Annotated in this window: 112 protein-coding genes and 3 pseudogenes (1 of these 115 cut by a window edge); 69 read left to right on the top strand and 46 right to left on the bottom strand. The window is 71.0% G+C overall.

Annotated elements, in window-relative coordinates:
* The 8 genes in view from BMY74_RS27610 to hsaB are tightly spaced (at most 10 nt apart) and all read left to right on the top strand, a layout consistent with a single transcriptional unit that may run on beyond the window.
* Positions 1-1,283: the 3' portion of an FAD-binding protein gene (locus BMY74_RS27610; protein ID WP_089921236.1), read on the top strand. 175 nt of this gene lie to the left of the window's left edge; the window shows 1,283 of its 1,458 coding nt (coding positions 176-1,458); its start codon lies off the left edge, out of view; it ends in the stop codon at positions 1,281-1,283.
* A complete protein-coding gene (locus BMY74_RS27605; protein ID WP_089921233.1) occupies positions 1,277-2,047 on the top strand; it encodes a 2-keto-4-pentenoate hydratase in 771 nt (256 codons plus the stop codon). The genes BMY74_RS27610 and BMY74_RS27605 overlap by 7 nt, the downstream gene beginning before the upstream one ends.
* 9 nt (positions 2,048-2,056) lie before the next feature.
* Positions 2,057-2,935 carry an acetaldehyde dehydrogenase (acetylating) gene (locus BMY74_RS27600; protein ID WP_089921231.1) on the top strand — a complete coding sequence of 293 codons (879 nt, stop codon included), beginning with the start codon at positions 2,057-2,059 and terminating at the stop codon, positions 2,933-2,935.
* On the top strand, positions 2,901-3,911 hold the full coding sequence (gene dmpG / locus BMY74_RS27595) for a 4-hydroxy-2-oxovalerate aldolase (RefSeq protein ID WP_089921228.1): 1,011 nt from the start codon (positions 2,901-2,903) through the stop codon (positions 3,909-3,911). Before BMY74_RS27600 ends, dmpG begins: the two co-directional genes overlap by 35 nt.
* Positions 3,908-5,074, top strand: a complete 1,167-nt coding sequence (hsaA, locus tag BMY74_RS27590) for a 3-hydroxy-9,10-secoandrosta-1,3,5(10)-triene-9,17-dione monooxygenase oxygenase subunit (RefSeq protein ID WP_089921225.1) — start codon at positions 3,908-3,910, stop codon at positions 5,072-5,074. The genes dmpG and hsaA overlap by 4 nt, the downstream gene beginning before the upstream one ends.
* A 10-nt stretch (positions 5,075-5,084) precedes the next feature.
* Complete coding sequence (hsaD, locus tag BMY74_RS27585) at positions 5,085-5,894, top strand: 4,5:9,10-diseco-3-hydroxy-5,9,17-trioxoandrosta-1(10),2-diene-4-oate hydrolase (RefSeq protein WP_089921223.1); 810 nt, start codon at positions 5,085-5,087, stop codon at positions 5,892-5,894.
* Positions 5,894-6,796, top strand: a complete 903-nt coding sequence (gene hsaC / locus BMY74_RS27580; RefSeq protein ID WP_089921221.1) for an iron-dependent extradiol dioxygenase HsaC — start codon at positions 5,894-5,896, stop codon at positions 6,794-6,796. The genes hsaD and hsaC overlap by 1 nt, the downstream gene beginning before the upstream one ends.
* The gene (gene hsaB / locus BMY74_RS27575) at positions 6,796-7,347 is read left to right on the top strand and encodes a 3-hydroxy-9,10-secoandrosta-1,3,5(10)-triene-9,17-dione monooxygenase reductase subunit (RefSeq protein WP_089921219.1); all 552 of its coding nucleotides are present in this window, start codon (positions 6,796-6,798) and stop codon (positions 7,345-7,347) included. Before hsaC ends, hsaB begins: the two co-directional genes overlap by 1 nt.
* Here hsaB and BMY74_RS27570 read toward each other — a convergent pair.
* Positions 7,333-8,136: a class I SAM-dependent methyltransferase gene (locus BMY74_RS27570; protein WP_089921216.1), complete on the bottom strand. Its 804-nt coding sequence runs from the start codon at positions 8,134-8,136 to the stop codon at positions 7,333-7,335. The genes hsaB and BMY74_RS27570 overlap by 15 nt on opposite strands.
* A 42-nt stretch (positions 8,137-8,178) precedes the next feature.
* On the opposite strand from BMY74_RS27570, the gene BMY74_RS27565 reads away from it, so the two are divergent.
* Complete coding sequence (locus BMY74_RS27565; RefSeq protein WP_089921214.1) at positions 8,179-8,583, top strand: helix-turn-helix domain-containing protein; 405 nt, start codon at positions 8,179-8,181, stop codon at positions 8,581-8,583.
* Here the strand turns inward: BMY74_RS27565 and BMY74_RS27560 are convergent.
* From BMY74_RS27560 to BMY74_RS27535, 6 genes are read right to left on the bottom strand one after another with little or no spacing between them, the layout of a single operon-like run.
* Positions 8,554-9,126, bottom strand: coding sequence for a hypothetical protein (locus BMY74_RS27560; protein ID WP_089921211.1), 573 nt, complete (start codon positions 9,124-9,126; stop codon positions 8,554-8,556). The genes BMY74_RS27565 and BMY74_RS27560 overlap by 30 nt on opposite strands.
* Before the next feature lie 3 nt (positions 9,127-9,129).
* Positions 9,130-10,083 (bottom strand): acyl-CoA dehydrogenase family protein, encoded by a 954-nt coding sequence (locus BMY74_RS27555; protein ID WP_089921209.1) that lies wholly within the window; start codon positions 10,081-10,083, stop codon positions 9,130-9,132.
* Positions 10,080-10,895 carry an acyl-CoA dehydrogenase family protein gene (locus BMY74_RS27550; RefSeq protein WP_089921206.1) on the bottom strand — a complete coding sequence of 272 codons (816 nt, stop codon included), beginning with the start codon at positions 10,893-10,895 and terminating at the stop codon, positions 10,080-10,082. The genes BMY74_RS27555 and BMY74_RS27550 overlap by 4 nt, the downstream gene beginning before the upstream one ends.
* Entirely contained in the window at positions 10,892-11,983 is a 1,092-nt protein-coding gene (locus BMY74_RS27545; protein WP_089921204.1) for an acyl-CoA dehydrogenase family protein, read from the bottom strand. Before BMY74_RS27545 ends, BMY74_RS27550 begins: the two co-directional genes overlap by 4 nt.
* Positions 11,983-12,813, bottom strand: a complete 831-nt coding sequence (locus tag BMY74_RS27540) for an enoyl-CoA hydratase (protein ID WP_089921200.1) — start codon at positions 12,811-12,813, stop codon at positions 11,983-11,985. The genes BMY74_RS27545 and BMY74_RS27540 overlap by 1 nt, the downstream gene beginning before the upstream one ends.
* Positions 12,810-14,330 (bottom strand): FadD3 family acyl-CoA ligase, encoded by a 1,521-nt coding sequence (locus BMY74_RS27535; protein ID WP_089921196.1) that lies wholly within the window; start codon positions 14,328-14,330, stop codon positions 12,810-12,812. Before BMY74_RS27535 ends, BMY74_RS27540 begins: the two co-directional genes overlap by 4 nt.
* Between BMY74_RS27535 and BMY74_RS27530 the strand changes: the two genes are divergently transcribed.
* The 4 genes from BMY74_RS27530 to BMY74_RS27515 are packed head-to-tail and all read left to right on the top strand — an operon-like array spanning position 14,329 to position 17,916.
* A complete protein-coding gene (locus BMY74_RS27530; RefSeq protein ID WP_089921193.1) occupies positions 14,329-15,402 on the top strand; it encodes an acyl-CoA dehydrogenase family protein in 1,074 nt (357 codons plus the stop codon). The two genes, BMY74_RS27535 and BMY74_RS27530, sit on opposite strands and share 2 nt — an antisense overlap.
* Positions 15,399-16,142 (top strand): SDR family oxidoreductase, encoded by a 744-nt coding sequence (locus BMY74_RS27525; RefSeq protein ID WP_089921191.1) that lies wholly within the window; start codon positions 15,399-15,401, stop codon positions 16,140-16,142. The genes BMY74_RS27530 and BMY74_RS27525 overlap by 4 nt, the downstream gene beginning before the upstream one ends.
* Before the next feature lie 13 nt (positions 16,143-16,155).
* The gene (locus tag BMY74_RS27520) at positions 16,156-16,752 is read left to right on the top strand and encodes a TetR/AcrR family transcriptional regulator (RefSeq protein ID WP_281245004.1); all 597 of its coding nucleotides are present in this window, start codon (positions 16,156-16,158) and stop codon (positions 16,750-16,752) included.
* Positions 16,753-16,770: 18 nt separating this feature from the next.
* Complete coding sequence (locus BMY74_RS27515; protein ID WP_089921189.1) at positions 16,771-17,916, top strand: acetyl-CoA C-acetyltransferase; 1,146 nt, start codon at positions 16,771-16,773, stop codon at positions 17,914-17,916.
* Here BMY74_RS27515 and BMY74_RS27510 read toward each other — a convergent pair.
* From BMY74_RS27510 to BMY74_RS27495, 4 genes are read right to left on the bottom strand one after another with little or no spacing between them, the layout of a single operon-like run.
* Positions 17,900-18,949 (bottom strand): NAD(P)H-dependent flavin oxidoreductase, encoded by a 1,050-nt coding sequence (locus BMY74_RS27510; RefSeq protein WP_089921186.1) that lies wholly within the window; start codon positions 18,947-18,949, stop codon positions 17,900-17,902. The genes BMY74_RS27515 and BMY74_RS27510 overlap by 17 nt on opposite strands.
* The gene (locus BMY74_RS27505; RefSeq protein ID WP_089921184.1) at positions 18,946-19,659 is read right to left on the bottom strand and encodes a CoA-transferase subunit beta; all 714 of its coding nucleotides are present in this window, start codon (positions 19,657-19,659) and stop codon (positions 18,946-18,948) included. The genes BMY74_RS27510 and BMY74_RS27505 overlap by 4 nt, the downstream gene beginning before the upstream one ends.
* Positions 19,656-20,453, bottom strand: a complete 798-nt coding sequence (locus BMY74_RS27500) for a CoA transferase subunit A (RefSeq protein WP_089921182.1) — start codon at positions 20,451-20,453, stop codon at positions 19,656-19,658. Before BMY74_RS27500 ends, BMY74_RS27505 begins: the two co-directional genes overlap by 4 nt.
* Positions 20,428-21,195, bottom strand: coding sequence for an enoyl-CoA hydratase family protein (locus BMY74_RS27495; RefSeq protein ID WP_089921179.1), 768 nt, complete (start codon positions 21,193-21,195; stop codon positions 20,428-20,430). The genes BMY74_RS27500 and BMY74_RS27495 overlap by 26 nt, the downstream gene beginning before the upstream one ends.
* A gap of 63 nt (positions 21,196-21,258) precedes the next feature.
* Between BMY74_RS27495 and BMY74_RS27490 the strand changes: the two genes are divergently transcribed.
* The 3 genes from BMY74_RS27490 to BMY74_RS27480 are packed head-to-tail and all read left to right on the top strand — an operon-like array spanning position 21,259 to position 23,823.
* Positions 21,259-22,017, top strand: coding sequence for an SDR family oxidoreductase (locus tag BMY74_RS27490; protein WP_218159768.1), 759 nt, complete (start codon positions 21,259-21,261; stop codon positions 22,015-22,017).
* On the top strand, positions 22,014-22,868 hold the full coding sequence (locus BMY74_RS27485) for an SDR family oxidoreductase (protein WP_089921173.1): 855 nt from the start codon (positions 22,014-22,016) through the stop codon (positions 22,866-22,868). Before BMY74_RS27490 ends, BMY74_RS27485 begins: the two co-directional genes overlap by 4 nt.
* Positions 22,869-22,878: 10 nt before the next feature.
* Positions 22,879-23,823, top strand: a complete 945-nt coding sequence (locus BMY74_RS27480; RefSeq protein WP_089921170.1) for a protein kinase family protein — start codon at positions 22,879-22,881, stop codon at positions 23,821-23,823.
* Here the strand turns inward: BMY74_RS27480 and BMY74_RS27475 are convergent.
* The gene (locus tag BMY74_RS27475) at positions 23,807-24,934 is read right to left on the bottom strand and encodes a steroid 3-ketoacyl-CoA thiolase (RefSeq protein ID WP_089921166.1); all 1,128 of its coding nucleotides are present in this window, start codon (positions 24,932-24,934) and stop codon (positions 23,807-23,809) included. The genes BMY74_RS27480 and BMY74_RS27475 overlap by 17 nt on opposite strands.
* A 128-nt stretch (positions 24,935-25,062) precedes the next feature.
* Between BMY74_RS27475 and BMY74_RS27470 the strand changes: the two genes are divergently transcribed.
* Positions 25,063-26,289 carry a cytochrome P450 gene (locus BMY74_RS27470; RefSeq protein WP_089921163.1) on the top strand — a complete coding sequence of 409 codons (1,227 nt, stop codon included), beginning with the start codon at positions 25,063-25,065 and terminating at the stop codon, positions 26,287-26,289.
* A 24-nt stretch (positions 26,290-26,313) separates the two neighbouring features.
* Here BMY74_RS27470 and BMY74_RS27465 read toward each other — a convergent pair whose 3' ends face one another.
* The 6 genes from BMY74_RS27465 to BMY74_RS27440 all read right to left on the bottom strand — a co-directional run bounded on the left by BMY74_RS27465 (position 26,314) and on the right by BMY74_RS27440 (position 31,358).
* On the bottom strand, positions 26,314-26,790 hold the full coding sequence (locus tag BMY74_RS27465) for a hypothetical protein (RefSeq protein ID WP_143091724.1): 477 nt from the start codon (positions 26,788-26,790) through the stop codon (positions 26,314-26,316).
* A 123-nt stretch (positions 26,791-26,913) separates the two neighbouring features.
* Positions 26,914-27,354, bottom strand: coding sequence for a nuclear transport factor 2 family protein (locus BMY74_RS27460; RefSeq protein WP_089921156.1), 441 nt, complete (start codon positions 27,352-27,354; stop codon positions 26,914-26,916).
* Positions 27,351-28,211, bottom strand: coding sequence for a TIGR03619 family F420-dependent LLM class oxidoreductase (locus BMY74_RS27455; RefSeq protein ID WP_089921153.1), 861 nt, complete (start codon positions 28,209-28,211; stop codon positions 27,351-27,353). Before BMY74_RS27455 ends, BMY74_RS27460 begins: the two co-directional genes overlap by 4 nt.
* Positions 28,208-29,350 carry a thiolase domain-containing protein gene (locus BMY74_RS27450; protein ID WP_089921149.1) on the bottom strand — a complete coding sequence of 381 codons (1,143 nt, stop codon included), beginning with the start codon at positions 29,348-29,350 and terminating at the stop codon, positions 28,208-28,210. The genes BMY74_RS27455 and BMY74_RS27450 overlap by 4 nt, the downstream gene beginning before the upstream one ends.
* Positions 29,351-30,406: a thiolase domain-containing protein gene (locus tag BMY74_RS27445; RefSeq protein ID WP_089921147.1), complete on the bottom strand. Its 1,056-nt coding sequence runs from the start codon at positions 30,404-30,406 to the stop codon at positions 29,351-29,353.
* Positions 30,407-30,413: 7 nt separating this feature from the next.
* The gene (locus BMY74_RS27440) at positions 30,414-31,358 is read right to left on the bottom strand and encodes a Zn-ribbon domain-containing OB-fold protein (protein WP_089921145.1); all 945 of its coding nucleotides are present in this window, start codon (positions 31,356-31,358) and stop codon (positions 30,414-30,416) included.
* Positions 31,359-31,403: 45 nt separating this feature from the next.
* Between BMY74_RS27440 and BMY74_RS27435 the strand changes: the two genes are divergently transcribed.
* From BMY74_RS27435 to kstD, 4 genes are read left to right on the top strand one after another with little or no spacing between them, the layout of a single operon-like run.
* On the top strand, positions 31,404-32,432 hold the full coding sequence (locus BMY74_RS27435; protein ID WP_089921142.1) for an LLM class F420-dependent oxidoreductase: 1,029 nt from the start codon (positions 31,404-31,406) through the stop codon (positions 32,430-32,432).
* 25 nt (positions 32,433-32,457) lie between these two features.
* Complete coding sequence (locus BMY74_RS27430) at positions 32,458-33,972, top strand: acyl-CoA synthetase (RefSeq protein WP_089921140.1); 1,515 nt, start codon at positions 32,458-32,460, stop codon at positions 33,970-33,972.
* Positions 33,965-34,417 (top strand): pyridoxamine 5'-phosphate oxidase family protein, encoded by a 453-nt coding sequence (locus BMY74_RS27425; RefSeq protein ID WP_089921137.1) that lies wholly within the window; start codon positions 33,965-33,967, stop codon positions 34,415-34,417. Before BMY74_RS27430 ends, BMY74_RS27425 begins: the two co-directional genes overlap by 8 nt.
* Complete coding sequence (kstD, locus tag BMY74_RS27420; protein ID WP_089921135.1) at positions 34,414-36,120, top strand: 3-oxosteroid 1-dehydrogenase; 1,707 nt, start codon at positions 34,414-34,416, stop codon at positions 36,118-36,120. Before BMY74_RS27425 ends, kstD begins: the two co-directional genes overlap by 4 nt.
* On the opposite strand, the gene BMY74_RS27415 is transcribed toward kstD, so the two are convergent.
* A complete protein-coding gene (locus BMY74_RS27415; protein WP_177229948.1) occupies positions 36,117-36,842 on the bottom strand; it encodes an HAD family hydrolase in 726 nt (241 codons plus the stop codon). The genes kstD and BMY74_RS27415 overlap by 4 nt on opposite strands.
* Positions 36,843-36,966: 124 nt before the next feature.
* Here BMY74_RS27415 and BMY74_RS27410 point away from each other — a divergent pair, with 124 nt between their 5' ends.
* Positions 36,967-37,464 carry a ricin-type beta-trefoil lectin domain protein gene (locus BMY74_RS27410; RefSeq protein ID WP_177229947.1) on the top strand — a complete coding sequence of 166 codons (498 nt, stop codon included), beginning with the start codon at positions 36,967-36,969 and terminating at the stop codon, positions 37,462-37,464.
* Positions 37,465-37,497: 33 nt separating this feature from the next.
* On the opposite strand, the gene BMY74_RS27405 is transcribed toward BMY74_RS27410, so the two are convergent.
* Complete coding sequence (locus BMY74_RS27405) at positions 37,498-38,289, bottom strand: crotonase/enoyl-CoA hydratase family protein (RefSeq protein ID WP_089921129.1); 792 nt, start codon at positions 38,287-38,289, stop codon at positions 37,498-37,500.
* A 74-nt stretch (positions 38,290-38,363) separates the two neighbouring features.
* On the opposite strand from BMY74_RS27405, the gene BMY74_RS27400 reads away from it, so the two are divergent.
* Complete coding sequence (locus tag BMY74_RS27400) at positions 38,364-39,950, top strand: acyl-CoA synthetase (RefSeq protein WP_089921126.1); 1,587 nt, start codon at positions 38,364-38,366, stop codon at positions 39,948-39,950.
* On the top strand, positions 39,931-41,019 hold the full coding sequence (locus BMY74_RS27395) for an NAD(P)H-dependent flavin oxidoreductase (protein WP_089921123.1): 1,089 nt from the start codon (positions 39,931-39,933) through the stop codon (positions 41,017-41,019). Before BMY74_RS27400 ends, BMY74_RS27395 begins: the two co-directional genes overlap by 20 nt.
* On the opposite strand, the gene BMY74_RS27390 is transcribed toward BMY74_RS27395, so the two are convergent.
* Positions 41,003-41,914: an acyl-CoA dehydrogenase family protein gene (locus tag BMY74_RS27390; RefSeq protein ID WP_089921121.1), complete on the bottom strand. Its 912-nt coding sequence runs from the start codon at positions 41,912-41,914 to the stop codon at positions 41,003-41,005. The two genes, BMY74_RS27395 and BMY74_RS27390, sit on opposite strands and share 17 nt — an antisense overlap.
* A gap of 11 nt (positions 41,915-41,925) precedes the next feature.
* Complete coding sequence (locus tag BMY74_RS27385; protein WP_089921118.1) at positions 41,926-43,086, bottom strand: acyl-CoA dehydrogenase family protein; 1,161 nt, start codon at positions 43,084-43,086, stop codon at positions 41,926-41,928.
* Positions 43,087-43,131: 45 nt separating this feature from the next.
* On the opposite strand from BMY74_RS27385, the gene BMY74_RS27380 reads away from it, so the two are divergent.
* The 9 genes from BMY74_RS27380 (at position 43,132) to BMY74_RS27340 (ending at position 52,155) form a co-directional block, all read left to right on the top strand.
* Complete coding sequence (locus BMY74_RS27380; protein WP_089921115.1) at positions 43,132-43,323, top strand: ferredoxin; 192 nt, start codon at positions 43,132-43,134, stop codon at positions 43,321-43,323.
* A gap of 78 nt (positions 43,324-43,401) precedes the next feature.
* Positions 43,402-44,487, top strand: coding sequence for a Zn-dependent alcohol dehydrogenase (locus BMY74_RS27375; RefSeq protein WP_089921112.1), 1,086 nt, complete (start codon positions 43,402-43,404; stop codon positions 44,485-44,487).
* A 9-nt stretch (positions 44,488-44,496) separates the two neighbouring features.
* On the top strand, positions 44,497-45,345 hold the full coding sequence (locus BMY74_RS27370) for an SDR family NAD(P)-dependent oxidoreductase (RefSeq protein ID WP_089921110.1): 849 nt from the start codon (positions 44,497-44,499) through the stop codon (positions 45,343-45,345).
* 8 nt (positions 45,346-45,353) lie between these two features.
* Entirely contained in the window at positions 45,354-46,859 is a 1,506-nt protein-coding gene (locus BMY74_RS27365; protein ID WP_089921106.1) for an aldehyde dehydrogenase family protein, read from the top strand.
* Positions 46,860-47,609 carry a glucose 1-dehydrogenase gene (locus BMY74_RS27360; protein ID WP_089921104.1) on the top strand — a complete coding sequence of 250 codons (750 nt, stop codon included), beginning with the start codon at positions 46,860-46,862 and terminating at the stop codon, positions 47,607-47,609.
* A 73-nt stretch (positions 47,610-47,682) separates the two neighbouring features.
* Positions 47,683-49,164 carry an alpha/beta hydrolase gene (locus BMY74_RS27355; protein ID WP_089921101.1) on the top strand — a complete coding sequence of 494 codons (1,482 nt, stop codon included), beginning with the start codon at positions 47,683-47,685 and terminating at the stop codon, positions 49,162-49,164.
* Between the two features lie 91 nt (positions 49,165-49,255).
* Positions 49,256-50,368 (top strand): MalY/PatB family protein, encoded by a 1,113-nt coding sequence (locus BMY74_RS27350; protein WP_089921098.1) that lies wholly within the window; start codon positions 49,256-49,258, stop codon positions 50,366-50,368.
* Positions 50,369-50,434: 66 nt separating this feature from the next.
* On the top strand, positions 50,435-51,385 hold the full coding sequence (locus BMY74_RS27345; protein ID WP_089921096.1) for an ATP-binding cassette domain-containing protein: 951 nt from the start codon (positions 50,435-50,437) through the stop codon (positions 51,383-51,385).
* Positions 51,382-52,155, top strand: coding sequence for an ABC transporter permease (locus tag BMY74_RS27340; RefSeq protein ID WP_089921088.1), 774 nt, complete (start codon positions 51,382-51,384; stop codon positions 52,153-52,155). The genes BMY74_RS27345 and BMY74_RS27340 overlap by 4 nt, the downstream gene beginning before the upstream one ends.
* 19 nt (positions 52,156-52,174) lie before the next feature.
* On the opposite strand, the gene BMY74_RS27335 is transcribed toward BMY74_RS27340, so the two are convergent.
* The gene (locus BMY74_RS27335; RefSeq protein ID WP_089921086.1) at positions 52,175-55,204 is read right to left on the bottom strand and encodes an AfsR/SARP family transcriptional regulator; all 3,030 of its coding nucleotides are present in this window, start codon (positions 55,202-55,204) and stop codon (positions 52,175-52,177) included.
* Between the two features lie 79 nt (positions 55,205-55,283).
* On the opposite strand from BMY74_RS27335, the gene BMY74_RS27330 reads away from it, so the two are divergent.
* Positions 55,284-56,552 carry a lanthionine synthetase LanC family protein gene (locus tag BMY74_RS27330; protein ID WP_089921083.1) on the top strand — a complete coding sequence of 423 codons (1,269 nt, stop codon included), beginning with the start codon at positions 55,284-55,286 and terminating at the stop codon, positions 56,550-56,552.
* On the opposite strand, the gene BMY74_RS27325 is transcribed toward BMY74_RS27330, so the two are convergent.
* Positions 56,549-57,553 carry an LLM class flavin-dependent oxidoreductase gene (locus BMY74_RS27325; protein ID WP_089921080.1) on the bottom strand — a complete coding sequence of 335 codons (1,005 nt, stop codon included), beginning with the start codon at positions 57,551-57,553 and terminating at the stop codon, positions 56,549-56,551. The two genes, BMY74_RS27330 and BMY74_RS27325, sit on opposite strands and share 4 nt — an antisense overlap.
* A 73-nt stretch (positions 57,554-57,626) precedes the next feature.
* Positions 57,627-58,496, bottom strand: coding sequence for a LysR substrate-binding domain-containing protein (locus BMY74_RS27320; RefSeq protein WP_089921078.1), 870 nt, complete (start codon positions 58,494-58,496; stop codon positions 57,627-57,629).
* 77 nt (positions 58,497-58,573) lie between these two features.
* On the opposite strand from BMY74_RS27320, the gene BMY74_RS27315 reads away from it, so the two are divergent.
* The 5 genes from BMY74_RS27315 to BMY74_RS27295 all read left to right on the top strand — a co-directional run bounded on the left by BMY74_RS27315 (position 58,574) and on the right by BMY74_RS27295 (position 63,221).
* Positions 58,574-59,800 carry an aspartate aminotransferase family protein gene (locus tag BMY74_RS27315; protein ID WP_089921075.1) on the top strand — a complete coding sequence of 409 codons (1,227 nt, stop codon included), beginning with the start codon at positions 58,574-58,576 and terminating at the stop codon, positions 59,798-59,800.
* Between the two features lie 69 nt (positions 59,801-59,869).
* Positions 59,870-60,862, top strand: coding sequence for a sensor histidine kinase (locus tag BMY74_RS27310; protein ID WP_089921072.1), 993 nt, complete (start codon positions 59,870-59,872; stop codon positions 60,860-60,862).
* Entirely contained in the window at positions 60,859-61,485 is a 627-nt protein-coding gene (locus BMY74_RS27305) for a response regulator (protein ID WP_089921069.1), read from the top strand. The genes BMY74_RS27310 and BMY74_RS27305 overlap by 4 nt, the downstream gene beginning before the upstream one ends.
* Positions 61,486-61,626: 141 nt before the next feature.
* Positions 61,627-62,145, top strand: a complete 519-nt coding sequence (locus tag BMY74_RS27300) for a VanZ family protein (protein WP_177229946.1) — start codon at positions 61,627-61,629, stop codon at positions 62,143-62,145.
* The gene (locus BMY74_RS27295; protein WP_089921065.1) at positions 62,142-63,221 is read left to right on the top strand and encodes a glycosyltransferase 87 family protein; all 1,080 of its coding nucleotides are present in this window, start codon (positions 62,142-62,144) and stop codon (positions 63,219-63,221) included. Before BMY74_RS27300 ends, BMY74_RS27295 begins: the two co-directional genes overlap by 4 nt.
* On the opposite strand, the gene BMY74_RS46310 is transcribed toward BMY74_RS27295, so the two are convergent.
* The 3 genes and pseudogenes from BMY74_RS46310 to BMY74_RS27285 all read right to left on the bottom strand — a co-directional run bounded on the left by BMY74_RS46310 (position 63,218) and on the right by BMY74_RS27285 (position 66,098).
* Positions 63,218-63,604 (bottom strand): carbohydrate-binding protein, encoded by a 387-nt coding sequence (locus tag BMY74_RS46310; RefSeq protein WP_245786409.1) that lies wholly within the window; start codon positions 63,602-63,604, stop codon positions 63,218-63,220. The two genes, BMY74_RS27295 and BMY74_RS46310, sit on opposite strands and share 4 nt — an antisense overlap.
* 27 nt (positions 63,605-63,631) lie before the next feature.
* A pseudogene (locus BMY74_RS27290) lies at positions 63,632-65,440 on the bottom strand (glycoside hydrolase family 3 protein); the annotation flags it as partial.
* A 130-nt stretch (positions 65,441-65,570) separates the two neighbouring features.
* On the bottom strand, positions 65,571-66,098 hold the full coding sequence (locus BMY74_RS27285) for an SMI1/KNR4 family protein (protein ID WP_089921062.1): 528 nt from the start codon (positions 66,096-66,098) through the stop codon (positions 65,571-65,573).
* Positions 66,099-66,161: 63 nt separating this feature from the next.
* Between BMY74_RS27285 and BMY74_RS27280 the strand changes: the two genes are divergently transcribed.
* The 12 genes and pseudogenes from BMY74_RS27280 to BMY74_RS27230 all read left to right on the top strand — a co-directional run bounded on the left by BMY74_RS27280 (position 66,162) and on the right by BMY74_RS27230 (position 75,423).
* Complete coding sequence (locus BMY74_RS27280; protein WP_089921060.1) at positions 66,162-66,485, top strand: nitroreductase family deazaflavin-dependent oxidoreductase; 324 nt, start codon at positions 66,162-66,164, stop codon at positions 66,483-66,485.
* Between the two features lie 10 nt (positions 66,486-66,495).
* Positions 66,496-66,621 (top strand): annotated as a pseudogene (locus BMY74_RS46305) (LysR family transcriptional regulator); the annotation flags it as partial.
* A gap of 302 nt (positions 66,622-66,923) precedes the next feature.
* Positions 66,924-67,376, top strand: a complete 453-nt coding sequence (locus tag BMY74_RS46300; RefSeq protein WP_342718227.1) for a LysR family transcriptional regulator substrate-binding protein — start codon at positions 66,924-66,926, stop codon at positions 67,374-67,376.
* Positions 67,377-67,433: 57 nt separating this feature from the next.
* The gene (locus BMY74_RS27270; protein WP_089921057.1) at positions 67,434-68,486 is read left to right on the top strand and encodes a tartrate dehydrogenase; all 1,053 of its coding nucleotides are present in this window, start codon (positions 67,434-67,436) and stop codon (positions 68,484-68,486) included.
* Positions 68,483-69,355 (top strand): alpha/beta fold hydrolase, encoded by an 873-nt coding sequence (locus BMY74_RS27265; RefSeq protein ID WP_089921054.1) that lies wholly within the window; start codon positions 68,483-68,485, stop codon positions 69,353-69,355. The genes BMY74_RS27270 and BMY74_RS27265 overlap by 4 nt, the downstream gene beginning before the upstream one ends.
* Positions 69,356-69,375: 20 nt before the next feature.
* Complete coding sequence (locus tag BMY74_RS27260) at positions 69,376-69,684, top strand: hypothetical protein (RefSeq protein ID WP_089921051.1); 309 nt, start codon at positions 69,376-69,378, stop codon at positions 69,682-69,684.
* Positions 69,685-69,721: 37 nt separating this feature from the next.
* Positions 69,722-70,678, top strand: coding sequence for an arsenic resistance protein (locus BMY74_RS27255; protein WP_245786390.1), 957 nt, complete (start codon positions 69,722-69,724; stop codon positions 70,676-70,678).
* 22 nt (positions 70,679-70,700) lie between these two features.
* Positions 70,701-72,167, top strand: a complete 1,467-nt coding sequence (locus BMY74_RS27250; RefSeq protein WP_089921048.1) for a sensor histidine kinase — start codon at positions 70,701-70,703, stop codon at positions 72,165-72,167.
* Positions 72,164-72,820, top strand: coding sequence for a response regulator (locus tag BMY74_RS27245; protein ID WP_089921045.1), 657 nt, complete (start codon positions 72,164-72,166; stop codon positions 72,818-72,820). The genes BMY74_RS27250 and BMY74_RS27245 overlap by 4 nt, the downstream gene beginning before the upstream one ends.
* Positions 72,821-72,897: 77 nt before the next feature.
* Entirely contained in the window at positions 72,898-74,172 is a 1,275-nt protein-coding gene (locus BMY74_RS27240) for an alpha/beta hydrolase family protein (RefSeq protein WP_143091723.1), read from the top strand.
* Entirely contained in the window at positions 74,169-74,786 is a 618-nt protein-coding gene (locus BMY74_RS27235; RefSeq protein WP_089921043.1) for a DedA family protein, read from the top strand. The genes BMY74_RS27240 and BMY74_RS27235 overlap by 4 nt, the downstream gene beginning before the upstream one ends.
* 10 nt (positions 74,787-74,796) lie before the next feature.
* Positions 74,797-75,423, top strand: coding sequence for a VOC family protein (locus BMY74_RS27230; RefSeq protein WP_089921040.1), 627 nt, complete (start codon positions 74,797-74,799; stop codon positions 75,421-75,423).
* Here BMY74_RS27230 and BMY74_RS27225 read toward each other — a convergent pair.
* Positions 75,391-78,051 (bottom strand): helix-turn-helix transcriptional regulator, encoded by a 2,661-nt coding sequence (locus tag BMY74_RS27225; protein ID WP_089921037.1) that lies wholly within the window; start codon positions 78,049-78,051, stop codon positions 75,391-75,393. The two genes, BMY74_RS27230 and BMY74_RS27225, sit on opposite strands and share 33 nt — an antisense overlap.
* A gap of 100 nt (positions 78,052-78,151) precedes the next feature.
* Between BMY74_RS27225 and BMY74_RS27220 the strand changes: the two genes are divergently transcribed.
* Positions 78,152-79,225, top strand: coding sequence for a class I SAM-dependent methyltransferase (locus tag BMY74_RS27220; protein WP_089921035.1), 1,074 nt, complete (start codon positions 78,152-78,154; stop codon positions 79,223-79,225).
* A complete protein-coding gene (locus BMY74_RS27215; protein ID WP_245786389.1) occupies positions 79,222-81,291 on the top strand; it encodes an alpha/beta fold hydrolase in 2,070 nt (689 codons plus the stop codon). The genes BMY74_RS27220 and BMY74_RS27215 overlap by 4 nt, the downstream gene beginning before the upstream one ends.
* Before the next feature lie 40 nt (positions 81,292-81,331).
* Here the strand turns inward: BMY74_RS27215 and BMY74_RS27210 are convergent, their stop codons facing one another.
* From BMY74_RS27210 to BMY74_RS27195, 4 genes are all read right to left on the bottom strand, one after another.
* Complete coding sequence (locus BMY74_RS27210; RefSeq protein ID WP_089921032.1) at positions 81,332-81,745, bottom strand: SRPBCC family protein; 414 nt, start codon at positions 81,743-81,745, stop codon at positions 81,332-81,334.
* Positions 81,720-82,811 (bottom strand): VanZ family protein, encoded by a 1,092-nt coding sequence (locus tag BMY74_RS27205; protein WP_089921029.1) that lies wholly within the window; start codon positions 82,809-82,811, stop codon positions 81,720-81,722. The genes BMY74_RS27210 and BMY74_RS27205 overlap by 26 nt, the downstream gene beginning before the upstream one ends.
* A 64-nt stretch (positions 82,812-82,875) precedes the next feature.
* The gene (locus BMY74_RS27200) at positions 82,876-83,580 is read right to left on the bottom strand and encodes a polyamine aminopropyltransferase (protein WP_089921026.1); all 705 of its coding nucleotides are present in this window, start codon (positions 83,578-83,580) and stop codon (positions 82,876-82,878) included.
* 46 nt (positions 83,581-83,626) lie between these two features.
* A complete protein-coding gene (locus BMY74_RS27195; protein ID WP_089921023.1) occupies positions 83,627-83,992 on the bottom strand; it encodes a DoxX family protein in 366 nt (121 codons plus the stop codon).
* A gap of 145 nt (positions 83,993-84,137) precedes the next feature.
* On the opposite strand from BMY74_RS27195, the gene BMY74_RS27190 reads away from it, so the two are divergent.
* Positions 84,138-84,464 (top strand): winged helix-turn-helix transcriptional regulator, encoded by a 327-nt coding sequence (locus tag BMY74_RS27190; protein WP_089921020.1) that lies wholly within the window; start codon positions 84,138-84,140, stop codon positions 84,462-84,464.
* A gap of 3 nt (positions 84,465-84,467) precedes the next feature.
* On the opposite strand, the gene BMY74_RS27185 is transcribed toward BMY74_RS27190, so the two are convergent.
* Together BMY74_RS27185 and BMY74_RS27180 are read right to left on the bottom strand one after the other, a co-directional pair.
* The gene (locus BMY74_RS27185; protein WP_089921016.1) at positions 84,468-84,902 is read right to left on the bottom strand and encodes a cupin domain-containing protein; all 435 of its coding nucleotides are present in this window, start codon (positions 84,900-84,902) and stop codon (positions 84,468-84,470) included.
* 14 nt (positions 84,903-84,916) lie between these two features.
* Positions 84,917-85,495, bottom strand: a complete 579-nt coding sequence (locus BMY74_RS27180; RefSeq protein WP_245786388.1) for a CGNR zinc finger domain-containing protein — start codon at positions 85,493-85,495, stop codon at positions 84,917-84,919.
* A gap of 125 nt (positions 85,496-85,620) precedes the next feature.
* Here BMY74_RS27180 and BMY74_RS27175 point away from each other — a divergent pair, with 125 nt between their 5' ends.
* From BMY74_RS27175 to BMY74_RS27160, 4 genes are all read left to right on the top strand, one after another.
* Positions 85,621-86,472 carry an alpha/beta fold hydrolase gene (locus tag BMY74_RS27175; protein WP_089921014.1) on the top strand — a complete coding sequence of 284 codons (852 nt, stop codon included), beginning with the start codon at positions 85,621-85,623 and terminating at the stop codon, positions 86,470-86,472.
* Positions 86,473-86,790: 318 nt separating this feature from the next.
* Positions 86,791-87,996 carry a hypothetical protein gene (locus tag BMY74_RS27170; RefSeq protein ID WP_089921010.1) on the top strand — a complete coding sequence of 402 codons (1,206 nt, stop codon included), beginning with the start codon at positions 86,791-86,793 and terminating at the stop codon, positions 87,994-87,996.
* 12 nt (positions 87,997-88,008) lie between these two features.
* Positions 88,009-90,093, top strand: coding sequence for a tetratricopeptide repeat protein (locus BMY74_RS27165; RefSeq protein ID WP_089921003.1), 2,085 nt, complete (start codon positions 88,009-88,011; stop codon positions 90,091-90,093).
* A 9-nt stretch (positions 90,094-90,102) separates the two neighbouring features.
* Entirely contained in the window at positions 90,103-90,618 is a 516-nt protein-coding gene (locus BMY74_RS27160; protein ID WP_089921000.1) for a flavin reductase family protein, read from the top strand.
* On the opposite strand, the gene BMY74_RS27155 is transcribed toward BMY74_RS27160, so the two are convergent.
* Complete coding sequence (locus tag BMY74_RS27155; RefSeq protein WP_177229944.1) at positions 90,589-91,437, bottom strand: AfsR/SARP family transcriptional regulator; 849 nt, start codon at positions 91,435-91,437, stop codon at positions 90,589-90,591. The two genes, BMY74_RS27160 and BMY74_RS27155, sit on opposite strands and share 30 nt — an antisense overlap.
* 268 nt (positions 91,438-91,705) lie before the next feature.
* Here BMY74_RS27155 and BMY74_RS27150 point away from each other — a divergent pair, with 268 nt between their 5' ends.
* Entirely contained in the window at positions 91,706-92,569 is an 864-nt protein-coding gene (locus BMY74_RS27150; RefSeq protein ID WP_177229943.1) for a DUF1963 domain-containing protein, read from the top strand.
* 73 nt (positions 92,570-92,642) lie between these two features.
* On the opposite strand, the pseudogene BMY74_RS27145 reads toward BMY74_RS27150, so the two are convergent.
* From BMY74_RS27145 to BMY74_RS27135, 3 genes and pseudogenes are all read right to left on the bottom strand, one after another.
* Positions 92,643-93,062, bottom strand: a pseudogene (locus BMY74_RS27145) (transposase family protein); the annotation flags it as partial.
* A 165-nt stretch (positions 93,063-93,227) separates the two neighbouring features.
* The gene (locus BMY74_RS27140; protein WP_089920991.1) at positions 93,228-93,713 is read right to left on the bottom strand and encodes a glutathione peroxidase; all 486 of its coding nucleotides are present in this window, start codon (positions 93,711-93,713) and stop codon (positions 93,228-93,230) included.
* 14 nt (positions 93,714-93,727) lie between these two features.
* Positions 93,728-94,069, bottom strand: coding sequence for a (2Fe-2S) ferredoxin domain-containing protein (locus tag BMY74_RS27135; protein WP_177229942.1), 342 nt, complete (start codon positions 94,067-94,069; stop codon positions 93,728-93,730).
* A gap of 89 nt (positions 94,070-94,158) precedes the next feature.
* Between BMY74_RS27135 and BMY74_RS27130 the strand changes: the two genes are divergently transcribed.
* Positions 94,159-94,689, top strand: coding sequence for a M15 family metallopeptidase (locus tag BMY74_RS27130; RefSeq protein WP_245786387.1), 531 nt, complete (start codon positions 94,159-94,161; stop codon positions 94,687-94,689).
* 9 nt (positions 94,690-94,698) lie between these two features.
* On the opposite strand, the gene BMY74_RS27125 is transcribed toward BMY74_RS27130, so the two are convergent.
* The 3 genes from BMY74_RS27125 to BMY74_RS27115 are packed head-to-tail and all read right to left on the bottom strand — an operon-like array spanning position 94,699 to position 96,889.
* Complete coding sequence (locus BMY74_RS27125; protein WP_089920984.1) at positions 94,699-95,523, bottom strand: PaaX family transcriptional regulator; 825 nt, start codon at positions 95,521-95,523, stop codon at positions 94,699-94,701.
* Between the two features lie 44 nt (positions 95,524-95,567).
* A complete protein-coding gene (locus BMY74_RS27120; RefSeq protein WP_218159766.1) occupies positions 95,568-96,416 on the bottom strand; it encodes a fumarylacetoacetate hydrolase family protein in 849 nt (282 codons plus the stop codon).
* A gap of 56 nt (positions 96,417-96,472) precedes the next feature.
* Complete coding sequence (locus BMY74_RS27115) at positions 96,473-96,889, bottom strand: RidA family protein (protein ID WP_089920979.1); 417 nt, start codon at positions 96,887-96,889, stop codon at positions 96,473-96,475.
* 40 nt (positions 96,890-96,929) lie between these two features.
* Between BMY74_RS27115 and BMY74_RS27110 the strand changes: the two genes are divergently transcribed.
* From BMY74_RS27110 to BMY74_RS27085, 5 genes are all read left to right on the top strand, one after another.
* Positions 96,930-97,412: a cupin domain-containing protein gene (locus BMY74_RS27110; RefSeq protein ID WP_089920977.1), complete on the top strand. Its 483-nt coding sequence runs from the start codon at positions 96,930-96,932 to the stop codon at positions 97,410-97,412.
* Positions 97,409-98,620 (top strand): acyl-CoA thioesterase, encoded by a 1,212-nt coding sequence (locus BMY74_RS45785; protein WP_218159765.1) that lies wholly within the window; start codon positions 97,409-97,411, stop codon positions 98,618-98,620. Before BMY74_RS27110 ends, BMY74_RS45785 begins: the two co-directional genes overlap by 4 nt.
* Positions 98,621-98,647: 27 nt before the next feature.
* Positions 98,648-100,228 carry an AMP-binding protein gene (locus BMY74_RS27095; protein ID WP_177229941.1) on the top strand — a complete coding sequence of 527 codons (1,581 nt, stop codon included), beginning with the start codon at positions 98,648-98,650 and terminating at the stop codon, positions 100,226-100,228.
* Positions 100,225-102,582, top strand: coding sequence for a bifunctional salicylyl-CoA 5-hydroxylase/oxidoreductase (locus tag BMY74_RS27090; RefSeq protein ID WP_089920976.1), 2,358 nt, complete (start codon positions 100,225-100,227; stop codon positions 102,580-102,582). Before BMY74_RS27095 ends, BMY74_RS27090 begins: the two co-directional genes overlap by 4 nt.
* Positions 102,583-102,797: 215 nt before the next feature.
* A complete protein-coding gene (locus tag BMY74_RS27085) occupies positions 102,798-105,098 on the top strand; it encodes a DUF7617 domain-containing protein (protein ID WP_089920975.1) in 2,301 nt (766 codons plus the stop codon).
* A gap of 15 nt (positions 105,099-105,113) precedes the next feature.
* Here BMY74_RS27085 and BMY74_RS27080 read toward each other — a convergent pair whose 3' ends face one another.
* Both BMY74_RS27080 and BMY74_RS27075 read right to left on the bottom strand, forming a co-directional pair.
* Positions 105,114-105,746, bottom strand: coding sequence for a response regulator transcription factor (locus BMY74_RS27080; protein WP_089920974.1), 633 nt, complete (start codon positions 105,744-105,746; stop codon positions 105,114-105,116).
* Positions 105,734-107,695: a sensor histidine kinase gene (locus tag BMY74_RS27075; RefSeq protein WP_089920973.1), complete on the bottom strand. Its 1,962-nt coding sequence runs from the start codon at positions 107,693-107,695 to the stop codon at positions 105,734-105,736. The genes BMY74_RS27080 and BMY74_RS27075 overlap by 13 nt, the downstream gene beginning before the upstream one ends.
* 146 nt (positions 107,696-107,841) lie before the next feature.
* Here BMY74_RS27075 and BMY74_RS27070 point away from each other — a divergent pair, with 146 nt between their 5' ends.
* Complete coding sequence (locus BMY74_RS27070; RefSeq protein ID WP_089920970.1) at positions 107,842-108,525, top strand: DUF4386 family protein; 684 nt, start codon at positions 107,842-107,844, stop codon at positions 108,523-108,525.
* Positions 108,526-108,587: 62 nt separating this feature from the next.
* Here BMY74_RS27070 and BMY74_RS27065 read toward each other — a convergent pair whose 3' ends face one another.
* Positions 108,588-109,433, bottom strand: coding sequence for an NAD-dependent epimerase/dehydratase family protein (locus tag BMY74_RS27065; protein ID WP_089921481.1), 846 nt, complete (start codon positions 109,431-109,433; stop codon positions 108,588-108,590).
* 143 nt (positions 109,434-109,576) lie between these two features.
* Between BMY74_RS27065 and BMY74_RS27060 the strand changes: the two genes are divergently transcribed.
* The 3 genes from BMY74_RS27060 to BMY74_RS27050 are packed head-to-tail and all read left to right on the top strand — an operon-like array spanning position 109,577 to position 112,586.
* Positions 109,577-110,644, top strand: coding sequence for a TetR/AcrR family transcriptional regulator (locus BMY74_RS27060; RefSeq protein ID WP_089920966.1), 1,068 nt, complete (start codon positions 109,577-109,579; stop codon positions 110,642-110,644).
* Positions 110,641-111,237, top strand: a complete 597-nt coding sequence (locus BMY74_RS27055) for a transcriptional regulator (protein ID WP_089920963.1) — start codon at positions 110,641-110,643, stop codon at positions 111,235-111,237. Before BMY74_RS27060 ends, BMY74_RS27055 begins: the two co-directional genes overlap by 4 nt.
* On the top strand, positions 111,225-112,586 hold the full coding sequence (locus BMY74_RS27050; protein WP_089920962.1) for a PEP/pyruvate-binding domain-containing protein: 1,362 nt from the start codon (positions 111,225-111,227) through the stop codon (positions 112,584-112,586). Before BMY74_RS27055 ends, BMY74_RS27050 begins: the two co-directional genes overlap by 13 nt.
* Here the strand turns inward: BMY74_RS27050 and BMY74_RS27045 are convergent.
* On the bottom strand, positions 112,583-112,885 hold a 303-nt coding region (locus BMY74_RS27045), incomplete at its 5' end, for an integrase core domain-containing protein (RefSeq protein ID WP_143091721.1). The two genes, BMY74_RS27050 and BMY74_RS27045, sit on opposite strands and share 4 nt — an antisense overlap.

Raw genomic sequence — 112,885 nt, 5'->3', positions numbered from 1 at the left:
TCGAGGCGGGTGTGCCGGACTCGGTCGACGCGATGTACTCCTACCTGTGGCACGAGGTCCGCGACGCCGTGTCGCCGGAGACCCTGCGGCGCTTCTGCGAGGACAGCGCGAAGATGCTGGCCTGGCTCGAGGACCAGGGTGTGCCGTTCGACGCGCGGCTGTCGCCGTTCAAGACCTCGTACCCGACCGACGACTACTACCTCTACCTGTCCGGCAGCGAGGACGCCTGGCCCGACCCGGCGCCCCGCGGGCACCGCACCAGGGCGAAGGGCACGTCGGGCAGGGAGTTCTTCACCCGGCTGGCCGAGGCGACCCGGCGCGCGGGCGTGCGGATCATGCCGCAGACCCGCGCCGTCGAACTGGTCCAGGAGAACGGCCGCGTGACGGGCGTGCGGTGCCGTGCGCTCACCGGTCTGCCGCGCGTCCTGCACAGCGCGTTGTCCAAGGCGGGCGCCAAACCGTGGCTGTACTACCCGCCGTTGGGCAGGAGGCTGTTCGGGCTGGCCGCACGGCTCGAACGGTTCAGCCGGCCGTTGGTGATCACCGCCGGGCAGGGCGTGGTCATCGCGGCCGGCGGCTTCATCGCCGACAGGGCCCTGGTGCACGAGCACGCACCGGCCCACCGCGGCGGACTCGCGCTCGGCACGCCCGGTGACGACGGCGGCGGGATCCGGCTCGGCGTCGCCGCCGGGGGGAGGACCGCGCGGATGGACAGGATCTCGGTGTGGCGGTTCGTCACACCGCCCAGTGCCTTGCAGCGCGGTGTCCTGGTCGACTCGGCGGGACAGCGCTTCGGTGACGCGAGGTTGTACGGCGCAGCCAACGGGAGCGAGATCGTCGCGCGGGGCGGCAAGGCGTGGCTGCTGGTCGACGACGAGATCCTCCAGGTGGCCCGTGCGCAGGTGAAGACGCAGACCGCGCCGTTCCAGCGCTGGCAGGTCCGCCACCTGCTCGGTCGTGGCCTCGTCACCGCGCCCACGATCGAGGAAGTGGCCCGCAAGGCCGGTATCGCGACGCCCGAGCCGTTCGGGACGCCGCCCTATTCGTTGATCAACGTGTCGGTGCGCGCGGGGTTCGGCTACCCGTGCCCGATGCTCACGCTCGGCGGGCTCGTCGTGGACGAGGACACGGGCCAGGTGCAGGGGGTTCCGGGGTTGTACGCGGCCGGCAGGTCGGCGGTCGGCGTGTGCTCGGAGTCCTACGTCAGCGGCCTCGCGCTCGCCGACTGCGTCTTCTCCGGTCGCCGGGCGGGAAGTCACGTCGCGAAGGAGGCCAGGTGCTGACGATCCAGTCCAGGGAGGCGGCCGCCGAACTGCTGCGCACGGCGGAACGCGACCGTGTGCCCATCAAACCGCTGGTGGAGCTGTATCCCGAGATCGACGTCGTCGACGCGTACGAGATCCAGCTGCTGAACGTCCGCCACCGCAACCGCGACGTCATCGGGCACAAGGTCGGCCTGTCGTCACTGGCGATGCAGCAGATGATGGGCGTCGACGAACCGGACTACGGCCACCTGCTCGACGACATGCAGCTCGCCGGTACCGCGGACGCCTCGGCGTACCTCTACCCGAGGGTGGAGGTGGAGATCGCGTTCCTGCTGGCCCGCGACCTGCCGGGCGAGGGCTGCACCGTGCAGGACGTGCTGGAGGCGACCGAGTTCGTCGTCCCGGCCATCGAGCTGATCGACAGCCGGATCGAGAACTGGCGGATCGGCCTGCAGGACACCATCGCCGACAACGCGTCGTCGGCCGGGTTCATGCTCGGGTCGGAGCGCGTGCGTCCGTCCGAACTGGACATCGGCGCGGTCGCGGCCACGTTGCGGCGCAACGGCGAGGTGGTCGCCGAAGGACGGGGTGACGCCGTGCTGGGCGATCCGGCGATCGCCGTGGCGTGGCTCGCGGCGAAGGTCGCGGGCTTCGGCGTCCGGCTGCTGGCGGGCGACATCGTGCTGCCCGGGTCGTGCACCCGTGCCATCGACGCCAGGCCCGGCGACGAGTTCCACGCCGAGTTCGCCGGACTCGGCTCCGTCGACCTGAAATTCGAGTGAGGTGACTGGGTGAAGGCGGCCATCGTCGGCTCCGGCAACATCGGCACGGACCTGCTTTACAAGCTCCTGCGCTCGGACGCGCTGGAACCGCGCTGGATGGTGGGCATCGACCCGGCCAGCGAGGGGCTGCGGCGCGCGGCCGATCTGGGGCTCGAGGTCTCGGTGGACGGCGCGGAGTGGTTGCTGCGCCAGGACGAACTGCCGGACGTCGTGTTCGAGGCGACGTCCGCGGCGGTGCACCGGGCCAACGCGCCGCGCTACGCCGAGGCGGGCGTGCGGGCGATCGACCTGACACCGGCTGCGGTCGGGCCGCACGTCGTGCCGCCGGTCAACCTCGGTGAGCACGCGGACGCGCCCAACATCAACCTGATCACGTGCGGTGGCCAGGCCACGATCCCCATGGTGCACGCGGTGTCCCGGGTCGTACCGGTGTCGTACGCCGAGATCGTCGCGAGCGTCGCGTCGGTGTCGGCGGGGCCGGGCACACGGGCCAACATCGACGAGTTCACCCGCACGACCAGCCGGGGCATCGAGGAGATCGGGGGTGCCGCGAAGGGCAAGGCGATCATCGTGCTGAATCCGGCCGACCCGCCGATGATCATGCGCGACACGATCTTCTGCGCGATCCCCGAGGACACCGACCCGGACCCGATCACCGACTCGATCGCGCGCATGGAGACGGACATCCGTTCGTACGTGCCGGGATTCCGGTTGCTGCGCGAACCGCAGTACGACGCCGGCCGCGTCGCGATCTTCGTCGAGGTCGCGGGAGCGGGCGACTTCCTGCCCGAGTACGCCGGGAACCTCGACATCATGACGGCCGCCGCGACCAAGGTGGGGGAGGAGATCGCCAATGCAGCTGCGGCTCACCGACACGTCACTGCGTGACGGCTCGCACCACAAGCGACACCAGTTCACGGCGGACGACGTGCGCTCGATCGTCGCGGCACTCGACGGCGCCGGGGTGCCGGTGATCGAGGTGACGCACGGCGACGGGCTGGGCGGGTCGTCGTTCAACTACGGCTTCAGCCACACGCCGGAGCAGGAGCTCATCAAGATCGCGGCCGAGACCGCGACGCGGGCCAGGATCGCCGTGCTGATGCTGCCGGGTGTCGGGGTGAAGGACGACATCCTCGTCTCCCAGGACAACGGCGCCTCGATCGTGCGGATCGCCACGCACTGCACCGAGGCCGACGTGTCCGTGCAGCACTTCCAGCTGGCCCGCGAACGCGGGCTGGAGACCGTCGGGTTCCTGATGATGGCCCACTCGCAGCCGCCGGAGGCGTTGGCGAAGCAGGCGCGGATCATGGCCGACGCGGGCTGCCAGTGCGTCTACGTGGTCGACTCGGCCGGAGCCCTGGTGCTGGAGCAGGTCTCCGAGCGCGTCGAGGCGTTGGTCGCGGAACTGGGAAAGGACGCCCAGGTCGGCTTCCACGGGCACGAGAACCTCGGGCTGAGCGTCGCGAACTCCGTCGCCGCGGCACGGGCGGGTGCCGAGCAGATCGACGGCAGCGTGCGCGGATTCGGTGCGGGAGCGGGGAACACGCCGCTGGAGGCGTTCGTCGGCGTCTGCGACAAGCTCGGCTTCGAGACCGGCGTCGACTTCTTCAAGATCGTGGATGCGGCCGAGGACGTCGTCCGGCCCGTCATGCCCGACGAGTGCCTGCTCGACCGGATGGCGCTGATGATGGGCTACGCGGGCGTCTACTCCAGCTTCCTCAAACACGCCTACACGCAGGCACAGCGCTACGGCGTGTCCGGCGCGCAGATCCTCGTCCGCGCGGGCGAGCGCAAGCTCGTCGGCGGGCAGGAGGACCAGCTGATCGACATCGCACTGGAGCTGAGCAGGGAGAACGTCCGATGAGCGAGGAAATCCTCGGCAAGGTGCGGGAACTGCTGCCGACGCTGGCCGAACGCGCGGGCGAGGCGGAGGAACTGCGCAGGGTGCCGCCGGAGACCATCAAGGCGTTGCAGGAGACCGGGTTCTTCCGGATGCTGCAACCCGCGCGGTACGGCGGCTTCGAGTCGCACCCGCTCGACTTCTACACCGCCGTGCGCCTGATCGCGAGCGCGTGCGGCTCGACGGGCTGGGTCGCGTCCGTGCTGGGCGTGCACCCGTGGCACGTCGGGCTGTTCGACGACCGGGCACAGCAGGAGGTGTTCGGCGAGGACCAGGACACGCGGATCTCGTCCTCCTACGCGCCGACGGGCCGGGCGAAGGCGGTCGAGGGCGGGTTCCGGTTCAGCGGCAGGTGGAGCTTCTCGTCCGGCTGCGACCACGCGACCTGGGTGCTGCTCGGCGGGCTCGTCATGAACGACGAGGGCAAACCGGTCGACTTCCGCACGTTCCTGCTGCCGATCGCCGACTACGCGATCAACGACGTCTGGGACACCGTCGGCCTGCGCGGCACGGGCAGCAACGACATCGTGGTGGACGACGTGTTCGTGCCGGAGCACCGGGCGCTGAGCATGGCGAACACCGCGCGCTGCAAGTGCCCCGGCCAGGAGGTCAACGCCGGCCCGTTGTTCCGCATGCCGTACGGGACGATCCACCCGTACGCGGTGACGGCGCCGATCATCGGGATGGCGACCGGCGCGTACGCGCTGCACGTCGGCGCGACCCGGGACCGCGTCCGGGCGGCGTACCTGGGGGAGAAGTCGGTCGACGACCCGTTCGCGCAGGTCAGGATCGCGACCGCGGCGGCCGACATCGACGTGGCGTGGTGGACGCTCGAGAAGGACATCACCGAGGAGTGGGCGCACGCCGTCGCCGACACGAAGATCCCGCTCGACCTGCGCCTGCGGGCCCGGCGCGACCAGGTGCTCGGCAGCGGGCGGGCGCTCGGCGCGATCGACCTGCTGTTCGAGAGCGCGGGCGGCAAGGCGATCAACGCCGGACTGCCGTTGCCACGGTTCTGGCGCGACGCGCACGCCGCACGGGTGCACGCGGGCAACGACCCGGAACGCGTGCTCGTGCTGTACGGCAAGAACGAGCTCGGCATCCAGGTCCGCGACGGGCTCTTCTGAGGGGGCGTTGATGAGCGTGCGGTTGCACTACCACGAGGCGGGCGCGGACAACGCCGAGACGCTGGTCCTGCTGCACGGCGGCGGGCCCGGTGCGTCGGCGCTGTCGAACTTCCGCGCGAACATCCCGGTGTTCGCGAAGTCGTTCCGGGTGCTGGCGGTCGACATGCCGGGCTACGGCCAGTCGGACAAGCCGGCCGAGCACGACCAGTACTTCTCCTTCGCCTCCAGGGCTTTGCTGGACCTGCTCGACGAGTTGGGGGTCGAGCGGGCGCACGTCCTGGGCAACTCGCTGGGCGGTGGTACCGCGGTCCGATTCGCTCTCGACCACGGGAAACGCGCCGGTCGGCTGGTGCTGATGGGGCCGGGTGGGCTGTCGCTGAACGTCTTCTCGCCCGATCCGACCGAAGGCGTGCGCAAGCTCAGCGCGTTCGCCCGCACGCCCACGCGGGAGAAGATCGAGGAGTTCCTGCGGATCATGGTCTTCGACCAGTCGCTGATCACCGAGGAGCTGGTCGACGAACGGTTCGAGGCGGCCCGGCAACCGGAGTCGCTGCGCGCGATGGCGGCGTTGGGCAAGTCGTTCTCCGGTCCCGACTTCGAGCAGGGCATGCTCTGGCGCGAGGCCTACAAGCTGCGCCAACGGGTTCTGCTCGTGTGGGGCCGGGAGGACCGGGTCAACCCGCTCGACGGCGCGTTGCTGGCGACGAAACTGATCCCGCGGGCACAGCTGCACGTGTTCGGCGGGTGCGGGCACTGGGCGCAGCTCGAGAAGTTCGACGAGTTCAACAGGCTCGCCCTCGATTTCCTGACGGAGGCGTGATGGGCATCCGGTCGCTGGGGTATCTCCGGATCGAGGCCACCGACCTGGACCGGTGGCGCGAGTTCGGGTTGAAGGTCCTCGGCATGGTGGAGGGCAGGGGCTCGACGCCCGGCGCGCTCTACCTGCGGATGGACGACTTCCCGGCACGGCTCGTGATCGTGCCGGGCGAGAAGGACCGGTTGCAGGCCTCCGGCTGGGAGGCGGCCACCGAGGCCGAACTGGAAGAGGTCGCGAAACGCCTGGCCTCGGCCGGTGTCTCGTACGTCGAGGGCTCGGCGGAAGACCTGGCCGAACGGCGCGTCACCGGGCTGATCCGGTTCGAGGACCCGTCCGGGAACACGTTGGAGGTGTTCCACGGCGCGGCTTTGGAGCACCGGCGCGTGGTGTCGCCGTACGGGCACCGGTTCGTGACGGAGGAACAGGGGCTCGGGCACGTCGTGCTGTCCACTTCGGACGACGAGGCCGCGCTGCACTTCTACCGCGACGTGCTGGGCTTCCGGTTGCGCGACTCGATGCGCCTGCCACCGCAGTTCGTCGGCCGTCCCGCCGACGGACCACCCGCGTGGCTGCGGTTCTTCGGCTGCAACCCGCGCCACCACAGCCTCGCGTTCCTGCCGATGCCGACGCCGAGCGGGATCGTGCACCTGATGGTCGAGGTCGAGAACACCGACGACGTCGGCCTGACGCTGGACCGCGCCCTGCGCCGCAAGGTGCCGATGTCGGCGACCCTGGGCCGGCACGTCAACGACCTGATGTTGTCTTTCTACATGAAGACTCCCGGCGGGTTCGACGTCGAGTTCGGGTGCGAGGGACGGCAGGTGGACGATGAGGACTGGATCGCACGCGAGAGCACGGCGGTGAGCCTGTGGGGTCACGACTTCAGCGTCGGCGTCCAGAAGTAATGCGGTCAGAGGTAACGGCCCGCTACCGTTCCGTGCTCGGCCACTTCTGCACCGGGGTGACCGTGGTGACCGGCATGTCCGCCGAGGGCCCCGTCGGGTTCGCCTGCCAGGCGTTCGCGGCTCTCTCGCTGGACCCGCCGCTGGTGGTGTTCTGTCCACAGCGGACCTCGCGCAGCTGGGCGGCGATGGCGTCCTCCGGCTCGTTCTGCGTGAACGTGCTGGCGGAGGACCAGCGGGAGATCTCCACGGTGTTCGGCAGGGCGGGCGCGGACAAGTTCGCCGGGGTGTCGTGGACGCCGTCGGCCACCGGCGCTCCGGTGCTCGACGGCACCCTGACGTGGGTCGACTGCGAGGTGTCGGTGGTGCACGACGCCGGCGACCACCACATGGTCGTCGGTTCCGTGGTCGAGCTGGGCCCGGTGCGCGAGGCGCAGCCGCTGCTGTTCTACCGCGGCCGGTACGCCTCGCACGCCGAGCTGGACCCGCGCGGCTGGTCCGGCGAGGTGCTCGACACCCTCCTGACGTGGCAGCGCCAGTCAGAGTGGAGCTGACGCGGTGACCTGCCAGCACGCGGCGGGCACCCGCACCTCGTCGCCGTGCACGAAGCCGTCGAACGCGCTCCGGACGCCGGCCAGCATCCCCGGGCGGTCCTCTTCGGGTACGGCGGCGAGCGCGCGGGAGATGGGGCCGAGGTTGCTCAGGTACATGGCGAGCAGGTTCTCGGGGATCGTGCAGGTCCGATCGACCGGCTGGACGTCGATCCCCGTCCAGCCCGCGTCCGCGAGAACGGAGCGGGTGTGGCCGGGGTCGGCGAACGCGTGCGGGCCGGGACCGTTCGGGTCCGGTGCCGGTGCGTCGGGTGCCAGCGTCGCCGCGACTTCGGAGGCGGTGGTCATGAACGGGTTCTCGTCCCTGCCGCGCCAGGTGATGAAGCAGAGTTCGCCGGTCGCGGCCCTGCGCAGGTTCGCGAAGGCGGCCGTCGGGTCGTCGAAGAACATGACCCCGAACCGGCTCACGACCAGGTCGAAGCTCCTGTCGAACGTGTGCACCTGCGCGTCCGCCCGGACGTATTCCGCCTTGCCGTGCGCGCGGGCGGCTTCGAGCATCGACTCGGCGATGTCGACGCCCACGCAGGCCGCCCCGGTGGCCTCGGCGATCGCCCTCGTGACGGCACCCGTACCGCACCCGACGTCGAGAACGCTGGTGCGCGGGCGCCGGGCCGCGGCGTCGACGAGCACGTCCTGGAAGGGCCGCAGCATCAGACCCACGATGTCCTGCGCGTTCGCCCAGCCCTGCCCCGCTGCGTTCCACCACTCGGCCTGGGCGCTGTTGGATGTCATGGTCCTACCGTCCTACTTCAAGTCGGCTTGAGGTCAAGTGTCGTGGATTCCGCTGAGATCGGCATCGGCGAGGTGGTCCGCCGTTCGGGCGTGCCCGCCTCGACCCTGCGCTACTACGAGGAGCGCGGCCTGATCGCCTCCGTGCGACGGCAAGGCCTGACGCGCGTGTTCACGTCGGCCGTGCTGGAACAGCTGGCGTTGATCGCGGTCTGCCGCACGGCGGGGTTCTCGCTCGACGAGATCACGCTGATGTTCTCGCCCGACGGCCGCCCGTCGCCGAACCGCGAGATGCTCGCCGCGAAGGCCGACGAACTGGACGCGACGATCCAGAAGCTGGCGTTGATGCGCGACGACCTGCGGCACGCGGCGGCGTGCCCGGCGCCGACGCACCTGGAGTGCCCCCGGTTCCGGAGCCTCCTAGGCCACCCAGATCCGCGGGGCCAGTGAGGCGGCGGCCTGGTACGGGGACACGTTGGTGTGCACCACCTCCAGCGGCCACTTCTCCTCCAGCGTGACCCGGAGCCGTCCGGACAGGCCCGCGTACACCCCGAGCACGTCGGCGTCGTCGGTGTGCAGCAGGTACGTCCACTTCGCGGTGTCCGGAGCGCCGGGCAACGGGTCGCGCCACGCGCGACGGAGCACGCGTCCGCCGTACCGCGCCGCCTCGTCGGCCAGCACCTGGTCGGCCCTGCCCGGGTCCGGCGCGTCCGCGGGACCGGTGGGGCTGAAGCGGTAGGCGAGCGGCGGCACCTGGTCGATGATGCGCACGGCGGCCAGGTCGGGATCGTCCGAGGTGGACCGGATGAGGTCGTGCTCCTCCCGCGTGATGCCGATGTCCCCGTGCGCCAGGGTGAGCAGCAGCGTCGCCTCCGCCAGCGCGGGCTCCCCGGCGAAGTAGTGCACCCGCACCGAGTTCAGCGCGTCGTCGTCCAGCCGCCCCGCGAACCGCGCGCACAGGTCCGTGACCACCGCGTAGGTCTTGACGTCCACCTGTCAGATTTTGGCCTTGAGGCGTTGGAGGTGCATGACAGGGCTGCCGAACAGCTGTCCGCTGCCGTGCGCCCGCTTCAGGTAGAGGTGCGCGTCGTGCTCCCACGTGATCGCGATGCCGCCGTGCAACTGGACCATCTCGGCCGCGACCTCGAACAACGCCTCCGAGCAGTACACCTTCGCCACCGCCGCCGAGATCTCGTCGGTGAACGCTCCCGCGGCCGACCTCGCGGTCTCCACGAGAACGTGCATGTCGGCCATGCGGTGCTTCAACGCCTGGAACGAGCCGATCGGCCTGCCGAACTGAACCCTGGTCTTCGTGTGCTCGACGGTGAGCTCCAGGGCTCGCGCGGCCGTGCCGACCTGTTCGGCGCACAACGCGGCCAACGCGATGTCGCGGACTCCCGGATCCCACGGACCCAGACGGGTCGCGCCACTCGGTGTGACGGTGGCCAGGCGGCGGGTCTGGTCCATCGTCGGGGTGTGTTCGCGGGCGGCGCCGGGGTCGACCTCGTACAGGTCGGTGCCGTCGGTCGCGAGGACGATCTCGGCGGTGTCGCCGTTCAGCACGTAGCGCGCCGGACCGTCGAGGTCGTACTCGGTGCCGTGCCAGGGCCAGATGAGCGTGGCGACCGTCCCGTCCGCGATCCGCGGCAACAACCGCTCGCACGCCTCCTCGTTCTCCGCGGCCAGCAGCGCCTCGACGGCCAGCGTCGACGCCAGCAGCGGCGAGGGCGTGAGGGTGCGGCCGAGCTCTTCGAGGGCGATGGTGGTCTCGGCTCGTGTCGCGCCCGAACCGCCGTATCGCTCGGGGATCGGCAGCACGCCGATGTCGGTGAGCCGCGCCCACACGTCCTTGTCGTAGCCGTGCGGGGTCTCGATGGCCGCGCGCACGTCCGAGTGCTTGGCCAACAGGCTGCGGACGGCGTCCCTGAGAGCCAGTTGTTCCGGTGTCACAACGCCTCCAGCACACGTGCTCGGTGCATCGACGGACTGCCCCACGCGGTGCGCAGGGCTCGGGTCTGCAGCAGGAACCGCCCGAGGCCGTGCTCGGCGGTGTACCCGATCGCTCCGTGCACCTGCAACGCGACGCGAGCGGCCTGCCACGCGGCGTCGGACGTGGCGACCTTGGCGGCGGACACGTCCCGCGCACTCATGGTCACGGCCGCGCCGAACACCAGCGGCCGGGCGAGCTCGAGTCCGATGAGGACGTTCGCGAGGTGGTGCTTGACCGCCTGGAACCGGCCGATCGGCGTGCCGAACTGGGTGCGGGCCTTGGCGTGCTCGGTGGTCATCTCGAGCAGGGCGCGGCCGAGGCCCAGGAGCTGCGCGGAGGTGGTTAGGACGCCCAGGTCGAACGCTCTGCCGGTGGGCGCGTCGGTCGCGATCACGGGGCCGGGGGTGAGTTCGACCAGGCGGCGGGTCGGGTCGACGGAGTCGAGTTCGGTGATGGGGGTGGCTTCGCGGAGGGTGTCGCCGTCGACCAGGAGGTAGCGGTCGGCTTCGGGGGCGTGGGGGAGCAGGGGAGGGAACGCCACGGAACAGCTCGACCCGCCTGACGACCCGATCAGCGCCGGCACCACCGCGAGCGTCTCCACCAGCGGCCCCGCCACCGCGTGGTGCCCCACCTCCTCGAACAGCACCACCAGGTCGACCGGGTCCGTCACCTGGTCCACCCCGAGCGACGCCAGGTCCGTCCCGCCCGCCTTCAGGAAGTCGTGCAGCACGGAGGCGAAGTCGGTCTGCTCCGCCGACAGTGTGAACATCATCGCGGCAGCCCCAGGAGTCGTTCGGCGATCACGTTGCGCTGGATCTCGTTGGTGCCCGCGTAGATCGGCCCCGACAGCGAGAACAGCCACCCGTCCCGCCACCCCGGCGCCACCTCGCCCAGGAGGTCGAGCGCCGTCTCGTGCAGGGCGACGTCCAGCTCCGACCAGAACACCTTCGTCACGCTCGCGGCCGGTCCGCTCAACGGCGAGGCCAAAGCACCGTAGGTGTGGAGGCGGTAGGCCTGCGCGCCGATCCACGCGTCGACGACTCGGTCGCGCAGGGCCGGGTCCGGGTTCTTGCGGTAGAGCTCGACCAGGCGGGAGGCCGCGGCGGTGAAACGGCCCGGTGAGCGCAGGGTGAGGCCGCGCTCGTTGCCCGCGGTGCTCATCGCCACGCGCCAGCCGTCGCCGACCTCGCCGACGACGTCGTGGTCCGGCACGAACACGTCGTCCAGGAAGATCTCGGCGAAGCCCGGCTCGCCGTCGAGCTGGTCGATCGGGCGCACGGTGACGCCGTCCGAACGCAGGTCGAAGAGCAGGTAGGTCAGACCGCGGTGGCGCTCGCCGGGGCCGGTGCGGAACAGGCCGAACGCGCGGTCCGCGAACGCCGCGCGGGAGCTCCAGGTCTTCTGGCCGCGCAGCAGCCAGCCGCCGTCGCAGCGGGTGGCCGTGCTGCGCAACGACGCCAGGTCCGACCCCGCCTCGGGTTCCGACCAGGCCTGCGCCCACACCTCGTCGGCGCGGGCCATCGCGGGCAGGATCCGCGCGCGTTGCTCGTCGGTGCCGTGCGCGAACAACGTCGGCGCCAGCAGGAAGATGCCGTTCTGCGACACGCGTCCCGGTGCGCCCGAGGCGTGGTACTCCTCCTCGAACACCAGCCACTGCAGCAGCGAGGCCTCCCGACCTCCGTAGACCGCAGGCCACGACACGACCGACAACCGCTCGGCGGCCAGCGAACGTTCCCACGCGCGGTGTTCCTCGAAGCCCTCGGCGGTGTCCATCGACGACAGCGAACGCACGTGCGAAGCCAGCCAGGCGCGCACCTCGGCCTGGAACGACAGGGTCTCGGCATCCAGCGAGAGGTCCATCAGCCGGAGGCCTTCTTCATCGCGCGGGCGTCCATCCCCGCCAGCGCGTCGGAGCTCACCTCGGCGTTGTGCGCGTGCGCGAAGTGGTGCAGCCCGAACACCGAGTCCATGCCGGCGCGCAGGCCCATCAGGTCCTCGGACTGGTTGACCGCCTTCTTGGCGAGCGCCAGCCCGAACCGCGGCATCGCCGAGATCCGCCCGGCCAGCTCGAACACGGACGACTCCAGCGAGGCACGTGGCACGACGCGCGAGACCATGCCCCACTCGTAGGCGCGCTGGGCGGAGAACCGGTCGCCGGTGAAGAGCACCTCCTTGGCGGCGCGCGGCCCGAGCACCCACGGGTGCGCGAAGTACTCGACGCCCGGAATCCCCATGCGCACGACGGGATCGGCGAAGAACGCGTCCTCGGACGCCACGACCAGGTCGCACACCCAGGCGAGCATCAGGCCGCCGGCCACGCACGCGCCCTGCACCATCGCGATCGTCGGCTTCGGGATCTCCCGCCACCGCCGGCACATGCCGAGGTAGACCTCCATCTCGCGGGCGAACCGGAGGTCACCGCCCTCGCGGCCGACGTGGTCCCACCACATCACGGCCCTGCGCTCGAAGGAGACGTCGACGTCACGGCCGGGAGAACCGATGTCGTGGCCCGCGGAGAAGTGGTCGCCGGCGCCCGCCAGGACGATCACCTTGACCTCGTCGTCGTCGACCGCGCGGGTGAAGGCCTCGTCCAACGCGTAGGTCATCGCCGAGTTCTGCGCGTTGCGGTACTCCGGGCGGTTCATGGTCACGACGGCGACCGCGTCCCGCCGCTCATACGAGACTGTCACGCGTTCTCCTTGCGCAGTTGGGTTTTGAGGACCTTGCCCATCGCGTTGCGGGGGAGTGCCGGCACGAACTCGACCGCGCGCGGCACCTTGTAGTTGGCCAGCCGTTCGCGGCAGAACGCGATCACGTCGGACTCGCTGAGCGAGGACCCCGGCGCCGTCACGACGAAGGCGAGCCCCACCTCGCCGAGCCGTGCGTCCGCCCTGCCGACCACGGCCACCTCGGCGACGCCCGGCAACCGGGCCAGTGCCTGCTCGACCTCTGCGGGGTAGACGTTGAACCCGCCGCAGATGTACATGTCCTTGAGCCGGTCGGTGATGGACAGGTAGCCGCGGGAGTCCAGCCGTCCGACGTCACCGGTGTGCAACCAGCCGTCGGCATCGACGGCCTCGGCGGTGGCGGCAGGGTCGTCGAGGTACCCGAGCATCACGTTGGGGCCGCGCAGCAACACCTCGTCCCGCGCGCCCAGCCGCAGTTCGAACCCCGCCATCGGTGCCCCGCAGGTGTGCGCGACCGTCTCCGGCGAGTCACCCGGCCGACACATCGTGGCGACGACCGCCTCGGTCAGTCCGTACGCGGTGAGCACGGTCAGCGAGAGCTCCGACCGCATCCGTTCGATCAGCACCACCGGCACGACCGCGGCGCCGGTGACGGCGAGCCGCAGGCTCGACAGGTCGAACGAGCCGCGCTCCGGGTGGTCGAGGAGCGTCTGGAAGATCGTCGGCGGCCCCGGCAGCACGGTGATCCGCTCCCGCTCGACCAGCCGCATCGTCTCGACGACGTCGAACACCGGCTGCGGCACGATCGTCGCGCCGGTGAGCAGGCAGGCGAGGATCCCCGCCTTGTACCCGAAGGTGTGGAAGAAGGGGTTGACGACCAGGTACCGGTCCGCGGACGTCAGCTCACCACAGGCCGCCCAGGCCTCGGCCACCCCGATCGACTGCCGGTGCGCGCTCATCGCCCCCTTGCTGCGCCCCGTCGTACCGGAGGTGAACATGACGTCGCACAACGCTTCCCCGGAAAGCTCGGGCAGATCCGCATCGGCCGGAACCCACGTGGTCGGTAGTCGCACCACCGCGGGCAGTTCCGGGGACAGCACACGGAGTTCCGCCTCCCGGTCGCGGCCGAGGAACTCGCCCTCCACGACCAGCACCCGAGCGGCACTGCGGCGGAGCACGTCCAGCGTCTCCGTCGCGGTGAACCGGGTGTTGATCGGCACGAGCGCGGCGCCCGCCCGCAACGCCCCGAGCGCCGCGACCACCCACCGCGCCGAGTTGGGCGCGCACAGGGCCACCCGATCACCCGGACGGACGCCCATCCCCACGAGGGCGCGCGCCGCGTCGAGCACCGCCGAGCGGAGCTCGCGCCAGCTGAGGCGGACCTCCCCGTCCACCAACGCCTCCGCGTCGATGTACGAAGCAGCAGCGCGGTCGAGCACGGCTGAAACCGTTTGCCTGCTTGGATCTACGGCCACAACGCCCTCCAAAGCAAGTGCTTGGTAGGTTAGAGTATGGCCCATGGAGTCCTTCCGGCGCGAGGTGCGGGAATGGTTGTCCGCCAACCTCGTCGGTGAGTTCGCTGAGCTGCGCGGCCTGGGTGGACCTGGCCGCGAGCACGAGGCGTTCGAGGGCAGGCTGCGGTGGCACCGCCATCTCGCGCGGAGCGGGTGGACGTGCCTCGGCTGGCCCGGCGAGCGCAGCGTGGAGGAGCAGGTGGTCTTCCACGAGGAGTACGCGGAGGCCGACGCGCCGGCGAAGGTCGACATCGTGGGCGAGGGCCTGCTCGGCCCGACGCTGCTCGCCTTCGGCACACCGGAGCAGAAGGCGCGCTTCCTGCCGAAGATCCGCACGCTCGACGAGCTGTGGTGCCAGGGCTACTCCGAACCGGGCGCCGGCTCGGACCTCGCGTCCGTGCAGACCAAGGCCGCTCTCGACGGCGACCGGTGGGTGATCAACGGCCAGAAGATCTGGACGTCGAACGCGCACTACTCGGACTGGATCTTCGTGCTGTGCCGCACCGAACCCGGTTCCCAACGGCACCACGGCCTCTCGTACCTGCTCGTGCCGATGAACCAGCCCGGCGTCGAGGTCCGGCCGATCCGCCAGCTCACCGGCACGTCCGAGTTCAACGAGGTCTTCTTCGACGAAGCGGTGACGGCGCGCGCGAACGTCGTGGGCGAGCCCGGCGAGGGCTGGAAGATCGCGATGGCCACCCTCGGCTTCGAACGCGGCACGGCGATGCTCGGGCACCAGGTGGGCTTCCGCCGCCAGCTCGACGCGATCATGGCCACGAACCCGGACGACGAACGCCTCACCAGGGCGTGGCTCGAGCTGCACGTGATGCGCTCGCACACCATGAGGACCCTGAACGACGAACCGGGCCCGGAGGCGTCCGTGCTGAAGCTGTTCTGGGGGAGCTGGCACCGCAGGCTCGGCGAGCTCGCGATGGACTCGCTCGGGCCCGAGTCGATGATCGACGACAACGAGTGGCAGCGCCTGTTCCTGTTCAGCCGCGCGGAGACGATCTACGGCGGCTCGGACGAGATCCAGCGCGAGATCATCGCCCACCGCGTCCTGGGACTGCCGCGATGACCGGCCACGACCTGCTCCGGGACAAGGTCGTCGTGGTCACGGCCGCGGCGGGCACCGGCATCGGCAGTGCCACCGCCAAGAGGTGCCTCGAAGAGGGCGCCACGGTGGTCATCAGCGACTGGCACGAGCGCCGCCTCAAGGAGACGCACGAGGCTCTCGGCACCGCCCACGCCGTCCCGTGCGACGTCACCGACGAGCAGCAGGTGCAGCACCTGGTCGACGAGACGGTCGAGCGCTACGGCCGCATCGACGTGATGGTCAACAACGCCGGCCTGGGCGGCGAGAAGTCCGTCCTGGACATGACCGACGACGAGTGGGCGAAAGTCCTGGACGTCACGCTGAACGGCACCTTCCGCTGCACCAGGGCCGCGTTACGCCGAATGGTCGTCCAACGAAGCGGTGTCGTCGTTAACAACTCCAGTGTGATCGGCTGGCGCGCCCAGAAGGGTCAAGCCCATTACGCCGCAGCGAAAGCGGGCGTCATGGCGCTGACGAGGTGCGCCGCGATGGACGTCGCCGAGCACGGCATCCGGGTGAACGCGGTCGCGCCGAGCTTGGCGGCGCACCCGTTCTTGACCAAGGTCACCAGTGAGGAGTTGCTGACGGAACTGGCGTCCCGGGAGGCTTTCGGGCGCGCCGCCGAGCCCTGGGAGGTCGCGAATGTGATCGTGTTCCTCGCCAGCGACTACTCGTCCTACCTGACGGGCGAGGTCGTCTCGGTGAGCAGTCAGCACCCGTGAGGAAGGTAAGACCGTGAGCACCAGAAGGCAGGAACTGCTCGCGTTGGCGGCGAAGATGTTCGCCGAACGCGGGTACGGGCAGACGACCGTGCGCGACATCGCGGACGCGGCGGGGATCCTGTCCGGCAGCCTCTACCACCACTTCGACTCCAAGGAGTCGATGGTGGACGAGATCCTGCGGACGTTCCTGGACGAGCTGTTCACGCGGTACCGGGAGATCGTCGACGCCGGGCTCGGCCCCAAGCAGACGCTGAAGGCCCTGGTCGTGGCGTCGTTCGAGGCGATCGACACCCGGCACGCCGCCGTCGCGATCTACCAGAACGAGGCCAAGCACCTCACCGGCCTGGAGCGGTTCTCCTACATCGACGACCGCAGCGTGGAGTTCCGCAAGCTGTGGACGGTGCTGCTGGAGGAGGGGATCAGCGCGGGCGTGTTCCGCGCCGACCTCGACGTGGACGTGGCGTACCGGTTCATCCGCGACACGGTGTGGGTGGCCGTGCGCTGGTACCGGCCGGACGGCGAACTGCGCGCGGAGGCGGTGGCCGACCAGTACCTCGCGATCCTGCTCGACGGCATCGCCACGGGCCGCCGGAAGAACTCCAAGACATAGCTTGAAGGAGGGCCCCTCGTGGCCGAGGCGTACATCATCGAGGCTGTGCGGACCCCGGCGGGCAGGCGTGGTGGCGAGCTGAGCCACGTCCACCCGGCAGATCTCGGCGCGCACGTGATCACGGCGCTGCTCAACCGCGTGGACGTCGACCCGACTGACGTGGACGACGTGATCTTCGGTTGCGTGGACACCGTCGGCCCGCAGGCGGGTGACATCGCGCGGACGTCCTGGCTGGCCGCCGGGTTCCCGGAACAGGTGCCGGGCGTGACGGTCGACCGCCAGTGCGGGTCGAGCCAGCAGGCGCTGCACTTCGCGGCGCAGGCGGTGATGAGCGGCACGGCCGACGTCGTCGTCGCGGGCGGCGTGCAGAACATGTCGCAGGTGCCGATCGGCTCGGCGATGACGGCCGGTTCGCAGGTGGGCAGCCCGTTCGAGGGCTGCGAGGGCTGGCAGCACCGCTACGGCGACGAGGAGGTCAGCCAGTTCCGGGCGGCCGACCTGATCGCCGTGCGGTGGGACCTGTCGCGGCGCGAGATGGAGGACTTCGCGCTGCAGAGCCACCTGCGGGCGATCACCGCGATCAAGGAGGGCCGGTTCGACCGCGAGATCGCGCCGGTCAACGGCATCGCGGCCGACGAGTGCCCGCGTCCGGACACCAGCGCCGAGAAGATGGCGAAGCTGCAACCGTTGCGGCCGGGCGGACGGACGACGGCGGCGTTGTCGTCGCAGATCTCCGACGGCGCCTCGGCGGTGCTGGTCGTGTCGGAACAGGCCGTACGCGAGCACAAGCTGACGCCACGCGCCCGCGTGCACCACATGTCCGCCCGCGGCTCGGACCCGATCTACATGCTGACCGCGCCGATCCGGGCGACGAAGTACGCGCTGCAGCGCGCCGGGATGTCCATTTCGGACATCGACCTGTTCGAGATCAACGAGGCGTTCGCGTCGGTGGCCATGGCGTGGGCCAAGGAGCTGAAGGTCGATCTCGGGCGCGTGAACGTGAACGGGGGAGCGCTCGCGCTGGGCCACCCGATCGGCGCGACCGGCACGAAGCTGTTCACCACCTTGCTGCACGAACTGGAGCGGACGGGCGGCCGGTACGGGCTGCAGACGATGTGCGAGGGCGGCGGTCAGGCGAACGTGACGATCATCGAACGTCTCTGAGCCGGTCGATCGCCGCCTCAGCGTCCTTCACGATCCCCTCGACCAGATCCGCGCACGTCGGCAGGTCGTCGAGCAGTCCGGCGACCTGCCCGGACGCGAGCACGCCGGCGTCGGTGCGGCCCTCGACGAGGCCTGCCCGGAGCAGCATCGGCGTGTTCGCGGCCATGACGACCTGCGACCAGGTGAGGTCCCTGCCGTGCTTCATGGCCAGGCCTTCGCGGATCATCGCGCGCCACGTCAGCCCGGTGTGCTGCCGGAACCTGGCGGCGTTCGCGACGGCTCGCGCCAGGCCGCTGATCCGGCCGGACCTCTCGAGGTGCTCGACCAGGTCCGAGCGCAGGACCCGGTGCGGGAGTCCGTCGACGCGGGTGGTCACGACCGTGCCGTTGAGATCCCGGTGGAGGTAGGCCTGTTTGACCGCGTCCGGCACGGTGCTCTCCCGGGTGAGCAGGAACCTCGTGCCCATCGCGATGCCGGCCGCGCCGTACGCGAGCGCCGCCGCGAGCCCGCGGCCGTCGAAGAAGCCGCCGGCCGCGACCACCGGGATGTCGACGGCGTCCAGCACGCTCGGGAGCAGCAACGTCGTCGCGACACCACCGGTGTGCCCGCCGCCCTCGCCGCCCTGCACGATCACCGCGTGCGCGCCCCACTTCGCCACCTTCTCGGCGTGCCTCGCCGCACCGACCGACGGGATCACCACGACCCCGGCGTCGTTCAGCTTCGCGATCATGTCCGGTTTCGGGGCCAGCGCGAAGGAGGCGACCTTCACCTGTTCCCGGATCAACAGGTCGATCCGTTCCGGGGCGTCGTGCGCGTCGGCTCTGAGGTTCACGCCGAACGGCGCCGACGTGCGGGAGCGGGTCTCCTTGATGGCGGCTTCGAGCTCGGGGTAGGTCATGGTCGCGGAGGCCAGGATGCCGAGCCCACCGGCCTCGGCGGTCGCCGAGACCAGCCGCGGGCCCGCGACCCACCCCATGCCGGTCTGCACGACCGGGTGCCGCACACCGACCAGCTCGGTCAGCGCTGTCCTCACTGCGGCACCTCCTTGTCCCGCTTGCCGTGCGGATCGAGCCTCGTCCTGATCAGGTCCAGTTCCTCGCCGGTCGGCAGGCGGGTCTCGCCGACGTCCTCGGCGACGAGCGGGAACGACGTCTGCTCCTGGACCTCGTCGACCGACACGCCGGGGTGCACGGAGACGATGCGCATCGAGTGGTCGGGGGTCCCGAAGTCGAGCACGGCGAGGTTCGTGACCACGCGGTGGACGTCGTGGAACGGCCCGGCCGCGCGGTCGTAGCCGACACCGGACACCACGTCCACGGCCTCGACCAGCACGCGCGGGCTGTGCCGCGGCACCCAGTAGCTGGTGCGGTGGTTGACGGTGTTGCCCGGCGCACCCCGGAAGCCCAGGAGTTGCCTGGTAGGCCGGGCGTGGTCGCCGATCGCGGAGATGTTCTGGTTGCCGAACCGGTCTACCTGGTTCGCGCCCATCACGACGTGCCGGCGGCCGTGCGCGACGACGTCGAACACCTTCCGGTACGGCAGCCATCCCTCCACAGTGGACTCGGGCGTGAGCAGGAACGCCTCGCCGTCGCTCAGCAGCAGGTCGGGTTCGTTCGTCAGCCTGGCCAGTTTCGCCCCGAGGGACGGGATGAGGCCCATCGGGCTGGCGAGCGTCTCACCGGCGCCGAGGAACAGGTCGGCGCACGCCGTGACGCAGACCTCTGCTCGCGTGATGTCGCTCATCCGAGGAACCTCTCGTAGAAGTCCGGCCACTGCCCCAGGTCCGTGGCGGCGTTGGCGTACTCGCGCTGGAGGGCCTCGTCGCGGCCGTAGTCGGGCACGCAGCTCGTGAACCCCGCTCCACCGGGCGCCTCCACCACGCCGTCGACCATCATCCGGTTGAGCAGCAACGTCTGCGGCGGACCGTCGAACGCCTCCACGACCTGCTCGCACGAGACGTAACGCCGGTCCGCGGCCAGGCAGAACAGGTCGTCGAAGTACGGGTCGGGCCCGAGGTACTGGGCGTTGCCGTGCTTGTCCGCGCGGTTCAGGTGCACCAGGGCGACGTCGAGCTTCAACGCCGGCATCGCGACCAGTTCCTCGCCGTCGTCGTACGGCGACCGCACGGTCTTGAGCTCCGGCGCGTATGTCAGCACGTCCGAGCCGAGACCCGCCCTGATCGGCAGGAACGGCAACCGGTGCGCGGCGGCCCGCAGCCCCGTCTGGAACATGCCCTCGTCGAGTTCGAGGACCTCGATCGCGCCGGTCTCGCGCGCCCGTTTGAACCACGGGTCGTACGGGATCGAGTCGAGCGAGACGAACCCGTAGACGAGCTTGCGGACCTTGCCCGCCGCGCACAGCAACCCGGCGTCCGGGCCGCCGTACGTGACCACGGTCAGGTCTGCGGCAGGACTCTTCAGCAACGCCTTGACCAGCGTCATCGGCTTGCGCCGCGAGCCCCAGCCGCCGATGCCGACGGTCATCCCGTCCTTGATGGTGCCGACGACCTCGTCAGCCGTCATTCGCTTGTCGCGCATGGTGTCCGTCCAGGAAGGCCTGCCGGGCGTGGTCCGACACACCGGTGAGGTTGAGCTCGAAGGTGAAGCCCTGCTCGAAGCGGTAGCTCTGGTGCACGCGCTGCGGGTCGATGCCGTTGATGGCCTCCTTGGCCGCGCGGATCACCGACGTGTCCTTCTTCGCGATCTCTCTGGCGATCTCGCGGGCCGCCTCGTCCAGCTGTGCGCGTGGCACGACCTCGACGACGCTCCCGTGGTGGTGCAACGTCTGCGCGCTGACGTTGCGCGCGGTGTAGTACAGCGTCCGCATGAGGTGTTGCGGCACGAGCCTGGCCAGGTGCGTCGCCGCGCCGAGGGCTCCGCGATCGACCTCGGGCAGCCCGAACGTGGCGTCGTCCGAGGCGACGATGACGTCCGCGTTGCCGACGAGCCCGACGCCACCGCCGAGGCAGAACCCGTTCACCGCGGCGATCACCGGCACCTCGCAGTCGTACACGGCCGCGAAGGCTTTGGCGCAGCCCCGGTTCGCCGCCACGAGCGCGTTGTAGCCCTCGGCGCGCTGGATCTCCTTGAGGTCGACGCCCGCGCAGAAACCGCGGTTCTCGGCCCTGAGGACCACCACCCGCGCGTCCGGGTCCTCGCCCGCGGCCCTCACGGCCCTGGCCAGCTCGAACCAGCCCTGCGACGGGATGGCGTTGACCGGTGGGTAGTCGACGGTGACCTCGATGATGCCGTTTTCGGTGTGGCTGCTGGAGATTCCCATGGAGCCGCCTTCCAAACCAAGCGATTGCTTGGTAATTTAGCAGTGCCGAAGCGACCGGGGTAGGTGCTTGTGGAACTGGACCTTCACGGAGCAGTGGTCCTGGTGACGGGCGGCGTGCGGGGCGTCGGTCTCGGCATCACCCGCGCGTTCCTCTCCGCGGGCGCGACCGTCGTGACGTGTGCACGACGCCCCGCGGAGGTCGAAGGCGCGTCGTTCGTGCCGTGCGACGTGCGGGACGCCGACCAGGTGTCCGAGCTGGTGTCCGGGATCGTCGCCGAGCACGGTCGGGTGGACGTGGTGGTGAACAACGCGGGAGGGGCGCCGTTCGCGCTGGCGGACAAGGCGTCGCCGCGCTTCCACTCGAAGATCGTCGAGCTGAACCTGCTGGCGCCACTTCTGGTGTCCCAGGCGGCCAACGAGGTCATGCAGGAGCAAGGTTCCGGCTCGATCGTCAACGTGAGCAGCGTGAGCGGACGGCGTCCCTCGCCGGGCACCGCCGCCTATGGCGCCGCCAAGGCCGGTCTCGACAGCCTGACGTCTTCGCTGGCCGTCGAGTGGGCGCCGAAGGTGCGGGTCAACGCGCTGGCCGTGGGCATGGTGCGCACCGAGCAGTCACACCTGCACTACGGCTCCGAGGCCGGGATCGAGGCCGTGGCTCGCACTGTTCCGTTGGGGCGTCTCGCGTCACCGGACGAGGTCGGCGCGTGCGCCGTGTTCCTGGCGTCACCGCTGGCGTCCTACGTGAGCGGCGCGACCTTGGTCGTTCACGGCGGGGGAGAGGCACCCGCGTTCCTGACCGCTGCCGATGGGGGTACCGCATGAGCCGGGTCGTGATCGTGACGGGAGCGGGCCGGGGCATCGGCCGGGCCCACGCGCTGGCGTTCGGCGCCGCCGGGTGCAGGGTCGTGGTGAACGACCTGTCCGCCGCCGTCGCGGGCGAGGTGGCGGAGCAGATCGGCCCGCGGGCCGTCGTCAACACCGACGACGTCGGCACCTGGGCGGGCGCGCGGCGGCTGGTCGAGACCGCGGTGTCGGAGTTCGGCGGCCTCGACGTGCTGGTCAACAACGCCGGCATCGTGCGCGACCGCATGGTCGTCGGCTGCAGCGAGGACGAGTGGGACGAGGTCGTCCGCGTCCACCTCAAGGGCCACTTCGCAACGCTGCACCACGCCGCCGCCCACTGGCGCGGAGTCGCGAAGGCCGGCGGCGCGGTGTCGGGCCGCGTGATCAACACGTCGTCCGGCGCGGGCCTCTTCGGCAGCGTCGGCCAGGCGAACTACTCGGCGGCCAAGGCGGGCATCGCCTCGATGACGCTGGTCGCGGCCGCCGAACTGGCCCGCTACGGCGTCACGGTCAACGCGATCGCCCCCGCCGCCCGCACCCGCATGACCGAGGCGACGTTCGCGGACATGATGGCGGCGCCGGAGGACGGCTTCGACGCGATGGCGCCGGAGAACATCTCGCCGCTGGTCGTGTGGCTCGGCAGCGAGGAGGCCGGGGACGTGACGGGGCGGATGTTCGAGGTCGACGGCGGGCGCGTCTGCGTGGTGCACGGGTGGCGGCGCGGGCCGGAGGTCGACAAGGGGGCGCGCTGGTCTGTGGAGGAGTTGGGGGCTGTGGTGCGCAAGCTGGTCGCGGACGACCACCCGGTGCCGGTCTACGGGGCCGAGTAGGTTCGATCATGTGACCCGTCTCGCCGCACACGCCGCCGTGTCCGCCGCGCTGTCCCGGCTGAGCGATCACGAGGTGGCTGAGCTGCTGCAAAGGGCCGAGCCCGGTGGGGCGGGGATCGGCGGGCCGACGGCGGTGCTGGACGTCGGGGGTACGCGGGTGTTCGTGAAGCGGCTGCCCCTCACGGACCTGGAAGCGCGGAACCCCGGGTCGACGGCGAACCTCCACGACCTGCCCGTGCACACCCACTACGGCGTCGGCCTGATCGGCGCGGCGGGCTTCGGCGCGTGGCGCGAGCTGGCCGTCCACACGATGACCACGAACTGGGTGCTCGACGGCGAGCACGAGGGCTTCCCACTGATGTACCACTGGCGCGTCTTGCCGCACCACGGCCAGACGTTGCCCGAGGAACTGGAGCGGGCGGTCGCCTACTGGGGGCCGGAGATCGCTCCGCGGATCGAAGCGCTGCGGGCGTCGACGTCGAGCATCGCGCTGTTCCTCGAGCACTTCCCGCACAACCTGCACGACTGGTTGGACGGCGTTGCCGACCTCGAAAGCGCCTGCGAGACGGTCGAACGCGAGCTGGCGGCCGGGGTGGGTTTCATGAACTCCCAGGGCTTGTTGCACTTCGACGGCCACTTCCAGAACATCCTGACCGACGGCGAACGCCTCTACTTCGCCGACTACGGCCTCGCGATCTCCTCACGCTTCGACCCGTCCGAGGAGGAGACCGCGTTCTTCGCCCTCAACGAGGGCTACGACCGCCACTACACCGTCACGCACCTGGTGATGTGGTTCGCGCACCAGCTGCGCTCACAGGGAGTTCCGCCGCGCATCGCGGCCGTCCTGAACCGCCACAACGACGTCGCCGCGATCATGAAGGACTTCTACCGCCGCTTCCAGCACGAGAGCAGACGAACCCCGTACCCGGCGGCCGACCTCAGATCCGTTCGATGATCGTCCCGGACGCCATGGCCCCACCCGCGCACATCGTGATCAACGCCGTGGTCGCGTCCCGCCGCTCCAACTCGTGCAACGCCGTGGTGATGAGCCGCGTGCCGGTGCTGCCCACAGGGTGGCCGAGAGCGATGGCGCCGCCGTTGACGTTGACCCGGTCGAGGTTCGGCCGGTGCACCGCCGCCCACGACAGCACGACGGACGCGAACGCCTCGTTGACCTCGAACAGGTCGATGTCCGCCATCTTCATGCCGCTGCGCTTCAGCAGCCGCGCGGTGGCGTCGACCGGGCCGTCCAGGTGGTAGTACGGGTCCGAGCCGACCAGGCACTGCGTCACGATCCGTGCGCGGGGCTTCAGGCCGTGGGCTCGTGCGAACTCCTCGTCCACGACCATCACGGCCGAGGCGCCGTCGGAGATCTGCGACGACGTGCCCGCGGTGTGCACGCCGTCCGGCACGACCGGTTTGAGCGTCGCGAGTGCCTCCAGCGACGTCTCGCGGAGTCCCTGGTCGGTGTCCACGAGGTCCTCGCCGACCTTCACCGGCACGACCTCGGCGGTGAACCTGCCCGCCGCCCACGCCGCCCGTGCCCGGTTCTGCGACTGGACGCCGAAGCGGTCCACCTCCTCGCGCCCGATGCCGCGGCGGGCGGCGACGCGTTCTGCTGCGACGAACTGGTTGGGCAGGTCGATCGTCCACGAGTCGGGGCGCGGCATGCCGGTCTCGCCGATGTTGCTGCGCAACGGGACGCGGCTCATCGCCTCCACGCCGCACGCGATGCCGGAGTCGATCGCGCCCGCGGCGATCAGGCTGGCGACGAGGTGCGTGGACTGCTGGGCCGAGCCGCACTGGGCGTCGATCGTGGTGGCACCGGTGGTCTGCGGCAGGCCCGCGTGCAGCCAGGCCGTCCGGGTGATGTTGCTCGACTGTTCGCCCGCCTGGGTGACGCACCCGCCGATGACCTGTTCGACGGTGGACGGATCGAGGCCTGTCCTGTCAAGAAGAGCTCGTTGTGCCGCACCGAGGAGCTCGGCGGCGTGCAGGCCGGACAACCAGCCGTTCCGCCTGCCGATGGGCGTGCGCACCGCTCCCACGATCACCGGACTGCCCACGCGAGCCTCCTCGACCTAGAAACTAGAACACGTTCCTGTGAAGCTCCAGATTGGCCGTGTGGGGGCTTCAACACAAGGCGCAACCGTGTTTGAATCGGATAGAACGCGTTCCACCTAGGAGGTTGCTCGTGAGCAAGCCGCGCATCCCGGAAGGCTTCGACTTCACCGACCCCGACATGTACGCGAGCAGGTTGCCGTTCGAGGAGTTCGCCGAACTGCGCCAGACCGCGCCGATCTGGTGGAACTCCATACCGCAGGGATCGGCCGGCTTCCCCGACGACGGCTACTGGGTGGTGACGAAGCACCGCGACGTCAAGGAGGTCTCGCGCAACAGCGAGCTGTTCTCCAGTCGCGAGAACACGGCGATCATCCGGTTCAAGGAGGACATGCCGCGCGACAACATCGAGATGCAGCGGCTGCTCCTGCTCAACATGGACCCGCCGACCCACACCAAGCAGCGCGCGATCGTCTCCCGCGGCTTCACGCCCCGCGCGGTGAACAGCCTGCGCGAGGCGCTCGCCTCCCGCGCCGAGCGGATCGTCGCGGAGGCGCTCGAGAAGGGCAGCGGCGACTTCGTCTCGGACGTGGCGTGCGAGTTGCCGTTGCAGGCGATCGCCGAACTGATCGGCATCCCGCAGGACGACCGCCGCAAGATCTTCGACTGGTCCAACCAGATGATCGCCTACGACGACCCCGAGTTCGAGATCGAGCCGCTGACGGCCGCCACCGAACTGCTCGGCTACTCGTGGACGATGGCGGAGGACCGCCGCAAGTGCCCGCGTGCCGACATCGTCACCAAGCTCGTCCAGGCCGACGTGGACGGTGCCGGGCTCGCGTCGGAGGAGTTCGGCTTCTTCGTGCTGCTGCTGGCCGTGGCGGGCAACGAGACGACCCGCAACGCCATCACGCACGGCATGAAGGCGTTCTTCGACCACCCCGAGCAGTGGGAGCTGTTCAAGGCCTCCCGGCCCGCCACCGCCGGCGACGAGATCGTCCGCTGGGCCACGCCGGTCGTGTCGTTCCAGCGCACCGCGATGGCCGACACCGAGCTCGGCGGGGTGGAGATCAAGCAGGGGCAGCGGGTCGGGATGTTCTACTCGTCGGCCAACTTCGACGAGGAGGTGTTCGAGTCGCCGGAGACGTTCGACATCACCCGGGACCCGAACCCGCACCTCGGCTTCGGCGGGAGCGGGGCGCACTTCTGCATCGGGGCGAACCTGGCTCGGCTGGAGATCGACCTGATCTTCAACGCGATCGCGGACGCCATGCCGAACATCAAGCAGCTCGCGGAGCCGCGGCGGCTGCGGTCGGGGTGGTTGAACGGCATCAAGGAGTTCCGCGTCCAGTACGCGTGAGACACGACTGAGGCCCGCTTCGTATCAGCGGGCCTGGTCGGCCTCGTAGATCTCGGCGAGGATCGCTTCCTCGCCGTTGGTCGCCTTGAAGAGTGCTTGCAAGCACCCGCGTTCGATGCGCACTTCAGCCGGCTCGGTGATGCACTGCTCGTTCCACGTCCGGGCAGCGTCCCGGACTTCGAGCGCCTCCAGGCCCGCGTCGAAGTACCTGGTGCCTTCAGCCGCAACGGTCTTCACGAGCTTCTCGATCGTGGTCGCGAATTTCTCCAGCGCGAGCATGCAGTCAGCGGTGAACGCGTCACCACCCCGACATTTGGCACGCGGCGACGCGGCCGTGAGTTCCCGTTCCCACACCTGCAGGAACTTGGTCTTGCTCGTGGTCGTGGTCGGCGCTGTCGTGGTGGTCATCGCGTTGGTCGTGGTCGGCGCGGCTTGGATGGACCCACTCGCGCCGCAAGCGGCGACGGCCATGAGCAGTACGGCGGCGAGCACTGCTCTCATGAGTCCCTCCTTCGATTCTTCTTGTGGTCGCGCCGATCAACGTCCGCGTTACGCCGTTTCGAGCAACCGGACACGACTGAGGCCCCTCCACCTGCGGATGGAGGGGCCTCATGCTGTGTGGCGTCAGCCTTCGACGCGAAGGGTCGCCATCGCCCGTTCGGTCTCCCAGAACGCCCGCATCGACTTGATCAGCCCGTCCTCGCTCACGTTGTAGACGAACACGCCCTCGGTGTCGACCCGCGCACCACCGGGCAGGAACGCGCTGATCGTGCCGACGTTCGCGCACTCGGAACCGGCCGCGAACGAGTCGTGCATCGCGAACTCGAAGCGCTCCACGTTGGCGATCGCCAGGTCCCAGAAGGCCGCGATCGCCTCCTTGCCGTGGTGCCCTTTGCCCTCGTTGTCGAACATCGACGGCCCCACCGGGTCCTCGACCACGGCGTCCTCGGCGAACAGGGCCAGCCACTCGTCCTTGGCACCGCGCGTCACGCAGTCCATCGAACGCCACGACGCCACGCGGGCCGGGGTCTCGGTCTTCGACGCCGTCCAGGTCACCGCTGTCATGCGAACTCTCCGATCACCTCGTCGGCGAAGCGCCGAAGTCCGTCCTTCTTGGCCTGCAGGCTGCCGTCGAAACCGACGCCGTAGAAGAGCCACGGCACGACGATCGTGTCCGTCACGCCGACCTCGGTCAGCTGCTTGTAGCCGTCGAGCCCGAACCGGTCGATGCACACGGCCTGGATCTCGAACGGCCGCTCGAACGCGCCCAGGTCGTCCAGCGTCGCGATGACCGACTTGAGCTCCTCGAACTTGATCATCGCCGACGTCCAGCCGTCGCCGACGCGGGCGGCGCGCTTCAACGCCGCGGGGGAGTGGCCGCCCACGTAGAACGGCACCGGGGACGTGGGGGCCGGCGACATTTGCAGGCGGTCGAAGTCGAAGTAGTCGCCGTGGTACTCGACCATGCCGCCGCCGAGCACGAGCTTCAGCACGTCGATCATCTCGTCCACGCGCGCGCCGCGGTTCTTGAACGGGACTCCGCACCACTCGAACTCCTCCGGCGACCAGCCGAGGCCCACGCCGAAGCCGAAGCGGTTGCCGGTCATGTGCGCGACCGAGCCGACCTGGCGGGCGAGCAGCAACGGGTTGCGGGAGCCCAGTTTCAGCACCTGCGTGTAGAAGGTGATCCGGGACGTCACGGCGCCCATCGCGGCGGCCGCGACGAACGGGTCGACCCATGGGGTGTCGGCGTTCCACATCCGGGAGCCGTCCGGGGTGTACGGGTAGTCGGCGGAGACCTTCTCCGAGAAGAAGAGGGAGTCCGGCAGCGCGATGGAGGCGTAGCCGCACTCCTCGGCGCACTTCGCCAGCTCGGTGAGTTGGTCGAGCGGGCTCATGGCGATGCCAACGGTGAACTTCATGGCTTCTCCGATCCGACGACCCACATGGCGAAGAACTGCGACCCACCGCCGTACGCGTGGCCCAGCGCGACCCGCGCGCCGTCCACCTGGTGGTCTCCCGCGGTGCCCATGACCTGCATGGCGGCCTCGGCGAAGCGCAGGAGCCCGGAGGCGCCGATGGGGTTGGACGAGAGCACGCCGCCGCTCGGGTTCACCGGCAGGCGGCCGCCGATCTCGGTCTCGCCCGCCTCGGTGAGCTTCCAGCCCTGGCCGACGTCGGTGAAGCCGAGGTTCTCCAGCCACATCGGCTCGAACCAGGAGAACGGCACGTAGATCTCGGCGGCGTCCACTTCGGACAGCGGATCGGTGATGCCTGCCTGCTTCCACAGCGCGCGGGCCGCGTCCCGGCCCGCCTGCGGGTTGACCTGGTCGCGTCCGGCGAACGTCGTGGGCTCGGTGCGCATCGCGGTCGCGCGGATCCAGGCCGCCCGGCCCGACGTGGGCTCCGACGAGATGACGACCGCACAGGCGCCGTCGGAGGACGGGCACGTCTCGTCGTACCGGATCGGGTCCCACAGCATGGTCGAGGCCTGCACGGACTCGACGGTGATGTCCGGCTGTTTGAGGTGCGCGTAGGGGTTGCGGGCGCCGTTGCGGCGGTCCTTGGCGGCGACCATCGCGCCGATGTGCTCGGGCGCGCTCGCCCGGCGGATGTAGGAACGGACGTGCGGCGCGAAGTAGCCGCCCGCGCCCGCGTGCACCGGCATGGTGAACGGCGTCGGCACCGACAGCGCCCACATCGCGTTCGACTCCGACTGCTTCTCGAACGCCACGGCCAGCACGCGGTCGTGCACGCCGGACTGGACGAGCGACGCCGCCACGTTGCCCGTGCTGCCGCCGACCGAACCGGCGGTGTGCACGCGCAGCAACGGTTTCCCGACGGTGCCCAGCGCGTCCGCGAGGAACAGCTCGGGCATCATCACGCCCTCGAACAGGTCCGGTGCCTTGCCGAGGACCACCGCGTCGATGTCGGACCAGTCCACGCCGGCGTCCGCCATCGCGCGGTCGATCGCCTCGCGGCACAGGCCCGCCATCGACACGTCGAGGCGCTTCGCCGCGTGGTGCGTCTGGCCGGTGCCGACCACTGCTGCCGGTCGCATCTACTCCCGCCCTTCCATGACGCAGACGAGGTTCTGCTGGAGCAACGGGCCGCTGGTCGCGTGCCCGAGGACCTTGGACGCCGTGCCGTCGTGGATCCGGCGCGCGGCCTCGCCGATGCGCGCCAGGCCGGCGGAGAACATCGGGTTGCCCGCGAGCACACCGCCCGACGGGTTCACCGTCACGTCGTCGCCGAGCCCGAGTGCCTGGCGCAGCAGGATCTCCTGGTGGGTGAACGGCGCGTGCAGCTCGGCGACCTGGACGCCGTCGGCGCCCGCCGCCTTGCCCGCGGCGACCGCGGACGGGGAGGTCGTGAGGTCGCGCGTGCCGAACGACGGCGAGTCGGTGCGGTGCTCGAACCCGGTGATCCACGCCGGGCGTTCGCACAGCTCCCGTGCGCGATCTCCGGCGGCGAGCACGACCGTGGCGGCGCCGTCGGTGATCGGCGCGCAGTCGTGCCGCCGCAACGGGTCCACGACGTACGGGAGCTCCAGCAGGTCGTCCGCGTCGACTTCGCCGGACAGCTGCGCGAGCGGGTTCGACAGGGCGTTCCTGCGGCTCTGCGCGGCCACGGCGGCCATCGCGCGTTCGTCCCACAGCCCGTTCTCGATGCCCATCCGCGCCTGGATGCCGGCCAGGCCGAGCGTGTCCGGCCACAGTGGAGTGACGAGGTACGGGTCGAGCTGCATCGCCATGACCCGCCGGAGCTGACCGGCCGACGACTTGCCGAAGCCGTAGACGAGAGCGGTGTCGACCTCGCCGCAGAGCAGCTTCACCCACGCCTCGTACAGGGCCCAGGCCGCGTCCATCTCGACGTGCGACTCGGCGATCGGCGGGAACGCGCCGATCGCGTCGACCGCCGAGACGAACGAGAACGCCCGCCCCGCCAGGTAGTCCGAGGAACCCGAGCACCAGAACCCGATGTCGGTCTTGGTGAGCCCGAGCCCGCCGAGCACCTCGTGGAAGATCGGGACCAGCATCTCGACACCGTTGGTGGTGCCGTCGGTCTCGCGCACGCAGGGCGTCTGCGCGAAGCCGACTACCGCAATGTCACGCACGCGAGCCTCACAGGTGCTGGGAGTAGGAGTCGAACGGCGCGTCCGGCTCACCGGACGGCCTGAAGTGGTCGATGTTCTGCATCGTCGGGCCCCACTCCTCGCGCGGCTTCCACACCGCCTCGACGCGCATGCCCATCCGCACGTCCTCGGGTGCGACGCCGAGCAGCAGGTGCAGGAACGGGATGTCCGCGCCGTCGAGCAGCACGTACGCGGAGACGTACGGCGGTGGGATGCGCTGGCCCAGGAACGGCACGTTGACCACGCAGAAGGTCGTGATCGTGCCGTGGTCGGCGAGCTCGACCTGCTCGGTCGTCGGCACGCCGTCCGTCGGGCAGGCCGGGCGCGGCGGGAAGTAGACCTTCTCGCACGACGGGCAGCGCTGGCCGAGCAGCCTGCCCTCCATGAGACCGCGCAGGAACGGGTCCTCCGTCGGCGACGCCGAGTGGGTGTAGTGCAGGGTGACCGGCGTGGTCACCATCGTGACGTCCTCGGCCTCGGCCGGTTCCTCGGCCGGCTCGTCCGAGAGCTCGAAGCACTCGATGTCCGTGATGGCCCCGACCCGTTCGCCACGCCATCGCACCCGCACCCGCGCGCCGGTCGAGATCTCCTCCGGTGATCCGGCGTCGACGGCGTGCAGCAACGAGGTGTCCGCGCCGTCGAGCTGGATCAGCGCCCAGGCGAACGGCCGGTCGAGCGGCTGCCCTTCGAGGGGCTCGGGGATCCACGACCACCCGCGCACGACACCGGTCGCCGCCACGTCCACGAACTCGTGGAGGCGTTCGGCGGTCACGGGGTCGTACTCGAGCGGAGGCACGTGCACGCGCCCGTCGCTGCCGCGGATCCCGGTCACCCTGCGGCGGCGCAGATCCGAGAGGAACCGGCCCAGCGTCGGGCCGAGGGAGCGCGTGTAGTCGAAGCCAACGTCGAGCGGAGCACTCAGCGGCCGAGTCACAGATCAAAGTGAAACAGGTTCTCGAAATGGTGGCAAGATGGGTGCATGAAGCTCGGTCTGCAGCTCGGGTACTGGGGTGCTCAGCCGCCCACGAACGCCGCCGATCTCGTGGCGGCGGCGGAGGAGTTCGGCTTCGACGCGGTGTTCGCCGCCGAGGCGTGGGGATCGGATGCCTTCACCCCCTTGGCGTGGTGGGGATCCGAGACTTCGAGGGTCCGGCTGGGCACGTCGGTCGTGCAGATGTCGGCACGCACGCCGGCCGCCTGCGCCATGCACGCGCTGACGCTCGACCACCTGTCCGGCGGCCGGTTCGTGCTGGGGCTGGGCGTGTCCGGGCCGCAGGTCGTGGAGGGCTGGTACGGGCGGCCGTTCGCCCGGCCCCTGGCCAGGACCAGGGAGTACGTGTCGATCCTGCGCCAGGTGATGGCCCGCGAGGCGCCCGTGCGCAACGACGGCCCGCACTACCCGCTGCCCTACCAGGGGCCTGGTGCTTTGGGGCTGGGCAAGCCACTCAGGTCGATCACCCATCCACTGCGCGCTGACCTGCCCATTTGGCTCGGTGCGGAGGGCCCGAAGAACGTGGCGCTGACGTCGGAGATCGCCGACGGGTGGCTCGCCATCTACTACGCGCCGCGGCTCGCCGGCATGTACGACGAATGGCTCGACGAGGGTTTTGCGAAGTCGGGGCGGAGCAGGGAGGGCTTCGAGGTCGCCGCCACCTGCCAGGTCGTCGTGACGGACGATCCAGCGGCCGTGCGGGCGATGTTGAAGCCGTTCGTCGCGCTGTACATCGGCGGGATGGGCGCTCCGGGGATGAACTTCCACGCCGAGGTGTTCACGCGCATGGGCTACGGCGAGGTCGTGCAGGACATCGGGAAGCTCTTCCAGGCCGGGCGCAAGGACGAGGCCGCGCAGGTGGTCCCGGACGAACTGGTGGCCGAGATCAGCATCGTGGGCGATGCCGATCACGTGCGCGAGGAGGTCCGCCGGTGGGAGAAGGCGGGCGTCACGACACTGCTCGTCGGCTGCCGCGACGTTGCCTCGATCAAGGCCTTGTCGGAGGCTTGTCAGTAGGTGAAACGCGTTCTACTTTGAGGGTGTGGTCACAGGACTCTGGAACATCGCAGCCGATCAGCCGGACCTGACCGCGCTGGTCGATCCGAGCGGTCGCGAGATCACCTACGCCGGGCTCGCCGCCGACGCGAACCGCTATGGACGCGGGTTCCGGGCCCTGGGGCTCGAACCCGGCGACAGCATCGTGCTGATGCTGCCCAACAGCGCCGAACTGGTGGCGGTGTACTTCGCCGCCTACCAGACCGGCCTTTACGTCGTGATGGCCAACTGGCACCTCACCGGGGCCGAGGTCGCGTACCTCGTGCAGGACAGCGGTGCCAAGGCTTTCGTTGCGCACGAACGCTTCGCGGCGGCGGCGACCGAAGCCGCGGCGAGCCTGCCACCCGGTGCCCGCTTCGCGGTCGGCGAGATCGCGGGCTTCGAGCCGTTGAGCGCGCTCGGCGCGGGCGAGGAGGGCAGGCCCGACGGACGCACCACCGGCTCGCCGATGCTCTACACCTCCGGCACGACCGGGCGCCCCAAGGGCGTGCGCAGGCCGTTGACCGGGGCCGATCCCGACGTCGTGCCGCCGAGTGCCGCCTGGTTCTTCGGCATCTTCGGGATCAAGCCGCACGACGGGCACGTGCACCTGTGCGGATCTCCGCTCTACCACACGGCCGTGCTCAACTTCGTGACCATCTCCCTCCAGCTCGGCCACACCGCGGTGCTCATGGACCACTGGGCGCCGGAGGAGATGCTGCGGCTGATCGAGCGTCACAAGGTCACCCACAGCCACATGGTGCCGACCCAGTTCCACCGCCTGCTGGCGTTGCCGGACGACGTCAAAGCCAAGTACGACATGGGATCGCTCCGCGCGATGATCCACGGCGCGGCGCCGTGCCCGCTCGAGGTCAAGCGCCGCATGCTCGACTGGTGGGGTCCCGTGGTGATCGAGTACTACGCGGCCACCGAGGGCGGCGGCACGGCGATCAGCGCCCAGGAGTGGCTGCGCAAGCCCGGATCCGTCGGACTGCCGTGGCCGACGTCCGAGATCAAGATCCTGGGTGAGGACGGCACCGAGCTCCCGGTGGGTGAGCAGGGGCTCGTCTACATGCGGATGGGCGACTCGACGTTCGAGTACCACAAGGACTCCGAGAAGACGCGGGCCGCGCGCGTGGGCAAGCTGTTCACGTTGCAGGACATCGGATATCTCGACGAGGACGGCTACCTGTTCCTGTGCGACCGCAAGAACGACATGATCATCTCAGGCGGGGTGAACATCTACCCGGCGGAGATCGAGGGGGAGCTGATCTGCCACCCCAAGGTCGCGGACGTGGCGGTGTTCGGCGTGCCGCACCCGGACTGGGGCGAGGCGATCAAGGCCGTGGTGCAGCCGACGGACGGCGTCGAGGGCGATGAAGCGCTGACCGAGGAGCTGTTGGAGTTCGCACGCACGAGGCTGGCCAAGTTCAAGTTGCCGCGCACGGTCGAGTACGTGACCGAGCTGCCGCGTGACCCCAACGGCAAGCTGTACAAGCGAAAGCTGCGCGACCGTGCGTGACGCCATCAGGATGTCGGCCGCCGAGGTCGAGGAGTTCCTGCGCGGGCAGAAGACGTTGGTCGTGGCCACCATCGGCCGCACCGGCCTGCCGCACCTCGCGCCGATGTGGTTCGCCTGGGTCGGTGGCGAGATCGTGTTCTGCACGGACCGCAAGTCGCAGAAGATCGTGAACCTGCGCCGGGACCCGCGGTGCAGCGTGCTCGCCGAGGCGGGGGAGTCCTACGAGCAGTTGTGCGGCGTGCACATGGAGGGCGTCACCGAGTTCACCGAGCTGGGCCCGGTCGTGGACGCCGTGGTGGCGCGCAACTTCGGCGAGGTCGGCGACGACCCGCAGGCCCGTGACGCGTTGCGCAAGGCGATGTCGAGGCGCGTCGCCGTGGTCTTCCGCCCGACGAAGACCGCCAGCTGGGACCACCGGAAGACGATGTCTGGAGTGACACCGTGACCCTGAACCGCCGTCAGGTGCTCGCCGGAGCCGGCCTCGCGCTGGCCTCCGGACTGGTCAGACCCGGCTCGGCGTCCGCTGACCTCGGGGAGTTCGACGTCGTGGTCGTCGGTGCGGGCGCGGCGGGCATGACCGCCGCGCTGACCGCCGCCAAGCGCGGCCTGACCTGCGTGGTCGTGGAGAAGGCGCCGACGTACGGCGGCTCGGCCGCGAGGTCCGGCGCGGGCATCTGGATCCCCAACAACGAGGTGATCCTGGCCGCCGGGGTGCCGGACACACCGGCGAAGGCCGCGCAGTACCTCGCCGCGGTCGTCGGCGACATCCCGCCGGCCCGCCAGCAGGCCTACCTGGCGCAGGGACCGCGGATGATCTCGTTCGTCATGCGGAACAGCCCGCTGCGCTTCCGGCACATGGACGGCTACAGCGACTACTACCCGGAGTTCCCCGGCGGCATCGCCAAGGGCCGCTCGATCGAACCGGAGGTGCTCGACGGCCGCGTCCTCGGCGCCGAACTGGCGAACCTGAACGCGCCGTACCTGAGCCCGCCCGCCGGCATGGTCATCTACGGCGCCGACTACAAGTGGCTCGCGCTGGCCCTGGTCAACGCCAAGGGTGCGGCGACCGCGGCCGCCGCTCTCGCCCGCGGCACGGCGGCCGCGCTGGCGGGGGAGAAGCCGCTGACGATGGGCCAGGCGCTGGCCGGTGGTCTGCGCGCGGGCCTGCTGCAGTCGAACGTCCCGGTGTGGTTGAACACCGGCCTGCAGGACCTCGTCGTGGAGAACGGCGCCGTCCGCGGCGTGGTGACCTCGCGGGGAGTCGTGCGCGCCCGTCGCGGAGTGATCATGGGCTCCGGCGGCTTCGAGCACAACGCCGCCATGCGCGCCCAGTACCAGCGCCAGCCGATCGGTACGCAGTGGACGGTCGGCGCGAAGGAGAACACCGGTGACGGCCACCGCGCGGGCCTCAGGGCAGGCGCCGCCGTCGACCTGATGGACGACGCCTGGTGGGGCCCCGCCATCCCGACGCCCGGCTCCCCGTACTTCTGCCTCGCCGAACGCACGCTGCCCGGCGGCCTGATGATCAACGCCGCCGGTCGCCGGTTCGTCAACGAGGCCGCGCCCTACAGCGACGTCGTGCACGTCATGTACGACAAGAACCCCACCGACCCGTGCATCCCGGCGTGGCTCGTCGTGGACCAGAACTACCGCAACAGGTACCTCTTCGCCGACGTCGCCCCGACCCTGCCGCTGCCCGACGGCTGGTACTCCTCCGGCGCGGTCGTGAAGAACTGGTCGCTCGACGGCCTGGCGGCGGCCATCGGCGTGCCGGCGGCGAACCTCAGGTCGACCGTCAGCCGGTTCAACGGCCAGGCCGTGACCGGCCGCGACGCCGACTTCCGCCGCGGCGACAGCGCCTACGACCACTACTACACCGATCCGGCGATCTTCCCGAACTCGTGCCTCGCACCGCTGTGGGCACCGCCGTTCTACGCCTTCAAGATCGTGCCCGGCGACCTCGGCACGAAGGGCGGCCTGGTCACCGACGCGCGTGCCCGCGTGCTGCGGCCGGACGGCTCGGTCATCCCCGGCCTGTACGCGGCGGGCAACGTGAGCTCGGCCGTGATGGGCCGCAGCTACGCCGGGGCCGGGTCGACCATCGGGCCCGCCATGACGTTCGGGTACATCGCGGCCAACGACATCTAAGGGCAGCGGCAGAACGCGGCCGCGCCCGCGAACCTCACCTCGTCGGTGATGCGCACGAACGGCCAGCCACCGGTCTTCGCGAGCAGGAGATCGGTGGTCTCGCTGTCGCCTGCGACGAAGCACACCGTCCGGCCGTCCGTCAGCGCGGCGCGGACGGCGTCGGTGAACCCCGCGGTGCCCTTGGGGTGACCGACCTCGCCCGAGACGAACACGCGCGCGAACCGGTCGGCCAGCCCGGAGAGCGCGATCTTCGCGCGTTGCAGCGATCGGCACCCGTCGGTGGCCAGCCACAGCTCGTGCCGTTCGCCGAGGGACTCCAACGCCTGTTCCACACCGGGGAACGGGACCACCAAAGCACGGCGCAGCCTGCGGAACGCGAGCGCGGCGACCTGGGCGTCGGCTGAGCTGCCCAGGTCGTCCAGGGCGAGCCGCCACGCGCGCACGTCGTTGCCGACCAGCGCGTCCACGACCTCGGGTGGCATCGGCAGGTCGTGGAAGTCCGCCCAGAGCGCCTCCCAGGACGCGACCCGTTCGACCTCGCGGTGAGTGATCTGCCGGTTCTCGCGCCACTCCCGGCGCGCGGCGGCCAGCACGGTGTCGACCGCCTGCTCGTCCGCGGTGATCGAGAGCTCGTCGAGCACCGCGGCGATGGCGGCACGCGCGGCGGTGCCGTCCGGGATCAGGCAGTCGTCGAGGTCGATGATGACGACCGGTGGTACCACGAGCGCCTCCTGACGCGGACAACTGCGGGCACAAATGATCAGGTGGCCAGTCCGCTCCTCGTTATCGTGCCTCGAGTTCCGTGAACCGGGACGCGAACTGGGGACAGAGGGGATCTGCACGCTCATGCTCAAGCAACGCTTTGCCGCGCGCTTCTTCGGAGTGCTGGCCGCGTTGACGCTTCTCTTCGGAGCGTCACCCGCGGTCGCCGCGCAACAGGACGCCGTGGTCCTCGCCGATCACTATGCCGTGTGGCGCAACCAGGGGTTGCCGAACATGTGCATGGCCAACCATCATCCGACCGTCTTCATGCACTACGGACCGAGTTCGGGCAGCGGCTTCTGCGGCCAGTACGACGACCAGTTCTGGATCCGGTACTCCGACCTCGGCATGATCCAGAACAAGTTCAGCAACGGCTGTCTGGCCACCCACGGCGGCGCGGTCTTCACGTCCGACTGCAACTCCGGCTACCGCGACCAGCGGTGGGCCCCGTACCCGCCGGACCCGGGCCTGCTGGAGAACCGCCAATACCCCGGCAACTGCCTGGCGGCACACGCCAACGGGAACGTGTTCATCTCGCCGTGCAACTCCAACTACAACGACCAGCGCTGGATCAGGGGGTAGTCGTTCAGGCGCCTGGCCCCTCCGGCCGGGCGCTCACCTTCCCCTGAACTCCGGCTTGCGCTTCTCCGCGAACGCCCGCGGCCCCTCCTTGGCGTCCTCACTGGAGAACACCTCCATGCCGAGCCGGGCGTCCACTGTGAACCCGTCGTTCTCGTGCATCGCCTCGGTCTCCCGCATGGTCTGCAGGATCTTCCGCACTGCGATCGGCCCGTTGGCCGTGATGAGCGCGGCCAGTTCCAGCGCCTTGTCCAGGGCCTGGCCGTCCGGCACCACGTGGCCGATCAGCCCGATCTCCTTGGCCTCCGCGGCCCTGATGTGCCGCCCGGTCAGCAGGAGGTCGGCCGCGACCGTGTACGGGATCTGGCGCGGCAGCCGCACCGCCGAACCACCGAGCGGGAACAGGCCCCAGCGCGCCTCGGAGACGCCGAACCGCGCGCTCTCGCCCGCCACGCGGATGTCCGTCGCCTGAAGGATCTCCGTGCCGCCCGCGACCGCCGGGCCTTCCACCGCCGCGATGAGCGGTTTCGTCAATCGACGTCCTTTCAGCAGCGGTTCGATGACGGAGAAGTCGAACTTGCCGGCGTTCTCGCTGGGGTGGTTGGACGTCATGGCCTTGAGGTCCGCGCCGGCGCAGAACGAGCCGCCGGCGCCGGTCAGGATGCAGACCCGCACGTCCGGGTCTTCGTCCACGCGGTCCCACGCCTCTTTCATGATGGCCAACATGGGGCCGGACAGGGCGTTGCGGACCTCGGGGCGGTTCATCGTGACGACCAAGACGTTGTCGACCAAGTCCACCAACGCGTGTGGTTCTGTCGTGGTCGTCATTCGCGCGCCTCCTGGATCGAGTCTGACCGCACGGGGGATTGTCGAGAACAGTAACACGTTCTACTTTGCCTACCATGGCCCTCAACGTCGCAGACCTCGTTGAACACGCCGCCGACACCGTGCCCGACCGGACCGCGCTCGTCTGCGGCCCGAAGAGGGTCACCTACGCCGAACTCGAGGCGCGAGCCAACAAACTGGCTCACCACCTGGCAAAGAACGGCGTGACGCAGGGTTCGCACGTGGGCCTCTACGCGCGCAACTCGATCGAACTGGTCGAGGCCATGCTCGCGGTCTACAAGCTGCGGGCCGTGGCCATCAACGTGAACTACCGCTACACCAAGAACGAGTTGCACTACCTCTTCGGTGAAGCGGACCTGACCGCGCTGGTGCACGAACGGCGGTACGCGCCGTTGGTCGCGGAGGTCGGCGCCCCCGGCCACACGGTCGTGATCGACGACGAAACCGAGGAACCGTTCGAGGGCGCGGACTACGAGACCGCGTTGAGCGAGGAGTCCGGCGAGCGGGACTTCCCGCCGCGCAGCCCCGACGACCTCTACATCCTCTTCACCGGTGGAACCACAGGCATGCCCAAGGGCGTCATGTGGCGGCACGAGGACGTGTGGCGCACGCTCGGCGGCGGCATCGACTTCGTCACCGGCGAGCGGCTCACCGACGAATGGCACCAGGCGAAGTCCGGCAAGGACTACGGGCTCGTCCGGCTGTGCCTGCCGCCGCTCATCCACGGCGCGGCGCAGTGGGCCGTGCTCGGCGCGTTGTTCAGCGGCAGCACGGTGGTGCTGGTGCCCAAGTTCGACCCCGTCGAGATCTGGCGGGTGATCGAAAGGGAAAAGGTCCAGGTCGCCGTCATCACCGGGGACGCGATGGGCCGGCCGCTGATCGAGGAGTTCCAGCGCGGCACCTACGACGGCTCGTCGCTCTACATCCTCAACAGCAGTGCCGCGCTGTTCTCCTACACCGTCAAGAAGCAGTACCAGGAGCTCCTGCCGCACACGACGCTGCTGGAGTCGATCGGGTCGAGCGAGACCGGGTCCACCGGCATCGGCGCGGTGCCCAAGGAGATCGTGCAGACCGACGGCACCAAGGTGAAGCTCAACGAGGACACCATCGTCATCGACGACGACGGCAACAGGCTCGAGCCGAAGCCCGGCGTGATCGGCAAGCTGGCCCGCGGCGGGCACATCCCGATCGGCTACTACAAGGACCCCGAGAAGACCGCGCGGATGTTCGTCGAGGTCGACGGCAAGCGGTTCACGGTGCCCGGCGACTTCGCCCGCTTCGAGTCCGACGGCGACATCACGTTGCTGGGACGCGGCAACACGTGCGTCAACACCGGCGGCGAGAAGGTGTTCCCCGAAGAGGTCGAGGGCGTGCTGAAGTCACACCCCGACGTGTTCGACGCGCTCGTGATCGGCGTCCCGGACGACCTGCTCGGCCAACGGGTCGGCGCGATCGTCCAGCCGCGTGACGGCACCACGCCGACGCTGTCCGAACTGGACGCCCACGTCCGCGAGACCCTCGCGGGCTACAAGGTGCCGCGGTCGTTGTGGCTCGTCGGCGAGATCGGCCGCACCCCCAGCGGCAAACCCGACTACCAGTGGGCGAAGCGCCACGTGGAGGACCATGCGCACCAGCCTGTGTGACGAGCTGGGCATCGAGCACCCCGTCTTCGGCTTCACGCCGTCCGAGCACGTGGCGGCGGCGATCAGCAGAGCGGGCGGGCTCGGTGTCCTCGGGTGCGTGCGGTTCAACGACGCGGAGGACCTCGACCGCGCATTGACGTGGATGGACGAGAACACCGACGGCAAGCCGTACGGCGTCGACATCGTCATGCCCGCCACCGTGCCGAAGGAGGGCACGCAGATCGACCTCGCCGGGCTCATCCCGCAGAGCCACAAGGACTTCGTGGCCCAGACCCTGCTGAAGCTCGGTGTGCCACCACTGCCCGACGGCGAAGGCGGCGAGGGCGTGCTCGGCTGGCTGCACTCCGTCGCGCGCTCGCACGTCGACGTGGCCCTGGAACACCCGATCCGGCTGATCGCGAACGCCCTGGGCTCGCCTCCCACCGACGTCATCGAACGGGTGCACGCGGCGGGAGTGCCCGTGGCGGCGCTGGCGGGCAAGGCCGAACACGCGCGCCGGCACGTGGCGAACGGCGTCGACATCGTGGTGGCGCAGGGGTACGAGGCCGGTGGCCACACGGGTGAGGTCGCGACGATGGTGCTGGTGCCGGAGATCGTCGACGCGGTCGACGTGCCGGTGCTCGCCGCCGGTGGCATCGGCTCGGGACGCCAGGCGGCCGCGGCGATGGCGTTGGGCGCGTCCGGGGTGTGGATGGGCTCGTACTGGCTCACCACGGCCGAGTACACCCTCGGCAACTCCAGCACCCAGGAGGCGTTGCTCGCCGCCGGGTCCAGCGACACCGTCCGCACCCGCATCTACACCGGCAAACCGGCGCGGCTGCTGAAGACGCGGTGGACCGAGGCGTGGACGTCGGACGAGGCACCGGACCCGCTGCCGATGCCGTTGCAGAACATCCTGGTCAGCGAGGCGCACCTGCGGATCGCCCGGTCCGACGACCCGTCCGTGGTGTCGATGCCGGTCGGGCAGGTCGTCGGGCGCATGAACGAGGTCCGCCCGGTCGCGGACGTCCTGGCGGACCTGCTGCGCGAGTTCGACGAGACGGTCGAACGCCTCACCAAGCTGCGCTGAGCTTCAGGAGCTGGGCGGTCGCCCCGCCCAGCTCGAACTCGTGGCGCTTGGCCGCGGTGAAGTAGCGGTGCACGTCGTGGCTCATGTCGATGCCGGTGCCGCCGTGGACGTGCACGGCCGTGTGCGCCACGCGGTGCCCGGCGTCGGCCGCCCAGAACTTGGCCGTCGCCACCTCCTCCGTCGCGTCCATGCCCTCGGAGAGCCGCCAGGCGGCCTGCCACAGCGTCAGGCGGATGGCCGCGACGTCGATGTACGCATCGGCGAGCCGTTGTGCCACGGCCTGGAAGCTGCCGATCGGCCGGTCGAACTGCACGCGGGTCCGCGCGTACTCGGCCGTGAGCTCCAGGGCGCGTTCGGTCACGCCGAGCTGGAGCGCGCACAGGCCCAGCGCGTACCGCGTGAGCAGCCAGCCGGGGGTGAGACCGGGCACCAGGTCACCGCCGGAGTGCTCGAACGAGCCCGCGTCCGAGCCGTCGACCAGTTCCTGCGGCGTGATCTCCAGCTCGCCCGCCTCGACCAGGAACACCTGTTCGCCCTGCGGCACCAGGAAAGCGGCCGCGGTGCTCGTGAACGGCACGGTCGTCTTCACGCCGTCGGCCTCGGAGAGCGCGACCGACAGCACGGTGCCGGGCGTCAGCCAGCGTGCGCGCTGCTCGGGCGTGCCGAACTCCGCGAGCGCCGACGCCGCCACCGTCGTGGGCAGGTAGGGGACGTCCGAGACCGCGCGGCCCAGTTCGACCAGCACCGCGCACTGCTCCAGCACACCGAACTCGCCGGGCTGCTCGGGCACGACACCGGACTTGACGAGGTCGGTCCACGGGGAGTCGGACGAGTCGAGGATCTTGCGGGTCAGCGCGGCCAGCTCGCGCTGCGCCTCGGTGAGCGTGAAGTCCATGGCAGTGCTCCTCACCTGGGTACCGCGGGGAGCCCGAGGCCCGCGCGCGCGATGATGTCCCGCTGGATCTCGTTGGTGCCGCCGCCGAACGTGAGGATCAGCGACGAGCGGTGCATGCGTTCGACCCGGCCGTGCAGCAGCGCTCCCGGCGAGCCGGCGCGCACGATCCCGTTGGCGCCCAGCACCTCCATGAGCAGCCGGTAGCCCTCGGTCGCGAACTCGGTGCCGAACACCTTGGTGGCGGACGCCTCCGCCGGGGAGGGCGCCTCGTCGGAACCGGACGCGATCCGCCAGTTGATAAGCTTGAGGAACTCGGTCTTCGCGTGCACGCGGGCGAGGTGCAGGCGCACCCACTCCTGTTTCGCGGCACCGGTCTCGTCCGCCCATCGACGAACCTCGCGCAACGCGGTCTGCAGCGGCGCGGCCGAGCACAACGCGACGCGTTCGTGGTTGAGCTGGTTGGTGATGAGCTTCCAGCCCTGGTGCTCCTCGCCGATGAGGTTCTCGGCCGGCACCCGCACGTCGTCGTAGAAGGTGGCGCTGGTCGTGGGGCCGGACATCGTCGGCACAGGCGTCCAGGAGAAGCCCGGAGCCGTCGTCGGCACCATGATGACGCTCAGGCCCTTGTGCCGCCGCGACTCCTGGTCGGTGCGGCAGGCCAGCCAGACGAAGTCGGCGTACTGGATGAGGCTCGTCCACATCTTCTGGCCGTTGATCACGTACTCGTCGCCGTCGCGCACGGCCCGCGTGCGCAGGCCAGCGAGGTCGGTGCCCGCCTCCGGTTCGGAGTAGCCGATGGCGAAGTGCAGCTCGCCGGACGCGATCTTGGGCAGGTAGAAGGCCTTCTGCTCGGGCGTGCCCAGCGACATGATCGTCGGCCCGATGGAGTTCAGCGTCAGGAACGGCACGGGCGCGCCGGCCGCCGACGCCTCGTCGAGGAAGATCAGCTGCTCGAGCATCGGGCGGTCGCGCCCGCCGTACTCCTCGGGCCAGCCGATGGTCAGCCACCCGTCGAGCCCCATCTGGCGGACGGTGTCCTTGTAGACCGCGGCGTCGCCGTAGTCGCCGCCACCGGAGAGCCCGGCCTTGCGTTCGGGCGTCATGAGCGCGGCGAAGTACGCCCGCAACTCCTGGCGCAACTGCTCCTCTTCGGGCGTGAAACCGATGCGCATGACCGCTACTCTAGAACAAGTTCTACTTGATGTCAGGAGGCCGCGATGAAGGTCGGCGTCGACCCTTCGCTGTGCGAGGCGCACGGGGAGTGCATGTCCATCCTGCCCGAGGTCTTCGATCTCGACGACGATGAAGTTCTGCAGATCCGGGAGGGTGAACTCACTTCCGGCGAGGAGGCTCCCGCGGAACGCGCGGTGGCGTCGTGCCCCAAGGGCGCACTGCGGCTCTCACGCTGATGGGCCTTGTCATGAACAAGAACAGATTCTAGTGTGCCAAACGTACTTCGGCCGTGAGCTCAGCGAGGAGTGATACCGGTGAAGGCTGCCGTGCTCAACCAGGTAGGCGACGACAAGCTCGAGCTCCGCGACGACGTGACCACGACACCCGTCGGGCCGCAGGAGATCCGCATCAGGATCAAGGCGTGCGGTGTCTGCCACAGCGATCTGTCCGCAATGGACGGAACTCTTCCCGCCCTGGCGCCCGGCGTCGTCGGTCACGAGGGCGCCGGTGAGGTCGCCGAGATCGGGAGTGCCGTCACGTCGCTCGCGGTCGGCGACCACGTGGCGATCACGTTCGTGCCGCCGTGCGGGAAGTGCGCCCAGTGCGTGACGGGTCAGGCACACCTCTGCCTCGTGCACACCATCTCCGCGTTCACGTCGCCGAGGTTCGTCGTCGGGGGCAGCCCGGCCTTCGGCTACGCCGGGCTCGGCGCGTTCGCCGAGGAGATGGTCGTGCCCGCCGACGCCGCGGTGAAGATCGACGACGACGTGCCGTGGGACGTCGCCGCGCTGCTGTCGTGCGGCATCCTGACCGGCGTCGGCGCCGTGCTGAACACGGCGAAGGTCGAACCCGGTTCCAGCGTCGCCGTGATCGGCTGCGGCGGTGTGGGCATCGCGGTGATCCAGGGTGCCCGGCTCGCCGCCGCGGCGAAGATCGTCGCCGTGGACCCGGTCGAGGAGAAGCACGACGTGGCGCGGAACTTCGGCGCGACGCACGCGACCGCGCCCGACGGCATCGCGGACCTCAACAACCAGCTGAACTCCGGCATGGGCTTCGACTACGTGTTCGACGTCGTCGGCCTGCCCGCGACGATCCGCCAGGCGTGGGACCTGACCCGCCGCGGCGGCCACACCGTCGTCGTCGGCGCCGGACGGGCGGACGCGATGGTGTCGTTCAGCGCCCAGGAGCTCTTCCTGCACGACAAGACCCTGCACGGGTCGTTCTACGGGACGGCGAACTTCCGCCGCGACGTGCCGCGCATGATCGCGCTGTGGCGCCAGGGGCGGCTCGACCTCGAAGGCATGATCTCCAAACGGATCAAGCTCGAGGACGTGAACGAGGGACTGCAGGCGTTGCGCGGCGGTGGATCGCTGATCCGCCAGGTGATCCTCTTCGATTAGGAGTCTTCTGTGGACCTTGAGGGGAAGGTCGCCGTCGTCACCGGCGCCGGTGCGGGGCTCGGCCGCGCGGAAGCGCTGGAGCTCGCGCGGGCAGGCGCGTCGATCGTGCTCAACGACCTGCCGGGAGCGGCGGACGCCGCCGCGGCCGAGATCGAGGAGCTGGGCGCGAAGTGCGTGGTCGTCGAGGGGGACGTGGGGGAGCGGGCCACGGCCGACGCCCTCGTCGCCGCCGCGGTCGAGCAGTTCGGCGGGCTGCACGTCGTCGTCAACAACGCGGGCGTGCTGCGCGACCGGATGCTGTTCAACATGACCGACGACGAGTGGGATCTGGTCGTGCGCGTGCACCTGCGCGGCCACTTCCTGTTGTCGCGCAACGCCGTCGCGCTGTGGAAGCAGCAGTCGAAGGCGGCGGGGGAACCGGTCTGCGCGCGGATCGTGAACACCTCCTCGGAGGCGTTCCTGCTCGGGTCGGAGGGCCAGGCCAACTACGCGGCGGCCAAGGCGGGCATCACGGCACTGACCGTGGCGACCGCGCGGGGCACCAGCCGCTACGGCGTGCGCGCCAACGCGATCTGCCCGCGCGCCCGCACCCGGATGACCGCGCACGTGTTCGGCGACGCACCGGAAGGCGACGACTCGCTGGCGCCCGAGCACGTCGCGAAGTTCGTGGCGCACCTGGCGGGACCGTCCGGGGACAGGATCAACGGACAGGTCTTCGTCGTGCACGGCGGCATGGTCGCGCTGATGGCGCCACCGACCGTCGAGCAGAAGTTCAGCGCGTTCACCGATCTCGACGGCTACTTCGCCGATCGCGATCTACAAAGGACTTTCGCCTGTACGGACACGATGGCCCTGTAGGAGGAGCTGTGACGCTCACCGTCCAACCGCACCGCGAGACGCTGGGCCTCAAGGACGGCCGGCTCCTCATCGGAGGCGAGTTCCGCGAGGCGGACGAGATCTGGACCCACCACCACCCCGCCACGGGCGAGGAGATCGGCAGCTTCGCCGTCGCGTCGGCGAAGGACGTGGACGCGGCCGTGCTCGCGGCCCGCAAGGCGTTCGACGAGGGGCCGTGGCGCCGCTCGACGGCGAGCCAGCGCATAAAGGTCCTGCGCAAGTACGGCGACCTGCTGCGCGAGCACTCCGACGAGCTGCGCGGCCTGCAGGCGCTCGACAACGGCGTGCCGCTGTCGTTCGGCCAGATCTACGCCACCTCGGTCGGCATCGCGGCCGACATCTTCGACCACCACGCCGGCTGGATCGACAAGGTCGGCGGCCAGACCCTGCCGCCGTACCAGGGCGGCGACCACCTCGCGATGACGTTCCGCGAGCCCGTCGGCGTGGTCGCGGCGATCCTGCCGTGGAACGCGCCCTTCGTGCTGTTCGCCCAGAAGCTCGCACCCGCGCTGGCCGCCGGCTGCACGGTGGTCGTCAAGCCGTCGGAGTACGCGTCGTTCTGCGTGATCCGCATGGTCGAGCTGCTGATCGAGGCGGGCCTGCCCGAAGGCGTCGTCAACCTCGTCACCGGACCCGGCAACCCGACCGGCGAGGCGCTGATCACCCACCCCGGCGTCGACAAGATCAGCTTCACCGGCAGCCGCGCGATCGGCCGCCGGATCGTCGAGGCCTCGGCCGGCACGATGAAGCGGGTCTCCCTGGAACTGGGCGGGAAGTCGCCCGCGATCGTGTTCGCGGACGCCCCGAACGTCGGTCTCGCCGCGATGACCTGCATGGGCATGGTCACGATGGGCCTGTCCGGCCAGGCCTGCGTCGCGCACACCAGGGCGTTGGTGCAGAGGGACGCGCAGGACGAGTTCATCTCGATGGCCCAGATGCTCGCGACCGCCGTGACGTTCGGCGACCCGTTCGACCCGGCGGTGCTCGCCAGCCCGCTGATCAACGGCAAGCAGCTCGACCGCGTGCTCGGCTTCATCGAACGCGGCCAGGAGGAGGGCGCGCGCCTGGTCACCGGCGGCACCCGGCTCGACGGCGACTACGCGTCCGGCAACTTCGTCGCCCCGACGATCTTCGCCGACGCGAGCAACGACATGGCCATCGCCCGCGAGGAGATCTTCGGCCCGGTGCTCACCGTCGTGCCGTTCGACGACGAGGAAGAAGCCGTCCGCATCGCGAACGACACCGAGTACGGCCTCGGCGCGGGCGTCTACACCAACGACGTCCGCCGCGCGTTCCGCGTCTCGAAGGCGCTGCGCGTCGGCATGGTCGGCATCAACGGCTTCCAGCTCGAACCGCACATCCCGTTCGGCGGCTACAAGCAGTCCGGCCTCGGCCGCGAGGGCGGGCAGAGCGCCTACGAGGCCTACACCGAGCTCAAGACCGTGATGATGCCGCTCACCGACGAGATGATGTAGATGCGGCTCACCGGGAAGGTCGCCCTGATCACCGGCGCGGCACGGGGTCAGGGCGCGGCCGCCGCACGCCGGTTCACCGCCGAGGGCGCCCAGGTGATGATCACCGACGTCCTCGACGACCAGGGCAAGGAGCTCGCGGCCGAACTGGGCGCCGAGTACTGCCACCTGGACGTCTCGTCGGAGGAGTCCTGGGCCGAGGCCGTCGCGTTCACCGTGCAGACCTTCGGCGAGATCACGGTGCTGGTGAACAACGCCGGAATCCTGCACTTCTCCGCGCTGGCCGACACCTCGCTCGCCGACTACCAGCGCGTGATCGGCATCAACCAGGTCGGCACGTTCCTCGGCATGCGCTCGGTCGTGCCGTCGATGAAGGCGGCCGGCGGCGGCTCGATCGTGAACGTGTCGTCCGTCGAAGGCCTGGGCGGGATGCCGTACCTGACGGCGTACACGGCGTCGAAGTTCGCGATCCGCGGCATGACGAAGGTCGCCGCGATGGAGTTGGGACAGCACGGGATCCGGGTGAACTCGGTGCACCCCGGCGCCATCGACACGCCCATGGTGAGCGAGGCGCTGGGGCGGCCGGTCGACGTGTCGCCGATCGGCAAGAAGCTGGCGCTGCGGCGGATCGGGCAGCCGGAGGACGTCGCGAACGTCGTGTTGTTCCTGGCCAGTGACGAGAGTGCGTACTGCACGGGCGGCGAGTTCGTGGTGGACGGAGGGGCCACGGCCACACATGCGTTGAACGGTTGACGTTTGACCCACGCAACCCAGTTGATCTCCACGGCGTCTTCGTGGTCGAGAGGTCAGAACTGGGGAGCTTCATGTGAGATCACTACTGTTGACGGCCGCGCTGGTCGTAGGCCTGGCGCCGGCCGCGCTGGCGGCTGAGGAAGCGCAGACGCCCGTCCTGTCGTGGCAGGACTGCCAGGACGGGTTCCAGTGCTCGACGGCGAAGGTGCCGCTGGACCACGACCAGCCGTCCGGCGCGAAGGTCGACCTCGCGCTGATCAGGCTGCCCGCGACCGACCCGTCCAAGCGGATCGGCTCGCTGTTCGTGAACTTCGGCGGGCCCGGAGCGTCCGGTGTGGACCGGCTGCGGGCCCGCGGCAAGTGGGAGTGGCTTTTCTCCTCCGAACTGCGGTCGCGGTTCGACGTGGTGTCGTGGGACCAGCGCGGGGTGGGCCGTTCGGCGACCGTGCGCTGCTTCGACAGCGTCGACGAGCAGCAGGCGTTCCTCAACTCCATCCCGGTCTACCCGGACACGGCGGCGGAGGAACCCGCGTTCTACGACAGCTACCGCGAGTTCGTGCGGCGGTGCGAGGAGAAGTCCGGCGACCTGCTGGACCAAGTGTCGTCGGCCAACACGGCCCGTGATCTCGATCTGCTGCGCAAGGCCGTGGGCGATAAGAAGCTGACGTACCACGGCATTTCGTACGGCACGCACCTCGGCGCGATCTACGCGAACCTGTTCCCGGACAAGGTGCGCGCGCTCGCGTTCGACGGCTCGCTCGACTTCGTGGGCAACGCGACCGGGCACGGTGACCAGGGCACGACCGTGCCGCTCGACACCCGCCAGGACGTGCCGCGCGGTGTCGCCGAGACGTTCGACAAGTTCCTGGAGCTCTGTGCCGCTCCCGGTGCGCAGTGCGCGTTCGCGGGTGGTGACCTGAAGCAGAAGTGGGCGGACCTCGTCGCGAAGGTGACGGCGTCGCCGGTCACGACTCCGGACGGGCGGTTCGACCGCGTCTCGCTGATCAGCACGGTGTGGGACTCGCTGGCCCAGCCGGACACCTGGCAGAACACCGCCCGCGTGCTGCAGGGCGTGTGGGAGGCCCCGGCGTCGCTGACGGCGTCCGCCGACTACGTGTCGAACCGGTTCGAGGCGTTCAACGCCGTGCAGTGCTCGGACAGCGACTTCCCGCGCGACCCGGCCGCGTACTCGCGGTACGGCGAGAGCGAGGACGAGCGCGTGCCGTACTGGGGTCGTGCGGTGGTGTTCGACATGATGGCCTGCGCGTTCTGGCAGGGCCGGGACGAGGACCGCTACACGGGTCCGTGGAACCGCCGGACTTCGGCGCCGATCCTGTTCGTCAACAGCAGGTTCGACCCGTCCACGCCGCTGCACGGTGCCCAGGACGGCGCCGCGGAGATGGCGCGCACCGGGTTCCTGACCGTCGAGGGCTACGGGCACACGTCGATGTACGTGCGCAGCACGTGCGCCGAGAAGGTGAAGCGCGAGTACCTCTTCACCGGTGTGCTGCCCGCTCAGAAGACCTGCGGCATCGACAGGTCGCCGTTCGCCTGATCCGCTTCGCCGGCAGGGGCCGCACTCCCACCGGGGGTGCGGCCCCGCTGGGCACGTGACGGCCCGCGCCGGGTGATCTACCTTGAGGTTCATGCCGAACCCGCTGAGCCAGGTGTCGTGGGAACGGGTGCGGCAGCGCACCAGCGCGAAGTGGCGGGAGTTCCCCGAGGACGTGCTGCCGCTGTGGATCGCGGAGATGGACGTCGACCCCGCCGAGCCGATCAGGAAGGCGATCGCCGACGCGCTCGCCCTCGGTGACACCGGCTATCCGGCGGGCACCGCCTACCCCGAGGCGCTCGCGGGCTTCGCGAAACAGCGCTGGGACTGGGACCTGCCGGTCGGGCGCACCGCTCTCGTGTCCGACGTGATGCTCGGCGTGGTCGAACTGGTCAAGCTGGTCTCCGGGCCCGGCGCTCCGGTGATCGTCAGCCCACCGGTGTACCCGCCGTTCTACCTCTTCGTCCGGAGCATGGGCCGCGCGGTCGTGGAGGCACCGCTGCGCAACGGGCGCCTCGACCTGGAGGTGCTGGAGAGGACGTTCCGGCACGTCAAGGCCGACCGCCCGGTGTACCTGCTGTGCAACCCGCAGAACCCGACCGGCGCCGTCCACACCGCGGAGGAGCTGACCGCGCTCGCGCGACTGGCCGCGCGGTACGGGATCCGCGTGATCGCCGACGAGATCCACGCGCCGCTCGTCTCCGCGAGCGCGAGGTTCGTTCCCTACCTCAGCGTCGACCCCGTCGGCCTGTCGCTCATGTCGGCGTCGAAGGGCTGGAACCTGGCGGCGGTGCGGGCGGCGGTCGCGATCTCGAACACCGACGAGCTCGCGACACTGCCCGAGGAGGTCAGCCACGGGCCGAGCCACTTCGGCGCGATCGCCCACGCCGCCGCGTTCCGGGAGGGCGGCGCATGGCTCGACGCGTTGCTGCAAGGCCTCGACGAGAACCGCAGGCTGCTCCAGGACCTGCTCGCCGAGCACCTGCCGGAGATCGGCTACCGGCCCTCCGAGTCCACCTTCCTGGCCTGGCTCGACTGCCGGGCAGTCAGCGACGACCCGGCGGCGTTCTTCCTCGAACGGGGGCGGGTCGCCCTGATGTCCGGCGCCGGCTTCGGCAGCGGGGGAGAGGGCCACGCCCGGTTCAACATCGGCACCTCACCCGAGATCATCACCGAGGCCGTGCGCAGGATGGCCGCCAGCCGCTGACAGCGCGCTGCCAGCGGCCTGCCAGCGCGGCGGCGCACAGTTCCTCCTGAACCACAGGGAGGAACGATGGCACTCGCGATCAGGGCAGAAGGCCTGGTCAAGCACTACGGGGAGACCAAGGCGCTGGACGGCGTCGACCTCGAGGTGCCGGAGGGGAGGGTCGTGGGCGTGCTCGGGCCGAACGGCGCGGGCAAGACCACGGCGGTGCGGGTGCTGGCGACGTTGCTGCGCCCGGACGCGGGACACGCGACGGTGCACGGGCACGACGTCGTGAAGGACCCGAGGGCGGTGCGGTCGCTGATCGGGCTGACCGGGCAGTACGCGTCGGTGGACGAGGACCTGTCCGGCACGGAGAACCTCGTGTTGCTGGCCCGGCTCCTGGACTTCTCGCGCGCGGGGGCGAAGGCCAGGGCACGCGAGTTGCTGGAGCAGTTCGAGCTCACCGACGCCGCCGGCCGGGCCGCCAAGACGTACTCGGGGGGCATGCGCCGGCGGCTCGACCTCGCGGCCAGCCTGGTCGGCAACCCGTCCGTGCTGTACCTCGACGAGCCGACGACGGGGCTGGACCCGCACGCCCGCAACGAGGTGTGGGCGGTGGTGCGCAAGCTCGTCGCGAACGGCGTGACGGTCCTGCTCACCACGCAGTACCTGGAGGAAGCCGACCAGCTCGCGGACTCGATCACCGTGTTCGACCACGGCCGGGTCGTGGCGCAGGGCAGGCCCGACGAGCTGAAGCGGCGCGTCGGCGGGCAGACGCTGCAGGTGCGGCCGACGTCGTTGCGCGACCTCGACAGCGTCTACCGGATCCTCGGTGACCTCACCGGCGCGCGGCCGACGCGGGACGACGACACGGGACTGCTGACGGCGCCGGTGAACGACCCGGTGCTGCTGTCCACCCTGGTCCGCAAGCTCGACGAGGCCGGCATCACCGCGGACGAGCTGGCGCTGCGGCTGCCCTCGCTCGACGAGGTGTTCCTGGCGCTGACCGGCAAGCAGACCGAGGGGAGCCTGGCATGAGCACGATCGCGCTGGACCGGGGAGCGCGCCACGGCCTCGCGCTGGCCTGGCGGGGAATCCTCAAGATCCGCAAGAACCCCGAGCAGCTGGCGGACGTGACGCTCGCGCCGATCGTCTTCCTGGTGATGTTCACCTACCTCTTTGGCGGTGCGCTCGCCGGGAACACCGACGCCTACCTGCAGATGCTCGTGCCGGGCATCCTGGTCATGAACATCCTGCAGGCCAGCATGACGGCGGGCGTGCAGCTGAACACGGACGTCTCCAAGGGCGTGTTCGACCGGTTCCGCTCGATGCCGATCGCCCGGTCGGCGCCGCTGATCGGCGCGGTGCTGGCGGACATCGTGCGGTACGTCGTGTGCATCGTCGTGCTGCTGGTCGTGGCCACGGTCATGGGCTTCCGGGTGCAGACCGGTCCGGCGGAGCTGCTGATCGCGGCGGGGCTCGCGATCCTGTTCGGGCTGTGCTTCTGCTGGGCCTCGGTGTTCGTGGGCATGCTGCTCAAGACCCCGCAGGCCGTGCAGGGACTGATGTTCGTGCTGATCATGCCGCTGACGTTCGGCAGCAACGTGTTCGTCGGCACCTCGACGATGCCGGGCTGGCTGAAGGCCTGGGCGGACATCAGCCCGGTCAGCCTCCTGTCGGACGCGCTGCGCGGGCTGCTCAACGGCGGCGCGATCGCCGGGCCGCTCACCGGGTCGCTGATCTGGATGGTCGCCGTGGTCGCGGTGTTCTTCCCGCTCGCGATGTGGGCCTACCGCAAGCGCGTGTGAATCGCGGAAGAGGCGGGTCTCAGCCGGTGCTGAGGCCCGCCTCTTCGCGCACCCGTCGCAGCGCCTCGGCCTTGGTGATCGTCAGCCGTTCCGGCTCGCCGAGCTCGGCGACCAGCCGCCGCACGTCCGGGTCGCCCATGTCGAGGCGGCCGCGGATCACGTGGGCGAGAGCGAGCACGCGCACGGTCGCGTCGTCACGGCCCTGTGCGTGGCGGACGAGGGCGAGCAGTTCGGTGACCGTCGCGAGGTCCGGCATGTCGGCCCGTTCCGACGTCGTCCGGACGGCCTCCGCGGTGAAGGCCGCCGCCCCGTCCAGGTCTCCGTCGGCGAGCGCGATGCGCGCGTCGAGCATGGCGGCCCACTCCGCGACGAACGACCCGAACGAGGCCGACGCGGTGGCCTGCTGCCGGAACGACCGGCTCAGCGCGCGTGCCTGCTCGACGTCCCCCGCCCGCAGCACGACCTCGGCCTTGGCGTAGCCGAGCATCGTGGACAGCTGGTCGTTGCCGACGTCCCTCACGAACTGCTCCGCCGCGACCACCTCGCGCGCGGCCGCCGCGTGGTCGCCCATCCGGGCGTACTCCGCGGCGAGCCGCCACCGCTGCTGCACGGCGTCGTCCTGCGACCGCAGTTCCGTCGCCACCGCCAGCCCGCGTTCGTAGAGGTCGATCGCCGCCTGGTTGTCGCCGGTGTGCGAGACGAACGCGGCCTTCATGCCGAGCGTCATCGCCGAACCCCACCGGTCGCCGATGGCCGTGAACTGGTCGTACGCGCGGTCGCGGGCCTGTTCGGCGCCTTCGAGATCACCCTCGTCGACGAGCATGAAGCTGAGCGCCCACTCCGCGCCCGCCCGCGCCCACGCGTCCTCGCTCGCCGCCGCCCGCTGCACCTCGCGCCGCGCGAGCTCGGTGTTCTGGCTCAGGAACGCGAGCATCGGCAGCGCGATCGCGAGGGACGGGTACTTCTGGACGGCGCCGCTGTTCACGCAGCTCTCGATGACCACCGCGGCCTCCGCCGGGTCCGTCACGCCGGGCACCGCGGCCATGATGAGCTGCATCGCCCGGAACGTCGCCGCCCGGTCGGGCGGCAGCAGGTCACCGAGCGCGAGCACGTCGCGCACGGACGTCTCCGCGCGTTCGTTGTCGCCCTTGACGAGCCAGTACCAGAACGAGCCGCCGAGCAGGTCCGCGGCCAGTTCGACCTCGCGGTCGTCGATCGCCCCGCGCAGCGCGGAGATGATGTTGTCCTGCTCGGCCTCGTACACGTCGATCGCCTCGAGCTGGCGCGCGGTGCGGGTGAGCGGCTCCCACCGCTCGGTCAGCTCGCGGTAGTAGCGCCGGAACCGGCCGACGACCTCCCGCTTCTCCCCGGACGCGTCGAGCTGCTCGTCGGCGTAGACCCTGATCGTCTCCAGCATCCGGTAGCGCGGCTCGCCGTCGATCTCGACGGCGTCCACGATGGACTTCTCGACCAGGGACGTGAGCACGTACAACGCGTCCGGCAGGCAGACGGCCTCGATCGCGTCCAGGTCGGCACCCGCGGGGAACACCGCGAGCCGCCTGGCGAGCCGCAGCTCCTCGTCGGTCAGCAGGTCCCAGCTCCACTCGACGACCGCGCGCAACGTCCGCTGGCGCGGCAACGCCGTGCGGCTGCCCGAGGTGAGCAACCGGAACCGGTCGTCGAGGCGCTGGGTGATCTGCCGGATCGTCATCGACCGCAGCCGGGCGGCCGCCAGTTCCAGCGCGAGCGGCATGCCGTCGAGCCGGCGGCAGATCAGCCGCACGTCGTCCACAGTGGACTCGTCGAGTCGGAAGCCGGGCTTCACCGCGCTCGCCCTGTCGAGGAACAACCGCACCGAGCCGAACCCGGCCACGTCCGCCTGCCCGTTCGGCACGGCGAGAGGGCCGATCTGGCACAGCGACTCGCCGTCGATCGCGAGCGGCTCCCGGCTGGTCGCGAGCACGCGCAGGTTCGGCACCCGGCGCAGCAGCTCGGTGGTGAACTCGGCCGCGGCGCCGATGAGGTGCTCGCAGTTGTCGAGCACCAGCAACGACTCCCCGGCGCCGAGCACCTCGGCGATCCGGTCCATGCCCTCGGCGGCCCGCCGCCTCGGGTCGCCGGTGAACGTCAGCTCGAACGCGCTGAGCACCGCGCCGGCCAGGTCCTCCGCCGCCCGGATGCCGGCCAGCGCCGCGAACCACACGCGCCCCTTGCCGTGCAGCGGATGCCGTGCCGCTACCTCGGTGGCGAGCCGCGTCTTGCCCGCCCCGCCGGGCCCGACGAGCGTCACCAACCGGGCCTGGCCGAGCAGCGCGGCGATCTCCGCGAGCTCGTCGTCCCGTCCGACGAAACTGGTGAGCCGCACCGGCAACCGGTCGACGACGGGACGCGGCCCCAGCTCGCCGCGCAACGCCGCCAGGTGGACGTCCTGCAGCTCCTGGGAGGGGTCGACGCCCAGTTCGTCCGCCAGCCTGCCGCGGACCTCGGCGTAGACGCCCAGCGCGTCGGACTGCCTGCCCTGCGCGCACAACGCCCGCATCAGCAGCCCGGCCAGCCGTTCCCGCAGCGGATGCTTCTCGTGCAACGCCGTCAGCGCGGCGACGTCCAGCTCGCCCCGGTCCTCCTCCGCGGCGAGCCGTGCCTCCTCGAGCCGCGCGGCCGTGGGCCCGGCGAACGGCGCCTCCCGCACGTCGGCCAGCGCGTCACCCCGCCACAGCACCAGCGCCTCGTCCAGCCGCCCGGCGGCTTTGAGCCGTTCGAACCGGAACACGTCGACGTCCTCGGTCGCGACGCCCAGCCGGTACCCGCCCGGCTCCAGCGCGACGGGACAGACCTTGCGCAGCCTCGACACCAGCGACTGCAGCGCGTTCCCGGCGTCGGCGGGCGGCTGCTCACCCCAGAGGTCGTCGATCAGCGTCGTCGTCGGCACCGGACGGCCGGGGTCGAGCGCGAGACGGGCCAGGAGCATGCGGACGCGGGCACCACCGATGTCGACCGGTGTGCCGTCGTCGGCCTCGACGGCCGTCGGTCCCAGCAATGCCACGCGCACGGTTCCAGCTTTCCAGATCACGAGCGGCGACCAGGTGCGAACACCCGGTGCGCGCGCCCGCCCGTGCGATCATCGGGGCATGGCGACGTTCTGGGGGACCGCCGAGGCTGCTTGGCGATGGGTGCTCGACCAGGTGCGGCACGACGCCGACGGGGTGTGGATCCCGGAGTTCCGGGGTGGTGACCTGGAACCCCGGTGGCGCGAGGACATGTACTCGGGTGTCGGCGGGCTGGCGCACGTGCTGGCGGAGATCCGGTTGTGCCGGGAGTGGACGGCCCGTGAGCAGGAGCTGGCGGACGCGATCGCGGCGAGGGTCGGGGCGAGGACCAGCGCGACGGACGACATCAGCTTCTTCAGCGGGACGGTCAGCGCGATCAGCGTGCTGACGGCGCTGGGGGCACCCGGTGCGGACGAGGCGGTCGCCAGGACGCTCGAGCTGTCCACACCGGACGGGTGGCCCAACGAGCACCTCGTGCCGCCGAGGTTCCGGGAGGGGGCCCGGTGCCACGACCTGACGGTGGGCACGGCCGGTGTGTTGTTGGGCGCGGTGTGGGCACGGCGTCGCGGCGTGGCGGGGGCGGAGGAGCTCGCCGACCTCGCGGCCGGAATCCTGCTGGCCGAACGGGAAGAGGTGCCTGCCGGGCTCAACTGGCGGATGGTGCCGGTGCGGTTCTGCGTCGAGCAGAGGGAGCTCCCGAACTTCTCGCACGGCCTCGCGGGTGTCGCGACGGCGCTGGCCCTGGCCGGTGCCGAGTTCGGGCGACCGGACCTCGTCGAGGCCGCCACCGCCGGTGCCGAGCACCTGGTGGTCCTGGGCGACCGGTCCGACGGCGGGTTGCGCCTGCGGACGCGGATTCCGCAGATCGAGGAGGTGGACGAGTTCAGCTACGGCTGGTGCCACGGCCCGACCGGGACCTCGTTGCTGTGGCCCGCGCTGGGGCGTGCGGGCGTGCCCGAGGTGGCGGGCGTGGAGGTCGAGGAGTGGCGACGGCGTTGCCTGCACAGCGTGCGCGTCTCCGGGCTGCCCGAGCGCAGGTACCCCGGTTTCTGGGACAACGACGGCCGGTGCTGCGGTACCGCTGGTGTCGGTGACGTGCTCCTGGACTCCGGGCAGTACACGGACTTCGCGCTCCACCTCGCCGACGTGGTGGTGGAGCACGCGATCCCGGACGGCGACGGGGTGTGCTGGCGGTTCACCGAGCACCGCGACGAGGAACCGTTGCTGCCGCCCGGCGTCGGCTGGATGCAGGGGGCGGCGGGCATCGCCGGGTTCCTGTTCCACGCCGCACGGGTGGCCGAGGGCGACACGCGGTCTGTGCCGCGCATCGACACCTGGTGGACGCTCTAAGCCGGTGACCAGCCCAGTTCCGGACCGAGCTTCGTCGCGACGTCGGTGAGGATCTGCACGTAGTCCTCGTGGTCGAAGCTGAACGGCAGTGCGAACGCCACCTCGTCGACCTCCTGGAACGCGAGGTGCGCGTAGAGCTGCTCGGCGATCTCGGCCGAGGTGCCGATCAGGTCGCGTTCGAACATCATGCTGCGCGGCCCGAACGTCTTGCCGATCCGCCCGGCCCGTCCGTCGACGTAGGCCTGGTACTTCGCGCGCTGCTCCGGCGACGCCGAGTCGGTCGGGATGACCACGAGGCCCTGCGAGACCCGCCCGCCACCGGCCTCGCGGAACGTCCTGATGTGCGACAGCTGGGTCTCGGCGAAGTCCTCGGAGATCTCCGACTGGGCCACGTTGCTGGTCAGCAGGTTCAGGCCGTGCTCGCCCGCCCACCGCGCCGACCGCAGGCTGCCGCCGCCGTACCAGATGCGGTCGCGCAGGCCCTGGGCGTGCGGCTGGACGCGGTCCGACCACACCTCGATGCCCTCGACGCCGCTGAACGACACGACCTTCTCGCCGCCCACGAAGTTCAGCAGCCGCTGCACCCGGTCGTAGCTGAAGTTCTCGACGTCCGCCGTCTCGGGGTAGAGCGCGCCCTTGACGTCGTCCCAGTGCATCGGCGGTCCGACGCTGATGCCGGGGTTCAGCCTGCCGCCGGACAGCACGTCGACCGTGGCCAGGTCCTCGGCGAGGCGCAGCGGGTTCTCCCAGCCCAGCGGGATGACGGCGGTGCCGAGCTGGATGCGGCTGGTCCGCTGGGTGGCGGCCGCGAGCACCGCGACCGGCGAGGAGATGCCGAACTGCAGGTGCCGGTGCCGCACCCACGCGCTGTCGAACCCGAGCTCCTCGCCCAGCACGATCACGTCGAGCGTGTTCCGGTGGCCCGCCCCCGGATCGTGCTCGTCGAACAGCCCGATGGTGAGAAAACCGAGCTTCCGCAACGGCTCTGACTTCCGCGGCACGGAACCCTCCTTCGACGTCTCCTCCCAAGTTTAGATGACATCTCAACTAGTTCCGGATGGTGAGAAACGAGCGTCACCTCTCGTCCGACTGCGAGCGGGTGTGCAGGGCGTCGAGCACCGCGGTGATCGCGGCGCGCGAGTCGCGGCGCACGGCGGCGGTGATCCTCCTCGTCACCGGCAGCTCCCTGGTGACCACGTCGAACCGGCGGTCGACGGCCAGCGCGGGCAGCACGGCGACCGCGAGCCCGGCCTCGACGTGCTCGAGCGTCAGCATGTAGTTGCTGAACCGGCCGACCACCCTCGGCTCGAAGCCCGCCTGCCGGCACAGCCGGGTGGCGAGGTTCGCCATGTACGAGCCGGGGACGTCGAACGCCCACGGCTCGTCCTTGCACGCCGCGATGTCGTTCTTCGGCTGGCCGGGTGGCGTGAGCAGCACGATCGGGTCCTCGCCGAGCGGCACGACGTCGATGTCGCGCGGCACCGGTTGTTCCACGAAGTCGGTGGTCGTGATGATCACGTCGACCTCGCCCGCGAGCAGCGCGGGCATGCTGGCGTGCGGTTCCATCTCGACGATCTCGACGTGCAGGTGGGGGTGGTCGAGGCGTTGGATCGCGGGCACGGCGAGCGTGTGGATCGAGCTCTGGAAAGCACCGAGCCGGATGAGGCCGGACGGCTCCTGGCTGAGCTCTCGCAGCTCGGCCTCCACCGCCTCCATCTGGTCGAGGATCGACCGCGCCCGGCGGGCCAGGATCAGCCCTGCCGAGGTGAGCCGGACGCGCCTGCCGGTCCGTTCGAGCAACTGCGTGCGCGTCTCGCTCTCGAGCACCGCGAGCTGCTGCGACACGCTCGAAGCACTCAGGTTCGCGGCCTGCGCCACGGCCCGCACGGTGCCCAGCGCGTCGAGCTGGCTGAGCAGGCGCAGGCGCCACGGGTTGAGCGTCATGCTGTGCAGTATTTCCGAACAGCGAGCGTGGCATTGTGAGATGGACCTGTTGCTCGGCCGGTTTTAGCGTCTCGGACATGGACACCTTCTGGGACGACGTCGACCGCCACCTCGTCCGCTACGGCGGCACGTTCACGCGCGAGATCATCGACAGCGCGTCGGGGAGCTTCCTGTTCACCGAGGACGGGCGCCGGGTCCTCGACTTCACGTCCGGGCAGATGAGCGCGATCCTCGGCCACTCGCACCCGCGCATCGTCGAGACGGTGCAGCGCCAGATCGCGAACCTCGACCACCTGTTCAGCGGCATGCTCAGCCGCCCGGTCGTGGACCTGGCGCGGCGGCTGTCGGACACGCTGCCCGCCGGGCTGTCGAAGGTGCAGCTGCTGACGACCGGCGCGGAGTCGAACGAGGCCGCGCTGCGCATGGCCAAGCTCGTCACCGGCAAGCACGAGGTGGTGGCGTTCGCCCGCTCGTGGCACGGCATGACCGCCGCCGCGGCCGCCGCGACCTACAGCGCGGGCCGCAAGGGCTACGGCCCCGCCGCGCCCGGCAACTTCGCGATCCCGGCGCCGTCCGGCGACTGGCAGGCGCAGCTCGACCTGGCGTTCGACCTCATCGACGCCCAGTCCGTGGGCTCGCTGGCCGCCTGCATCGTCGAGCCGATCCTGTCGTCGGGCGGGATCCTCGAACCGCCGGTCGGCTACTTCGCCGCGTTGTCCGAGAAGTGCCGCGAACGCGGGATGCTGCTCATCTTCGACGAGGCCCAGACCGGCCTGTGCCGCACGGGCACCTGGTACGCGTTCGAACGCGACGGCGTGGTGCCGGACATCCTGACGCTGTCGAAGACCCTCGGCGCCGGCCTGCCACTGGCCGCCGTGATCACCTCGGCCGAGATCGAGGCGGAGGCGCACGCCCGCGGGTACCTGTTCTTCACCACCCACGTGTCGGACCCGCTGGTCGCGGCCGTCGGCAACACCGTGCTGGACGTGCTGACCGAGGAACGCCTCGACGAACGGGCGGCGAAGCTCGGCGCGTTCCTGCGCAACGGCCTCGACGACATCGCCGCGAAGCACGACCTGGTGACGGACGTCCGCGGGCGCGGGCTGCTGGTGGGTCTGGAGATCGCGGACGAGTCGCTGTCCGCGCCGATCACCCAGAGGTGCCTCGACCTGGGACTGCACATGAACATCGTGCAGATCCCCGGGATGGGCGGGGTGTTCCGGATCGCGCCGCCGCTGACGGCGACGGAGGAGGAGCTGGCGCTCGGGCTGGGCGTCCTGGACGAGGCGATCGGCGCCGCCTGACCACTTGGCCATCCGCCTCGGTCCGACAGCCGAGGCGGGTGGTCCACCGGCTCTCCTACGATCGCCCGCATGCGGGTACACCATCGGCCGTTCGTCGCCACCGCGGTCGTCTGTGCGGCCGTGTTCGTGATCACCGGGCTCAGCAACGGTTTCAGCCGGGCGTTCTTCCAGGACGCTCCCGGTGTCGGCCAGACGCTGTTGCGGACCCCGTTCGTGGCGACCGTCCAGGCGCTCCTCGTGCTGGGAGTCGTCTTCTGGCTGGCCTGGAAGGCGCCGCTGTGGCCGGCGGTGGCGTTGGTGACGGCACTGGAACTGGTGTCCGCGCACGCCACCTGGGTCAGCTTCCGCTTCACCTACCTCCCGCTGGTGCTCGCGGCCGGCCTGGTCGCCGTCGGCGCGGGGCTGTACGCGCGCCTGTTCGAGCGGTCACGGGCGGAGCGGGCCGCCGCTGCGGAGGAACGGGCACGACGCGACGAACGCCTCGACATGGCCCGCGAGCTGCACGACGTGGTGGCGCACCACGTCACGGGCATGCTGGTGCAGGCACAGGCCGCGCTCGTCGTGGCGGAGCAGGACAAGGACAGGGCGTGCGGGATGCTGAACGGCATCGTCGACGGCGGGACCGACGCGCTGGGCGCGATGCGCCTGATGGTCAGGACGTTGCGGGACAACGGTGCCGCGGCCGCGACCGGTGACCTCTCCGCCGACCTGCTGCAGCTGGTGGAGAAGTCCGGGCTGCAGGTGCGCGCGAACGTCGAGCTCCCCGCGGACGTGCCGCCGGAGCTGGGGCGGTCGGTGCTCCGGCTGGTGCAGGAGTCCCTGACCAACGTCCGCAAGCACGCCGTCGACGCGACCGACGTGGAGGTGGACGTGCGGCTCGGCGCCGGCGCGGTGATGCTGTCCGTTGTGGACAACGGCACGGCACGGCCCTCGCACTCCGGCGGGTTCGGCCTGGTGGGCATGCGGGAACGCGTGCACGAGCTGGGCGGGCGGTTCTTCGCGGGGCCCACCGGGGAAGGCTGGCTGGTCACCGCCGAACTGCCGCTGGAGGTGCGCGCGTGATCTCCGTGCTCATCGCGGAGGACCAGGACATGGTGCGGGCCGGGTTCCGGCTGATCCTCGACGCGCAGCCCGACATCAGCGTGGTCGCGGACGTCGCGGACGGGATCAGCGCCGTCGAGCAGGCCCGTTCGCTGGAACCGCAGGTGTGCCTGGTGGACGTGCGGATGCCGGGGCTCGACGGCCTGGAGGTCACCCGTCAGCTCGCTGCGCACACCCGTGTCGTGATCGTCACGACGTTCGACAGCGACGAGGTGCTGAACAAGGCGCTCGACCTCGGCGCGTGCGGGTTCCTCACCAAAGACGCGTCGCCCGGATTGCTTGCCGAAGCGGTCAGGTCCGCGGCGCGCGGCGACGTCCTCGTGTCACCGCAGGTGGTGCTGCGGGTGCTGCGCCGGTCGACGCCACCGGTCGCGTCCGCCGACGCCCAGGTGCTGACGGAGCGCGAGCTCGAGGTCGTGCGCCACGTCGCGAAAGGCTTGAGCAACAACGAGATCGCGGCCGCGATGAAGGTCTCCGTGTCGTCGGTCAAGGCCTACCTGGCGTCGGTGCAGACCAAGGTCGGCGCGCGCAACCGCGTCGAGATCGTGGCGTGGGCGTTCCGCGCGCACGTGGTGGCCGGCTGACCCGAGCCGTTCGGCCAGTCCCGGGGCCCGCGGGTGGCCTGATGGCCATGATCTTCCGTCCCCCGGGCCGATCCGGCGGGACCCGCTCCGCCGACAGGATCGTCCACATCGGATTTCGTTGTGGGCGAGGGGTTTTCAGTCGTGCTGAACGTGTGGTCGGTGGTGGGCGAGATCGGCAGGGCCTTGGAGAACCCGCTGATCGCGGGTGGTCTCCTGGTCGGGGCCGTGGTGCTGGGGCTCGGCGCGGGGTTCGCCGCGCGGAGGTTCGGGTGGCGGCCGGTTCCCGCGGTGTTCGCGGGGATCTTCCTGGGCGTCGTCCTCGGGGTGACGCTCTCGCGGGCGGTGCCCGACTGGGCGCGGTGGCCCGCCCACGAGTTCTGCCACGTCAACGGGTTCTCGCTGAACGGCTCGGGGGAGTTGCTGAACGCGCTGCTCTTCGTGCCGCTGGTGTGGTGCGCGGTCCTCGCGACGCGCCGACCGCTCGCGGTGGCGGTCTCGGCGGTCGCCCTGAGCGCGTCGATCGAGGTCGTCCAGCCGCTGATCGGCCGCGGGCTGTGCGAGACGCAGGACTTCCTCAACAACAGCGCGGGAGCCGTGGCGGCGGCTGCTGCAGCGGCCGGATACGTGGTGCTGCGCGACCGAGCGGTGGCCCACCGGTGAACGCCCGGAGGTTCTGGGCCGCGATCTCCGGCGGCCTGCTCGTGTGGGTCCTCGTGCGCAGCCTCGGCAGCGGTGTCCTGGACCTGAGGGTCTACCTCGCGGGCGGCGAGGCGTGGCTCGCGAGCACCGGCCTGTACACCGCGTACTTCCACGCGCCGGGCGGGTTGCCGTTCACCTACCCGCCCTTCGCGGCGATGCTGTTCAGCGCCCTGACACCGCTTCCCCTGGCCGCCGCGGCGCTGCTGTTCACCGCACTGGGCATCGGCCTCTTCACGGCGGCCGCCCGCACCTGGGCGGGGTTCGGCGTGATCGCGCTGTGCCTGCTGCTCGAACCCCTGCGCGTCACCCTCGACCTCGGCCAGGTCAACCTGGTCCTGCTCGGCCTGGTCGCCGCCGACTGCCTGCTGCCGCGCACGCCCTGGCCGCGGGGAGCGCTCGTCGGCCTGGCCGCCGCGATCAAGCTGACCCCGGCGGTCTTCGTGCTGTTCTTCCTGTGCCGCAAGCGCTGGAAGCCCGCCCTCACCGCCGTCGCGACGTTCGTGGCGTGTGCCGCGCTGGCACCCGGCCAGGCGAAGCAGTTCTGGTTGCACGCGATGCTCGACCCGGACCGCGTCGGCGGTGTCGCCTACAGCGCGAACCAGTCGTTGCGCGGCCTGTTCTCCCGGCTCGGCGCACCGGAGTCCACCTGGATCGTCGCGGCGGTGGCGGTGCTGGCGCTGACGGTCGTGGTGCTGCCCCGGCTGCGCGACGACCTCACGGCCCTCGTGGCGACGGCGGCGGCCGGGTTGCTGATCTCGCCGGTGTCCTGGTCGCACCACTGGGTGTGGATCGCGCCGGCGTTGGTGTTGCTGCGCGGCCGCGTGAGGATCGCCGTCGTGATGGTGTTCGCGGTGGGGCCGCACTGGTTGTTGCCGACGGCAGGCGACCGCGAGCTCGCGTGGACGTGGTGGCAGCACGTCGTCGGCAACACCTACGTCTGGCTGGGGCTCGCGTTCCTCGGCTGGTGCGCCGTGCGGGTCGGGCAGAGCCGGCTGGACGGGGCTCCCGTCCGGAACCCCGTCCAGCCGCAGCACTAGCGGGCGAACTGGAACCAGTTCACGTTGGCCAGGTCGCCTCCGGTGCCCCCGGTCGCCACCAGGTACAACCGGTGCACCCCGGTCGCGCCCGAGGCCGCGGCCGTGCGGCTCGTCCACGTCTGCCAGCCACCCGTGCTCGCCGCGGAGACGGTCGCGACCAGCGGGCCGGTCGGGCTGTCGAGGCGGAACTGCAGGGTGCCGCCGGCCGTGGAGCCGGAGGCGAGACGCGTGGTCACGGAGGTCGGCGGGGTGGCGCCGAAGTCGACGTCCGCGTAGGCCACGTAGTCGCCCGGCGTCAGGTAGCCGACGTTCTGGCCGCAGCCCGAGTCCGTGCAGCGCTCGACCTGGGTGCCGCGCTGGTCGTCGTAGTACGAGGCGCCGATGATGTTGTAGGGGTTCTGCGTGGTGGGGAACTGCGCGCCGAAGCCGTGCGGGAAGAGCGGTGTCTTGCCGTCGCCGACGTTGATCGGCTGTTGCGAGGCGCTCTGCATCCACGTGAACGGCAGCGTGCCGGTCGGTTTGTGGTCGCCGAACAGGACGTCCGCCACGCCGTTGCCCTCGGTGCCGGGCAGCCAGGCCGCCACGAGGGCGTGCCACTGCGGCAGTTGCGCGGCGATGTCCAGCGGGCGGCCGGAGACGAGCACCACGACGACCGGGACACCGGTGGCGCGCAGCGTGTTCAGGGTCGCGACGTCCTCGGCGTCGAGGCCCAGGCTCCCCGGCCGGTCACCCGCGCCCTCGGTGTACGGGGTCTCACCGATGACGGCGATCGCGGCGTTGTAGGTGCCGTCGATCCCGGTGCCGTTGCGGTTGTACGTCACCGTGGTGGACGACGAGACGGCCGAGCGGATGCCCTGCAGCACAGTGGTCCCCGGCGTGACCGGCCCGCTGCCGCCCTGCCAGGAGATCGTCCAGCCGCCGCTCTGGTAGCCGATGTTGTCGGCGCTCTTGCCCGCGACGAAGATCTTCGACGCGGTCTTCGGCAGGGGGAGGACGCCGTTCTGGTTCTTGAGCAGCACCTGCGACTTGCGGACGGCCTCGCGGGCCAGTGCGCGGTGAGCGGCGTTGCCGACCGTCGGGGTGTAGGCGCGGTCGGTGAGCGGCTTCTCGAACAGGCCCAGCTCGAACTTCTTGGTGAGGATGCGGCGGTTGGCGTCGTCGATGCGCGACATCGGCACGCGGCCCGCCTGCACCTCCTGCTTGAGGTACGTGATGAAGGTGCGCCACGCGGACGGCACCATGATCATGTCCAGGCCCGCGTTGATCGAGTCGCGCACCTCGGCGGGGGTGAAGCCGGGCTGGCCGTCGATCTGGTCGATCGCGTTCCAGTCCGACACGACGAGGCCGCCGAAGCCGAGCTCGTTCTTCAGCACGTCGGTGATGAGGTACTTGTGGCCGTGCAGCTTCGTGCCGTTCCAGCTGCTGTAGGTGATCATCACCGAACCGACGCCGCGGGCGACGGCCTCGCGGAACGGCGGCAGGTGCGTTGCCCGCAGCTCGGCCTCGCTGACCTGCGTGTTGCCCTGGTCGGTGCCGCCGGTCGTGCCGCCGTCGCCGATCCAGTGCTTGGCCGTCGCGAGCACCGAACCGGGGTCCGAGAGCTTCGCGCCCTGCAGGCCGGCGATCATCGTCGTCATCGACGTCGCGTCCTGCGGCGTCTCGCCGAACGACTCGTAGGTGCGGCCCCACCGGTCGTTGCGCGCGACGCAGAGGCACGGCGCGAAGTCCCAGTCGATGCCGGTGCCCGACACCTCCTCGGCCGTGGCGCGCCCGATCCGTTGCACCAGAGCGGGATCACGCGTCGCGCCCAGGCCGATGTTGTGCGGGAAGATCGTGGCGCCGACGACGTTGTTGTGGCCGTGCACGGCGTCCACGCCGTAGATCATGGGAATTCCCAGCGGGGTGGCCAGAGCCGCGCGCTGGAAGTCGTCGTACATGTTCGCCCACGACGTGGCGTTGTTCGGCGACGGCGCGGAACCACCGCCGGACAGCAGCGACCCGATCCGGAAGTTCGTCAGGTCGGCGTTGCTCACCGCGTTGCGCTCCGCCTGCGTCATCTGCCCGACCTTCTCGTCGAGCGACATGCGGCCGAGCAGGTCGGCGACGCGGGCCGCGACGGGCTGCGCCGGGTCCTTGTAGATCGGGTCGGCCGCGGCGGCCGCGGGAGTCGGGATGACGGCGGCACTGAGCAGAAGTGCGGCCGCGAGGAACTTTCTCACAGGGCAGACCTCCGGTGACTGAGGTCCTGTTTACCTTGCGGCACAACAGGGTTCGTCGAGCGTAACCCTCGTGCGCAAAGTGGTGTAGACCAGCGGGGAACCGGTCCTGGTTCCGGTTCCCCGCACGTCCCTAACGGCACCAGGACTGGACAGTCTCCTCGAAGTCGGGGAACTCCGCCCGCGCCGCGGCCAGCACCTCGGCGGGCGTGCGCGGTGCGGTCCCGGAGTACTTCTCCGCGACCGCGCGCAGTTCCGCGTGCGGCACCCCGCTGTCGGACCCGAACTCGACGGCCTCCTGCGGCCCCACCCCACCCGCGAGCAACCAGAGGAACTCACCGAGGTTCGTCGCCACCGGCCCGACCTCGCCCTCCGACCCGAGGAACACGACGGGCTGAGCGGTCAGCGGCCCCTCGCGCACCAGCCACAGCACCGCGAGCCCACCGGTGCCGTCCTGCCCGAACGGCCGGAACGCGGCACCGTCCAGCTCCTTGTTCCCGGTCCAGGACCGGATCCAGTCGGTCGTCTCCTCGGCGGAGTCGAACTCCTGGTACGGCTCGTAGTCGATGCTGCCCTGCGCGGGGTCCTCGCTCCACGGGAAGTCGATGCCGCTCAAAGCGGCCAGCGCGGCGGGGAAGGCGCGGTCGTCGGTGATCTCCACGCGCGCACGCTACTTCAACGGATCGCCCGTCGACGGCGTCTTGGACGAGGAGAGGAGGCCGACATGCCGATGCCCAGGTGGTGGGGCCGCATCCACGGACGCGTGGCCGGCACGCGGGCCGTGCTCACCCACGTCGGCCGCAGCTCGGGAATGCCCTACCGCACCCCGGTGGGAGCGCACCCGGTCGAGGGCGGCTACCTGGTGCGCGGGCCCGGCTCGGACTGGGTGCGCAACGTGGTGGCGGCCGGGCGCGCGCAGCTCGCGGTCGACGGCGAGGACGTCGACCTGACGGCGCCGCGCGTGGTGGGGGAGGCGGAGGCGTGCGCGGCTCTGGGGGTGAAGGCGCTGCGCGTCGCGGGGTTCGTCCGGATGGACGTCGCCCGCTAGCCTGCGCAGGATGGACGTCCGGCAGTTGCGCTACTTCCTCGCCGTCGTGGACCACGGCAGCGTGAACAAGGCGGCCGCCGTCCTGCACGTCGCGCAGCCCTCCCTGTCCCAGGCGATCCGGGCCCTCGAACGCGACCTCGGCGTCGACCTGTTCCGCCGGGTCGGGCGGCGGTTGGTGCTGGCGGACGCCGGTGAGGCGTTGATCGGGCCCGCCCGGCAGGTGGTGCGGGTGCTCGCCACGGCGCGGGCCAGTGTCGACGAGGTCGCCGGGCTGCGGGTCGGGCGGGTCGAGATCGCGGCCATGCCGTCGCAGGCGGTGGAGCCGCTGGCCCGGATCGTCCAGGCCGTCACGGAGGAGCATCCTGGGCTGTCGGTGGCGGTGGGGCCGCCTCGACGGCCGAGGACGTCGTCGACGCCGTCCGGAGTGGACGGACCGAGCTGGGGCTGCTCGGGGCTCCGGAGCCGTTGCGGGACGCGCGGGTGCGGGTGTGGCAGTTCGGGCGGCAGCGGTTCGTGCTGGTCTGCCCGGCGGGCGGGCCGTTCGCGGCGGGAACCGTGGTGCGGCACGAGGACCTGGCCGGGCAGCGGTTGATCGTCGGGCAGCCCGGCACCGGGATGCGGCGGGTGGTCGACGAGATCCGGGCGTCCGGGGTGGAGCTGACCGAGGTCGTGGAGACCGAGCACCGGGAGGCCATCCTGCCGCTGGTGCTCGGCGGTGTCGGGGTGGCCGTGCTCGCCGACTCGTGGGCGCCGCTCGCGCGCCAGGCCGGTGCGCTCGTGCTGGACCTCGAACCCGCCCGCCACCTGCACCTGGCCCTGGTCACGGGGCACGGTGAGCTGACGCCGGCGGCGAGTGCGTTCCTGCACGTCGCTCATAGCCTGAGCCTCTAACGCTGGGTGGAGCCTGGTCTTGGACGGCGGTGTGCGGCCGGTGGTGTCATCGGGGTCATGGTCACTCACCGCATCGCGCTCATCCCGGGGGACGGAATCGGGCAGGAGGTCACGCCCGCCGCCAGCCGAGTGCTCGAGGCCGTCGGCGCGCGGCACGGCATCTCGTTCTCCTACGACGAGTTCGACTGGTCCTGCGCCCGCTACGCCGAGCAGGACGCGATGATGCCCGCCGACGGCCTCGACCGGATCCGCCACCACGACGCGGTGCTGCTCGGCGCGGTCGGTGATCCCTCGGTGCCGGACCACGTGTCGTTGTGGGGACTGCTGATCCCGATCCGGCGGAGCTTCCGGCAGTACGTGAACCTGCGGCCGGTCAAGGTCTTCGACGGCGTCGAGAGCCCGGTGCGCGGGGCGGGCGCGATGGACCTGGTCGTCGTCAGGGAGAACGTCGAAGGCGAGTACAGCGAGGTCGGCGGGCGGTTCGGGCGCGGGTTCGCGGAGGAGATGGCCGTGCAGGAGTCGGTCTTCACGCGGGCCGGGGTGGAGCGCATCGCCGACTACGCGTTCCGGCTGGCCGGGCGGCGGCGCGGCCACGTGACGTCGGCGACCAAGTCGAACGGGATCGTGCACACCATGCCGTTCTGGGACGAGGTCGTCGCGGAGAAGGCACTGTCCTTTCCGGACGTCACGCTCCACTCCGAACACATCGACGCGTTGTGCGCCAAAGTGGTTCTCGACCCGGCGCGCTTCGACGTCATCGTCGGCTCGAACCTCTTCGGCGACATCCTCAGCGACCTCACCGCCGCCGTCGCGGGCAGCATCGGCATCGCGCCGTCCGCGAACATCAACCCCGAGCGCGACTTCCCGTCGATGTTCGAGCCGGTGCACGGCTCCGCGCCGGACATCGCGGGCAAGGGCGTCGCCAACCCGCTCGGCGCGATCTGGACCGCCGCGCTGATGCTCGACCACCTCGGCCACCCCGACGCCGCCGCCGAGGTGGAGCGCGCGATCGCGGACGTGCTGGCCACGACCCCGATCCGCACGCCCGACCTGGGCGGCACCGCGTCGACCGGCGAGTTCACCAGCGCCGTGCTGGACTCGCTCCGGTGAGCGTCCCGCTGCCGTTCTCCTACCGCACGGTCGACGCGGACGGCGTGCGCATCCGGTGCGCGATCGCGGGCGACGGGCCGCCGCTGCTGCTCCTGCACGGCTACCCGCAGACCCACGTGATCTGGCACCGCGTCGCCCCGCGGCTCACGGCGGACCACACGGTCGTGCTCACCGACCTGCGCGGCTACGGCGACAGCGACAAGCCCGCCCCCGGCCCGGGAGACCACGAGTACTCGAAGCGCCGGATGGCCCGCGACCAGCTGCTGGTCATGAACGCGCTGGGCTTCGACCGGTTCGGCGTCGCGGGCCACGACCGCGGCGGCCGGGTCGCCCACCGCCTGGCCCTGGACGCGCCCGAGGCCGTGACCGCGCTGGCGGTGCTCGACATCGTGCCCACCCGCCACACCTTCGAGCACGCGGACAAGGACTTCGGCCTCGGCTACTTCCACTGGTTCTTCCTGGCCGCGGGCAACGGCATCCCCGAGCACCTCATCGGCGCCGATCCGAGGTTCTGGATCACCACCCGCATGAACGCCCGGCACCACGGCGGCGCCGCCTTCGACCCGGCGGCCGTCGAGGAGTACGTCCGCTGCTTCTCCGACCCCGCCGCGATCGCCGCGTCCTGCTCCGACTACCGCGCCGCCGCCGGCATCGACCTCGAACACGACGCCGCGGGTGGCGTGGTCGAGGCGCCGCTGCTCGCGTTGTGGGGCGAACACGGCTTCGTCGGCCGCCACTACGACGTGCTGGAGGTGTGGCGGGAGTACGCGCGGGACGTGCGCGGCGAGGCGTTGGACTGCGACCACTACCTGCCGGAGGAACGGCCGGACGAGGTGGCGGCCGCGTTGGGGGACTTCTTCCGGCCCTGACGGTGTCCTGCGGTCGTGGCATGGACGACGCAGAAGCGTGGGTGCCGGACGCGTGCACCCTGCCGACGGCGGACAGGCCGTTCCGCGTGGCGGAGTTCGACGACCTGCTCGCCGGCGCGGTGCGCCACCGCCCGGAGCACACGCGGCTGGTGCTGGAACTGGAGCCGCGGCCGGAGGTCGCGGCACGCGCGGCGGACCTGGCGGTGCGGGAGACGGGCTGCTGCTCGTTCTTCACGTTCGAGCTGACGGCGACCGGTGGAGCGCTGAGCCTCGCGATCTCGGTGCCGCGGTCGCGGGCCGAGGTGCTGGACGCGCTGGCGACGAGGTGAGGGGATAGCGTCCTGATCGTCCGATCGGGAGGGTGTCGTGCCGGGCTTCGTCGCGGGGGTGGAACGTCACCAGGTCGCCGTGTACCTCGGCGCGCTGGCGGCAGGCGGTGTGGCCGGGTGGTCGGCGCCGGCGGCGGGACCGGCGCTCGAACACCTCATCAACCCCGTACTGGCGGTCCTGCTGTACGTGACGTTCCTGCAGGTCCCGGTGGCCGAGCTGGGGCGGTCGCTGCGCTCGGGCCGGTTCCTCGCGGCCGCGCTCGTCGTGAACTTCGCCGTGGTGCCGTTGGTGGTGGCCGCGATGTTCGCGTTCTTGCCCGCGGATCAGGCCGTGCGGATGGGCGTGCTGTTGGTGCTCCTCACGCCGTGCGTCGACTACGTGATCGTGTTCAGCGGACTGGCGGGTGCCGCCAACCAGCGGTTGCTCGCCGCCACGCCGTTGCTGCTCCTCGCGCAGATGGTGTTGTTGCCTGGCTATCTGCTGCTCTTCCTCGGTGACGACCTGGCCGTGATCGAGCCCGGTCCGTTCGTCGAGGCCTTCGTCGTGCTGATCGCGGTTCCGCTGGCGCTGGCGTGGCTCACCCAGGTGTGGGCGGGCCGGTTGATCGGCGCGATCAGCACGTCGATGGTGCCGTTGATGGCGGTGACGCTGTTCACCGTGGTGGCGTCGCAGGTGCCGAAGCTCGGTGGAGACCTGCCGCAGGTCGTGCGGGTGGTGCCGTTCTACGTGGCGTTCCTCGTGGTGATGGCGTTCGGCGGGCTCGCGGTCGCCAGGTTGTTCCGCCTCGGCGTGCCGGACGCTCGTGCGGTCGTGTTCACCGGGGGCACCCGCAACTCGCTGGTCGTGCTGCCGCTGGCGCTGGCGCTCGACGACGTCGCCGCGGTCGTCGTGGTCGCGCAGACGCTGGTCGAGGTGGTCGGCATGGTCGTCTTCGTGCGGGTGGTGCCGCGGCTGGTGCCGTCACGCGCGCGCCCGGCGGACGCTCGCTCCTGAGCAGTTCTTCTACGATGAACCGATGAGGTGCGGCTGGGGGCTGCGGTGGCCGGACGCCGTGCTGTGGGTGGTCCTGGTGGTGCCGTTGGTCCCCGGAGCCGTGGGTGATCCCGTCGAGCTGGTCGCCGGTCTGGTCCTGCTGACCGCCGCGGTGGTGCTCTTCCCGAGGTTTCCGGTGTGGACGGTCTGCGCGCTCGTCGCGGCCGCGGCGATACCGGCGCTGGTGCTGGCCCCGACCGTGACGAGTCCGCCGTGGGTCTGGCCGATCCTCGCGGCCGGGGCGTTCGGGTTCCGCGCGGGCCGGCGGGTCGCGGACCCGGTGCTCGTGCCGCTGGTCGCCGTGCTGCTGGCGGGGCTGCCGGTCAGCATGCTCGCGGACGGCTCGGTGCGGGGAGGGTTCGGCCTGGTCTTCGGTGTCTACGACTGGTTCCTGGTCGTGCTGGTCGTGCTGGTCGTGGTCCTCGGACCGTGGCTGCTGGGCCGGTACCTCAGGGTGCGCGCCGAGCTCACGTCAGCGGGACTGGACCAGGCCGCGCTGCTCGAACGGACCCGCATCGCACGGGACATGCACGACTCGCTCGGCCACGAGTGGGGGCTGATCGCGTTGCGCGCGGCCGCTCTCGAGGTGTCGCCGGACCTGCCCGAACACCATCGGGCGGCGGCCGGTGAACTGCGAGCCGGAGTCGCGGCGGCGACCGAACGGCTGCAGGAGATCATCGGGGTGCTGGGGCCCCGGGACGAGCGGCCCGACACCGGCGCGCTCGTGGAGCACGCGGCCGCGGCGGGCATGGAGGTGTCGTGGACCCCGGCCGAGCGGTCACCCGAGGTCGTCGAACGCGCCGTGCACCGGATCGTCCGGGAAGGACTGACGAACGCGGCCAGGCACGCGCCGGGAGCACCGGTGAGCGTGCGGGTGGAACGGCTGCACGCCAGCACGAAGGTCACCGTGGCGAACGGACCGGCGACCCGCGAACCCGATCCGGCCGGTGGCGGCACCGGGCTGGTGGACCTGGCCGAACACACCCGGCTGCTGGGCGGCACGCTCACCGCCGAGCCGCGCGACGGCGGGTTCGCGCTGGTCGCCGAGCTGCCGCACGACGCAAGGCCCGCCACCGTCGCCCGGCCCGCCCGCCGCGACCTGGCCGGCGTGGCCCGAGGCCCCGTGCTGGCGGGCCTCTCCGTCGCGGTGCTCGCGATGGCGCTCTACGCCACCGTCGGCGCCGGCAACAGCCTCGACCCCGCTACCTTCGACGAGATCCGGCTCGACGCGCCGCGCGCGGAGGTCGAGGCGCGCCTGCCACCGTTCCAGATCCTGGGGGACCCCGAACGCATGCTGTCCGACCCGCCGCCGGGCGCCGACTGCCGCTACCACTGGTCGACCGAGCAGACGGACGACCGGCTCTTCTTCCGCCTGTGCTTCGCCGCGGACCGGCTGGTGCTCAAGGAGACCGTGCCGCGCAGCGCGATCTCGGCGGGGCAGGCGCGGTGATCCGCGTGCTGCTCGCCGACGACGAACCCCTGACCAGGGCCGGGGTGCGCGCCGTGCTCGGCGCCGAGCCCGAGTTCGAGGTGGTCGGCGAGGCGGCCGACGGACGTGAGGCGGTCGACCTCGCGCAGGCGCACCGGCCGGACGTCGTGCTGCTCGACATCATGATGCCGCGCCTCGACGGGCTGGCCGCGGCGGCCGAGATCCGCCGCACCGTCCCGGACACCGGCGTGATCATGCTGACGACCTTCTCCGAGGACGAGCACATCGCCCGCGCGTTCGACGGCGGCGCCAGTGGGTTCCTGCTCAAGACCGGAGATCCGAGGGAACTGTTCGCCGGGGTCAGGGCCGTCGCGGAGGGGGCCGCGTACCTGTCGCCGAAGATCGCGCACTGGGCGATCCGGCGGCTGGGCGGCGAACGGGTGTCCGGCGCGGCGCGCGCACGGGACCTGGTCGCGGGGCTCACCGAGCGCGAACGCGAGGTGCTCGCCCTGGTCGGCGCCGGGCTGCCCAACGCCGAGATCGGGCGGCGGCTGCACGTCGTGGAGGGCACGGTGAAGGTGTTCGTCAGCTCCATCCTGCGCCGGCTCGAGGTGCCGAACCGGGTGCGTGCCGCGATCATCGCGTTCGAGGCGGGGCTGGTCGACCGGGACTGACCTATGTCTTCCGGTCAGTGCGCCGGGTGGCGTTCGACAGATGCCGGTCGGTGGGGGTGATCGACAGGCTGGGTCGCATGAAGATCAGGTACAGGGCCCGTGTCGCGGCGGTGTGCGTGGGGATGCTGGGGGTGGGGGTCGCTCCGGCCTCGGCCGAGATCGGCGCCACCGGCTCGCTCGCGGCTTCGGCCGATACTGCCGGCGGCTCGCCCACGAGGTTCACCGACCGCTCGCCTGCGGCCTCCGCCGCCACCGCTCCCGACACCACCGCTCCCACCGCCACCGGCTCGCCCACCACCTCCATCGAGCTCACCCTGCCGCGTCCGTCGGGCCCCTTCCCCGTGGGCACCACCGAACTCCACCTGGTCGACCCCACCCGCGCCGACCCGTGGGCGCCGAACCGGTCGCGCGAGTTGATGATCTCCCTCTGGTACCCCGCGCTGCCCTCCCACAGGCCGCCGGCCCGCCACCTCAGCCCGGGCATCGCGGCGTTCTACGACCAGACCTCCGCAGCCTCCGTCGGGCTGGCCCCCGGTGTCGCCGACTTCGCGGGCACCGCCACCCACGCGAAGGTCTCGCCTCCGCTGCCCGGACGCCGTCCGGTGGTCCTCTACTCGCCGGGGCGCGGGCAGTCGCGGTCGTTCGGCACCACGCTCGTCGAGGACCTCGCGAGCCGGGGCTACCTCGTCGTGACGATCGACCACACCTTCGCGGGGCCGGTGGAGTTCCCCGACCGCGTCGAGCTCCCGGTCCGCGGCGCGGACACGGCGCTGATGATGCGGGAACGGGTGCGCGACACGAGTTTCGTGCTGGACCGGCTCGCCGCCACCGGGCTCGACGTGTCGGAGGTCGGCATGGCCGGGCACTCGATGGGCGGGTTCACCGCGGCCGAGGCGATGCTCAGCGACCGGCGCATCGCCGCGGGGGCCAACCTCGACGGCGGCCTGGACCCGAGGTCGGGTCAGGCGAGCGCGCGGGGTGCCGACCGGCCGTTCCTGCTCATGGGCGGCGGGACCAGCGGTGCGGACGACCTGCCGCACGACCACGTGCACGCACCGGACTGGGCGTCGTTCTGGGCGAACTCGACGGGCTGGAAACGGGACGTGCACCTGCGCGAGGCGGAACACGCGAGCTTCACCGACGCCCAGGTGCTGCTGCCCCAGATCAACCGGAAGCACCCGCTGCCCGCCGACCGGCTCGCGGCGGCGATCGGCACCATCGACGCCGGCCGAAGCCTTGCCGCGCAACGGGAGTACGTCGCCGCCTTCTTCGACCTGCACCTGCGCGGGCGGTCCACCACCCTGTTCGACGGCGACTCGCCCGCCCACCCGGACGCGAGGCTCGTCCCGTGACCGCGTTCCTCGACTGGCTCGCGAACCTGCCGCAGGTCTGGGTGGTCGTCGCGGCCGGGCTGCTGGTGTTCGGCGAGTGCACGCTCGGGCTGGGGTTCATCGCGCCCGGCGAGACCGGGTTGTTCGTGCTCGGCACCACCGCGACGAGTCCGCCCGCGTTCGTGGTGATGTGGCTGGTGACCACGGTGTGCGCGGTCGGTGGCGACTCGGTCGGGTTCTGGCTCGGCAGGCGGTACGGCACGCGGCTGCGCGAGTCGCGGATCGTGCGGCGGCACGGCGGGCGGCACTGGGACCGCGCCACCGCCTTCCTGCGGCGACGGGGAGCCGTCGCGGTGCTGATCGCGATCTTCCTCCCCGTCCTGCGCACGCTGCTGCCCGCGGCCGCGGGGGCCGCCGGACTGCCGTACCGGACGTTCCTGCCCGCCGTGCTCGCCGGCGCGACCGGGTGGTGCGCGCTGCACATCGGGCTCGGCGCCGCGGCGGGGGAGACGGCCCGCAGGATCGAGAAGATCGTCGGCACCGGAAGCACGGTCGTGGCCGCCGTGGTGGTCGTCGTGGCCGTGGTCGTGGTCCGGTCAGGAATCGAGAAGCACCGGGCACGGGATGGCGCCTAGCGTTTCCGGCATGACCTCACTCGACGCGATCACCCTCGAAGTGGCCGACCTCGCGGCCGCCGAACGCTTCTACGCCAACGCTTTCGGGCTCGGCCCGCTGCTGCGCCTGCGGGCGTCGCAGGAACCGGCCACGGGATTCCGCGGCTTCACCCTGTCCCTCACGGTCGCGCAGCCCGCCGACGTGGACCTGCTGGTCGGGAACGCCCTCGACGCGGGCGCGACCGCGCTCAAGCCCGCCGCGAAATCGCTGTGGGGCTACGGCGGTGTCGTGCAGGCGCCGGACGGCACGATCTGGAAGGTCGCGACCTCGGCCAGGAAGAACACCGGGCCGGCCACCGGCGAGATCGGCGACGTGGTGCTCCTGCTCGGCGCGACGGACGTGGCCGCCAGCCGGCAGTGCTACCTCGACCACGGGTTCACCGTCGAGAAGAGCTTCGGCCGCATGTACGTCCAGTTCGCCGCCGCGGGTGCGGTGAAGCTCGGGCTGTACCGGCGGCGTGCCCTCGCGAAGGACGCCGGGGTGGCGCCGGAGGGGTCCGGCTCGCACCGGATCGAGCTGCACGGAGCCGGGCGGTTCACCGACCCCGACGGGTTCGCGTGGGCGTCAGGGCAGCCGGTCGGCCAGCTCGGCGCGTGAGCGGATGCCGAGCTTCGTGTAGACCTTGCGCAGGTGGTACTCGATGGTCTTCGGGCTCAGGAACAGGGCGGCGGCGACCTCGCGGGTGGTCTTGCCCTCGGCGAGCAGGAGCGAGACCTGCAACTCCTGCGGCGTCAGGGTTTCGCCCTGCTTCCTGCGCTGGATCGTCTCGCCGGTGGCGCCCAGCTCGACCGCGGCGAGGTCGGCCCAGCGGGCGGCGCGCAGGTTCTCGAACGTCTCCAGGGCGGCGTGCAGGTGCGGCCGGGCGTCCACCCTGCGCCGGGCCCGTCTCAGGCGGGCGCCGTAGGCGAGCCGGGTGCGGGCGGTCTCGAAGTCGTCCAACGTCCTCGCGTGGTGGCGCAGAGACGCCTCGAAGTGTGTGTCGAACCCGTCCTCGCTGAGCATGCCGAGTGTCCGCTCGGCACGGCCCAGCGCCCACGGCTGGCCCTTCGCGGCGGCCTCGGCCCGGTAGCGCCGCGCCACCTCCCGGGCGTCGTCGCGCCGGCCCAGGCGGACCATCGCGTCGGTCAGCTCGGGTGCCGGTGACAGGTCCGGGTCGGTGAGCCGCAGGTCCTCCAGCAGGGCGGCGAGCTCCTCCAGGTGCGCCAACGCCTTGAGCGGGTCGCCGAGCCCGAGTTCCAGTTCCCCCAACGCGAACAGCGACCAGACCCGTCCGATGTGGATGTCACGGGCGCGGCAGATCGGCAACGCCTCCGCGACGAGCGCACGGCACCGCTCCTCGTCGCCGAGCCGCGCCCGCAGCCACGCGAGCCCGGCCAGGCACATCGCGAGGTCGGTCTCCTGACCGGTCTCCCGCGCCAGCCGGGTGGCCTCGTCGTAGGTCGCCTCCGCGCGGACCCACTGGTTGGTCGTGGCCTCGTCCCGCGCGACGTGGAACAGCAGCGCGGGCAGCGTTCCGACGGCGGTCTCCGCGCGCGCGTCCGCGACGACGCGGCGCAGCTCCTCGCCGGAGTCCGCGTCGCGCAGGAACAGCGGGCCGATCATCAGCCACGACACGCGGCGCCGGTCGTCGCGCAGCAGCCCGGTGGAGGCGAGCAGGCCGACGCCCGCCCGGATCTGGTCGGCGCCGCCGCGGTTGGCGAGGATCCGCGCGACACCCGCCGCCATCTGGCCGAGGCCCCGGGCCTTCGGTGTCACCACCCCGTCCAGCAGGGCCTCGATCTCGTGCGCCAGCTCGACACCCGACCTGGTGTCGCCGAGGTAGAAGCACGCGTGGACGGCGTCGGCCAGGAGCACCACCGCCGAGTCGGCGTCGGCGGACTCGCGGGCGGCGATCCGGCAGAGGTCGCGGGCCTCGGTCAGCGAACCGGTGCGGGCCGCGATCGCCGCCCGCAGCTCGACGGCCCCCGCCTCGCCGCCCACCTCGTCCAGCAACGAGACCGACCGCCTCGTCTCACCGGCGAGCCACGCCGACTCCGCCGCCGCCACGCACAACGAGGCGTGCCGCGACACGTCCGGGCTCAGCCGCGCGGCGCGTTCGAACGCGGCCGCGGCGACGTCGTGCGCACTCCGTTCGTGGGCGCGCCGGGCGGCCTGCACGAGGAGGTCGGCGACCTGGGCGTCCGGTCCGACGACCGACTCCGCCCGGTGCCAGGCGTGCCGGTCGGCGTCGTGCGGTCCGACCGCCTCGGCCACCGCGCGGTGGATCACCCGGCGGCGGCGCGGATCGGTGTCCCCGTAGACGGCCGCGCGGATCAGCGGGTGCCGGAACTCGACGCGGCCGCCGGCGATCCGCACGAGTCCGGCGCTCTCGGCCTCGGCCAGCGCGTCGACCGCGATCCCGAGCACCCGGCACGCCGACGCCACCACCCGCAGATCGGTGCCCGCCACCGACGCCACCGCCAGCGCGGCCCGTCCACCGGCACCCAGCGACCGCGCCTGCGAGGCGAACGCGCGGGCCAGCTCCGCGGACACCGGCAGCGGCGCCTCGGGGGAGAGGTGCTCGAGCCGGGACCCCGCCAGTTCGATCAACGCGAGCGGGTTCCCGGCCGTCGCGCGGTGCAGCCGCGCGATCAGCTCCGGCGACACCGGGACGTCCGAACGGCTCGACACCAGCTCGTCCGCGGCGGCCAGGTCGATGCCGGTCAGCGCCAGCGCAGGCAGCGGCGGGTCCGGCGACCGCGTGGTCGCGAGCAGCACGACCGGGTCGGCGACGAGCCTGCGCGCCGCGAACGCCAGCGCGTCCGCCGACGACCCGTCGACCAGGTGCAGGTCGTCGAGCAGCACGGCGACCGGCCGTTCCTCGGCGAACCGGCAGAGCAGGCTGAGCGTGGCGGCGCCGACCGCGAACCGGTCGATGGCGGGCCCCGGCCGCAACGCGAGTGCGACGGACAGGGCCTGCGCCTGCGGGCCGGGGATCTCGCCGAGACGACCCAGGGCGGGCCGCAGGACCTGGTGCAGTGCCCCGAACGGGATCTCCTTCTCCGACTCGATCCCGGCCGCCCGCAGGACGTTCATGCCGACGGCCGACTCGGCCGCGAACCCGAGCAGCGCGGTCTTGCCGACACCGGGCTCACCGGTGATCGCGAGGGCGCCACCGTGCCCGATCCGAGCGCTCGCGACGAGTCGCTCGATCCGCTGCCGCTCCGAGTCGCGCCCGATCAGCACACGGGGGAGTCTAGGTCGGCCCAGGCACTAGGTGGGGCACCTGATGCGACCGTCCCGTTGGCGCTCATAGGTTCCGACCCTCACATGGAGGGAAGAGCAGATGACCACGACAAGACCCGAGGTCGACACCGACAAGCTCATGCAGTTCGTGTTCCGGGCCGTCGACGAGGTCGGCGCCACGCTCAACGCCGCTCTTGTCGTCATGGGCGACAAGCTCGGCTACTACCGCGCCATGGCCGACGGCGAGCCGGTCAGCGCCGCCGAGCTCGCGGACCGCAGCGCGACCGCCGAGCCGTACGTGCGGGAGTGGCTGAACGCCCAGGCCGCCGGCGGATACGTCACCTACGACCCCTTGACCGGCCGGTACGCGCTCCCCGTCGAGCACGCGGTGGCGCTCACGGTCGAGGACAGCCCCGCGTTCCTGCCCGGCATGTTCCAGATCGCACTCGGCACCGTGCACGACGCCGGACGCGTGCTGGAGGCGGCCCGCAGCGGGTCCGGGGTCGGCTGGCACGAGCACGACACCGACGTGCACGTCGGCTGCGAGCGGTTCTTCCGGCCGAGCTACGCGGCGAACCTGGTCGGGAGCTGGCTGCCCGCGCTCGACGGCGTGATCGCGAAGCTCGAGAGAGGCGCCAAGGTCGCCGACGTCGGTTGCGGCCACGGCGCATCAACGATCCTGATGGCGCAGGCCTTCCCGAACTCCACCTTCACCGGCTCGGACTACCACCCCGAGTCGGTCCGGATCGCCCGCGAACGGGCGGAGGCCGCCGGGGTCGGCGACCGCGTCACGTTCGAGGTGGCGTCCGCCAAGGACTTCAGCGGCACCGGCTACGACCTCGTGACCATGTTCGACTGCCTGCACGACATGGGCGACCCGGTCGGCGCGGCACGACACGTGCGGGACGCCGTGGCACCCGACGGCACGTGGATGATCGTCGAACCGATGGCGGGCGACCACGTCGAGGACAACCTGAACCCCGTCGGCCGCACCTACTACGGCTTCTCCACGTTGCTGTGCACGCCTGCCTCGCTGTCGCAGGACGTCGGACTCGCGCTCGGCACGCAGGCCGGGCCCGCGCGGATCCGCGACGTCGCGGTGGCCGGCGGGTTCACCCGGTTCGCCGGGGTGGCCGGGACGCCGTTCAACCAGGTCCTCGAAGTCCGGCCGTGAACGCCGAGCCGCGCCCGGTGCGCGAGGCCGACCGGTCGGGGTTCGCCGAGCGCGCCGGGGTGCGGCTCGCGTTCCGCGTGTACGACAACCCCGGCCGGCCGACCGTGCTGCTCATGCCGACGTGGTCGATCGTGCCGTCGAGGTTCTGGAAGGCGCAGGTCCCGTTCCTGTCCCGGCACTTCCGGGTCGTCACGTTCGACGGGCGGGGTTCCGGCGAGTCCGACCGGCCGGTCGGCGGTGAGTCCTATGTGGATTCCGAGTGCGCTGAGGACGCGATCGCGGTTCTCGACGCGACGAACACCGACCAGGCCGTGCTGGTGGCGTTGTCGCGCGGGGACGCCTGGTCCGTGCTCGCCGCCGCGAAGCATCCCGAGCGGGTCAGCGGAATTGTGGCTGTCGGCCCGGCCAGCGGGTCGCTCATCGGCGTCCAGGAGCAGGAGAGGCTGGCCTGGGAGTCGGGGGACGGGCCGTACAGTCGGCAGCACTGGCTGAACGGCGGCTACGACGACTTCACCGAGTGGTTCTTCGCGAGGATGTTCGCCGAGCCCCACTCCACGAAGCAGATCGAGGACGCCGTGCGGTGGGCGCACGAGATCGAGCCCGCCACGCTGGTGGACACGACGGCCGGACGGCTCGCCTCGGCGTCCGTCGAGGACGCCTGCCGCGAGGTCCGCTGCTCGGTCCTCGTGATCCACGGGACCGCCGACCTGATCCGACCGCACGCCATCGGTGAACGCCTCGCCGAACTCACCGGCGGCTCGCTCGTGCTGGTCGACGGCGCCGGGCACGGCGTGCACGCCCGCGACCCGGTGCGGATCAACCTGCTCATCAAGGACTTCGTCGACCGGGTGCACCCCGTCGCGCACCGGAAGCGGGTGTCGCGCGTCCGGCCGCCGCGAGCGCTGTACCTGAGCTCCCCGATCGGCCTCGGCCACGCCCGGCGCGACCTCGCCATAGCCACCGAACTGCGCAAACTCCACCCGCGGCTGGAGGTCGACTGGCTCGCACAGCATCCCGTCACCGAGGTCCTCGGACCCGCGGGGGAGCGCGTGCACCCGGCGTCGGCGTGGCTCGCGAACGAGTCATCACATGTGGAGGAGGACGCCGGCGAGCACGACCTGCACGTGTTCGGGGCGTTCCGGCGCCTGGACGCGGTGCTGGTGAACAACTTCATGGTGTTCCACGACCTGCTGGAGGCCGAGCGGTACGACCTGGTGATCGGCGACGAGGCCTGGGAGGTCGACCACTTCCTGCACGAGAACCCCGAGCTGAAGCGGTTCTCCTTCGCGTGGCTGACGGACTTCGTCGGCTGGCTCCCGATGCCGGACGGCGGCGCCCGCGAGCAGCGCCTGGCCACCGACTACAACCTGGAAATGATCGAGCAACGGGCCCGCCACCGCCGCGTGCGCGACCGGTCGGTGTTCGTCGGCGACCCGGACGACGTGGTCCCGCTGCACTTCGGCGAGGGGCTGCCCGCGATCCGCGAGTGGACGGAGCAGAACTTCGACTTCTGCGGCTACGTCACGGGGTTCGACCCGCCGGAGGTGGCGGCGCGAACCTCGGAGGAGAAGGTCTGCGTGGTCACGGTCGGCGGTTCGGGCGTCGGGTCGTCGTTGCTGCGGCGGGTGCTGGACGCCGTGCCACTCGCACGGAGGAAGGTGCCCGGGCTGAGGTTCCTGGTCGTCACCGGGCCGCGCATCGACCCGGCTTCGTTGCCGGACGTCCCAGGCGTGGAGCTGCGCGGGTACGTGCCGGACCTGCCGCGGCACCTCGCCGCGTGCGACCTGGCGGTGGTGCAGGGCGGCCTGACGACGTGCATGGAGCTGACCGCCGCCCGGCGCCCGTTCCTCTACGTTCCGCTGCGCCACCACTTCGAACAGAACTTCCACGTCCGGCACCGGCTCGAACGCTACGGAGCGGGCCGGTGCATGACGTACGAGGAGGTAGCTGACCGGGAGGTGCTGGCCGCCGCCATGGCCGAGGAGATCGGGCGCGAGGTCGGCTACCGGGAGGTGGAGGCGGATGGAGCGGCACGGGCGGCGGCGCTGCTCGCGGAGCTGCTCTGAGACGGACGCCGAGGCTGCGGCACGACCGCCTCGGCGGACATCACGCCTGGTCGTTCGCCCGGTCGTCCGCCGCCGCGGTCTGGGTCAGCACCGCGACCGTCTCCTCCAGACCGCGCTGCACCTCGTCCCCCTTGGCCTCCCGCACGCTGTGCAGGCTGATCGTGAGACGCGACCGGCCGGCCGCCACCTCCTCGACCTGCAGTTCGCCGTGGTAGTCGTCCGGGCCCTCGGCACCCCACTCGAGCGTTCGCCGGGAGGCGTCCGGCCGGACCCACGCCTCACCCTCGACGTGGTGGCCGTGCACCTCGGCCTCCACGTGCACCTGCTCACCGCCCTCGGGCTCGGCGGCGGTCATCTGCGGGAAGTACCGGGGCAGGTTCGTGGGGTCGGCCAGGAACGCGAACAGGGTGTCGGCCGGGATGTCCGCCTCAGCTGTGTGCGTGTACGTCGTCATGGCGCTCGGGGTACCCGGTCTCCCTGACGGCGAACACGTCCCGCGTGCGCGCCACCTGTTCGTGCCACCCGCGCTGGTCGCGGCGGAACACGGGCAGGACGAACGCGCCGCCCACGAACAACGCCACGACGACCAGGTCCCACCAGCCGATGTCGATGAGCGGCGACACGACGGTCGCGTAGGCCATGAAGCCGGTGAAGCCCAGCAGTTCGCGCAGGGCGAGCTGGAGCGGGTTGGCGCGCGAGCCGTCGTCAGAACGGATCCGGTAGTGCAGCAGGATCCCGCCGATCGTCACGCCGTTCGCCGCGGCGGGCAGCACGACCCGCGACGCCACCAGCACGCAGACGGCCCAGCGCGGGTCCGAGTGCAGCCACAGCTTCGCGACGACGATCACCAGCACGAGCTCGGCGACCAGGCCGATGAGCCTGCGGGGGATGGTCACGGTGGTCGGCGGCGCGGTCGACTCGTCGGACGACGGCACCCTGGGCACGACGAACGCGGCCGGCGCCATCATCCAGCCCAGGACTCCGCCGAAGGTGTTCGAGATGAGGTCGTCGACGTCGGCGATGCGGTACGGGCACGGGTAGAAACCGAGGTTGCCGGTGTACTGCACGACCTCGATGGCGAGCGACAGCCCCAGGCTGATCGCGATGACGGCCAGCGGGCCCTTGCCGTACGCCTTGCGCAGCACCACGCCCAGCGGCACGAACAGCGCGACGTTGAACAGCTGCTGCAGGAACGCCTGCGACTGGACCATCGCGAGGATGCCGGAACGTCCGTAGGCCGCCATGTTGTTGCTCATGTCGGTGACCCACTGGAACGGGACCGTGGACAGCATCTGCTCGCCCGTGCACAGGTTCCCGACGTCGCGCGGGAACGGCAGGAAGATCAGCGCCAGGGCGACCAGGCCGTAGGCCAGCAGGCCGTACAGCACGAACGCCCTGCGCGGCTCGACCCGCCGGAAGCGGAAGTAGTGCAACAGGACCAGGGGCACGAGGACCAACAGCCCGACACCCACGAACGCCAGGAAACCGGTCCGGGCGGTCTCCCAGTACGACGCCATCATGAGGGGCTCATTGCCCGCTGTCGTTGACGGCCAAACCACGATCCGCGAAGTTGCGGCGAATGGCTCAGCCGCGCCGTGCGAGGTAGACCGTGTTCGTCGACTCCCTGTCCTGCAACGGGTTGGGGAAGCGGACCACCTCGGCCCGCACGTCGGTGAAGACCGTCGCGAGGGTGGCGGCGTACTCGTCCTCGGGTGGGTCGTTGGACCACAGCGCGAACACCCCGCCGGGCGCGACCAGGTCCGCGAGCCGCCGCGAGCCCTCGGGGCCGTACAGGTCGGCGTTGGTGGGGTGCAGGAGGTGCCGCGGGGAGTGGTCGATGTCGACGACGAGCGCGTCGAGGAGTGCGGGACCGAACCCCTGGCCGGAGCGGACCAGGTCGAAGAAGTCGCCGTGCACCAGGCGGCACCGCTCGTCGGCCGCGAGCGTCCTGCCCGCCGGGATGAGGCCCTGCTCGTGCCACTCGATCACTTCGCTCAACGCGTCGACGACCTGCAACGAGCCCACGCGCGGGTCCTCCAGCACGGTCTGCGCGGTGTACCCGAGTCCGAGGCCGCCCACGACGACGTTCAGCGAGTCGCCGGTCAGTTCCGCGAGCGCGAGGCGGGCCAGCTCGACCTCGGCGACGACGAACATGCTGGACATCAGGAACTCTTCGTTCAGCTTGATCTCGTGGATCTCCCTGCCGGTGCCGGGTTCGAGCCGGCGCCGCAGGGAGAGCTCACCGAGCGGGGTCTGGCGGTAGTCGAGTTCCTGGAACCGAGCACTCATGCGACGGGACGGTACCCCGCGTGCCAGGACCCGATCGGGCGACCGGTCAGCCGGCGAACCGTCCGATCGCGACGAACGCGGCCAGGAGCAGCAGGACCACGTTGACGGGCAACGTCTTCGTGTCGCCGATCCTGAGGTGGACGCGGATGGCGACGACCTGGACGACGACCAGCCCGACGGCCGCGATCGGCGTCAGGACCGGGGCGATGCCGGTGAGCCACGGCAGGACCACTCCGAGAGCGCCGAGCACCTCGACCGCGCCGATGCCCTTCACCGCCCCGTCGGAGTAGTCCTCCGCCCACGCGCCGGTGGACGCGATGACCTGCTCACGCGAGCGCAGCAGCTTGACGAGGCCACTGCCGAGGTAGACCGCCGCCAGCAGGAACTGGGCCACCCACAGCGCGATGTTCATTGCACACTCCGATCCTTACCACTTGTGCGTAGCCTCATCGTGTGTGTGTTTCGAGGGCGCCACAAAAGGCACACGGATGTATGTGTCCAGGACAGGAGCCGTAGCTGTGACGGGGTTCACTCGGGTGAGGAGCTGTCCGCCGCCGATGGACGACGGGGGTGCGGTCCGCGCGGTGCTCGACCGCATCGGCGACAAGTGGAGCCTGCTGGTCGTCGGCGCGTTGCGGGAGGGGCCGCTGCGCTTCGGGGAGCTGGAGAAGGCGGTCACCGGCATCTCGCAGCGCATGCTGACGCTGACGCTGAAGCACCTCGCCGAGGACGGCCTGGTGAGCCGCACGGCCTACGCCGAGGTGCCCCCGCGCGTCGAGTACGAGCTGACCGGGCTCGGGAGGACGTTGATGCCGCTGGTGATCGCGCTCGCGGAGTGGGCGCTGGAGCACAGCGACGAGATCAACGCCCACCGCCGCCGCTAGCGCTCACTCGAAGGAGCAGCCGGGGTTCGGCGTGCTGACCGCGAGCGGGTCGCCGACCGGGGTGCGGTACAGGACCTCCAGCACGAGCGGGGCGCCCGCGAGGTTCCGCCCGAGGTGGACGTACCCGGGGCCGCTGTCCTCGGTGATGACCTGCCCCGGCCGGTAGACGCCGTCGACCGAGCAGTCGGACTCGTGGTGGGTCAGCACGCCCTTCGCGACGACCCCCTTGACCGGTCCGGGGTGGTAGTGCCAGCCGGTGGAGCCGCCCGGCGCGACGGTGATCTCCCTGAGCACGTACCGCGTGTCACCCAGCACGTGGTCGAAGATCGTGACGGCGCTGACCCCGGTGCCCGGTGTGGCGCTCGCGGCGCCCGGTGCCACGACCGCCGCCAGGCCGGCGGCCGCGGTGACGAGCGCGAGTCGCTTGATGATCCGCATGGGGTCGAACGTACTCAGCCGCGGGTGCGTTCGTAATGCCGCGCGACCCTCGCCCGGTTGCCGCAGACGTTGGCGGCGCACCACACCCGGCGCCTGTTCTCCGCCAGGAACAGCATCGAGCAGGTCGGGTCGGCGCACGCCCGCAGCTTCGCGAGCCGCTCCTGGTCGGCGAGCAGCCCGATCGCCTCGCCCGCGATCGCGGCCAGTCCGGGGTGTCCGTTGTAGTCGTCGTGCCACCGGGTCGCGGCGACCGCGCCGGCGCCCCACCCGTCGAGTCGCGGGCTGGTCGGGACGGCGGCCGCGACGGCGTTGAGGTCCGCGATCAGCTGCGGGTCGGGTTCGGCTCCGGTCAGGTGGGCCTCGAACAGGGCCCGCAGCACCGAGCGCAGCCTGCGGGTCGCGGTCATCGCCGGTGGCGGTGCGGCGGGCAGCCGGTCGGCCTGCAGCGCCCACCAGCGGGCGTGGCCGGCCTCGTCCGCGATGAAGTCCTTGACCGGGTCGAGGCACAACGCGTGCGTGTCGACCAGGTCGAGCGCCACCAGCGGTTCCGCGCCCATCACGAAGCCCGCTGCCTGGAAGTCGGACAGTCCCAACGCCCTCTCCTAACGGTTGGAGCGACTGGTTAGACATTAGCAGATTCTCGGTGCGAGACCTTGCGGCGTGCGATCTAACGTGTATACGGTCGTTCTATCCATTAGACCGAATCGAGGAGAACGACATGCCCGCGATCCGCCACCACCACGTCGAGGTCGACGGCCTCAAGGTGTTCGTCCGCGAGGCAGGGGACACGAGCAGGCCCACGATCGTGCTGCTGCCCGGTTATCCGTCGAGCAGTCGCTCCTACGTGCGGCTGATCGACCGGCTCGCCGCGGCCTGGCACGTCGTCGCGATCGACTACCCCGGCTTCGGCTCGTCCGACCCGCTGCCCGGCGAGCCGACGTTCGACCGGCTGGCCGAGGTCACCGGCAGGACGATCGACCTGCTCGGCATCGGCGACTACGCGGTCTACGTGTTCGACTTCGGCTCCCCGGTCGGGTTCCGCATCGCGCTGGAGCACGACCAGCGCGTGCGTGCCGTGATCACGCAGAACGGCAACGCGTACGTCGACGGCCTCGGCCCCGACATGGACGTGCTGCAGAACCACTGGAACGACAGGTCCCAGGACCAGGACAAGCTCGACTGGGTCGTCAGCGCCGAGGGCACGCGGCACCAGTGGCTCGTGGGCGCGAAGGACCCCGCGCACATCGACCCCGAGCAGGCGGTCGCCGACCAGCACGTCATCGACCTGCCCGGCCGCGCCGACTACATGAAGGCACTGCTGTGGGACTACCGGGTCAATCCCGGCCGCTACCCGTCCTGGCAGGAGTGGCTGCGGACCCGTCAGCCGCGGGTGCTCGCGATCTGGGGCCGCAACGACACGTTCTTCGTCCCGGCGGGTGCCGAGGCGTTCCGCCGCGACGTGCCGTCCGCCGAGGTCGTGCTGCTCGACACCGGCCACTTCGCGCTGGAGGAGGAGGTCGACGAGATCGCCGAGCGGGTGAGCGGACTGCTGGCGAAGACCTTCGCCTGATGTCACTTCACCGTGGAAACGGGTGAATCTGCCCATTGGATTTCGCGTCGCTCATTCGGAGCAATCTCCTTTTGGAGCGCTTTTGGAGCTTTCTTGGAACCCGAGGGCAGACTTCTCGATGTCAGTTGCACATCCGAGGGAGGAGCACTCGTGGAGAAGCCCAAGGCGAAGATGAAGCGAATCACCATCCGCAAGGTGGGCCCGGTCCGCCTCACGGCGGCCGCCTGCTCGCAGTACAACGTCAAGCCGGCCTAAGGCGAGACGAGGGTGCGCCGGGTTCCCGGACCCGGCGCACCCGATCCGCGGGGGAGGAACGTCGTGACCGAGTTCGATCTGGACCGCCCGGTGCCGCTGCACCCGCTGGTGTTCCTGGAGGACGGCGACGAGGTGACGATCGGGCGCGCCGATGTCGACTCGTACGGCATCTTCCCCGGTGAGGGCGCCGCGCTCGTGCGCAGACTGGTCGACGGGGACACCCCGCGCCAGGCCGCCGAGTGGTTCGAGCGCGAGTACGGGGAGGAGGTCGACGTCGAGGACGTCCTCGCCGGACTGGACGAGCTCGACCTCATTCGCACCTCCGGCGAGAAGACCGCCGAAACCGCGCCTGTTCGATTCAGCGGGCTCGGTGCCGCTTTGTTCTCGCCTGTCGCGTGGGTGTTGTACTCGGGACTGATCGCCTGGGCGTTGTCGGCGATGGTGTTCGAAGCGGACCTGCGGCCGACTTATCACAGCATCTTCTTCTCCGACTACTACGTGGTCATCCAGGTCGGGTTGTTCCTCGCCGCGATTCCCCTTCTTTTCCTGCACGAGTCGTTCCACGCGCTGGCGGGGCGGCGGCTGGGGGTGCGATCGAGGTTGCGAATAGGGCGGCGGCTCTACTTCATCGTGCTGGAGACCTCGCTCGACGGGCTGGTCGCGGTCCCGCGCGGGCAGCGCTACCTGCCGATCGTCGCCGGGCTGCTGGCCGACGTCCTCGGCATCGCCGCGTGCACCGTCGCCGCCGACCTGACGCGGCACGCGGACGGCTCGCTGTCGGGTCCCGGGCGGTTCCTGCTGGCCGTCGCGTTCGCCGCGCTGCTGCGGGTGGTCTGGCAGTTCTTCCTGTACCTGCGCACGGACATCTATGTGCTCGTGAGCACCGTGCTCGGCTGCGTGGACCTGCACGGGGCCGCCCTGCGGATCGTGAAGAACCGTTTCCGGCGGCTCGCCGGGCGGCCGGAGGAGGACGAGTCCGCGCTGCACCCCGTCGACCGCCGGGTGGCGCGCTGGTACTCGTGGCTCGTCGTCGTCGGCTACACCGCGAGCCTCACGACGTTCGCGCTCGCCGGCGCCCCCGTGCTCTACCGGTTCGTCACCGGCGTCCTCGGCCGGCTCACGGGCGAGGGCGTGCCCACGGCCCAACTGCTCGACTCGATCGTCTTCGGCGCCGTCGCGCTCGCGCAGTGCGCCGTGCTCGGCTGGCTCGTGGTCCGGGAGCGCGTGCGGGCGCGCCGCGACCGCCGCCTGCACCACGTCATCCACTGAAGGGACGCACCGATGGACAGCCGCTACTGGATCCGCGCCGACCGGCGGCGCGACCGGGCAGACGCCCTCGCCGCACTGGACCTCCCGCCGGTCTGGGCGGTCCTCGACGCCCACCGGCGGCTGCGCGGGCCGTACACGGCTGCCGGGTCGCTGCTGCGCCAGATCGCCGACGACCTGCTGGAGCGGTGTCCCGAACTGGGGGAGCGGCACAACATCGAGCTGCTCACGACCACGCCGGAACTGGCCGGCCGGGTGCCGAGCGCCTGGCACACGCTCGAGTGGGCCGTGCAGGACAGCGAACGCACCCGGTACTACTCGCGGCTGCACACGCGCAACATCGCGAACGGCCTGGCGGAGCTGGTGCGCGACTACCTCGCGGCACTCGGGGGCGGTCCGCGCACCCTCGTGGTCGAGAACGCGCACGAGGCGGACGCGTCCGACCAGGAGTTCATCGCGGTCCTGCTGCGCCGCGGCGACATCCCGGACCTGACCGTCGTCGTGGGCACGAGCCGTGCGCCGCTCGTGGACCCGCGCGGGGAGATCGACGTGTCGCTGGGGCGGACGATCGCCGCGCACGCCCAGGTCGTCGACGCGGAACCGGTCGAGCTCGGGGAGCTGCCGGAAGACCCCGCGCGGGCCTATGTGGACAGTGACGGCACGGACGACGACCCGCGGCTGCTCGCCGCCTACCTCTCACTGCCGACCGAATCGCGTGCCGCGCTGCACGACGCCCGTGCCGCGCGACTCGCGCAGTCGGACGAGTTCTCGTTGCGGCTCGGTGCGATTCCGCACCACCTGGAACACGGCAGCGACCCCGCGGGTGCCGGCGCGCAGGCGTTGCGCGTAGCGCTGGACCACTGCCACAAGGTCGGGCTCTACCAGGCCGCCGCGGACCACGGTCTGCGCGGCCGCGCGGCCGCGGACCGGGAGACCGACCCCGACATGTGGTGGCACCTCACGTTCCAGACGGGCATCGTGCTCGCGGCCGTCGGTCGTGCCGCCGAGGCCGAGAGGCTGTACGTCGAAGGCCGTGCCGCCTCCCTCGACCCGGCGATCCACCTGGAGCTCTCGTACGCGATGGCCATGCTGTACGCGCGGCACTACTCGGAGGCGGAACGCGACTACGTCCAGGCCAGGGCGTGGATGAACCTCGCCATCGCGCTCGCGTCGCAGCTGGGAGACCCGAAGAAGGAGGCGTTCCAGTCCGTCTTCACGCGCAACGGACTGGCGCTGGTCGAGGTGCGCGAGCAGAAGCCCGAGGTCGCGCTCGCGCTCGTCAACGACGGCATGGCGCGCCTCGACCGCGAACTGGGCCCGGACGAGCACGTGCTGCACCGCCTGGTGCTGCGCTACAACCGCGCGCAGGTCTACGGCGCGATGGGTCGCCTGGACGACGCGCTCGCCGACTACAGCCACGTCCTCGAACGGGACCCGAACTTCCCCGAGCACCACTTCAACGTCGGCAACGTCCTGCGCAGACTCGGCCGCGACGAGGAGGCGGTCGACGCCTACCGCGAGGCGCTGCGCCTGTCACCGCCGTTCCCCGAGGCCCACTACAACATCGGCGACGCCCTGCTCGCGCTCGGCGACGTCGAAGGCGCGATGGCCGCCTTCAGCTATGTCATCGAGTTGGACCCGCGCCACGTCGACGCCCGGATCAACCGCGCCGGACACCTGCTGGCGCAGGGCGACGTCGAGGGGGCGTGGCGGGACGTGTCGGCCGCCCTCGAACTCGCCCCGGACAACGCGCACCTGTTGTGTCTCAAGGGCCAGCTGCTGGTCGAGCGGGACGAGTACGCGCAGGCGTCCGAGGTGCTGGCCCAGGCCGTGCGGCGCAACGACAGGCTGGCCGAGGCGTGGGCGATCCGCGGCACGATCGCGGTGGCGTCCGGCGAACTCACCGACGCGATCAGCTACCTGAGCCGGGCCATCACGCTCGACGACAACCCGGAGTCCCGCTACAACCGCGCGGTCGCGTACGAGGAGTCCGGCGAGCTGGCCGCCGCGATCCTCGACTACGACGCGGTGCTCGCGGTGACCGACGACGAGGACGCCAGGGAGCGCAGGGAACTCTGCGCCGCGGCGTCGGCCAGGTAGGAGAGCCCCGTGACAGCGACGGAGGACGTGGCCGCCGGACTTCCGGTGGCCGCGTTCACCGATGCCATGAGTCGGCTGGTCTCGGGCCTCGCCGTGGTGACGACGCGGGCGAGCGGCCGTCCGTGCGGGCTGCTCGTCTCGTCGATCTGTTCGTACAGCGTGCATCCACCGTCCGTGCTCGTGGTCGTCGACCACGCTTCCCGCTGCCTCGAACCGTTGACGCACTGTGCCGAGTTCGGAGTGCACGTGCTCGGCAGCGCGCAGGAACGCACCGCGCGGACGTTCGCGAGCCGTGGCGCGGACAAGTTCGCCGGCGTGGCCTGGGAGTGGGACGGGCCGGTCCCGCGGCTGTGCGCGGCGCCGATCTACCTGCGCTGCACCGCGACCGCCGTGTTCGACCACGGCGACCACACCGTCCTGATCGGTGAGGTGAGCCGCACCCTGGTGGAGGACGCCGAGCCGCTCGTCTTCTACCGCCGACTGTTCGACTGGCGGCTAAGGGGAAGCGGTGCGCGCCGGCTCTGACCCGGTGGTGGCCCGCTCGTGCCGGTGCACCCGGTCGAGCGGGTCGTCCCCGTTGAGGATGAGCTGGTGCAGGGACCGCAGGCGCGGTCCCGGCTCGATGCCGGCGTGGTTCGACAGCAGCCGGTACGCCCTGGCGTAGGCCGTCAACGCGTCGGCGCGGCGCTCCGCCTGGCACAGCGCGAGCATCAGTTGCTCGTGGAATCCCTCCCACAGCGGGTGGGTCTGGCACAGCTCCTCCAGGTCGAACACGGCCAGGTGCCCGTCGCCGTTGCAGAGCATGACGTCGAACCGGTTGCGCAACAGCTCCAGGTACTCCTTCTCCAGGCGCGCGATGTCGTGGTCGAACGCCCCCGTGCCGCGCAGGTCCGCGAGCGGCGAACCCCGCCACAGGCGCAGCGCCGCGCAGAACCTGTCCCACGCGTGGGCGCAGTCGCCGGCCGCCATCGCCCCCTGGCCCTCCTTCGCCAGTGCGCGGAACCGGGTCAGGTCGAGCTGGTGCGGCTCCAGGACGAGGACGTAGCCCGACGGGCGCGTGCTGAGGACGGGGTGCGAGTTCCTCGAGCTCACCCGGCTGGGCGTGAGCACGCGCCGCACCGCCGTCACGTACCCGTGCAGCGCCGCGACGGCCGACCGGGGCGCGTCGCGTGACCACAGCTGGTCGACGATGCGGCTCGTCGGCACGAACTCGTTGGCGTGCAACGCGAGCAACGCGAGCAGGGCCCGTTGCTTAGGGGCCGTCGGCGTGCACCGGCGGCCGCCCCGCGTCACCTCGAACGTGCCCAGCACCCGGAACTGCGGCGGATCGTCTCCCGTTGCCACCTGGTCGCCACCTTCCCGGTATGTCCGACACCGAGAGTGTCGACCAGCCGACGGCCGTTGAGGTAGTGCCCACCTCGAAATTGCCGGTCCGCGCCATGGCACGGGTTTCCGCATGGCACTCGCCCGTGCGGACCCCGGTGGGGGCCGCGCTTCGGCGCAACGCGCGGCTCCGAATGCCGACCAGCTCTTGGTTCCACTGTGGACGTCCACTTCGGACTTGTGGGAGCGCTTTCAGCGGCCTTGCGCCGGTCTGCGATCATGCTCCGCCATGGACCGCTACGAACAGTTCCGCAGCGCGGCGATCGACCGGGGTCTGCCCGAGGACGAGGCCGTCAAGTTCGCCGACCACCTCCGCTTCGTGGTGTGGCTGGGCACGGCAGGCCCCGACGAGCAGGTCGTGGGCCAGGAGGGCGGGCTTCCCCGGTTACCGGTCGGCACGGACTGGCCGGCCGACCGCGACGGGACCCCGCTGCCGTTCATCGCCTCGATCGACTGCGCGCTCCTGCCGCGGGCAGAGGGACTTCCCCTGCCGGAGGACGGCTCGCTGCTGTTCTTCCTGAACCACGACGACGACGTCGAAGCCGAGGCCCACACGGAAGAGCCGGTGCACGCGCGGGTCCTCCACGTCCCCGCCGGCACGGAGACGGTGGTCGCGTCACCGCCGCCGGACCACGACACCAGGACGTTCTTCCACGAGAACCTCCCGTTCCTGCAGCCGGAGCACCGGCTCACCGCGTGGGTCGAGCCCGCCCTGCCGAAGTGGATCACCGAGGAGGACTACGACTTCGACTCGCTGGTCGAGGAGCGGCTGTTCGAGGAGCTGAAGCACGTCGAAGAGCTGCGTGAGCTCGTCGACGTCCTCTGGCCGGACGTGGACCGGAGTTCCGGGTTCCGCCTCGGCGGCTACTGCGCGCTGATCGGCGGGTCGGCGACCCCGTGGACGCAGATGACCTACGCCGGGTTCGCCGACCTGAGCGACGCGGGTGAGTACCAGCTGATCAGGGAGTGGGTGCCGCTCGCCCAGTTCTACACGGCGAGCGAGTTCTACTACGGGTGCTTCCTGATCTGCTTCGACGACCTCGCGGCCCGGCGCTTCGAGAACATGCGCTCGTTCACCATGTTCACCGAGTAGCCGGGTCCGGCGAGCCGCACGACCTGGCTGTGATGTCCGGGGAGGTTGGTCAGCCGGGTGATGGGCGGCCGGCCTCGATCACGGTGTGCAGGACCGCGGTGCCGACGTTGGGTTCGTAGTGGGCGTGCCGGGCGCCGGTGCGTTTGGCGGTGGCCTCGCGGTTGCGATCGCCCTGTTTCCTGCCGACGAAGCGCCAGCCGCCGCCGTCGGGAATGTTGCCGAACTTGGTGACGTCGACATGCAGCAGCGAACCGGGGTGTGGATGTTCGTAGCGGCGCAACGGTTCGCCGGTGACCCGGTCGATCCGGGACAGCCTGTTGATCCGGCAGCGCACCAGCACCGCGTGCACGGTCGAGGCCGCCATCCCGAGCCGGCCCACGATCTGCACCGGCCCCAGACGGTGCCGCGACCGCAGCGTCACGATCCGCCGCACCACCGGTTCGGTGGTGCGGTCCGGGCTGTGGTGCGGCCGGGAGCTGTGGTCATTCATCCCGGCCGGGTAACCGGGTGCGTGGCGTCAGCGTCGCGTTTGGGTGGGACACGAAGGACTCCAGGCCGTGAAGCGGTTCCTCAGCAGTTCCGCTTCACACCCGGAGACCTTCACCTGTCTTCACCGCAGGCCATCACGTCCGGAACAACGTCCCTGGACATCACACCACTAGCGCAGGGCGCCTTCGATCGCCTCGGTGATGGAGGCGTCCTCCGGCTCGGTCCGGGGCCGGAACCGCCCGAGCACCTGCCCGTCGCGCGACACCAGGAACTTCTCGAAGTTCCACTGCACGTCCCCGGCGGTGCCGTCGGCGTCCGCGTGCTTCGTCAGCTCCTGGTAGACCGGGTGCTGGTCGGGCCCGTTGACCTCGATCTTCTCGAACAGCGGGAACGACACCCCGTACGTGGTCGAGCAGAACGTGGCGATCTCCTCCGAGGTGCCCGGCTCCTGCCCCATGAACTGGTTGCACGGGAACCCGACCACGGTGAAGCCCTCGGCCCCGTACTTCTCCTGCAACCGCTCCAGCCCGGCGTACTGCGGTGTGAGGCCGCAGCGCGAGGCGACGTTGACGACCAGCGCCACCTTGCCCCGCAACGCACCTAGGTCACCGGGCTCACCGGCGAGCGTGCGAACGGGGATGTCGTAGATCTCCATGCCCCCAAGTTAGTTCATGCCCCGCGGCCGCCAGGGGCGGGCACGATCCGCGCCAGCACCGAGTCCGGGGGAGCGGCCAGCCCGGGCCCACCGGCATCGACCCAGTCGGCCACCCCGAGCACCGCGTCGTCGTCCAGCACCTCGCCGACCCAGACGGGCCGGGCACCGGCTTCCCGCGCCGTCCGGCTGGGCTGCACGACGACGACGTTCGACACCTCGCAGGCGTCCAGGCAGTCCGCCACCCGCACCGACGCCCGCGCGCGCAACGCCTCGAGCTGCCGCTCGTGATCGACCCCGGGATGCTTGCGCTCGGTGCCGCAACAACAACCGCGACACACGGTGATCCGTGACTCCATGATCACCGTTCTACTCAGTCGACAGGTCATTACACAATGCGCACGTTCCGCTGGCCGTCCGGGGACATCGGTTCGGCAGTGTCGAGGACGTGAACAGCAAAGGACGCCGGGCGGTGCTCGCCGGCGCACTAGTGATCGTGACGGCCTGCACACCCGGCGGAACCCCGTCGACGAAAACCCAGGTGACCGACGACGGCAGCATCCCGAAGAACGAGAGCATCTCGCTCGACGACGACACCCACGCCGCCATCGCGAACCTCGACCCCGCCCTCCTCACCGCCATGCGCAAGGCGGCGGCGGACGCGAAGCGGGCAGGTGTCGAGTTCCGCGTCACCTCGGGCTGGCGGAGCAAGGAACACCAGCAACGCCTCTTGGACGAGGCCGTCGACCTCTACCGGTCCGAGGAGGAGGCGCGGCGCTGGGTGCACCCGCCGGAGAAGTCCGCGCACGTCACCGGCAAGGCGATCGACATCGGCCCGACCAACGCCGACGACTGGCTCATCCAGCACGGCGCCGACTACGGCCTGTGCCAGGCCTACTCGAACGAGATGTGGCACTTCGAGCTGCTGACGACGCCCGGCGGCGAGTGCCCGCAACCGCAGGGCGACGCCGTCGGGTGAGGCCGGGCCCTACCGCCCGTGGATCACAGCCAGCGCGTGCTCGCGAGCGGGAGCGCTCAACGTCCCGTTGAGCTCCTCGAACAGCGCCTCGGCCGTGACGCCGTTCCAGCCCGGCGGCAACAGGGAGAGCGGCAACCCGGGGTCGCTGTAGGGCAACCGCCGCCAGGCGGTCAGCATCGGCACGTAGTCCTGGAAGGCCTGCCGGACCGACGAGACCCCGGCCTCGGCCACAGGGCGATGGCGACGGAGGAAGTCCGCGTAGAGGTCTGTCAGCTCGTCGAGGTCCCACCAGGCCCGGACCTTCGACCGGAGGTCCTCGAAGGCGAAGTGCTCCCCGGCGAAGATGTCGACGTACTCGGCCAGCCCGCGCCGCTCCAGGGTCCGCCGCGTCTCCACCGCGAGGTTCCCGGGAGCGACCCACACCCCGGGAGCCGCGGTCCCGAACCCGAGCTGCGTCAGGCTGGTCCGCAACGCGTGCCGCTTCTCCCGCTCCGATTCCGGCACGGAGAACACGACCACGAGCCAGCCGTCCGCCACGTTGGCGCGGCGGCGTTCGAAGATGCGGGTGTCGCCCTCGGCGAGCGTCTCCAAAGTGGACTCGGACAGCGCGTAGCCGGCGCCGTCGCGGCGTTCGGCGCGGACCACCCCACGGCGCTTCAGGCGGGAGATGGACGAGCGGACCGCCGCGCCCTCGAAGCCCAGGTCCGCCATGAGCTGCACGACCGAGGCGACGGAGAGCCAGTTGTGCTCGCCGCGCGCGTAGAGACCGAAGATCGTGATGATGAGCGGGCCCAGCCGGTCGCGACCGGCGGGTGCCGTGGTCTCCGTGGTCATCTCCGCGACGTCCAGTGCCCTCTCCTCGTCTCGATCAGCGGAGCTTAACGTCCGCCCAGGTCGGTCAGCGTGACGGTGTTGCGCAGCTCGCCGAGCCCGCTGACCCTCGTCACGACCACGTCGCCGTCGCGCAGGAAGACCTGGGGGTCGCGGGCGTTGCCGACGCCGCTGGGGGTGCCGGTCAGGACGACGTCCCCCGCCCGCAGGGTCATGCCCTCGCTGAGCTCGGCGATGATCTGCGCGAACGAGAACGCCATCTGCGTGCTCGACGCGTCCTGCAGCAGCACGCCGTTGACCTCACACTGCACCCGCATCTCGGACAGGTCGACCGAGTCCGTGGTCGTGAGCCACGGGCCGAGGGGCATCGTCGCGTCGAGGCTCTTGCCTTTGAGCCACTGACCGCCGTGCGCGCGTTGGAGGTCGCGCTGCGAGACGTCGTTGGCGACGAGGAAGCCGAACACGTGGTCCAGCGCCTTCTGCTCGGGGATCGAACGGCCGTCGCGGCCGATGACCATCGCGATCTCGGCCTCGTAGTCCCACTTCTGCGACAACGACGGGTCGTAGGCGATGGGGTCGAACGGGCCGATGACTGTATCCGGGCCCTTGGTGAAGAAGGTCGGGCGCAACGGGCGTGACGTCGGGTCCTGGCCCTCCCGCTTGCCCGCCGACTCCTCGAAGTGGTCCCAGTAGTTCCACCCGGTGCACAGGACGTCGCGGTTGAAGCGGTGCAACGGCGACTCCAGCCGCACGTCCGCCAACTCCACGACCTCTGTGCGGACTATCGGAGCTCCGCGCACGACGTCGTCGACGGTGTGCGTCAGCAGCGTGATCGACCCACCGTCCACCACACCACCGCGACGCACGCCGTCGACGGTCACGGAAGCCAGCCTCACCGCACCTCCCGAAGATATTGCGCACATGTTTCGTAGATCATAAGAACGCTATCGATTCAGCTGGGCCTGACCAGCCGTTCGTCGGGGATCACGGCGACACCGAGGATCTCGACCAGGGCCTCCGGCTGCCACAACGCCGTGCAGCCGATCCCCGCCATGGCCGGGTAGACGGGGCCGGCGAGCTCGCGCCACACCTTGCCGATCTCCTTGCCGTGCGCCTGGTAGTCCGGGATGTCGGTCAGGTAGATCGTGATGCTGACCAGGTCTTCCGGCTCGCCGCCGGCCGCGCGCAACGTCGTCAGCACGTTGCCGAACGCCTGGCGGAACTGCTCGACGATCCCGCCGGGGACGATCTTCATGTGGGCGTCCAGGGCGGTCTGCCCGCCCAGGTACAGGGTGTTGCCGGAGAGCGTGCCGTGGGAGTAACCGCTCGGCGCAGGAAGGCTGGCCGGGTTCACTGCTGCTGGCCTCATGAGTATTGACACTATCTGACGGTCGTGAAGAATACGAGATATGGAGCCCGACCTCAGCAAGTACCGGCTCGAAGGCGACAACTCGATGTACCGGCTGCCCAGCGGACTGGTCGCGCCGGTCGTGACGCGCGGCGGCGCCGAGAACCCGGACACCGCGAACTCCGGCGGCGCGATCCGGATCTCGGGCGTGAGCATCCAGCACACCCCGGCGACGCGGCTCTGGTTCGGCAAGGTCACCAACGAGCCCGGCTACCGCTCGGTCACCCACCACCACGGCGAGGCCGAGACCGGCGGGTACGTGCTGTCGGGACGGGCCCGCATCTACTTCGGCGAGGAGTTCGCGGACTACGTCGACATGGAGGAGGGCGACTGGGTCTTCGTGCCGCCGTTCATGCCGCACATCGAGTGCAACCTCGACCGCAACAGGCCCCTCACGTGGATGACGACGCGCACCCCGGAGAACATCGTCGTGAACCTCGACGACGTGCCGGACGAGGACCTGCGCGACTGGCTGACCCGATGATGACGACATCCGGGATCTTCACCGACGCCGTCACGCTGGAGAAGGCCGAGCCGGAGCACTTCGACCTCGCGTTCACCGCCGTCACGCAGCCCTGCCCGTGGCCCAAGGCGTACGGGGGAGACCTGGTCGCCGCCGCGGCCGCCGCGGCCATGCGCTCGGTCACCGACGGCAAGACGCTGCACTCGATGCACAGCTACTTCCTGCGCCCGGCCGACATCGGCGCCCAGGTGCGCTACGAGGTCGAGCTGCTGCGCGACGGCCGCGGCTACAGCACCCGGCAGGTCCGCGGCTACCAGAACGGCAAGCCCCTCTACGCCGCCTTCGCGAACTTCGCCGCCGGCGAGCCGGGTGGCAGCTACCGGGCCGAGTTGGCCGGTCTCGTGAATCCGGAGGAGCTGCCCAGTTCTGCGGGGTTCCGCGCCGGCCGCGCGGGCGACGGCTACCGGGCCGAGATGGCCGGCCTCACGAATGAGGGGGAGCTGCCCAGCTCGGCGGGGTTCCGCGCCGGCCGCGCGGGCGACGGCTACCGGGCCGAGATGGCCGGCCTCACGAATGAGGAGGAGCTGCCCAGCTCGTTGGAGTTTCTCGCCGACGGCGCGGGCGACGGCTACCGCTCCAAGACGGCCGGCCTGGCGAACCCGGAGGAGCTGCCCAGCTCCGCGAAGATTCTGGCCGGCCGCCGGTCCAAGACAGCCGGCCTCGCCGACCCCGAGGAGCTGCCCAGCTCCGCGCAGTTCCTCGCCGACCGCGCGGGCGGCACGATGACCGACGAGTCGAAGGCGTACTGGGCCGGAGGCCGCAGCTTCGACATGCGGCACGTGCCCGGACCCGTCTACCTCACCGTCGAGGGCGCGAAGGTCCCCCACCAGGCCGTGTGGGTCAAGCCGTTCGACCCGCTGCGCCCCGTCGACGGGCTGACCGACGCCCAGCGGGACCTCGCCGCGCTGGCCTACGTCTGCGACTACACGATCCTCGAACCCGTCCTGCGCGTGCTCGACCTGCCCTGGGCGCGGCCGGGACTCGTCACCGCGAGCCTCGACCACGCCATGTGGTTCCACCGCGAGGGCCCGGTCGACGACTGGCTGCTCTACGCGCAGGAGGCCGTCGCCGCCGACTCGGGCCGAGGCCTCGGGTACGGGCGCTTCTTCACCCGCGATGGTCTCCACCTCGCCACCGTTGCCCAGGAGGGCATGATCCGCGCTTCCTGACCCGCCGCCCGCGGAAGGACTTCACCGATGGACACCTTCGCCCGCGACCACTTACCCCCCTCGGCGTTGTGGCCGACGATCGAGTTCACCACGCCGGAGCTGCGGTACCCCGACCGGCTCAACGCCGCCACCGAGCTCATCGACGCCGCGGTGGCGCGGTTCGGGCCCGACCGGCCGGCGCTGCGCACGCCGGCGGGGGAGGTCTGGTCCTACGGCGAGCTGCTGACCCGCGCGAACCAGGTGGCCCGCGTGCTGACCGAGGACTTCGGTCTCGTCGCGGGACAACGGGTCCTGCTCCGCTCGCCCAACAACCCGTGGACCGTGGCGGCGTGGCTCGGCGTGCTGAAGGCGGGCGGTGTCGTGGTGGCGACGATGGCCGCGTTGCGCGCCCGCGAGGTCGCCCCCGTCGTCGAACGGACGCGCCCGTCGCTCGCGCTGGCGGACCCGCGGTTCGCCGACGAGATCCGCGGCCTGCTGACCGTGGTCGACCACGACGACCTCCGAGCGCGCGCGGCGGCGAAGCCGGGGGAGTTCACGGCCGTCGACACCGCGGCCGACGACGTGGCACTGCTCGCGCCCACGTCCGGCAGCACCGGATCACCCAAGATCACCGTGCACTTCCACCGCGACGTCCTGTCCATCGACAACACCTTCGGCCGGCACGTGCTGCGGCTCGAAGAGAACGACCTCGTCGCGTGCACGGCCCCGTTCGCCTTCACGTTCGGCCTCGGCATGCTGGTCGTGTTCCCGCTCAGGGCGGGTGCCTGCGCCCTGCTGACCGAGGCCGCCACGCCCGCCCAGGTCGCGGACTTCGTGCAACAGCAGGGAGTCACGGTCCTCGCGACCGCGCCGACGGCGTACAAGGCGATCCTGCGCGACGGCGCCGAGGCCAAGCTGAGCGGCCTGCGGACCGCGGTCTCGGCGGGGGAGCACATCCCCCGGGAGACCTGGCAACAGCTGCACGACCGGCTCGGCCTGCGGGTGGTCGACGGCATCGGCGCCACGGAGCTCCTGCACATCTTCATCTCCGCGGCGGGCGACGACATCCGGCCGGGCGCCACGGGCAGGCCGGTGCCGGGTTACCGCGCCACCGTGCTCGGTGCCGCCGGCGAGGAACTCGGCCCCGGCGAGGTCGGACGGCTGGGCGTCATCGGCCCGGTCGGCTGCCGCTACCTCGACGACGAGCGGCAGAAGGACTACGTCGTGGGCGGCTGGAACGTCACCGGTGACATGTTCCACCGCGACGAGGACGGCTACTTCCACTACCACGCCCGCAGCGACCACATGATCGTGTCCTCCGGCTACAACATCGGCGGTCCCGAGGTCGAGGAGGCGATCGACACCCACCCGGACGTGCTGGAGTCCGCCGTCGTGGCCAAACCCGACGACGAACGCGGCTCGGTCGTGTGCGCGTTCGTCGTCCTGCGCGAAGGCCTCGAAGGGGACGACGCGAAGGCCCGGGAGATCCAGGACCACGTCAAGCGCACGATCGCGCCCTACAAGTACCCGCGCGAGGTGCGGTTCCGGACCTCGTTGCCCCGCAACGCGAGCGGCAAGCTGCAGCGCTTCGCACTCCGCAAGATCGTCGAGGAGGAGGTGCTGCGATGAGGATCGCCGTCGTCGGAGGTGGCCCCGGTGGCCTGTACTTCGCCGCGCTGATGAAGCAGCTCGACCCGTCGCATGACGTCACCATCTGGGAACGCGACGCCGCCGACGTGACGTTCGGGTTCGGCGTGGTGTTCTCCGACGAGACGCTGGGCGGGATCGAGAACGCCGACCCGGAGTTCGCCGACGCGATGGCCCGCCGGTTCGCGCGGTGGACGGACATCGACATCCACTACCGCGGCGAGAGCCACACCGTCGGCGGGCAGGGGTTCGCCGCGATGAGCCGCAAGGAACTGCTCGGCCTGCTGCAACAGCGGTGCCGCGACCTCGGTGTGGTCGTGCACTTCTCGACACCCGCACCGCCGGTCGACGTCCTGCGGTCCGAGCACGACCTGGTCGTCGGGGCGGACGGCGTGAACTCCCTGGTGCGGCAGTCGTTCGCGGACGTCTTCAACTCCACTGTTGACCGCCGGAGCAACAAGTACATGTGGCTCGGCACCGACCGCGTCTTCGAGGCGTTCCAGTTCTTCGTCAAGGAGACGCCGTGGGGGACCATGCAGGTCCACGGCTACCCCTACTCCGACACCGGGTCCACGTTCATCGTCGAGATGCACGAGGACGTCTGGCGCCGCGCCGGTTTCGACACGGGCGAGGAGTTCCGGCCGGGTGCCTCCGACGAACGCGCAGTCGACCGGGTCCGCGCGCTGTTCGCCGAGGAGCTCGACGGCCACGAGGTGTTCGCCAACAACTCGAAGTGGCTCAGCTTCACCACGGTGCGCAACGAACGCTGGCACCACGGCAACCTGGTCCTCGTCGGCGACGCCGCGCACACCGCGCACTTCTCCATCGGCTCCGGCACCAAGCTCGCGATGGAGGACTCCCTCGCCCTGGCCGCCTGCCTGCACGAACACCGCGATGTCCAAGCGGCCCTGACGGCCTACGAGACCGAACGGCGCCCCGTCGTCGAGTCGACGCAACGCGCCGCGCAGGCGTCCCTGGAGTGGTTCGAGAACATCGGCATGTACGCGGACCAGGAGCCGACGCGGTTCTGCTTCAACCTCCTCACGCGCTCGCGCCGGATCACCTACGACAACCTCCGCACGCGCGACCCGGAGTTCGCCGACCGCGTGGACGCCGCTTTCGCGGCCTCCCAGGGCCTCCGGTCCGTCGTGCCCGCGATGTTCCAGCCATTCCACCTCGGCGAACTCGAGCTCAAGAACCGCGTCATCGTCTCCGCGATGGACATGTACTCCGCGACCGACGGAGTGCCGGGCGACTTCCACCTGGTCCACCTCGGCTCGAAGGCCATGGGCGGCGCGGGCCTGGTGATGACCGAGATGGTGTGCGTCTCCCCGGATGGCCGCATCACGCCGGGATGCACCGGCCTGTGGACCGACGAGCAACGCGACTCGTGGGCGCGCATCGTGTCGTTCGCGCACGAGCGCAGCAGCGCCCGCATCGGCCTGCAACTGGGCCATTCCGGCCGCAAGGGCTCCACGCGCCTGATGTGGGAGGGCATGGACGAACCGCTGCCCGAAGGCGGCTGGGACGTCGTCGGTCCGTCACCGCTGCCGTACGGCCCCGGCTCGGCCGTCCCCGCCGAGGCGAGCCGCGAGGACCTGGACCGGATCACCGAGGAGTTCACGGCGGCCGCCCGCCGGGGCGCCGAAGCGGGCTTCGACCTGCTCGAACTGCACTGCGCGCACGGGTACCTGCTGTCGTCGTTCCTCTCGCCGGTCGCGAACCGGCGCACCGATGAGTACGGCGGCTCGCTGGCCAATCGCCTGAGGTACCCGCTCGAGGTGTTCGACGCCGTGCGCGCGGTGTGGCCCGCCGAACGACCGATGATCGTGCGCATCTCCGCCACCGACTGGGTCGACGGCGGCAACACCGAGCACGACGCCGTGGAGATCGCCCGAGCGTTCGTCGCCCACGGCGCCGACGCGATCGACGTCTCCACCGGCCAGGTCACGGCGGACGAACGCCCCGCGTACGGCCGCAGCTACCAGACCCCGTTCGCCGACCGGATCCGCCACGAGGTCACGGGCGCGGCCGTCATCGCCGTGGGCGCCATCGCGTCCTACGACGACGTCAACTCCATCCTGCTGGCGGGCCGCGCCGACCTCTGCGCGCTCGGCCGCACGCACCTCTACGACCCGCACTGGACGCTGCACGCGGCCGCCGAACAGGGCCACACCGTCGAGTGGCCCGTCCAGTACCGGGCGGGCAGCCGCAAGCCGCCCTCCGCGCGCACCGACGCCGTGCGACCGCGGTTGTCGCTGCTGCGGGCGGACCCGCCGGACCGGAACGTGCACCTGCGCTGGACCCCGCACCGCGAACATTCGGTTCTCGGATAGGCATTTCTGGCGCGTTCAGGTGAAATTTGATTCGGCAACGAATTGGAATGTCCTGCCCGGTCAGATGTTCCGCCCATCCGCATTGGTCTGATGGGGCAGACATCCCGTGCACGCGGGTGAGGGGGTGTTTGCGGCACACGGGACGTCCCTAGCGTCGGCGGTCAGTTCCCGAACCGCCACCGAAAGGGATCATCGTGCGAAGACGTTTGCCGGCAATGGTGCTTGCGGGCGTGCTCGCCGGCGCCACCCTCACCGCCGCTGTGCCCGTGGTCGCCCAGCCGCCCGTTTCGAGCCTCACCAAGTCCGTGCAGGGCGTGTCCGATCCCGCCTCCCACGGCGACACGGCCACCTGGGTCGTGTCCTACGACAGCGGTGCCAACGGCGCCGCCACCATCACCGACCCGATCGCCGCCGGCCACAGCTACCTCCAGGGATCGCTGCAGGTGCCGCCGGGCTGGACCGGGACCGAGGGGAACCCGCTCAGCGCCACGAACCCCGGCGTGCGCAACGGCGGACGGGCCCTCTCCACCCTGCTCACACCGCCCGTGCAGGCCAGTGCCGCCTTCACCGGTGGCGACGGGTTCATCCCGATCCTGCACCGCACGCCGGCCGGCCGCCTGCAGGCCTGGAACGTCTACCATCACGCGTCCGCCGCGGCCGCCAAGCTGGTGTGCACCGACGTCACGACCAACGCGCCGTGCGCGGGTGGTCCCTGGCCGAAGCCGCTCAACACGGCGTCCGGCCCGTTCGGGACGGGGAACACCGGGGACATCGCGAGCCCCATGGCGCCGCAGTACGTCCGCGACCCGGCGAACCCCGCCCGCGTGTACTACTCGGCCACCACGGCGACCTCGATCGGTGTCGGCTGCCTCGACCTCGCCGCGCCCGGCAACTGCGGCTACTGGCCGCTGATGAACCGTTCCGCGCAGACGTTCGAGATGGCAGGCCTCGTCCAGATCGGCGGAAACCTCTACGGGGTCGCGAACTCCGGGCACGTGGTCTGCTGGACGGCCGCGTCGCAGAGCGCGTGCGGCGGCCAGCCCTACGCGCCGATCGTGCCGTTCACCGAACACGGCGGCTACTACCTCGGCGCGCTGGCCGTCGCCGGGGGCAAGCTGTTCGCGTCGTCGTCGCGGATGAGCGGTGTCGTCCCGACGATGGGCTGCTTCGACCCCGGTCCCGCAGCCACCTGCGCGGGCTGGCCGTCGCCGAAGCCGCTCGGGCCGGTGAACAACCACACCTACAACGCGTACACCGCCTACAGCACAACGGGTGCGGAGACCGGGGCATGTGCGAGCACGGCCGGCGCCTTCAACGTGACCACGTGCTACGCGATCGACGGTTCGTCCCTGGCGCCCCCCGCCGCCGTGGCCGGACTGGAGAGCATGAGCCTGGTGTTCACCCCGGAGGTCGTCCGCACCGGTGACCGCGTGCGCAGCTACTTCGGCATCTGGGGCGGCCCGTACGCGGGCGTGACGGCGTGCCACGACTGGAGCACCGGAACCGCTTGTCCGGGCATGCCGTTGCGCGTCACCCACCCGACCGTCAACAACGGTGTGACCCGAGACTACGGCTACGCCTACGACGCTCCCACCGGCTGCCTGCTGGGGCTGGGAGACGCGCAGGTGCTGTTCTCACTGGATCCTGACACGGGGGCGTCGCCGTGCGTACGCAGTGGCGCCTCCGTGTCGCTCACACCCTCGCAGTTCTACTGCGACGGCAAACCGCACGCCACCACCTACACCAAGGCGCGGCTCGTCGGCGTGACCCCGGCGAACGTGAACTTCGGCGCGTCCGCGGTGAAGGTCGTGGACGGCGGGGGGAACCCGGTCACCACACCGGGGTTCGCCTCGGACGGCACCATCGACCTCTCCGGTGCCACGGCCGGCTCGCTGACCGTCACCGCGTCGATCGTGCTGAACAACTCCGCGGACTTCGGTGGCGGCAACCAGCCGTCGCTGTCGGTGGAGTTCACCGGTGACGCGCCGCAGGTGTGCTTCCGCACCGCGATCTCCCCGGAGTGCCCCGTCACCTCCGTGACGAACACGGCGAACGGGACGGACGCCACCGGTTCCCTCACCTCCAACACGGTGACGCGCCAGATCGCACCGGGCCCGGCGTGCGCGCCGAACGTGGTGGTGAACAAGGAGATCTGCGGTTCGTACACACCCGCGAACTGCAAGGCCGGTGGCTCCGGTCCGTGGGTGAAGGAAGCACCCGTGGGCACGCTCGGGCTGCTGAACGCGACCGCGTACTGGCGGGTCACCGTCAAGAACAACGGCGCGATCCCGGTCGTGGACGCTTACGTCGTCGACGAGGTGGAACCGAACTGCCAGACCGGACCGTTCACACTGCAACCCGGTGAGTCCAAAGTGGTGCATTGCTCGACCTACGCACTGCTGTCGCTGTTCCCCTTGACCAACAAGGCGAAGGCGAAGTTCACACCGGTCAACGGCACGAGGACCTACAGCGACTGGTCGTCCGCGAAGGCCTGTTCGCTGCTCTGCGTGCTGTGAGGTGGTGGAGGGGCATCAGCCGTACTCGGCCAGGTAGGTCAGGACGGCCAGCACCCGGCGGTGCTCCTCCACGTTCGCGGCCAGGCCCAGCTTGGCCATGATGCTGCCGACGTGGGTCTCGACGGTGCGTTCGGTGAGCCAGAGCCGGCGCGCGATCGCCACGTTCGTGCAGCCTTCGGCCATCAGGCCGAGCACCTCGCGTTCGCGCGGGGTGAGCGCCCCGGTGGTGGGCCGTCCGAGCAGCCGGCCCACCACCTCGGGGTCGAGGGCGGACCCGCCGGCGGCGACCCGGGCGATCGACTCCAGGAAGTCGTCGACCTCCAGCACGCGGTCCTTGAGCAGGTAGCCGAAACCGCCCTGGCTGACGAGTTCGACGGAGTGCCGCGTCTCGACGTGCTGGGAGAGCAGCAGGATCGCGACCCCGGGCTGGGCCTGCCGGATCCGGCGTGCGGCTCGTGCGCCGTCGTCGGTCAGGTCAGGTGGCATCCGGACGTCCACAATGGCCAGATCGGGTTCCTGCTCTCCGACGACCGCCACCAGGGCCTCGGCGTCCGCGGCACGGCCGACCACCTCGTGGCCCGCGTGGGAGAGCAGGCTCGCGAGACCTTCCCGGAACAGCGTCGAGTCCTCACCGATCACGATGCGCACGGCAGCACCGCCCGGATCGTCGTGCCCGCACCGGGCAGGCTGTGGAGCTGGAGCGAACCGCCGAGCGCCGCGACCCGGTCGGCGAGCCCGGAGAGCCCGGAGCCGCTCCTCGGGTCGGCGCCTCCGCAGCCGTCGTCCCTCACCCACACGCTGACCTCGTCGGCCTGTTGCGTGACGCGAACGGTGATGGCGCTGGCGCGTGCGTGCTTGGCCGCGTTGGTGATCGCTTCGGCGGCGACGTAGTAGGCGGTGATCGCGATGTCGTCGGCCAGGGGTTCGGGCATGATCTCCAGCTCCACCGGTACCGGCAGCTTGTGCGTCAGGGCGGCCAGTGCGGAGTGCAGGCCGTCGTCGAGGCTGGTGGGACGCAGGCCGTGCGCGATCTGCCTGAGCTCCGCGATGGCGGTGGCCAGTTCGGCGACGCCCTGGTCCAGCAGGGCGTGCACGTCGACCTGCTGGGAGGCGAGCTGGCGTTGGGCCAGTCGCATGGCCATGCCCAGGGACACCAGCCGTTGCTGGGCGCCGTCGTGCAGGTCGCGTTCGAGCCGGTGCCGTTCGGCGTCGCCCGCCTGGATGATCCGCATGCGGCTGGCCTCGACCTCGCGCAGGGCGTGCGCCAGTTCTCCCCGCAGACGAGCCACCTCGACGAGGCTGGCGGCCGCTGTGGCGACGACCTTGAGCACGGCCGGGGTGGTGCCGGATGACGTGAGCACGCCGATCTGCGTACCGCCGAGGGTGATCGGGACCAGGCCGGTGTCGGCGACCGGAACTCCCGCGGTGTCGACGAAGCCCGCCGAGGCGGGGATCAGCAGACCGACGCGGAGGGTGGGGTCCTTGAGCGCCGTGCGCAGGGTGGCTTCGAGCTCTTCCGGTTGTGCGGCCTGGGTGTGCACGCGGTGTTGCAGGTCCTCCACCGCGAGCAGCGCGGCCCTCGTGCGGGGGAAGAGCCGCCGGTCCACGGCCCGGTGCAGGCGACGGCGCACCGGGGTGAGCAGCACGGCGCAGACCGCGGTGGCACCGGCCGCGGCGACGGGGGAGTCCCGGCCTGCCACGAGACCGAGCGCGAGAGCCGACACCGCGTACGCGCCGATGAGGACCAGCAGGACGATCGTGTAGCTGATCGTGTCGGCCAGCACGCGGTCGACGTCGTAGAGGTCGTGGCGGAGCATGGCGACCCCGACCGAGCAGAACAGCGCGACGATGGTCACCACGCCGAACACCGTGGCCACGACACCACTCCGGCCGGTCACGACGATCTCGGCCAGGCACACCACCGGGTACGCGGTCACCGCCAGCCCGGCGAACGCGAGCCACTTCAGCTGCGCCCGCACGACACCGGTGGACCGGCGGAACCGCACCACCAGCGAGGCACCCGCGGCGAGCAGCGTCAGGACCAGACCGATGGTCACCACGTAGCTCAGGGCGTGCACGAGGTCGTTCGGAGGCCCCCAGGGGTGTGCGAGGCCCTCCATGGGTACGGTGAACGGTTCCCTCGGTGTGGCACCGAACCCCTGCTGCACCAAAGCGAGCAGGACGATCAACGGCGGCAACGCCCTCCACCGCCTGCCGGGCAGCGTGCCGTCCGGGAAGTGCAGCAGGAGCAACGCCACGGCGGCGAGGAGCCACCAGCCGCTCTCGTTGAGCAGCGCGACCACGCGGGCGTCCAGCGGCACGGAAGCGGGATCGGCGAGCCAGGCGCGGTAGTAGACGTCGCGCGCGGCCAGGAACACCACGATCGCGCCGACCCAGGCGAGCAGCGCGCCGACGGGGTTGCCCCGCACGCGGAACTCGATCGTGACGCCGAGCGCGGCCATCGCCAGTCCGAGGGCGGCGAAGCCGGCGAACGCGAGCACCTGCCCGGGGGCGCGGACCAGGAGCCAGGCGCCTCCCGCCGTCAGCACGGCGGAGACGCCCAGAAGACCCGGTGCTGCCGGTCGCGGCCACCTCATCGGCCCAGGGTAAGGCCGGTGCGGCCGCCAGGCGTCCGTGTCAGCACGGAGACGCGGTCAGGGGGCGGCACCGATGTGGTGGACGGGTCCGGGCCCGTTGCATGGATCCGTCCGGCGCTCCTCACCCGACCGAAAGGCCTGAGACCATGTCCGTCGACGTCACCGCGGCACCTCCCGGCGCCGCCACCTCCACCCGCACCCGCCTCGCCGTCCTCGCGGTCGTCCTCGGCGTCACGTCCGTCGCCGCCGTCGCGGGCGGACTGCTCTGGCCCGAACCGGCGGGCGGCGGCGAGACCTACTCCTACACCGACATCGCACCCCACCGCGCGCTGTGGTGGACGCTGCTCACCGGGCTCGCGGCCATGCAGGTCCTCAACATCCCGCTGCAGGCGCTGGCGACGATGGTCCTCGTCCGGCGCCGCGGCAGCGGGTGGGCGACCTGGGGCGGCGCGCTGATGTGGATCGGCGGCGGCCTGCAGGGGGCGGGGGTCGCGGGCTGGGCGGCCGCGTACTTCTTCCCGACGGACCCCTCGGTCGGCGTGGCCGCGGGGGAGTCCGTGGTGCGGGCTGCGAACGAGTCCGCGCACCTGTTCGCGTTCATGATCCCCGGCGCCGTGCTGGTGCTGGTGGGCACGGTCCTGCAGTGCGTGGGCCTGTTCCGTTCGCACGCCGTCCCGAAATGGGTGCCGGTCCTGCTGCTGTTCGTCGTGATCACGTTCGTGGTGCCGGGCAACGGGATCGCCGGGCTGCTCACGAGCGTTCCCATGGCGGTGGGGGCGATCGGTCTCGGCTACCACGCCTGGCGAGCGGTGGACGTCGCGTCACGATGACGGCCGTGAGGGCCCGCCTGGGTGCCGGAGGGCGTCCCGCTGCACGGTCGGGCAGGGGCGCATCACCCCCGCGCGAAGACCGCGAGCGGGTCGGTGTGCCGGGGCACCCAGCCGAGCTCCTCCCGCGCCCGAGCCGGTGTGCACCGCTGGTCCAGCGCGAACGCGTCGGCGATCGGTCCCATCCGCTCGCGGGCGTCGTCGAGCGTGATCGAGACGGTCCGGCCTTCCAGGCCGGCCCCATGGCTGACCGCCGTGGCGACCTCACGTGCCGTCGGGTCCACTCCGCCGACGCCCAGGTACACCGAACCGGCGCGGGCCGCGAGCGCGGCGACGTACAGCTCGGCCAGGTCGTCGACGTGCACGAGCGACCAGTGGTTGGCGCCGTCGCCGATGTGGGGGATCGCGCCGATCTCCTTGCCCGGCCGGGTGAAGAAGACGTCGATCAGGCGGTTCTCCCGGCCGTACAGCAGGCCGGGCCTGATCACGACGGACCGGCCGCGTGAGAGGACCTTCTCCTCCACGCTCTCGCGCCACGCGACCAGGGACGGCGGGTTCCACGGGGCGTCCTCGTCGGCGACGCCGGCCGTGTCGCCGTAGACCCAGGTACCGCCCGTGTGCACGTAGACGCCGTCGCCGAGCCCGTCCTGCATCGCGGTCGCGGCGGCCAGGTCGGCTTCGCCGCTGTCGGCCTGGGCCAGGTGGATCACGGCGTCGGCGCGGGCCGCGGCGGCGGTGAGGACGTCCAGGTCGGACAGCCCGCCGCTCACCGGGGTCGCGCCCGCCTCGCGCACCGCCGTGGCGGCCGCCGCGGAGCGGGCCAGGGCTTCGACGGCGTGGCCGTGGCGGAGCAGCGCGGCCTGCACGGCCCTGCCGATGTAACCGGACGCGCCGGTGACGAACACCTTCATCATTGGTCCTTTCCTGTGGTGCCTCCAGCTTCGGCGGGATCGAACGGACCGTCCAAGACCTGCTGCGTCGCGCTCTATACCCTCAGGGCATGACATCTCCGATGTTGATGTAATCTGGATGTCGACAACATCTGGAGGGTGCGGTGGCACGGCTGACTCGGGTGCAGCAGCAGGCGCGAACGCGGGCCGCGGTGTTGGCGGCGGCGCGGGACGAGTTCGCCGAGCACGGGTTCGTGCCGGCCAAGGTCGACCGGATCGCCGAGCGCGCGGAACTGACGCGCGGCGCGGTGTACTCGAACTTCCCGAGCAAGCGGGCGCTGTACCTGGCCGTGCTGATCGACCTGGTCGAGAGGGCGGCGGAGCCGCGGGCGACCGTGTCGCCGTCCTCCCGCGTCGACGCGCTGGGAGTGTTCGCGCGGGTGTGGCTCGAGCGGTTGCCGCTGGTGGGCGACCCCGCACCCGGTGGTCGTCTGCAGCTCCGGTCGCTGGACGGCGTGTTCGAGGACGGGCACGGTCCGGCGGTGCTGGCCCAGGTCGCGCGCCTGGAGGCGTTGCTGCTGGCCATCGCGCTCGAACGGGGTGCTCCCGAGCGGCGGGTGCGGCTGGCCGAGACGGTGCTGACCCTGCTGGACGGCGCCGGCCACCGGGCCGGGACGGCGCCGGGGTTCGGTGACCCGTTCGACGTGGCGCACGCGTGCCGGCACCTGGCGTACATCGATCTCGAGGACGTCTGGGCGCCGCCGCACCTGCCGTACGTCGCACCGGCCGTCGCCTGTGCGGACGCCTGGACCGCGCCCCAGGGGCTCGTGGACCAGATCGGCGGCGACGAGGTCGACCTCGCGAACGGGCTGGTGGTCGTGCTGGGCGCGGGCCGTCTCGGTGCGGCCGAGGAGGCCGTGCGGGCCGCCAAGCCCGGTGAGCAGGTCGTCGTGGCCGTCGTGACCGGGGACCGGGAGGAGACCGGCCGCCTCGTCCGGCTCCGCGTCGCCGACGCCGTCGGGTGCCTGCGGCGGGTGTTCGCCGCCGACGTCTGGCAGCACGTGCGGCTCGTCCTCGACGACGAAGCGCGGGTGGCGTCCGCGATCGGCATCACGGACGCCGACGACGAGACCGAGGCCGCGGTGAGCGTGCGCGACGGCGTGGTCGTCGCCCGTGCCCGCGGACGCGGTGCCGGCCACGCCGCGGGCGCGCGCAGGCGGGAGGCGCTGTGAACTCGCCGGTGCTGCACGCTTTGCGGTGCGTCGGCAGCACGGGGCTCGCCCGCCTGGCGTCGTTCACGGGGCTCACCGAGTCCGATGTGGAGTCGGAACTGATCGATCTCGCGGTCATCGGACACGTGACGCACGTCTTCGGCGGGTGGTCCCTCACCGAGGCGGGCCGCGCCGCCGACGCCGCCGCGACCGAGGGCGAGCTGGAACCGGCCGGCACCCGTCCCGCGCTGGTCGCGGCGTTCGACGACTTCCTCGTGCTCAACCCCGAGCTGCTCGACCTCTGCACGGCGTGGCAGATGCGGTCCGCGGACGGAGTCACGACCGTCAACGACCACAGCGACGCCGTCTACGACGCCCGTGTCCTCGCGCTGTTCGCCGACCTGCACGAACGTGCCGTCGTCGTCATCGCCGCGCTGGCCGCCGCCGTGCCCCGGTTCGGGCGCTACGAACCGCGCCTGACCACGGCGCTCACCCGTGCACAGGCGGGCGAGCTGGCCTGCCTGGCCGACAGCGTGGACTCGTTCCACACGATCTGGGCCGAGCTGCACGAGGACCTGCTCGCGACGCTGGGGATCGCGCGATGGGGTGGGTGAGGCACCTGTCGGGCTCGCTGGCCGACCCGCCGGAGGTGCTGGGCGGCAAGGCACACGGGCTCGTGCTGCTGCACCGGCTCGGCCTGCCCGTGCCCGCCGGGGTCGTCGTCACCACCGACGCGTGCAGGGCGTTCCTCCGCGACGGCGAGCTCCCGGCAGGCCTGCTCGACGAGCTGGTCACCGCCGTCGGCACCCTGGGCGCGTCCACGGTCGCGGTGCGTTCCGGCGCGGCCGTCTCCATGCCCGGCATGATGGAGACGATCCTGAACCTGCGTCCCACACCGGAAACCCTGGCGCAGGCGCTGAAGTCCGTCTTCGCGTCGTGGCACACACCGCGCGCCCGCACCTACCGGACCCTGCACGGCATCCCGCACGACCTGGGCACGGCCGTCGTCGTGCAGCGCATGGTGCTCGGCGACCGCGACTCCGCGAGCGGTTCCGGCGTCGCGTTCAGCCGCGACCCGACCACGGGCGAGAACGCGCCGTTCGGCGAAGTCCTCTTCGGACACCAGGGCTCCGCCGTCGTCTCCGGCCGGTCGCTGACCGGGCCACTGCGCGAGCTCGACCGCGAACCCGTGGTGCGGCAGGGCCTGTTCGCCGCGCTGCGCCGCCTGGAACAGCACTACCGCGACGCCTGCCACGTCGAGTTCACCTTCGAGTCGGGGGAGCTGTGGCTGCTGCAGGTGAGGCCCGGCGGGTTCACCGGAGCCGCCGCGGTCCGCCTCGCCGTGGACCTCGCCGACGAAGGCGTGCTGACCCGCGCCGAAGCGCTCGTCCGCGTTGCGCCACACCACCTCCAGCACGTCCGCACACCGCGGATCGCTTCGGATGCCGACGTCATCGCACGCGGGCTGGGCGTGTGTCCGGGAGTGGCGGTGGGCAGGGTGGCGGTCACCTCGGACGAAGCGGTGCGCCTCGCCGCCGAGCACCCGGTGGTGCTGGTGCGGCCGGAGACGTCACCGGACGACATCCGCGGCCTGGCGGCGGCCACCGGCATCGTCACCGCGCGCGGCGGTCCGGCCAGCCACGCCGCGGTCGTGGCCCGCTCGATGGGCAAACCGGCCGTTGTGGGGGTCGCCGACCTCGTCGTGGGCCCCAGGTCCGTCGCGTTCGCGGGCAACGACATCGGCGTGGGGGCGACGATCACCATCGACGGGACCAGTGGAGACGTCGTGCTCGGCACGCCGCCCGTCGTCACGGCAGGGGCGGACGAGCACCTGCGCCGGTTGCTGGACTGGGCGGACGAGGTGTCGGGGGAGAGCTCCGAGCGTCCCGAAGCCGAACGGCTCGCCGCCGCGCACGCCGTGCTGGGCGCCAGGCCGTCGCCGGGGCCCGGGGATGTGGCCTAGCTGTGATGTCCAGGGAGGTTGGTCAGCCGGGTGATGGGTGGCTGGCCTCCGAGGGCGGAGTGAGCTCGGTGGTGATTGTAGAAATGCAGCCAGCCGGGCAGGGCTGCTCGGCGCTGGGTTTCTGAGGGGTAGTGGCGGGCGTAGGCCCAGCCGTCGGCCAGGGTGCGGTGGAAGCGTTCGATCTTGCCATTGGTCTGCGGACGGTAGGGCCGGGTCCGTTTGTGCCGGACGCCGAGCTCGGCGCAGGCGTCGCGCCAGGCATGCGAGCGGTAGCAGGATCCGTTGTCGGACAACACTCT

Origin of the sequence: Lentzea albida (assembly GCF_900111005.1) — a bacterium.
In the GTDB taxonomy this organism is placed as follows: domain Bacteria; phylum Actinomycetota; class Actinomycetes; order Mycobacteriales; family Pseudonocardiaceae; genus Lentzea; species Lentzea albida.
This window is presented reverse-complemented; position numbering and strand designations above follow the sequence as displayed.

Bases quoted from the DNA above. Each gene is read 5' to 3' on its own strand.
- dmpG (WP_089921228.1), top strand. From the start codon at position 2,901: ATGCAGCTGCGGCTCACCGACACGTCACTGCGTGACGGCTCGCACCAC.
- hsaA (WP_089921225.1), top strand. From the start codon at position 3,908: ATGAGCGAGGAAATCCTCGGCAAGGTGCGGGAACTGCTGCCGACGCTG.
- hsaD (WP_089921223.1), top strand. From the start codon at position 5,085: ATGAGCGTGCGGTTGCACTACCACGAGGCGGGCGCGGACAACGCCGAG.
- hsaC (WP_089921221.1), top strand. From the start codon at position 5,894: ATGGGCATCCGGTCGCTGGGGTATCTCCGGATCGAGGCCACCGACCTG.
- hsaB (WP_089921219.1), top strand. From the start codon at position 6,796: ATGCGGTCAGAGGTAACGGCCCGCTACCGTTCCGTGCTCGGCCACTTC.
- BMY74_RS27570 (WP_089921216.1), bottom strand. From the start codon at position 8,136: ATGACATCCAACAGCGCCCAGGCCGAGTGGTGGAACGCAGCGGGGCAG.
- BMY74_RS27550 (WP_089921206.1), bottom strand. From the start codon at position 10,895: ATGATGTTCACACTGTCGGCGGAGCAGACCGACTTCGCCTCCGTGCTG.
- BMY74_RS27545 (WP_089921204.1), bottom strand. From the start codon at position 11,983: ATGGACCTCTCGCTGGATGCCGAGACCCTGTCGTTCCAGGCCGAGGTG.
- BMY74_RS27530 (WP_089921193.1), top strand. From the start codon at position 14,329: ATGGAGTCCTTCCGGCGCGAGGTGCGGGAATGGTTGTCCGCCAACCTC.
- BMY74_RS27535 (WP_089921196.1), bottom strand. From the start codon at position 14,330: ATGGGCCATACTCTAACCTACCAAGCACTTGCTTTGGAGGGCGTTGTG.
- BMY74_RS27525 (WP_089921191.1), top strand. From the start codon at position 15,399: ATGACCGGCCACGACCTGCTCCGGGACAAGGTCGTCGTGGTCACGGCC.
- BMY74_RS27505 (WP_089921184.1), bottom strand. From the start codon at position 19,659: ATGAGCGACATCACGCGAGCAGAGGTCTGCGTCACGGCGTGCGCCGAC.
- BMY74_RS27500 (WP_089921182.1), bottom strand. From the start codon at position 20,453: ATGCGCGACAAGCGAATGACGGCTGACGAGGTCGTCGGCACCATCAAG.
- BMY74_RS27495 (WP_089921179.1), bottom strand. From the start codon at position 21,195: ATGGGAATCTCCAGCAGCCACACCGAAAACGGCATCATCGAGGTCACC.
- BMY74_RS27485 (WP_089921173.1), top strand. From the start codon at position 22,014: ATGAGCCGGGTCGTGATCGTGACGGGAGCGGGCCGGGGCATCGGCCGG.
- BMY74_RS27465 (WP_143091724.1), bottom strand. From the start codon at position 26,790: ATGAGAGCAGTGCTCGCCGCCGTACTGCTCATGGCCGTCGCCGCTTGC.
- BMY74_RS27460 (WP_089921156.1), bottom strand. From the start codon at position 27,354: ATGACAGCGGTGACCTGGACGGCGTCGAAGACCGAGACCCCGGCCCGC.
- BMY74_RS27455 (WP_089921153.1), bottom strand. From the start codon at position 28,211: ATGAAGTTCACCGTTGGCATCGCCATGAGCCCGCTCGACCAACTCACC.
- BMY74_RS27450 (WP_089921149.1), bottom strand. From the start codon at position 29,350: ATGCGACCGGCAGCAGTGGTCGGCACCGGCCAGACGCACCACGCGGCG.
- BMY74_RS27435 (WP_089921142.1), top strand. From the start codon at position 31,404: ATGAAGCTCGGTCTGCAGCTCGGGTACTGGGGTGCTCAGCCGCCCACG.
- BMY74_RS27410 (WP_177229947.1), top strand. From the start codon at position 36,967: ATGCTCAAGCAACGCTTTGCCGCGCGCTTCTTCGGAGTGCTGGCCGCG.
- BMY74_RS27405 (WP_089921129.1), bottom strand. From the start codon at position 38,289: ATGACGACCACGACAGAACCACACGCGTTGGTGGACTTGGTCGACAAC.
- BMY74_RS27400 (WP_089921126.1), top strand. From the start codon at position 38,364: ATGGCCCTCAACGTCGCAGACCTCGTTGAACACGCCGCCGACACCGTG.
- BMY74_RS27395 (WP_089921123.1), top strand. From the start codon at position 39,931: ATGCGCACCAGCCTGTGTGACGAGCTGGGCATCGAGCACCCCGTCTTC.
- BMY74_RS27390 (WP_089921121.1), bottom strand. From the start codon at position 41,914: ATGGACTTCACGCTCACCGAGGCGCAGCGCGAGCTGGCCGCGCTGACC.
- BMY74_RS27385 (WP_089921118.1), bottom strand. From the start codon at position 43,086: ATGCGCATCGGTTTCACGCCCGAAGAGGAGCAGTTGCGCCAGGAGTTG.
- BMY74_RS27380 (WP_089921115.1), top strand. From the start codon at position 43,132: ATGAAGGTCGGCGTCGACCCTTCGCTGTGCGAGGCGCACGGGGAGTGC.
- BMY74_RS27360 (WP_089921104.1), top strand. From the start codon at position 46,860: ATGCGGCTCACCGGGAAGGTCGCCCTGATCACCGGCGCGGCACGGGGT.
- BMY74_RS27350 (WP_089921098.1), top strand. From the start codon at position 49,256: ATGCCGAACCCGCTGAGCCAGGTGTCGTGGGAACGGGTGCGGCAGCGC.
- BMY74_RS27345 (WP_089921096.1), top strand. From the start codon at position 50,435: ATGGCACTCGCGATCAGGGCAGAAGGCCTGGTCAAGCACTACGGGGAG.
- BMY74_RS27340 (WP_089921088.1), top strand. From the start codon at position 51,382: ATGAGCACGATCGCGCTGGACCGGGGAGCGCGCCACGGCCTCGCGCTG.
- BMY74_RS27330 (WP_089921083.1), top strand. From the start codon at position 55,284: ATGGCGACGTTCTGGGGGACCGCCGAGGCTGCTTGGCGATGGGTGCTC.
- BMY74_RS27320 (WP_089921078.1), bottom strand. From the start codon at position 58,496: ATGACGCTCAACCCGTGGCGCCTGCGCCTGCTCAGCCAGCTCGACGCG.
- BMY74_RS27315 (WP_089921075.1), top strand. From the start codon at position 58,574: ATGGACACCTTCTGGGACGACGTCGACCGCCACCTCGTCCGCTACGGC.
- BMY74_RS27310 (WP_089921072.1), top strand. From the start codon at position 59,870: ATGCGGGTACACCATCGGCCGTTCGTCGCCACCGCGGTCGTCTGTGCG.
- BMY74_RS27280 (WP_089921060.1), top strand. From the start codon at position 66,162: ATGCCGATGCCCAGGTGGTGGGGCCGCATCCACGGACGCGTGGCCGGC.
- BMY74_RS27270 (WP_089921057.1), top strand. From the start codon at position 67,434: ATGGTCACTCACCGCATCGCGCTCATCCCGGGGGACGGAATCGGGCAG.
- BMY74_RS27260 (WP_089921051.1), top strand. From the start codon at position 69,376: ATGGACGACGCAGAAGCGTGGGTGCCGGACGCGTGCACCCTGCCGACG.
- BMY74_RS27250 (WP_089921048.1), top strand. From the start codon at position 70,701: ATGAGGTGCGGCTGGGGGCTGCGGTGGCCGGACGCCGTGCTGTGGGTG.
- BMY74_RS27240 (WP_143091723.1), top strand. From the start codon at position 72,898: ATGAAGATCAGGTACAGGGCCCGTGTCGCGGCGGTGTGCGTGGGGATG.
- BMY74_RS27230 (WP_089921040.1), top strand. From the start codon at position 74,797: ATGACCTCACTCGACGCGATCACCCTCGAAGTGGCCGACCTCGCGGCC.
- BMY74_RS27220 (WP_089921035.1), top strand. From the start codon at position 78,152: ATGACCACGACAAGACCCGAGGTCGACACCGACAAGCTCATGCAGTTC.
- BMY74_RS27210 (WP_089921032.1), bottom strand. From the start codon at position 81,745: ATGACGACGTACACGCACACAGCTGAGGCGGACATCCCGGCCGACACC.
- BMY74_RS27205 (WP_089921029.1), bottom strand. From the start codon at position 82,811: ATGATGGCGTCGTACTGGGAGACCGCCCGGACCGGTTTCCTGGCGTTC.
- BMY74_RS27200 (WP_089921026.1), bottom strand. From the start codon at position 83,580: ATGAGTGCTCGGTTCCAGGAACTCGACTACCGCCAGACCCCGCTCGGT.
- BMY74_RS27195 (WP_089921023.1), bottom strand. From the start codon at position 83,992: ATGAACATCGCGCTGTGGGTGGCCCAGTTCCTGCTGGCGGCGGTCTAC.
- BMY74_RS27190 (WP_089921020.1), top strand. From the start codon at position 84,138: ATGGACGACGGGGGTGCGGTCCGCGCGGTGCTCGACCGCATCGGCGAC.
- BMY74_RS27185 (WP_089921016.1), bottom strand. From the start codon at position 84,902: ATGCGGATCATCAAGCGACTCGCGCTCGTCACCGCGGCCGCCGGCCTG.
- BMY74_RS27175 (WP_089921014.1), top strand. From the start codon at position 85,621: ATGCCCGCGATCCGCCACCACCACGTCGAGGTCGACGGCCTCAAGGTG.
- BMY74_RS27165 (WP_089921003.1), top strand. From the start codon at position 88,009: ATGGACAGCCGCTACTGGATCCGCGCCGACCGGCGGCGCGACCGGGCA.
- BMY74_RS27150 (WP_177229943.1), top strand. From the start codon at position 91,706: ATGGACCGCTACGAACAGTTCCGCAGCGCGGCGATCGACCGGGGTCTG.
- BMY74_RS27140 (WP_089920991.1), bottom strand. From the start codon at position 93,713: ATGGAGATCTACGACATCCCCGTTCGCACGCTCGCCGGTGAGCCCGGT.
- BMY74_RS27135 (WP_177229942.1), bottom strand. From the start codon at position 94,069: ATGGAGTCACGGATCACCGTGTGTCGCGGTTGTTGTTGCGGCACCGAG.
- BMY74_RS27125 (WP_089920984.1), bottom strand. From the start codon at position 95,523: ATGACCACGGAGACCACGGCACCCGCCGGTCGCGACCGGCTGGGCCCG.
- BMY74_RS27115 (WP_089920979.1), bottom strand. From the start codon at position 96,889: ATGAGGCCAGCAGCAGTGAACCCGGCCAGCCTTCCTGCGCCGAGCGGT.
- BMY74_RS27110 (WP_089920977.1), top strand. From the start codon at position 96,930: ATGGAGCCCGACCTCAGCAAGTACCGGCTCGAAGGCGACAACTCGATG.
- BMY74_RS45785 (WP_218159765.1), top strand. From the start codon at position 97,409: ATGATGACGACATCCGGGATCTTCACCGACGCCGTCACGCTGGAGAAG.
- BMY74_RS27095 (WP_177229941.1), top strand. From the start codon at position 98,648: ATGGACACCTTCGCCCGCGACCACTTACCCCCCTCGGCGTTGTGGCCG.
- BMY74_RS27090 (WP_089920976.1), top strand. From the start codon at position 100,225: ATGAGGATCGCCGTCGTCGGAGGTGGCCCCGGTGGCCTGTACTTCGCC.
- BMY74_RS27085 (WP_089920975.1), top strand. From the start codon at position 102,798: ATGGTGCTTGCGGGCGTGCTCGCCGGCGCCACCCTCACCGCCGCTGTG.
- BMY74_RS27075 (WP_089920973.1), bottom strand. From the start codon at position 107,695: ATGAGGTGGCCGCGACCGGCAGCACCGGGTCTTCTGGGCGTCTCCGCC.
- BMY74_RS27070 (WP_089920970.1), top strand. From the start codon at position 107,842: ATGTCCGTCGACGTCACCGCGGCACCTCCCGGCGCCGCCACCTCCACC.
- BMY74_RS27065 (WP_089921481.1), bottom strand. From the start codon at position 109,433: ATGAAGGTGTTCGTCACCGGCGCGTCCGGTTACATCGGCAGGGCCGTG.
- BMY74_RS27050 (WP_089920962.1), top strand. From the start codon at position 111,225: ATGGGGTGGGTGAGGCACCTGTCGGGCTCGCTGGCCGACCCGCCGGAG.